Source organism: Variovorax sp. YR216 (assembly GCF_900107745.1).
Lineage (GTDB): Bacteria > Pseudomonadota > Gammaproteobacteria > Burkholderiales > Burkholderiaceae_C > Variovorax.
Window position 1 is genome coordinate 511,572 of sequence record NZ_FNRO01000002.1, and the last position, 109,989, is coordinate 621,560.

Genomic DNA, 109,989 nt, shown 5'->3' on the forward strand with positions numbered 1-109,989 from the left:
ATGCGAGCGCCGTGCCCTTGATGACTTGCACCAGGAAGCCCACGGTCGGCGCGACCGCGATGCGTACCGCCTGCGGCAGGATCACGTGGCGCATCTGCTCGCCGAAGCCGAGGGCGAGGCTGCCGGCCGCCTCCCACTGGCCCTTGGGGATGGACGCCACGCAGCCGCGCCAGATCTCGGTGAGAAAGGCGCTGGTGTAGAGCGTCAGCGCCACCGATGCCGCCGTCCACGCCGAGACGTCGACTCCGAAGAGCGCGATGCCGAAGTAGGCAAGAAAGAGCTGCATCAGGAGCGGCGTGCCCTGGAAGATCTGCACGTAGAAGCCGACGAGCCGCTGCGCCGCCCGCCCTCCGGAAAGCCGCAGGAAAAGCAGCAATGCACCGACCGCGCCGCCGCCCACGAAGGCGATCAGCGACAGCACGACCGTCCAGCGCAGCGCCATCAGCAGGTTGCGCAGGATGTCCCAGATGGAAAAGTCGCTCATGCGCGCCTCACCGTCCGAAGAACCAGCGCGGGCCGGCCCAGTTGAGCAGCCGCCGCGCGCCCATTGACAGCGCGAGGTAGATCACCGTCGCGATGATGAAAGCCTCGAACGCGCGGAAGTTGCGGCTCTGGATCAGGTTGGCGGCGTAGCTCAGTTCCTCGGTGGAGATCTGGCTGCACACCGCCGAGCCGAGCATCACGATGATGATCTGGCTCACCATCGCGGGCCACACCTTCTTCATCGCAGGCGGCAGCACCACGCGCGTGAACACCTGCACCCGGTTGAGCGCAAGGCTCACCGCCGCCTCGATCTGCCCGCGCGGCGTGGCCTCGATGCCAGCGCGGATGATCTCGGTTGCGTATGCGCCGAGGTTCATCACCATCGCGATCACCGACGCTACCTCCGGCGAGAGCTTGAAGCCCGCCGCAGGCAGCCCGAAGAAGATGAAGAAGAGCTGCACGATGAATGGCGTGTTGCGGATCAGCTCCACGTAGGCGCCGACGATCCAGCGCAGCCACGCCGGCCCGTTCGCTCGCGCCCAGGCGCAGGCGATGCCCACCACCATGCCGATTACCGTCGCGATCGCGGTCAGGCCCAGCGTCCACAGCACGCCCCTGGCCAGCAGGGGCCACTGGCCGAGAACGGCGCCGAAGTCGAATTCGATGCCCATGTGGCAGGCGGATCAGACCGGCAGGTCGCCCGCCGGGCGGCCGAGCCACTTCTTCGCCATCGTGTCGAGCGTGCCGTCCTTCTTCGCGCTGGCGATGATCTCGTTGACCTTGGTCTTCAGCGCGTCCTCGCCCTTGGCGACGCCGATGAAGCAGGGGCTGTCCTTCAGCAGCAGCTTGTATTCGGCGCCGAGCTGCGGGTTCTTCTGCATCATGTCGCCCGCAACCGCCGCGCTGGTGGCGATGGTCTGCGTCTGGCCGGCGACGAAGGCGGCGATCGTCGCGTTGTTGTCCTCGAAGCGCTTGAAGTCGACGTTGGGCGGCGCGACCTTGGCGAGCTCCTGGTCTTCCATCGCGCCGCGCGTCACCGCCACGCTCTTGCCGCCCATGTCGGCGAAGCTCTTGATGTTGAGGTTCTTCGACGCATAGACCGCCTGGAAGAAGGGCGCATAGGCGGCCGAGAAATCGATGACCTTCTCGCGCTCCGCGTTCTTGCCCAGCGTGGAGATCACGAGGTCCGCCTTGCGGGTCTGCAGATAGGGAATGCGATTGGCGCTCGTCACCGGCACCAGCTCGACCTTGGTGCCCAGCTTGCTCGCGATGAGCTGTGCCATCTCGATGTCGAGGCCCTGCGGCGTCATGTTCTTGTCGACCGAGCCGTAGGGCGGGTAGTCGGTCGGTACCGCGATCTTGATGACCTTGGCCTTCAGGATGTGGTCGAGCGCGTTCTGTGCTTGCGCTGCGCCGGTGGCGAACAGCGCGCAACCGGCGAGGATCGCCGCGAACTGGCGCTTGGAAAACTTCATGGCATGGCTCCTGGGTAGGTCGGTGGAATTCGTCCGCCGACCGCACGCAAGAGCTGTGCCCAGGCGCCCGGCTCAGTCCATCCGTGCGCCGGACGCCTTCACCGCCTTTTCCCAGCGGGGCGTTTCGGTGACGAGGAACTTCGCGAATTCCTCGCTCCCCATGAAGGCCGGGTCGGCGCCCTGGCTCACCATGCGATCACGAATCTCGGGGTTGGTGAGCACCTGTCGGAACGCGTCGCTGAGCTTGGCGACCACGTCCTTGGGCGTGCCGGCCGGCGCGAGGAAGCCATAGAACCCGACGACCTCGAAGCCCTTCACGCCGGACTCGATGACGGTCGGCACATCCGGCAGGGCCGGGTTGCGCTTTGCACTCGTGACCGCAATCGCGCGGACCTTGCCCTGCTTGTGATAGTTGGCTGCCTGCGGAATCGACTCGGCCATGAACTGCACCTGCCCGCCCATCAGGTCGGTGAAGGCCGGTGCGCTGCCCCGGTAGGGGATATGGACCATGTAGATGCCGGTCGCGCTCTTGAACATCTCGGGCACGAGATGGCTGATGCCGCCGTTGCCCGCCGAGCCGTAGTTGATCTGCCCCGGGCGCGCGCGGGCGTAATCGATGAACTGGTGCAGGTTGGTCACCGGCAGCGAAGGCGTCACCAGCAGCGCGAGCGGCTGCATCGCGGTGCGCGCGATCGGGGTGAAGTCCCTGAGGGTGTTGTAGGGCAGCTTGCTGTAGAGCGCGCCGTTGATGACCGCGACGCCGGTGTTGGCGAGCATCAGCGTGTAGCCGTCGGCCGGGCTCTTGGCGACCATTTCGGCGCCGACGGAGCCGCCCGCGCCGGGCTTGTAGTCGATGATGAGCGGCTGGCCCAGCACCGCCTGCAGCTTGTCGGCGAGCAGGCGGGCGTGCTGGTCGAGCGGCCCGCCGGCCGGGAAGCCGATGATGATCTTGATGGGCTTCTCGGGGTAGGCCGCAAAGGCCGCGGCCGATGCCGCGATGCACAGTGCGGCCGCGATGGCCTTGCGGGCGATGTTCATGCTGCTTGTCTCCTCGTTGTGCGAGGGATCATAAACAGCGTGCGATGCTGCGCTAACGGCGATAGACCAGCATCAGATTGTTCGCCGGCATCTCGATCAGCCGCGTGCGTGCGAAAGCGCGCGCAGAAGCGGCGGCGTCGAGATCCTCTAGCCGCCGCAGCCCCCAGCGCGGATCGCGCGCCTTGAGCGAGGCGTCGAACGCTTCGTTCGACGGCGCGGTCTCCACGCCCTCGCGGCGCCATGGGCCATAGAGCATCAGCGGCGCGCCCTTGGGCAGGAGCCGCTGCGCGCCCGCGACCAGTCCGAGCGTCGCTTCCCACGGGCTGATATGCGCCATGTTGACGCACAGCATCGCATCGGCGGCATCGACCGGCCAATCCGTGGATGCAGCGTCGAGTGCGAGCGGAGGCAAGACGTTGTCGAGCCCAGCGCACCAACTCGCGATCGAGCCAAGCGCACCCGGGTCCGGATCGGTCGGCTGCCAGATATGGCCGGGGAAAAGCTCCGCGAAGAAGGCGCAATGCTCGCCCGATCCGCTCGCCACTTCGAGCACCTTGCCGGTGACCGGCAATTCCTCCTGCAGCACCTCGGCAATCGGCTCGCGGTTGCGCAAAGTGGCCGGCGCATGCTTGCGCTCCGCGCTATCGTTGCCGGGCAACCAGGGAGTGGGACCTTGCATTTCGGCCTCGCGAGAAAGTTGTTGTCTCGGCAGGAGTATCCCCGCGATGGGCAGAAGCCTCGTCGCTGGCAGCCAAAGGCCAGCAGCCTGTCGTGGCAGCACTCTGCGCAGCGCAATCCAAGGAGCCCGAGCCCACTGCGGACCTCCTTCAGGTGCCTGTGCGCGGGTCCGGCCGGCAGCTTGCGAGCGCCGCAATCAGGACAGCGGATGTCTCTTGAGGGCCCGTTGCGGTCATACGCGATTTGATGCGAAGCGGATGTTCAGGGCGACGACTTGATGGCGTGACGAACCTACCCGGCAGGCGCTTCGGACCAGGTCGATCTCGACCGTTTTGGCGCAACCCGACTTGCCAGCTTGCACGGGCTCTTTTGGTGCGCCGTTTCCGCGCGGATGAGAGGACGCGGGTGCGCTCGGGTCACTCAATCACCTCATCCACGCGCTGCAGCAGCGAGGAAGGGATAGTGATGCCAAGCGCCGTTGCGGCCTTGAGATTGATCACCAAATGCAAGATGCTCGGTCGCCAGATCGGGAGGTCGCTCGGCTTGGCACCTTTGCAAATCTGATCGACATACGACGCCAATCGCCGGTAGGTCTCTCCATCATTGGCGCCATACGACATGAGCCCCCCATCCCGCACTTGCGAAGGCCACTCATAAATCGCAGGCAGCCGATTTTTCGCGGCGAGGTCGACGATCTGCTTTCTGTCCCGCACAAAGAAAGAATGCCCACCGACCAAGAGGCCGTCGGGCCGCGCCGCGCTAATCGTCTCGAACGCGCCGTCGTAGTCGCCGGCTCGAACCTTGACGACTTTCAGTTCCACGCCGAGAGTCGAGGCGGCCTTCTCGGCCTCCTGCACCTGAAGTTTCAGCCCAAAGCCGGGGTCGTCCGGAACGAGCAGAGCAAATCGCGTCGCTCGGGGCACCAATTCCCTGAGCATCTCCAGCCTCTTTCCCGCCAGTGTGCCATCCGGCGCGATCAGAACTCCCGTAACGTTTCCTCCCGGCCGACCGAGGCTTGGCACGAGACCGACCGCAATTGGATCGACGTTGCTCAGAAAGACGATCGGAATCGTGCTTGTCACATCTTTCAACGCCAAGACCGGCGATGAGCCGACGGCCACGATGACATCGGGACTGAGCTGCACCATTTCACGCGCACGTCCGGGAATCCGTTCGGGATCGTCGCCCGCGTGTCGCTCCTCGAAACTGAGGTTTTGGCCTTCGATGTAGCCCAACTCCCGCATCGGTTTCAGGAGAAAGTCGCCCCCCGAGATCGAGGGGGCACCTGCCCGGAGGATCCCGATGTGGCAGATTTTCCCCTTCGGTTGCGCTTGTGCGCCGCGAGACCCGGCGAGCAGCGTACCCGCGACGACCCGGGTGAACGTCCGGCGATCCAGCACTTGGACACCCCATTGACGAATGGATCTGCAACGATCGTACGCTCGGGCGGACCTCTCGGCCACAGTCGAGTGACTGCTTTCGGAATGTTGTCGCGTTGCTGCCCAATGTCTCCAATTGGCCGCATCCTGCCACAGCCGAGCCGGCGCTACAGGGCCCATCACGGTCTTTCGGCTTCGTCCCAAGCATGTCCGCAATGCAAGTGATGCTGACATAGCCAGTCGAGGCGCGTCGAAGCCGGCGGGCGCTATAGCGGTTCCTGATTGAGCATCCGAATGTGGGTGCTTCGCGATGCCGCCTGCCCGCCGCATACAGTTTCGAACAAGTGGCACGCGAGTGCCTTAAAGCACCTCGCCCAGCCGAGCAATGCATTCTTCGATCTTCTCGACGTTGGAGGTTGCGAAGCTCAGGCGTAACGTTGCCAGGCCGGGCGACTCGGCAAAACCCGGCACGAAGGCGACCAGTCGCGCGATCGCCTTTTGGGCGAACTCGATCGCATTGCGCTCCATGCCGCTAGCACCTGTCAGGCGCGCCCAGCACGCCTTGCATCCTCGGCAGCGCTCCCATCCGCGTGGGCGAGACGCTTACTGCCGGATCGATGCCTTCAGTTCCGAGAAGCTCACGATTCGGCCGGCGATCGCACTGGCAGCCACCGTGGAAGGGCTGGCGAGCCACAGCGCGCCCGGGCCCGAGCGACCCGGAAAGTTGCGATTGATCGCGCTGATCGTCACCTGGTCCTCGCGCTCGCTCGCGCCCGGGCCGGCATTGATGCATGCCCCGCAGCCTGGCTCGACCAGCTGGACGCCCATGCGCTCGAAGAGCGCCACCATCTGCACCCGGTCGCTTCGCGCACGCACGTCCTCGCTGCCGAACTGCAGGAAGAACCGCACGCCCGGCGCGATGCCGAGCCGGTGTTCTTCGGCCCAGGCGAGCACTGCGTGGTAGGCCCCGATGTCCTCGAGCTTGCCCCCCGTGCAGGAGCCACCGTACGCAATGTCGATCGCGACCGCCTCGGCGAGTGCCGACAGCGCCAGGCCCTGCCCGGGATCCCCGGGGCGCGCCACCATGGGTTCGAGCGTGCCGCAATCGACCTCGATCTCGTGCGCATAGTGCGCCCCCTCGTCGCTGCGCATCCAGGGTTCGAGTCGGAAGTCGATGCCCCGACGCTCGCGCAGGAAGCGAAGCGTTTCATCGTCGGGGGCCACGATGCCCGTCAGGCCGCCGATCTCGGCCACCATGTTGGTGAGCGTGGCGCGCGCGTCCGTCCCCATCGCGCGCAAGGCCTCGCCCATGTACTCGAAGACGAGTCCGACCAGGCTGCCGTTGCGGACCTCCGGCAGGCGCAGCAGATGCAGCACGACATCCTTGGCATCGACCCCGTCCGGCAGGGTCCCGCGCAACCGCACCCGGCAGACCTTCGGCGCGGCCACGCGCACATCGCCCGTGATCCATGCGTTGGCCATTTCGCTAGCACCGATGCCGAAGGCGAAGGCCCCGAGCGCGCCGCAATGCGGGGTATGTGAATCGGTGCCGATCGCGACCTGGCCCGGCAACACGTAGCGCTCGGTCATGATGGAGTGGCAGATGCCTTCCGCCCCCTTCCTGCCGGGCACGCGGTGATGCAAGCGGACCCCTTGCTGCGCGCAAAACCGTTCCTGCATCTTGCCCATCGCCATGGCCGAGTCGAGCAGCCCCAGGGCGCGCTTTGCCGGTGACATGGTCTCTTCGACATAGACCAGGTGATCCGCGAAGCACTGGATCGATGCGACGTCGTGCAAGGCGATCTCGGGCCCCATCGCGTTGTTCATGAACGCGGCGCACATCCCGGTCACGTAGTCGTGCGAGTAGCGCCAGTCCGCCCTCACGAAGCTGATGCCTGAAGCCGAAGGCGGCCTTTTGGCCGAGCGCGCGATGATCTTCTCGACATAGGTCAAAGGGCGGCTCAAGGGCGGTTGCGGCTCCATCGCGATCTCGCCGGCCAGCCGGGCCTTCGTGTAGTTGAACAGCCCTCCGCGCGCCAACACCTCGGCCGTCACGGCATCCAGCCCCGCCACCAACTCCGAAACGAGGATCGCCTCGCCCGCGCGGATGCGATCGACGAGGCCGAAGTCGCTCGACGTGAAGATGCCGAGGTTGTGGCAGTTCTGGCGATAGATGCGCTCGAACTTCTGCGCGATGACCAGGCGGATGCCGGCCATGCGCTCGGCATAGGGACTCGCCTCGCGCGACGAACCCTTGCCGTAGCGCGTGCCGGCCACCGTCACCGCGAAGCCGCCGCGCCGCACCTGGTCAATGCCGATGGGCCTGCGACCCTCGCAGGTCAGGCCGACGTAGGGATAGCGGCCGAGCGTCTCGTCGACATGGAAGCAGGCCCAGCCCGGCGTGATCTCGTCCGTGGAGACGTCGTCGCGCAGCTTGCCGGCCTGCGCCTGCGAGAGATCCTCGCCGGCGATCTGCCGCTCGATCAGCGTCGGATCCTCCGACAGGAAAAGGATGCGGCCTTCGAATCGGATGGCATGCATGTCGGCTCCTCTGGCTGCGCCGGTCATTCGACCAGCTTGACGTCGGCATCGCGAATGATGCCCTCTCGCTGCTGCCGCTCCGCCTGCATTCGCTTGGCGAAATCAGCCACCGTCCCGCCCGTGGGCGTGAGGCCCAGCTCGGCCAGCTTGCTGCCGACGCTCGGGTTGCGCAGCGCGATGCCGACCGCTTCATTGAGCCGAGCGACGATCGGCGCCGGCGTCGACTTGGGCGCCATCAGGCTGTAGCTCACCAGCATGTCCGTGCCGGGCAGGATCTGCCCCATGCGGGGAATCTGCGGCTGTGCCTCGTAGACCTTGGTGGTCGCCACGCCGACCAGCTTGATCTTTCCGGCCGCCACCATCGGCTGCGCCGTGCTGACCAGAGTGATCAGCATGTCGATCTGGCCCCCGGCGAGGTCGCCCAGGGCCGCGCCGGCTCCGCGGTAGGGCACGTGATTGAGGCGGACCTGGCCTGACTTGGCAATCAGCTCGCCCAACAGATGATGATCGGTGCCGACGCCGGGGGTGCCGAAGCTCAACGGCGCGCTGCTGGCCTTCGCTTGCTTCAAGAGGCCTGCGAAATCGTTGGCCGGTGACGCGCTGTTGACCGCGATCACGAGCGGCGCCTCCGCCAGGTGCGCGACAGGCGCGAGCGCGGCCACGGCGTCGTCCGCCTTCTTCCCGTATAGCGCCGGGTTGATGGCGTACAGGCTGTCGGTCGCCAGCAGCAGCGTGTAGCCGTCGGCGGGCGCCTTGGCGACTAGCGAGGTTCCGACCAGCCCACCCGCACCAGTGCGGTTGTCGACCACGACCGGTTGCTTGAGCGTCTCGGTCAGCGAGTTGGCCAACACGCGGCCCAGGATGTCCGCGCTGCCGCCTCCCGCGAAAGGCACGACGAGCGTGATCGGCCGGCCGGGATAGGCATCGGCGGCGACGGCGCCACTGACGATGCCGCAGGCCCAGGCCGCCAGTGCGGCGCCGCGCATCAGCCTTCCCATTTCGAATCTCGCGCTCTTGAACTTCATGCTTGTCTCCAGGTGTGGGTATGGCCCTCACTCTAGATTTCCCTTAGAGACACAAACTGCAATTTGGCGCATCGTTCGTTCCCGTTTGGAACTTGCCTGCCACGATGCGCACCGATTTCGATCCCGTCACCCTGCGCCTCTTCCTAGCCGTTTGCGAAGAGGGAAGCATCACCAAGGCGGCCGATCGGATGTCCATCGTGCCCTCGGCCGTGAGCAAGCGAATGGCCGCGCTCGAGGACGACGTCGGTATCGTGCTGCTGCAGCGTGGCGCCGGGGGCATGGGCCCCACCGAAGCCGGACAGGCATTTGCATCGCAGGCCCGAGAGGTGCTCGCCGGCATGGACCGCATGCATGCGACGATGCACGACATGGCGACGGGAGGCGCTGGGACGGTTCGCATCCTCGCGAGCCTGGCGGCGCTGTCGCACCGTCTGCCTGCCGACATCGCCGCCTTGCTTCGAAAGCACCCGGCTTTGAAGCTGAGTCTGCGCGAGGCGTCCTCCACCGAGATGGTGCGGCAGGTCAAGGAGGGGGCCGCCGACCTAGCTGTGTGCTGGGATGTCGCAGACTTGACGGGGCTGCGGGCCGTGCCCTATCGACCCGACCATGCCTGCGCCCTGGTCTCGCGCGCCCATCCGCTGTCCCGAAGGAAGTCCGTGCCCTTCGCGGAGACGCTCGGCTACGACCATGTGAGCGCGATGCCGGGCAGCATGATGGAGACGATGTTGCGCCGGCATGCGGCAGTGGCGGGCAAGACCTTGCTGCCACGCATTGAAGTCGAGAGTTTCGAGGGCGTGGCCCATGTCGTCGCGGCCGACCTCGGAATCGGCATCCTGCCGCGCGAGGTGCTGCGCCCATGGGTCGACGCACTGCCGATTCGCGTGATTCCATTGTCCGACGAATGGGCCACCCGCCGTTTCGTCGTGTGCTTTCGGACGGATCCCTACTTGTCGCGCGCCGCGCAGATCGTCGCAGAGGGGCTTCGGCTTGCCGCCACCATCGCGGCGGAATGAACGCGTCCGCTGTCTTCCCCTTCTCGAACGTTGAGCCGCGCAGCGTCAAACTTCCGCTTGTGGCTGCGGATTCAACCGGTCGCAACGTCGCACGCAGCTACACCCAACGCCGGACGGCTTCGGCTGTGTCGCTCGGCTTGGTGTTGAAGCTGATTCGGGCTTGAGGGGGGGGGCAGCTCGATGCACCACGTTGATCAGTTGCTCGAAGAGAAGGAAGTAAGCGGGGATGGTCCGGATACCGGCACCGATGACCACGCAGTCGAACAGCTTTTCAGAGAGCTTCTGAGCCACTACGTCTGCAGCCGTGTCACCGAGGTCAGTCAGGCAGAGTTCTGCTTCGTACCCTAGAGCGGCAAGTCTTGCCTGGTCCGCCTGAAGCCCGGCCCGAACCTTCTCGGCGTTCATATCGGGCATCGTGCTGAAGTCAACAAAGTCCGGCTCCAACCCAATCACCAACACTTGCGTCCTCGTCATCAGATTCTCCTTGGATGCTCTGGCCGTCGAGCCGGGAACGCGACCGCCAGCGGGCCTGTGCGGGCGATGTTCACATTGTTTATCTCATGGGTCGAGGAAACGTGAACAGAGCGCCCGCAGGGCCAGCGCCAGGGTCAATCCGCGGGTGGGTCTTGTCTGGACTCGTCCCTCGTGCGGATGACCAGCGAGCGCAGTTCGTGCAGGCTGGTCAATTGTTCTTCGCTGCGGCGCTTCATCGCTTCGAGTTCGCGGATGACGCGCAGGAAGGGGTTGGGGTCTTGGGGGTGCGCGGGCGCGCAAGTAGGGTGTGCCATTGAGAGCCTCCTGAACTGCTGTTTGCAAAAATCGCAGCGCCCGCTGCTAAACGGAGGCGGCGACTCGAACGGGTTAGCAGACCGGGCAGTCCAGGAGGAGAACCGGCGAGCCTTGCGGCTCCCCGCTCGAGCCGCCAAAAAATGGGGCACGAACAACGAAGCCGCAGAACCATTCGATTCAAATGCGGCTTCTCTCCTGACGACTACTTCGAGCTGCTAAACCCGATCACGCCTTTGTGTGACGTGACGCGGCAAAGTATAGCGACGGCCTCAACTCTTGAGCGTTGCCTTCAGCGTGATCTCCGGAACGCTCGCAAGCGCTTTCGACAGCGGGCAACCGGCCTTCGCGCCGGCTGCGAGCGCCTGGAACTTCGCTTCGTCGATGCCCGGGATCACGGCTTCCAATTCAAGCTGAATGCGATCGATCTTGAAGCCCGGGCCATCCTGGGCGAGCCGCACCGCCGCCTTCGTATCGATCGACTTCGCCGTGAAGCCCGCGCCTTCGAGCGCGAACGCAAACGCCATCGTGAGACAGCCCGCATGGGCCGCGCCGAGGATTTCCTCGGGGTTGGTGCCGCGCTTGTCGTCTTCGAAGCGGCTGGCGAATCCGTAGGGGTAGTCCTTCAGTGCGCCGGTCTCGGTGCTGATCTGCCCCTTGCCGGTCTTGCCGGCGCCTTCCCAGTGAACGCTCGCGCGCTTGTCTGCTGGCATGTGAACTCCTTCGAGGTGGGTGGGTTGAACGGAGCCTGCCGTTGTACGGCAGATCGGCCGCGCCGTCTGTCAGCCGCCGGCGGTCGATTGACAAAAGATTGCATCTTTCGGAGTCGCCCATGTGACGGATTTCGGGGCTTCCCCCATGCTGCACTGCCGCGTGGCGTCGTAGGCTTCCGGGCTGTTTGGAGACCGTATGGAACGACCGCACTACAAGTTCTGGCCGCAGCGCCTGCCTCGCTCGATCACCGTCCCCGCCACCTCGTTGTGGCACAACCTCAAGACGAATGCCGAGCGCTTTCCCGACAAGCTCGCGATGGTGTTCTTCGGCAGCGAGATCACCTACCGCGAATGCGCGGCGCAGGTCGAGCGCCTGGCCGGCACCCTGCATGCCCTGGGCGTGAAGCGCGGCGACCGCGTGGTGCTCGACATGCAGAACTGTCCGCAGCTCGTGATCGCGCATTTCGCGATCCTGCGCGCCAACGCGGTCGTGGTGCCGGTCAACCCGATGAACCGGTCCGAAGAACTCAAGCACTACATCACCGACCCCGACGCCAAGGTGGCGATCACGACCGGCGACCTCGCGGCCGAGCTGGCCAAGGCCAGCAACGCGCTGGAGCCGAAGGACCGGCTCGCGCACATCATCGTGACCCAGTTCACCGACACCTTCGACGCCGAGGTGACCGGCGACGAGGCGCCGCCGCCCCAGTGGCGCGACTGGCTGCTCACGCACCATCCGCTGCCCGAACTGCAGGACGGCAGGGCGATGAGCTGGACCGACGCGATGAACGCCGGCCATGCCGCGCCGGAGCACGTGGTCGGTGCCAACGACATGGCGCTCCTGCCCTACACCAGCGGGACCACCGGCCTGCCCAAGGGCTGCATCCACAACCATTCGAGCCTGAATCACAACGCCTTCGCGGGCCAGATCTGGGGGCTGGGTTCGTCGGAGGCAGTGGTCCTCGCGGTGGTGCCGATGTTCCACATCACCGGCGTGGTGAGTGTGATGCACACCACCATCCTCATCGCTGGCACGCTGGTCATCATGCCGCGGTGGGACCGGGACATGGCGGGGCGCCTGATCTCGCGCCGCAAGGTCACGAGCTGGACCAACATCCCGACCATGGTGATCGACCTGATGGCGAGTCCCAGCTTCGCGAACTACGACCTGAGCAGCCTGAGCTACATCGGCGGCGGCGGCGCAGCGATGCCGCAGGCGGTCGCGCAGCGGCTGCTGGAGCAGTTCGGCCTCAAGTACCAGGAAGGCTACGGCCTGACCGAGACGGCCGCGCCCTCGCATGCGAATCCGTTCGAGAACCCGAAGCAGCAGTGCCTGGGCATTCCCTACATGAGCACCGACTCGCGCGTGGTCGACCCCGACACGCTGCAGGAGATGCCCATCGGTGAATCGGGCGAGATCATCACGCACGGTCCCGAGGTGTTCCAGGGCTACTGGAAGCGTCCCGACGCCACGGCGGCCGCCTTCGTCGAGTTGGAGGGTAAGCGCTTCTTCCGCTCCGGCGACATGGGCCGCATGGACGAGGACGGCTACTTCTTCATGACTGATCGCCTCAAGCGCATGATCAACGCGAGCGGCTTCAAGGTCTGGCCGGCCGAGGTCGAGCTGCTGATGTTCAAGCACCCGGCCATTCAGGAGGCCTGCGTGATCGCGATGAAGGATGCTTATCGCGGCGAATCGGTCAAGGCGGTGGTGGTGCTGCGCCCGACGCACAAGGACACGACCGAGCAGCAGATCATCGACTGGTGCCGCGAGAACATGGCGGTCTACAAGATTCCGCGTGCGGTGCAGTTCGTCGACGCGCTGCCCAAGAGCGGCAGCGGCAAGGTGATGTGGCGGCTGCTGCAGGAGGCGGAGAGCAAGGACGCCTAGAACCAAAGTTCGACGGCACGCCCCTTGGCCAGAGATGAGTTGTTGTCGCTGGCCAGCGGCGCACTAGGCGGGTGATCTCCGCGCGGCTCAGTTCGCTTGAGCATCCGAGGCACAGCAAAACAATCCCTGCATTCGCGCGTGTCATTTGGCGATCGCGAAGCGGTCCGGCACCGACCCGATCCGGGCGCTACGCGCCGATTCAGAAACTTCTCGTCGCCGGAGAGCGGTGATGTCCCTATTGTGAGTAACGCGAAATCCTCGGCTGGCTGATCGGGCCTGTGCCGACCTCAGTGGGTTTCTTCCGACTGGGGGTGCGAAATCCGAAACTCAAGGGAGGCCACAACGATGGCGACACACGGCGGAATAAGGCATAGGACTCCATTCGAGTCATGGCAGGAGGGCATAGATCGTGCCGACTCAAGGTGGGATGCCTACGACAACATCATTCGATCCACGGTCGATCAATACAACGCGCATCTGATGCGCACCACCCAGGGGTATTTCCCTCTGGACTGGAAGTTGGTCAAGGCGATGGCTTGGACGGAGACCGGCGCTGCTCGTCCCCAATGGGCCACAAAACCTCTTCAGATTGGAAATGCGGGCGACCCCGGACTTCAAGTGATGTTGCGTCGCGAAGAAGGGAGCGATCTGATCGTGCCCCCGACGATGCATGTCTCATTCATATCGGCCGCCAGTAACCCTCGGGCCAACATTGAAGCCGGTGTTGGCTACCTGCTGACCAAACTGGCAAACACTTCTATTCGAAGCGTTCCTGAGCCCAGTTCGCAGGTCTACCAGGTTACGGTCAAAGCAGGTGACAGCCTCAGCAAGATCGCCCGCTCTGAGGGCAGCACAGAAGAGTTGATGAAACAGCTGAACCCTGGCGTGCACGGGCTAACGATCGGTCAGGTGCTCAAGTGCCGGAAGGCGTCGATGCGAAGGGTGGTCACGGGCTGGAAGTTCATCAACACATCGAACATCGCGCGCTACTACAACGGTGGCGGGGACCCCAAATACCGCGAAAAGCTGGACTTCGTCCTCCGGGCATTGGAGCGCCGGAGGAAACAATGATGAGGCTCCGCACATTCCGCTTGGCAGTTTGGGCCGCTGCCACGTTGTTCTTGAGCGCCGCATCTGCCCTGTCTGTAGAGGACACGCCGTTCACTGGCAATTTTGGCGGCTCTTCCGGCAGGGTTTGCAGCGGGGGCATCCACATCAGGGCGAAGACGCTGGAGTGGATCTCCACCTACCGCATCTGCAAGTCGAGTTCCTATGATGTGGTGGAGCGGGACGCGTCGGGACAGTACCCGCGAATCGTGTTCCGCATCAAGAATCGAAGTCGCCAATGTGGCCTGGAAATTTTCGAACTGGCGCAGGCAGACGCTCACATCGGTCAATGGGAAGCTACCGCGTATCCCTCAATGGAGGCGTACCTGAAACGTGATCAGCCTGGCTGGGTCGATTCGCAGGCACCGGAGCGACAAGCCCTTTCCTGCATGATGTTCGATATGAATCGTTGAGCTTTCGAACTCAACGTACGTGGTGAGGCTGCCGGAGTTCAGGCCATGGCATGTCTTCATCGACAATCCCGCGCGTGCGTCCTTCGCATCGGATTCACCTTGACTGGCTGTTTGGAATTAGTGTGGCTTTCGTAGCATCTCGATGAGCCGCGCGAGCGCCACCGAGGGCGTCCCTTTCCAGACCAGATGCGTCCGGTTGTGCCGCACCCGTTCCGGCAGTGGATGCTGCCGGACATCCGCCGTGGCGCGCAGCGCCTTGAGCACCGACACCGGCACGATCGCGAAGCCGGTGCCTGCGGCCACGCAGGCGATCATTGCCTGGTAGGAAGAGAACTCCAGCGATCGTGACGGCGACACGCCGCCCTTGCCGAGCCACTGTTCGAGCAGGCGGCGGTACGAGCAGCCTTGCGCGAACGCGATCAGTGTCGAGTTCGCGAGGTCGCCCGGCCGCGTGACCGAGGTCACGCTGAGGGCCGTGACGAGCACCAGCTCTTCTTCGAACACCGGCAGCGATTCCACGCCGGCCGGTGAGAAGGGTTCCGACACGAACGCAGCTTCGATCTCGAAGGCATTCACCCGCTTCAGCAGCGCACCCGTGGTGCCGCTGACCAGTTCCACCACCACCCCCGGATAGAGCTTGTGAAAGCGCGACAGCACCGGCGCGAGCCGGCTGCCCGCCGTGCTTTCGAGCGAACCCAGCCGGAAGGTGCCCAGCGGCAGATCGCTGCGCAGCTCGGACTCCGCCTCGTCTGCGAGTCGCAGCAGGCGATCGGCATAGGGCAGCAGCTTGTGGCCCGCCGGGGCCAGCGCAAGCGTGCGGCCCTGCCGATGGAAGAGCTTGTGCCCGAGCCGCTCCTCGAGCTGCTGGATGCGCGTGGTGACGTTCGACTGCACGCGGTTGAGCTTGTCCGCCGCGCGGATCACGCCGCCTTCCGCCACGACGGTGCGGAAGATCTCTAGGGAGTCCAGGTCGATGGTTCTCATAAGAAGAATGATCGTTCTGAATAATTCATTTGTGGGTGACTCGCATTCTGCGTCTAATGACATGCCATGTCGAACCCCACCCTCACCATGTCGCGGCCTTCCTATCTGTCCGTCTGCGTCGCCGGTCTGCTGGCGCTGGCGATCGCGATGGGCATCGGCCGATTCGCCTTCACCCCGATGCTGCCGTTGATGATCCGCACCGGCAGCCTCGACGTGGCAGCCGGTGGCTGGCTGGCGGCGGCCAACTACGCGGGCTATCTGCTGGGTGCGCTGACCACGGCGCGCCTGCCGCTCACGCCGCAGCGCGTGGGGCTGGTGTCGCTTGCGGTCATCGTGATTTCTACCGCGGCGATGGGTTGGTCCGGCTCGGTCGCGTTCTGGCTGGTGCTGCGCTTCGTCGCGGGCGCCGCGAGTGCGTGGGCATTGGTGAGCACCAGCGTCTGGTGCCTTGCTTGGCTGGCGCGGCTGGACCGGCCCTCGGGCGCCGGCCTCCTTTATGCGGGCGTCGGCGTGGGCATCGCGCTCGCGGGGCTCTATTGCTGGCGCGCCGGTGCGGCAGGTGCGTCGCCGGACAGCCTCTGGGCGCAGCTCGGCATCCTTGCGCTGGTGGGGCTCCTGGTCGTCGCGGCGCTGATGCCGCGCGACGGGGTGGCAGCCGCCGCCGCGCCGCGTGCGGGCGATGGTGCGACCGCACCGGGCGCCGTGTCGTGGGGGCTGGTGCTCAGCTACGGCATTCTCGGCTTCGGCTACATCCTGCCGGCGACCTTCCTGCCGGTGCTGGCGCGCGCGGTGGTCGACGATCCTTCGGTCTTCGGTGCCGCATGGCCGATCTTCGGCGCCGCGGCCGCGGGCTCGACGCTGCTCGCGGCGGCGGTGCTCGGCCACATCTCGCGGCGGCGCGTGCTTGCGGGAAGCCACGCGCTGATGGCGCTGGGGTGCCTGCTGCCGGTGGTCCACCTTTCCGCGCTCACGGTGCTTGCCGCAGCGCTGCTGGTCGGCGGCACTTTCATGGTCGCGACCATGGCCGGCATGCAGGAGGCGAGGGCGAGCACCCTCGGCGATCCGACACGCGCGCTCGGCAGAATGACCGCCGCGTTCGCCATCGGCCAGATGGCCGGCCCGATCCTGTCGTCCGCCCTGAGCGGGTCGTCACAGGGCTTTGGCGGGCTCTTCATTGCCCTGACGGTCGGCGCGGTCGCGCTGCTGGGCAGCGCGGCATGGCTGATGCGCGAACCGCGAGCGATTGCTTGAACGAAAGGAACCCCAACGTGCTTCAACAAGGCCACACCCAACCCTGGGCCGAGCGCCTGCCGATGCCTTCGGCCGAATCGATGACGGATGCGCAGCGTGCGGCCGCGCAGGCGCTGATCGACGGACCCCGCAAGGCGGTGTTCGGCCCCTTCATTCCGCTATTGCAAAGCCCGGTGCTCATGGAGCGCATCGGCAGCCTCGGCGAATACCTGCGCTTCGACAGCCCGCTGGACGCCCGCGTGCGCGAGCTCGTCACCTGCGCGGTGGCGAGGCATGTCGGCAATCAGTTCGAATGGGTCGTGCATGCCACGGCCGCGGTCAAGGCCGGGGTCAGCGCCGATGCGATCGAGGCCCTGCGCCTCGGCCGCCGGGCCGCGCCGCTGGCTGAAGACGAACAGCTCGCGCTCGATTTCGCGCAGGAGCTACTGCACAGCCACGGCGTGAGCGAGCCCACGTACGCCGCGGCGGAATCGCGCTTCGGGAAGTCGGCCGTGGTCGATCTCGGTGCCCTCGTCGGCTACTTCACCATGGTCTGCTGGGTGATGAACGTGGCCCACACGCCGGTGAAGCCGGCGGAAGGCCAGCCGGGGCTCGATGCCTTCCCGCTCTAGATTAAAGATCAGTTACAGGTCAGCTTTTCGCCCGCTTCGGCGACACAATCCGCGCTGCGCGGACAGGGTCCGTGAAACGACCCTTCGATCCGCACATGTTCGATAAAGGCTTCTTCCCGCGTCAGGCGGTCGCGTCTGGCGGCAACCGCTGGGACTGGGCGCTTCTGCCCCTGGTGCTCGCGACGCTGTTCGCGCTGGCCTATGGCGGCGCGCAGATGGCGCGCCCCTACGAGCTGGGCCAGCCGCTGCCGATCAGCCTCGAGCCGTGGATGCTGCCGTACTACCTGCTGCGCACCACGCTGCGGATGTTCCTCGCGCTGGGCGCATCGCTGGTGTTTGCCTGCGTGTTCGCGGTGCTCGCGACCCGCTACCGGATCGCGGAGAAGATCCTGGTGCCGATGCTGGACATCCTCCAGTCGATTCCCATCCTCGGCTTTCTGTCGATCACCGTCACCGGTTTCATCGCGCTGTTTCCGGGCAACCTGCTCGGCGTGGAATGCGCGGCGATCTTCGCGATCTTCACCTCGCAGGCGTGGAACATGGCGTTCAGCCTGTACCAATCGCTGCGCACGGTGCCGCCGGAACTGCGCGAGGCAGCGTCGGTGTTCCAGCTCTCGCCGTGGCATCGCTTCTGGCGGCTCGAGCTGCCCTTCGCGGCGCCGGGGCTGCTGTGGAACATGATGATGTCGATGTCCGGCGGCTGGTTCTTCGTGGTCGCTTCGGAAGCGATCTCGGTGTCGAACCAGAACATCAAGCTGCCGGGTGTCGGCTCGTACATCGCGATGGCGATCGAGGCGCGCGACCTCGGCGCGATCGGCTGGGCCATCGGCGGGATGCTGATCGGCATCACGCTGTACGACCAGCTCTTCTTCCGTCCGCTGATCGCATGGGCCGACAAGTTCCGCTTCGAGGAAGGCAGCACGGAAGAGGCGCCGCGTTCGTGGCTGCTGACGTGGCTGCGTCGCACGGACCGCATCAAGCGCATCATCATCGGCGCGATGCGGCCGTTCGAACGGGCGCTGGTGCTGTTCCGGCGCGATTTCGACGGCACCTCGATCAAGGCCCGTCCGCGTCCGCCCGATCCGGCGGTGACGCGCGTCTGGGACGCCACCATCGCGGCCGCGGTGCTGCTGGCGGTGGTGTGGCTCGTGCGCTTCATCCATACCGAAGTCGGCTGGTCCGAGGTGGTGCATGTCTTCGTCCTGGGCTTCTACACGATGGTGCGCGTGCTGGTGCTGATCGCGCTGGCGGCGCTGGTGTGGGTGCCGATCGGCGTGTGGATCGGCATGAATCCGCGCTGGGCCGGACGTCTGCAGGGGGTCGCGCAGTTCCTTGCGGCCTTTCCGGCGAACCTGATGTTCCCGGTGGCGGTGCTGTTCATCGTGCGCTGGCAGCTCAACCCCAACATCTGGCTCGCGCCGCTGATGGTGCTGGGCACGCAGTGGTATCTCCTCTTCAACGTGATCGCGGGCGCGTCGACCATCCCGACCGAGCTGCGCTACGCGGCGGAGAACCTCGGGCTCACCGGCTGGCTTAAGTGGCGGCGCTATCTGCTTCCGGCGGTGTTCCCGAGCTTCGTCACCGGCGCGATCACCGCGAGCGGCGGGTCCTGGAACGCGAGCATCGTCGCCGAGTACGTGACGTGGGGCGACACCACCCTGCAGGCGGCGGGCCTGGGCAGCTACATCGCACACATGACCGCGATCGGCGACTTTCCGCGCATCGCGCTCGGCATCGGGGTGATGTGCGTGTTCGTCATGGGCATGAACCATTTCGTCTGGCGCAAGCTCTATGAGCGAGCGGAGACCAGGGTCTGAAATCGAGAGGAAAGCGCATGGCCGAAGCCATCATCGAACTCAAGGGCGTGGGCAAGTCCTTCCGCTCGGCCGACGGCGCGCCGCGCGCGGTGCTCGAAGGCGTGGATTTCCGGCTGGCCGAAGGCGAGATCGTGGCGCTGCTCGGCCAGTCCGGCTCGGGCAAGTCGACGCTGCTGCGCATCCTGGCCGGCCTCATCGGCGTGGACGCGGGCAGCGTGAGCTATCGCGGCCAGCCGCTCTACGCGCCGGCGCGCGGCATCGCGATGGTGTTCCAGTCGTTCGCGCTGTTTCCGTGGCTCACCGTGCAGCAGAACGTCGAGCTCGGTCTGGAGGCACGCGGCATCGCGGCGGATGAGCGCGCCCGTCGCGCGAGCACGGCGATCGACCTCATCGGACTCGCCGGCTTCGAGGGCGCCTTGCCGCGCGAACTCTCGGGCGGCATGCGGCAGCGCGTGGGCATCGCGCGTGCATTGGTGATCGAGCCCGAGGTGCTGCTGATGGACGAGGCGTTCTCCGCGCTCGACGTGCTGACCGGCGAGCGCCTGCGCGACGACATCCTGCAGCTCTGGGGCAGCGGCGCGATGCCGACCAAGGCGATGCTCATCGTCTCGCACAACATCGAGGAAGCGGTGCTGATGGCCGACCGCATCCTGATCTTCGCGGCCGATCCGGGGCGGGTGCGCGTCGAGCTGCCGATCCATCTGCCGCGGCCGCGCGATGCGGACAGCCTCGAGGTGCGCGCCTTGGTCGACGAGGCGTATGCGCTGATGACGGAGCGTGCGCCTGCCGCCGGCCGTGCCGCCGAGGAGCCGGCGCGCATGCATCTGGGTGATCGGCTGCCCGAAGCGGACATCGGCCGCATGGAGGCACTGCTGGAAATGCTGGTCGACGACGACCGGGATGGACGCGCCGACCTGCCGCAGCTCGCCGAGGAAACCGAACTCGCCGACCATGACCTGCTGCCGCTCGCGCAGGCGCTTGCACTGCTGGGTTTCGCCAAGCTGGCGGATGGAGACCTGCATCTCTCCGAGCTGGGCAGGCGGTACGTCGCGGGCACGCACACGCTCCGGCAGCAGTTGCTGGGTCAGCAGCTGCTGGCGCACGTGCCGCTGGCCGCGCATATCCGCCACAGTCTGGAGCAGGCGCCTTCAGGCGAGCTGCCACAGGAGCCGTTCCTCGAATTGCTGAAGGAAAGCCTCGACGAACCCACGGCAGAGCGCGTGCTGCGTACCGCGATCGAATGGGGCCGCTACGGCGAGGTGTTCGAGTACGACCTGCGCACCGGCCTCATCCACCTGCCGGTAGGCGAGGAGGAAACCGAAGAACCGTCGGCGGGACCGGGCTGACGCTCAGGGCTTGCGAGCGTCGCGTGTTTCCAGTGCAAGGATCGCATCGGCCAGCCGCTCGATGCCTTGCTCGGAGAGATCGTCGGATTCGACGCGCTGCCGGTCGGCCCACGTCGCGAAGTGCTGCGCTTGCGAGCGCGCGTAGTGCGGGTCGTAGTGCAGGGCCATCAGTTCCGCGAAGAGCGGGGCAAGTTCGCAGCCGCGCGCCCAGGCCTGCCAGCGCTGCACGGTTTCCTTGCCCTGCAGCTCCTTGAGCAGGCCGAGCTGCGTCGCCAGGGCCTCGCCGTCGTCACCGAGGTAGGCGTAGTCGCGCAGCAGGTAGGCGAGACGCGCCTCGGGCGTCGCGGCGATCTCGATGCACGGGCTCGCACGCATGCGCGCCACCAGGGGAATCGGCACGGCGATGCGCCCGATGCGCGGGCTTTCGCCTTCCACGTAGAGCGGGCGGGCGAGATCGATGCCATCGAGCACCTGCGCGATGCAGGTTTCGAAGGCTTTTTGCGAAGGCTGGGGCGTTCCCGGGAGCGCGCCGAGCAGCGAGCCCTTGTGCCTGGCGAATCCTTCGAGATCGAGCATCTGCGCCCCGCGCGTGGCGAGTGCCTGCAGGACGCGGGTCTTCGCGCTGCCCGTTGCGCCGCACAGCACGCGCAGCGGCAGGCGAGGGGAGAGTGCCTCGATCTGCTCGATCACGTGTTGGCGAAAGCGCTTGTAGCCGCCGGAGAGCTGCTGCGCATCCCAGCCGACGAGTCGCAGCCACGTCACCATCGAGCCGCTGCGCATGCCGCCGCGCCAGCAGTACACGAGCGGCTTCCAGTTCGACGGCCGGTCGGCGAAGCGCTCGCGCAGATGCTTCGCGAGATTGGCCGCCACCATCGCGCCGCCGACCCGCCGCGCCTCGAACGCGCCCTGCTGCTTGTAGAGTGTGCCGACGATGCGGCGCTCCTCGTCGTCGAGGACCGGGCAGTTGATGGCGCCAGGAATGTGGTCCAGCGCGAACTCGGCCGGCGAGCGTGCGTCGATGAGGGTGTCGAACGCGGGCAGATCGGCCACACGGACAGGGGAGCGGTTCATGGTCTATTCAGGCGGTGGCGGACGGCGCGCAAAACTCACGGACTTGGCACAATGCCGGGCAGTTCCGGAGGCCTCGAAAAATCACCCACATGAAACTGATTGTCCTCACGGCGTTTTCGCACGGTGGCGGCTACGAGGCTGCACCGGTCTTCAATCGGAGATTCTGGCACGCGCGCCAAGCGTGCCGTCCGGCGGGGCACGAGGCCGGATCCGCAGTTCAAGAAATGGAGCTTCCATGATTCATCGTGCCGGCGCGGGCCTCGCATGCCTGTTGATCGCGCTGTCTTCTAACGCCGCAAAGGCGCAGGAGGCGCAGCAGCAGCCGCAGCAGTTGCAGCCACAAGAATCACCGGCTGCACGCTTCGACGGCAAGCCCTACTGGGAACTGGTGATCGGCCCGTTCGCGGTGCACTGGAGCAACGAGAGCGAGCACAAGCACGTCTATCTGCTGGGCATCGAGGGCAGCCTGCCCGGGGCGCCGCAGTGGTCCCACGCCGATGGAACCATCTGGGGTTTCTCGGCGTTCAACAACTCGTTCGGTCAACCCTCGGCCTATGCGTACTACGGCTACCGCTGGGACAACCTGTTCGGCTATCCGTCGCTCTACTTGAAGCTGACCGGCGGGGTCCTCTACGGCTACAAGGGCGAGTACGAGAACAAGGTGCCCTTCAATCACGATGGCTTCGGGCTGGGGATCATTCCCGGCATCGGCTATCGGATCACGCCGTTCGACGCAGTGCAGGTCAACATGCTCGGCGCCGCCGGCCTGATCTTCACGTACAACCGCCGGTTCTGATGCGTGTTGCGAAGCCGACGAAAATCTTTCCGCGCGACTCCGGGCATGCACGATTTCAAGCTATACTGCGAGGCTTCGCAAAACGCGAAACAACGCGGGAATAGCTCAGTTGGTAGAGCGCAACCTTGCCAAGGTTGAGGTCGCGAGTTCGAGTCTCGTTTCCCGCTCCATTCAAAAAAAGAGGCTTCGGCCTCTTTTTTTCGTCTCCGCTTTTCACGAAAAGCGCATCACCCCATCGTCCACCGCGCCGAATCGCAGCGTCACGAGGTCGGCGAGGTAGTTCTGGTTCAGCTTCCACGGCTTCTTCGTGCCTTGCTTGGGCAACTGGTCCATCACGCGCTGGAAGTAGCCCGACGAGAAGTCGACCCACGGGTGCAGCGTCATGGCTCCGTCGTCCGCGCGAGGCACGCATTGCCGTGCGCCAGTCTGCTTCATGTGATTGAGCAGCCGGCAGACGAAGATGGCGGCGAGGTCGGCCTTCAGTGTCCACGACGCGTTCGTGTAGCCGAAGATGCTGGCGAAGTTCGGCACGCCAGCGAACAGCACCCCCTTGTAGTTGACCAGTTCGGCCGGGGCGAGCTTGCGTCCATCCACACGCATCTCGAGGCCACCGACCAGCTTCAGCTTCAGGCCGGTGGCGGTCACGACGAGGTCCGCGGGCAGCTCCGCCCCGCTCGCAAGCCGCAGGCCGGTCTCGGTGAAGGATTCGATCGTGTCGGTGACGACGCTGGCGCGTCCTTTTCGGATGGCCTTGAAGAGGTCGCCGTCGGGCACGAAGCACAGGCGCTGCTCCCACGGGTTGTAGCTTGGCGTGAAGTGCCTGTCGATGTCGTAGTCGGGACCGAGCTGCCGTCTCACCAGCTTCAGCAGCGTCGCCTTCGCGAATGCCGGCCTGCGCCTGCACAGCTTGAAGATCCCCACGGAAAGCAGCACGTTCTTCCAGCGCGTCAAGGCATGCGAAGCCCCGTCCCCGACGTGGCGCCGCAGCCATCGGGCGATCGGGTCCACCGTCGGAAGGCTCAGCACGTAGGACGGTGAGCGCTGCAGCATCGTCACGTGCGCAGCGGTCCTGGCGAGTTCCGGCACCAGTGTGACGGCCGTCGCCCCGCTGCCGATCACGACGACGCGCTTGCCGGCATGGTCGATGTCGTCCGTCCAGTGTTGGGGATGCACCACGCGGCCGCCGAAGCGTTCGAGTCCCGGAAAGGCGGGCGTGTAGCCTTCCGCGTAGTCGTAGTAGCCGCTGCACACCAGCAGGAAGCCACATCGCAGGACGATGCGTTCGCCGGAATCGCATTCGGCCTCGACGGTCCACCGCGCATCGGCCGATGACCAGCTCGCCGAACGCACGCGGTGGCGATAGCGGATCAGGCGATCGACGCCGGTCTCGCGTGCGGTCGCTTGCAGGTATTCGAGGATGGAGCGCCCATCGGCGATGGAACGCGCATCCGTCCACGGACGGAACGAATAGCCCAGGGTATGCATGTCCGAGTCCGACCGCACGCCTGGATAGCGGAAGAGGTCCCAGGTGCCACCCAGCGCGTCGCGCGCTTCGAGGATGACCACGCTGAGTTCGGGGCAGTGCCGCTGCAGGTGGGCGGCCGCACCGATGCCGGACAACCCGGCGCCGACGATCAGCACGTCGACGAAGTCACCGGCCATGAGGCCCGTCAGGCTTTGGACTGGCCGCCCTGCCGGTTGCCACCAAGCGCATAGACGACCGGCTTTTCGTCCGGAAGCTTCGGCGTCCCTGCACCTTCACCCAGCGGCACGTGCGACGTCCCGTAGACCTCGCGCTCCAATCGCTTGGCGCGTTCCGCATACATGCGGGCGAGGGCGCCGTGGTGCTCCGCGGCGGCCTGGTGCTCGATGCGGGCCAGGTTGGCCTCTTCGAGCAGGGTCATGATGCGACGAAGATGACCGTTTCGATGGGGCTGGAAGATGTTGAACATCGGTTCCTCCGAATACGTGAGCCTGCAAGGAAGCAGTTGTAACGTGATTCGCCGATCTCGTGCATGTCAGCCGGATTCCACGATTGAGGTAGGCCGCCCGGCCAGTGACTCAGCGGTGGACAAAGAAGTAGAGTGGAAGGATTGCCTACATCTCGTCGATCGGGGTGCTGCGCGTGCCACCCTGCGCCGCCAGCGAGTAGCGCTCGCGCGTCTTCACGTAGAAGCTCGCGCCGAAACGCCCCACCGGGAAGTAGTGCTGCAGCCGCACGCGCCAGGTCTCGGTGTCGATCAGTTCGTCGCGGGCGTGCATCCAGCGCACCTGGCCGATGAAGATCTGCCGGCTGTCGGTTTCCAGCGTTTCCCACAGCGTGCATTCGAAGGCAACCGGCGCCTCCGCGATGCGCGGCGGCTTCACGGCGCGGCTCGGCAGCGCGGTGAATCGAACCACGTCGAGCTCGCTCACATGCGGCGGATGCCGATCGCCGCAGCGGTGCATCTGCTCGGCAATGTCCTCGTCCGCGAGGTGGACGACGAATTCGCCGGTACGCACGATGTTGGCCGCCGTATCCTTGAGAGCGTTGTCCTGAAGGCGGTTCACGCTGATCATCACGATGGGTGGCTCTTCGCCGAGCATGTTGAACATGCTGAACGGCGCCGCGTTGACCACGCCGTCCACGCCGATCGTCGTGACAAGCGCGATCGGGCGCGGCACGATCAGGCTTGCCATCAACTTGTAGCGCTGGTACTCGGTGAGCTGCGAGAAATCAACGTCCATGATGATTTTTGAAAAGTGAGAGAGGAGCATTCCACCATGCCCCAGTACGACGACCCAGCAGAATTCAGGCCAGCACGCGAATCCTCGATGTGGATCCCGGTGGTGGTCATCGTGGCGGTACTCGTCGCCGCGTTCGGCTGGTGGCGCTGGTCGCAGCAAAAGGAGGCACCGCCCGAGGCCCCGCCCACCGCGACCGCGCCCCAACCCCAGGCAGTGCCCGCCGACGTGCCCCCGCAGCCGCCGGTCGCGACGGGGCCGCAGAACCCGATGGACAACCTCGCGGAGCCCGAGAAGTCGCTGCCTGCGCTGAATGATGCCGACTCGCACGTGACGAGCGCACTCAACGATCTGCTCGGCCGCAAGAATGTCATGTCCTTCCTGCAGCTCGACGGCTTCGTGCGCCGCGCGGTCGCGACCGTCGACAACCTGCCGCGCGAGCATGCGACCGCGCGCGTGTGGCCGGTGCTGCCGACACCGCAGCGTTTCGCGGTCCAGGGCAACGGCGAAGTGAAGACGATCAGCCCCGACAACGGTGCGCGCTACACGCCCTTCGTGCTCTTCGTCGAATCGATCGACCCTGCGCGCGCGGTGGCGCTCTATGCGCGTCTCTATCCGCTGTTCCAGGAAGCCTTTGAGGAGCTCGGCTATCCGAACCGCTACTTCAATGATCGATTGGTGGCGGTGCTCGACCATCTGCTGAAGACGCCCGAGCCCACTGGGCCGATCCAGGTCAAGATCACCGAAGTGAAGGGCGAGATGCCGCTGGCGAACCCCTGGACGCGCTACGAATTCGTCGATCCGCAGCTCGAGGCGCTCTCGGCGGGGCAGAAGCTCCTGATCCGCATGGGGCCGGTAAACGAGCGGCGCATGAAGGCCCGGCTCTCCGAACTGCGCCGCCTTGTCGCGACCGGGACGATGGCGAAGAAGTGACCTACCCGACGGTAGGAACGCGAGTCTCCTAGGCGACGCGATCTCGGGAGAAACCTTAGTCGGCGTGGCGCAGCACGCTTCCACAATGGGCCGCTTCGATACAGCCCCGGCGCATCCTCGGCGCGCACGGGACAGCCGAGGAACCCAGTGGAACTGTTTTTTCAGCAACTTCTCAACGGCCTCACCATCGGCGGCGTCTACAGCCTCGTGGCCCTGGGGCTGACACTCGTCTACGGCATCCTGCACGTGCCGAATTTCGCGCACGGCGCGTTCTACATGTCGGGCGCGTTCGCCGGCTACTACCTGATGGCCAAGCTCGGCCTGAACTACTGGGTCGCGATGGCCGGCGCGGCGGTGGTGGTCGCGGTGATCTCGATGCTCGCCCAGCGGCTGGTGTTCCATCCGCTGCGCAACGCGCCGGAGCTGCACGACATGATCGCGGCCATCGGCATCCTGCTGTTTCTCGAAGCCGGCGCGCAGGCGCTCTTCGGCGCGGATTTCCATCGCATGCCGACGCCCTATGGGCAGGTGGTCGAGATCTTCGGCCTCACCGCGCCGCTGCAGCGCCTCTTGATCATCGCGGGCGCGTTCGGGCTGATGGTGCTGCTGCATCTGTTCCTCAACCACACCGTAATCGGCTCGACCATCATCGCGATGGCGCAGAACCGTGATGGCGCAGCGCTGGTGGGCATCGACGCATCCCGCGTCACGCTGCTGGTGTTCGCGATCTCGGGCGCGCTGGCTGCGATCGCTGCAGTGCTCTACGCACCCATCAACCTGGTCTATCCGGCGATGGGCAATCTGGTCATCACCAAGGCCTTCGTGATCATCATCCTCGGCGGCATGGGCAGCTTCCCGGGCGCGATCGTCGGCGGGCTGATCATCGGCATGGCCGAGAGCTTCGGCGGCTTCTACGTGTCCACCGACTACAAGGACATCATCGCGTTCGTGCTGCTGGTGGTGATCCTTTCCTTCCGCCCGCAGGGGCTGTTCACCATGAGGGGAGCCCGCTGATGCGCCTGCTCGAAGGAAAGGCCGGCTGGGCACTGCTCGCCGCGCTGGCGCTGGCGTTCCCGCTCGTCGCGCCGAACAACTACCTGATCTCGGTGGCGACGCTGGCCTTCATCATGGCCATCGCTGCGCTGGGGCTGAACCTCATCACCGGCTACACGGGCCAGTTCAACCTCGCGCACGGGGCCTTCATGGCGATCGGCGCGTACACGGTCGGCATCCTGACGGTCGATCACCAGGTGCCGTTCTGGATCGCCTTCGCGCTTGCGGGCGTGGTGACCGGCGTGCTGGGCTATTTCATCGGCCTGCTGTCGCTGCGGCTGCGCGGCCACTACTTCTCGATCTTCACGCTGTGCGTGAGCTACATCCTCTTCCTGCTCATCGAGAAGTGGGAAAGCCTCACGCACGGGCCGGTCGGCATCATGGGCATTCCCGCGCCGACAGGCATCGGGCCGGTGCGCTTCGACACGCCGCTCGCGCAGTACTACCTGGTGCTGGCCTTTCTCGCGCTGGGGATCTGGGTGATGGCGCGCATCGTGCGCTCGCTGCTCGGACGCAGCTTCATGGCGGTGCGCAACAGCGACGATCTCGCGGAGGCGCTGGGCATCGACCTGATGCGCACCAAGACGCTGTCCTTCGTGCTGTCGGTGATCTATGCGGGCTTCGCCGGTGCTCTCTATGCGGGGCAGGTGCGATTTCTGGGGCCGGATCTCGCGAGCGAGGCCGTGACCTTCGACCTGATCATGTTCGTGCTGGTCGGCGGCGTGGGCACGCTGCTGGGGCCGCTGGTCGGCACCTTCCTTGTCACGGCGCTGACGCAGAGCCTGCAGTTCCTGCAGGACTACCGCATGGTCGTCTTCGGCCCGCTGCTGGTGGCGCTGATCATCTTCCTGCCGGATGGCATCGTCGGCACCTGGCTCAAGCGTCGCGCGCGTCGCGCGGATGCGGTTCAGGGCGAAGGCCGGGCGCAGGTCGCCGTGACGGAGGCGAAGTCCCATGCTTGAGATTGACCAACTGACGAAGCAGTTCTTCGGGCTCACAGCGGTCGATTCGGTGACCACGCGCTTCGAGCGCGGCCAAGTGAGCGCCATCATCGGCCCGAACGGCGCAGGCAAGACCACCTTCTTCAACCTTGTCGCCGGCACGCACAAGCCGACGTCGGGCCGCATCACCTTCAAGGGCCAGGACGTCACGGGCATGCGGCCCGACCATGTGGCGCGGCTCGGCATTGCGCGCACCTTCCAGACCACGCACCTGTTCGACAACGCGAGCGTGCTCGACAACCTGATCGTCGGCCATCGCCTGCGCACCCGCTCGGGCCTGTGGGACGTGCTCGCCAACTCGAAGCGGCTGCAGGAGGAAGAGCGCCTGTGCCGCGAGAAGGCGCGCGAGGCGCTCGATTTCGTCGGTGCCTCGCACATCGCCAACCGCATCGCGGCCGACATCACGCAGGAGGAGCGCAAGCGCGTGGCCTTCGCGCTCGCGCTCGCGACCGATCCGGAACTGCTGCTGCTCGACGAACCCGCGGGCGGCGTGAATCCGGAGGAGACCGTCGGCCTTGCGGCGCTGATCCGCAAGCTGGTGGACCACGGCAAGACCGTGTGCCTGATCGAACACAAGATGGACATGATCATGCGGCTGGCCGACAAGATCGTCGTGCTCAACAACGGCGCGAAGATCGCCGAAGGAACGCCCGCCGAGATCCGCCGCGATCCGCATGTGATCGAGGCCTACCTGGGGACGGACCATGTTGCGGTTTGAGAACGTCGACCTGCATTACGGCAGCTTTCGCGCGCTGAGCGGCGTGTCGCTGCACGCAGCGCCTGGCGAGCTGGTGGTGCTGCTCGGTGCGAACGGCGCGGGCAAGACATCGATCTTCATGGCGGCGAGCGGCATCCAGAAGCCGAGCGCGGGCAGCATCCGCTTCGGCGATCGCGAGCTCATCGGCCAGCGCCCCGCGCAGATCGTCGCGTCGGGCCTCGTGCATTGCCCCGAGGGGCGCAAGCTGTTCCCGATGATGTCGGTGCGCAAGAACCTCACGCTGGGCGCTTATGTGCATCGCCGCGACAAGGCCGGCATCCAGCGCTCCATCGACGAGGTGTTCAGCCTGTTCCCGATCCTCGAGAAGAAGCAGGACCATCCGGCCGGTTCGCTCTCCGGCGGCCAGCAGCAGATGGTCGCCATCGGCCGCGCGCTGCTCGGCCGGCCCAAGCTGCTGCTGCTCGACGAACCGTCGCTCGGGCTCGCGCCGCTGATCGTCAAGCAGGTGTTCGAAGTGATCCAGCGCATCAACCAGGCCGGCACCACGGTGCTGCTGGCGGAGCAGAACGCGTACTCGGCGCTGGCGATCGCCCATCGCGCCTACGTCATCGAGCGCGGCCACATCACGCTCGAAGGCGACCGCGATTCGCTGCTCAACAACGAAGCCGTGCGCGCTGCGTACATCGGCGGATGACATGACGCGCACCCTCTATCAATCAACCACAAGGAGATACCTGATGCAGAGACATTCATCGACCCGTCGCCGCTTCGCGTTGCTGCCCACCGCGCTGGCGCTTCTGGGTGCGTTCGGAGCCGGTTCGGCTCTTGCGCAGGACACCGTGAAGATCGGCTTCACCGGCCCCCTGAGCGGCGGTGCGGCGCTCTACGGCAAGAACGTGGTCAACGGCATCGAGATGGCGATCAAGGAGATCAACGCCGCCGGCCTCGAGGTCGGCGGCAAGAAGGTCAAGCTCGAACTCGTGGCGCTGGACGACAAGTACTCGCCCGCCGATGCCGCGATCAACGCGCGCCGCCTCGCGCAGCAGCACCAGGCGCCGGTGGTGTTCGTGCCGCACTCGGGCGGCATCTATGCGATGCAGGCCTTCAACGAGCAGGAAAAGTTCATCGTGATGGCGTACTCCAGCACGCCGAAGATCACCGAGACGGGCAACAAGCTCACCATCCGCATTCCGCCGACCTTCAATTCCTACATCGAGCCCTTCACGCGCTACGAGATGAAGAAGTTCGGCAAGAAGGTCGGCATGCTGCCGGGCGACCATGAGTACGCGAAGAACTGGACGCAGCTCTTCGGCCCCGCATGGGAGAAGGCCGGCGGCACGATCGCGTCGAACAACCCGATGTCCTACAACCGTTCGGCGGACTTCTACAGCGGCGTGAGCCGCGTGCTCGCCGAGAAGCCCGACGTGCTCTTCGTCGGCGGCCCCTCGGAGCCGACGGCGCTGGTGGTCAAGCAGGCGCGCGAACTGGGCTTCAAGGGCGGCTTCCTGATCATGGATCAGGCCAAGCTCGACGAGATGGCGAAGGTCACCGATGGATTGGGGCCGCTCGAAGGCTCGATCGGCGTGCTGCCGGTGTCGTACGACGAGCGCGTCGGTCCCAAGACATTCGCGGCGGCCTATCGCAAGGCGTATGGCGCCGACAAGGACCCGACCACCGAGTCTTCGTACAACTACGCGATGACGCACGCCGTGGCCGCCGCGATGAAGCTGGCCGGCACCACGTCAGACGCGACAGCCATCCGCGCCAAGATGGGCGAGGCGATCGGCAAGCTGCCTAAGGAAACGAACGCCGGCGAGTTCAAGGGCGTCGATGCGGTCGGCGGCACGGTGGTCGATCCCTTGGTCGCAACGGTCGAGGGCGGCAAGATCAGGCCGGTGAATCTCAGCGACCTGATGAAGTAAGCGCTGCAGGCGGCGGCCGGGCTGGTCGAACAGGCCAGCCCCCGCACGAGCAGCAGCCTGCGTTCGCTCCGAGCCCTCGCGCCGCGCTGCGGTGCTCAGTTGCAGACGGTCGTGGTGCCGACCGGACGGCAGGTCCTGCCGTCGATGCTGCGGTAGCGGTCAAGCTGACCAGTGTTGCGATCCCAATGGTTGCCCTGTACGTCCTTGCAGGTGCGGTCGCCGCATTTGGTGATCCGGGGGCGCATGTCGCGTGGGCGGTTCGGCGGGCGGTTGACGCCGGGGCTGTAGTAGCCGTCGTCGATCCACATCGGGTCTTCGCCGCGATCGCTCCAGCGCGATTCGTCGGACCGGCCGGTGTTGTTGCCGGTGCGGCGGCCGTCGATGATGATCGGGCCTGCGGGTGCCTGCGGCGGCGCCGCGACGACGCTCGAATCGGGTTCCGGCGGGGTGCTCCGGACGGGGGCCGGCTGCCGATCCCCGCCCACGATCGAGATGGGGTCCGTCGTGGTCACGCTCGCTACCTTGTGCGCGCCGCGCGGGCATGTGCCGTCCGTGTAGCTCACGTTGCCCGCCCCATCGGCGCAGCGGATCACCTCGGCGCCGGCGGGGGGGCCGAAGGTCGCGAGAGCAGCCGCAAGGATCAGCGATGCACGCATGGAGAGCATTGTCCTCCTCGATCAAGAGAGCGCGCACTCGCAGTGGTTGATTGCAACTTCGACGCGCTTGACATGCCTTGACGGCACAGCGCAGGATCGGTCGCGCATCAACAGCGGAGAACGCAATGTCACCCAAACTGCAAATGCGAACGGTGCTGTCGGCGGCCTGCATGACGCTGGCGCTGGCGTGCGTCCCGGCCAAGGCGGCCGACGTGCCGATCGTCACCGGCGAGCAGTGGACCACGTCGAGCGAGGCGGTGAAGAAGGCCTACCTCGTCGGGCTCGCAAACATGGTCCAGGTGGAAATGGCCTACTTCGGAAGGAACCCGCCGGCCGACGCCCAGAGCTTCGTGCCGCGCCTCTCGAAGGGCATGCAGGGTCAGTCGCTGGACAGCGTGCGTCAGGGCGTCGATGGCTGGTATGCCGCGAATCCAAGCGGCCTGAAGCGCCCCGTGCTGGACATCATCTGGTTTGACATGGCCATGCCCGGCCTGCAGAAGAAGTGAAGGGGAAACAGATCATGAAACGAATGAACTGGCTCCTGGCGGTCGCGTCACTGGCATTGGCCGCGGGCTGCACGGACATGACGCCGCAGCAGCAGGGAACGATGAGCGGCGCCGCGATGGGCGCCGCTGCCGGCGCCGGCATCGCCGCCATTGCGGGTGGCGATGCCTGGACGGGTGCGGCAATCGGCGGCGTGGCCGGCGGTGTCGCCGGCAACATCCACGGCGGAAGGCAGCAGCAGCGCTGGTAGGCCCGCCGTCGGGTCCGCAGAGGACCTATTCGGCCGACGCGGCGCTCGCCGCCAGTTCGGCGACAGGGACGCAACTGCAGAACAGGTTGCGGTCGCCGTAGACGTTGTCGACACGGCCGATCGGCGGCCAGTACTTGGCGGTCTTCAGCGTCGCGAGCGGGAAGGCCGCCAATTCGCGCGAATAGGGCCGCGTCCATTCCGTTCCGAGCAGGCTCGCGGCGGTGTGCGGTGCGTTCTTGAGCGGGTTGTCCTCCTTCGGCCAGACGCCTTCCTCGATGCGGCGGATCTCGCCGCGGATCGCGATCATCGCGTCGATGAAGCGGTCGAGCTCGGCGAGCGGCTCGCTCTCGGTCGGCTCGACCATCAGCGTGCCCGGCACCGGGAAGCTCAGCGTCGGCGCGTGGAAGCCGTAGTCGATGAGCCGCTTGGCGACGTCCTCGGCGGTCACGCCGCTGGCATCCTTCAATGGGCGCAGGTCGAGGATGCACTCGTGCGCCACATGGCCGTTGGGGCTCGAATACAGCGTCGGGTAGTGGTCCTTGAGGCGTGCGCTGATGTAGTTGGCGCTCAGGATCGCGGTTTCGGTCGCGGCCTTGAGGCCGGTCGCGCCCATCATGCGGCAGTACATCCAGCTGATCGGCAGCACCGCCGCGTTGCCGAGCGGCGCGGCCGACACCGCGCCCACGCCGTTCGACGCGAGGCCACCGGTCGCGTGGCCCGGCAGGTAGGGCACGAGATCCTCGACCACGCAGACCGGCCCGACGCCCGGCCCGCCGCCGCCGTGCGGGATGCAGAAGGTCTTGTGCAGGTTCAGATGGCTCACGTCGCCGCCGAATTCGCCCGGTGCCGCAATGCCGACCAGCGCGTTCATGTTGGCGCCGTCGACGTACACGCGGCCACCGTGCGCGTGGACGATCTCGCACAGCTCTTTCACGCGGGTTTCGAACACGCCGTGCGTGCTGGGGTAGGTGATCATCACCGCGGCCAGCTTGTCGCTGTGCGTCTCGCAGGCGCGCTTGAGGTCGTCGATGTCCACGTTGCCTTCAGCGTCGCAGGCGGTGACCACCACCTTCATGCCGACCATGTGCGCGCTCGCCGGATTGGTGCCGTGTGCGGAGAACGGGATCAGGCACACATTGCGATGGCCTTGCCCCTTGGCTTCGTGAAACGCCTTGATCGCGAGCAGGCCCGCGTACTCGCCCTGCGAGCCGGCGTTAGGCTGCAGGCTGATGCCGGCGTAGCCCGTGGCTTCGCACAGCCACGCGCGCAACTGCTTGTCCAGCTGGTCGTAGCCGAGGCGTTGTCCGGCCGGCGCGAAGGGATGGATGTTCGCGAACTCGGGCCAGGTGATGGGGATCATCTCGCTGGTCGCGTTGAGCTTCATCGTGCAGCTTCCGAGCGGGATCATGCTGCGATCGAGCGCGAGGTCCTTGTCGCCCAGGCTGCGGATGTAGCGCAGCATCGCGGTCTCGCTCTTGTGCGTGTTGAAGACCGGGTGCGTGAGGAACGGCGAGGTGCGGCGAAGGTCCTCGGGAATGCGCGAAGTCACGCGGGCGGAAAGTTCCTCGAAGCGCGGCATCGGCGTGCCCGTCGGCACGAGGAGGGCCCACAAGGTCTCGATGTCGGCGCGGGTGGTGGTCTCGTCGAGCGAGATGCCGAGGTGGTTCTGCACGCGCTGGCCGAGGTTGATGCCGGCTGCTTCGGCGCGTTCGACGATCTTCGCGGTGTCTTCGCCAGTCTTGACCGTGAGCGTGTCGAAGGCGGTCGCATTGACCAGCTCGCGGCCCATCTGTTCGAGGCCTTGCGCAAGTACGGCTGTCAGTGCCGCCACGCGCTGCGCGATGCGCTTGAGGCCTTCGGGGCCGTGATAGACCGCGTACATGCTGGCGATCACCGCAGGCAGCACCTGCGCCGTGCAGATGTTGGAGGTCGCCTTCTCGCGGCGGATGTGCTGCTCTCGCGTCTGCAGCGCGAGCCGGTAGGCCGGCGCGCCATGCGTGTCGACGCTGACGCCGACGATGCGGCCCGGCAGCGAGCGCTTGAAGTCGTCGCGGCAGGCCAGGTAGGCCGCGTGCGGACCGCCGTTGCCCATCGGCATGCCGAAGCGCTGCGTGGTGCCGCAGACGATGTCGGCGTCCCACTCGCCGGGCGGCGTCAGCATCGTGAGCGCGAGCAGGTCAGCTGCGACGCAGAAGGCCGCATCGAACTGATGCGCGTGGCCGGCGAGCGGGCGCAGGTCATGCACATGGCCCGTCGTGGCGGGGTATTGCGCGAGCACGCCGAAGAACTCGCAGCTCGCCATGAGGTGCGGCAGGGTTTCGGAGATGGTGCTCACCCGTACCTCGATGCCGAGCGGCGCCGCGCGGGTCTTGATGACCTCGATGGTCTGCGGATGGCAGTCACCCGAGACCAGGAAGACATTGCTCTTGCTCTTCACGCTGCGGCGCGCAAGCGTCATCGCTTCGGCTGCGGCCGTCGCTTCGTCGAGCATCGACGCATTGGCGATCGCCATGCCGGTGAGGTCGCACACCATGGTCTGGAAGTTGACCAGCGCTTCCATGCGGCCCTGCGAGATCTCGGCCTGATAGGGCGTGTAGGCGGTGTACCAGGCCGGGTTCTCCAGCACGTTGCGCAGGATCACGCCGGGCGTGTGCGTGCCGTAGTAGCCCTGGCCGATGTAGCTCTTGGCGACCTTGTTCTTCGCGGCGATGGCCTTGAGTTCGGCCAGCGCTTCGGCCTCGGTGATCGCCGGCGGCAGGCGCATCGGCCTGGCGCGGCGGATGGCCGGCGGCACGATGCCGTCGATCAGCTCCGCGCGCGTGGCGGAGCCGATGGCCGGCAGCATGCGCGCCTCGTCCTGGGGTTCGATCCCGATGTGGCGTGCGATGAATTCCTCGGCGTTCTCGAGATCGCCGAGCGAGGGGGTGAGGGGCAGGACGGTCGACATATGCAGATCGAAAATGTGTGAAGCGCGGAACCTGGGGGGTGGTCAGCTCTCTGCCGAGAACTTCTCGTAAGCGGTTTCGTCCAGGAGTGCGTCGAGCTGCGCGGGATCACTCACCCGCACCTTGAAGAACCAGCCGCCTTCCATCGGCGCGCTGTTGGCCAGCGACGGATCGGCGCGCAGCGCTTCATTGACCTCGGTGATCTCGCCGGAAACCGGCATGAACACATCCGCCGCCGCCTTCACCGACTCGACCACACCGGCCACCTCGCCCTGGGCGAAGGACTTTCCCACCTCCGGCAGGTCGACGAAGACCACATCGCCGAGCGCGTCCTGCGCATGGACGGTGATGCCGACGGTGACGAGCGCCGCATCCGATTCGGTGCGGACCCACTCGTGATCCTTGGTGAACTTGGTGGTCATGAAGAAAGCTCCTTGATGAAAAAACGGTGAAAACGTGTGACGTCAGCCCCGGTAGTAACGGGCGGGAACGAAAGGCATGGTGCTGACTTCCATCGGGACCGGCTTGCCGCGCACGATCGCCTGAATGCGCGTGCCGGGCTCGGCATAGGCGAGGGCGACGTAGCCCATGGCGATCGGCCGGTCGACCGTCGGGCCGAGCAGCCCGCTGGTGACATGGCCGATGGCCGCGCCTTCGAAGGATTCGAGCGGGGTGCCGTCGCGCACCGGAATGCGCTCCAGCGCGACGAGGCCCACGCGCTTGCGCTTGAGCGTGTCGTGATCGAGATGGCCGGCGGTGCCGGTCGATGCGGTGAGCTGCGCGAGGATCTTCGCGGCGCCCGGGAAGCCGCCCTCGCGCGCACCGCCTGCGCGGCGGACTTTCTGCATCGCCCAGCCGAGCGCAGCCTCGACGGGCGTGGTGGTTTCGTCGATGTCGTTGCCGTAGAGGCACAGGCCCGCCTCGAGCCGCAGCGAATTGCGCGCGCCGAGGCCGATCGGCTTGACTTCGGGCTGTGCGAGCAGCAGCCGTGCAAGCGCTTCGGCATCGGCCGCGGCAACGGAAATCTCGAAGCCGTCCTCGCCGGTATAGCCGCTGCGGGTGACGAAGGCCGCGATGCCGCCGATGCGCACCGCACCGCCCGTCATGAAAACGAACTGCTCGATGCCGGGCGAAAGCCGCGCGAGCGTCGACGCCGCCTGCGGACCCTGCAGCGCCAGCAAGGCGTGGTCGGGCATCGGCAAGACCTGGCAGCGGTGGCCGATCTTCGCGGTGATGAGCGCGATGTCGGCGGCTTTGCACGCGCCGTTGACCACGACGAACCACGAATCGTGGCCTTCGTTGAAGAACATCAGGTCGTCGAGGATGCCGCCGTCGTCGTTCAGCAGCAGGCCGTAGCGCTGCTTGCCCGGCGCGAGGCCGGCCACGTCGACCGGCATGAGGGTTTCGAAGGCGGCCGCCGCATCGGGACCGACGAGCCGGAGCTGGCCCATGTGCGAGATGTCGAACAGGCCGGCCGCGTCGCGCGTGTGCTTGTGCTCGGCCATGAGTCCGGCGGGGTATTGCACGGGCATCGAGTAGCCCGCGAAAGGCACCATGCGCGCGCCGAGTTCCACGTGCAGGGCGTGGAGCGGCGTCTTCAGAAGGTCGTCGGTCGATGCGGAAGCCAAGGCGTTCTCCAAAGGCAAAGGGGCGGTCCGGATCCATGACCGAAGCCATGGGCCACCCCTGCTGTCCGCTTTACCTGAGAGATTCACCCCACGATCGGGGCTTGCTCCTTCGGTGGACGATTCCGCCATACCGTCATTGCGGGGCGGGTCGCCTCTCTCCAGCAAGGAAACGCCCGTCGGGGCGCTTCGTCAGTCCTTTTGCCTGAGCGTTCGGGACCTTGCAAGTGGGGCCCTGCGCCTTCGGCGGCCCCGTCGCGCGGGGCTCTCTCCTGACCCGGCGAGTGTAAGGGATCGACGGTCTCTTTATCGTCCGCGTCGCATCAGGTACTCGATCATTTCGAAGACGGCTTCGCTCAGCAGCGCGAGCGCCGCGGCCGGAATCGCGCCGGCGGCGAGCAGCTGGCGGTCGTTGAGCGCGAGGCCGGTCACGATCCGCTCGCCGAAGCCGCCCGCGCCGATGAAGGCGGCGATGGTCGCGGTGCCGATCGCGATGGTGGTCGCGGTCCGCACGCCGGCCAGGATCGTCGGCAGCGCGAGCGGCAACTGCACCAGGCGCAGGCTTTGCCCGGGGGTCATCCCTAGCGCGGTGCCGGCCATCCGGAGTCCCTGCGGGACTTCCGCCAGGCCGGTCACCGTGTTGCGCATGATCGGCAGCAGCGAATACAGAGTCAGTGCGATGAGCGCGGGCAAGGTACCGATCACGCCGACGAGCGAGATCAGGATCGCCAACAGCGCGAGCGACGGAATGGTCTGCAGCAGCCCGGTGAGCCCGAGCACCAATGCGCCGGCGCGCAGATGGGGAAACACCAGGATACCCAGCGGCACCGCGATCAGGATCGCGAGCCCCACCGAGATCGCGACCAGCAGCAGGTGCTGGCGGGCAAGTCGGCCGAGGTCCGGACCGAACAGCTTGGCAGTGAAGCCGCGCGAGGCGGCGTCGCCGGATGCCGGTGCACCGGTCGGCGGCTGCGCCTTGCCCGGCGCGAGGAAGTCGCGCGCGATGGTGTCGAAAGCCACGCCGTTCAGCTCGGCGCGAGCGTTCATCCCGATCATCGCGCGCTCGTCGATGCGGCCTTCGAGCTTCTGCAAGGCGGCCCATGCGGCCGGCCAGCGCGTGGGCAGGTCGAGGCGGTAGAGCACGACGGCGTCGTAGCGCGGAAAGTACTGGCGGTCGTCCTGCAGGACGCGCAGGCCGAGATGGTCGATCTTCGCGTCGGTGGTGTAGATGTCCGTCACGTCGATCTGCTTCGCGGCGATGGCGTCGTAGGCCAGGCCGTGGTCGAGACCGGTCGGCGTCTGCTTGAATCCGTAGCGATCGGCCAGCCCCTGCCAGCCGTCGGCGCGGCCGATGAATTCGTTCGACAGGCCCAGCTTCAGGTCGGGGTGCTGGGCGAGATCGCTCAGGTTGCGGATGGCGAGCCGGTCCGCGTCCGCCGCGCGCATCGCGAGCGCATAGCCGTCGTTGAAGCCCAGCGGAATCGCGACGCCCAGGCCCAGCGGGCGCAACGCGGCGTTCATCTGGTCGAGCGTCATCGGTCCGTTGCTCTTGAGGATCTCCAGCGCGATGGTTCCGGAGTATTCGGCGTAGAGGTCGATGCCGCCGGAGTTCAGCGCCTCATAGACGATGGCGGTGTTGCCGAGCCCTTGCCGCACCACTGGCGGGGACGGCAGATGCGGCGCGGCCGTCTGCGCCAGCACCTCGGCGAGGATGTACGACTCGGTGAACCGCTTGGAGCCGACACGCAGGGTCTCCTGCTGGGCGTGCGACGGAGCAGCGCCGCACAGCAGGCCCAGGCAGGCGAGGGCGGCGAACCAGATGCGGCGCAGCGGCGTCATCGATCCAGTGTATCGGCCGGGCCGCCATCCGGGCCAGCGGAGCGCGACAGGCACCGGGGTGTTCTCCTACAGCGGGTCGTGCGTGGGGCCGATGCCGGGCTGACAAACCTGAACGCAAACTGAAGCGGTGCTCATCAATTACGTCCGCCGCGGCGAAGGCAAGCCGTTGCTGCTCGTTCACGGGCTCGGCAGCAATTGGCGTTCATGGCGGACGGTGCTGAAGCCGCTGGCTGCCGAGCGCAGCGTGACGGCGATCGACTTACCGGGTTTCGGCAAGAGCCCGGCTCTGCCCGGCGAGGTGTCGATCCGGACGATGTCCGATGCCGTCTCGCAGTTTCTCCGGGAGCACGACCTGCTCGGCACCGATGCGGTGGGCAGCTCGCTCGGCGCCCGGCTCGTGCTCGAACTGGCGCGGCGGGGCGGCGTGGTCGGTGCCGTGGTGTCGCTGGACCCGGTGGGCTTCTGGGCCGGATGGGAGCGGCACGCCTACCGGGCTTCGGTGTGCCTCTGGTGGCGGGCGGCGCGGCTGATGCGGCATTCGATGCCGACGATCGCCACGCACGAGTGGTCGCGCGGGCTGCTCCTCGCGCGGCTTTCGGCGCGGCCGGCGCTCCTTTCCGCTTCGCAGGTGCTGGAGGAGATGCGCAGTTGCGCCGCTTCGGCATCGTTCGGCGCGATGCTCGACGGCCTCGTGCGCGCCGCGCCGATGGAGGGCATCGCCGCCGGCTATCCGGGCAAGAGGCTCGTGATCGGCTGGGGGCGTTCCGACCGGATCTGCTTTCCCAGGCAGGCCGAGCGAGCGCAGCGATTGTTTCCGGACGCGCGGCTGCACTGGTTCGAACGTTGCGGCCACTATCCGCACTGGGACGCGCCGGAGGAAACCGCGCGCCTCATACTGAAGACGACGGCCGATTGAGCGGCGAAGGAGCGGCAAGGCATGACCAGGCACAAGCATCGCAAGCCCATCGACGACCACCACCCACTGCCCGACGTGCATGGCGCGCGCGAGCTGCCTTCGGTGGTGGTCGAGGGCTACAGCCTCCAACTGCGTGACAAGGACGGCTTCGTCGGGGATCAGGCGAGTCAAACCGCATTTCGCGAGCTGCTCGAACGCTGGCGCCGCCGGCGCCGTACCAAAGGCAACGATCCCCTGGGCGGCCTGCACTCCAAGGAAATGACGAAGAAGGCGCTCGATCAGGTACTCAGCAGGAAGGCGTCGGAGGCTGCGGACGTGGTCCATGGGGTCATCGAGGAATTCGCCGAGGAACTGGCCTGGGTGATCGACCGCTTCATGCGCCATCCGTCATGGAAGGGCGTGGAGCGCATCGTGATCGGCGGCGGCTTTCCGGAAAGCGATGTCGGCGAGCGCGCGATCCTGCAGACCTCGGCCCTGCTGGAGGACATGCGAATTTCCGTGCAACTGGGCCGCATCAGCCACGAAACCGACGACGGCGGCCTGCTCGGATGGGTGCATCTCGTGCCGCCGCCGCTGCTGAAGGGGCACGATGCGATCCTCGCGCTCGACATCGGCGGCACCAACGTCCGCTGCGGCATCGTCAAGACGCGCAGGCGGCGTGCGCGCGACCTGTCGAGGGCCAAGGTGATCCACCGCGAGAAATGGCGCCATGCAGACGATGGGCCCAGTCGCAAGGTGCTGGTCGATCGTTTGGTGGAGATGCTCGAAAAGCAGATGCGCTACTGCGGCAGGAAGGGCATCCGCCTCGCACCCTTCATCGGCATCGGCTGCCCGGGGTTGATTCGCAAGGACGGATCGATTGCGCGCGGCGCGCAGAACCTGCCCGGTGACTGGGAGAGCGAGAGCTTCCACCTGCCGAGCAAGCTCTGCGAACGGATCCCGACGATCGGCGGGGAGCCGACCGTGGCCCTCATGCACAACGACGCGGTGGTGCAGGGCCTGAGCGAGCTGCCCTTCATGGGCGACGTGAAGCGCTGGGCCGTGCTGACCATCGGCACGGGCCTGGGCAACGCGAGCTACTGCAACAAGGCGCCGAAGGCTTCCTGAATCAGCCCGCCAGTTCCTTGCCGAAGAAGCGCAGCGTGCGGTCCCACGCGAGCTGCGCCCAGACGGCGTCGTACTGCGTGATCGGGATGCGGCCCGGCCCTTGCGCGGTTTCGTTGGCGAAGGCGTGATGCGCCAGGTAGCGGTGGCCTTCGTAGCGCACGCCCGCGCCGCGGAGCTTTTCTTCGAGCGCATCGACGCCGGCGATCGCGAAGGCCTGGTCCTGCGTCGCCCAGTGCGCCATCACCGGCGCCTTGATCTTCGAGGCGTCGACGTATTCGAGTGGCGGGTAGCCGTACCAGACCACGCCGGCATCGGCTTCGGGCGCCATGGTCAGGCCCAGCACCGTGAGCGCGCCGCCCATGCAGTAGCCGGTGACGCCCACCTTGCCGCCGCGCGCCTTCAGGTGTTGGACGGCGCCGCGCACGTCTTGCGATGCGGCGTCGCCGAAGTTCAGGCCCGTCATCAGGTGATGTGCTTCCTCGGCCTCGACGGTGGATTTGCCACGATAGAGATCGGGCACCAGCGCCGTGAAGCCCGCCTTGGCGAAGCGGTCCGCCACGCCGCGGATCTGGTCATTGATGCCCCACCATTCCTGGATCACCACCACCGAGCCGACCGCCTTGTCGGCCTCGGCCAGATAGCCATTGACGCTGCCGCCGTCGGGGCGCTTGAACTGCACGACATTTCCCATGGAGATCTCCTGAGGTTGGTTTGCGTTTCGGTCGACGAGGGGCGACAAGTATCGGCCGAAGTATCGGCCAGGAAGGCTCAAAGCTGGAATGCGATGGTCAGCAACAACCCTTCGGCCACGTCACGAATCAGGCCGGGCTGTCGCGCCCGGTAGGTGTCGCCGGCCGAAGCCGTGGTCTCGATCCATTGCGCGAGCCAGTCGACATGCTCGTGCCCGTAGAACACCACGGCCGCCTCGTGATTGATGAGCAGGCTGCGCATGTCGAGGTTGATCGACCCGCACAGTGCCAGGTCCTCATCCACCACGACCGCCTTGGCATGGGCCATGAAAGGCAGCATGCGGAAGACGACGCCGGCGCGCGTGAGGTCGCGCATGGCTCTTGCGCGAACGAAGTCGGCGAGCCGGTGGTTCGATTGCGCCGGGATGGCGATCGTGACCTGCACGCCGCGCCGGGCGGCCAGACGCAGCGCATCGCGCAGGCCGTCCCCGGGGACGAAGTAGGGCGTGATCGCGAGCACCCGGTGTTCGGCGCGGAAGCAGGCATCGATGAGCAGCGCCTGCGCGGTGTCTTCGGTCTGGTCCGGGCCGCTCGGCAGCAGTTGCGCGAATTCGCCTTCCACGTGAACGTCCCCGGCGGCCACCTCGCGCGGCTTGTGGTCGCGAACCGAGGACCAGTCGTGGTCGAACTGCCGCGCCGCTGCTGCCGCGACGCTGCCTTGCAGGTCGAATGAAAGATCGCGCCACGGCACCGGATGGTCGTCGTTGCCCGTGAAGTATTCGCCCGCGAGATTGCGGCCGCCGGACCACAGCCATTGGTCGTCCGCGATGGTGAACTTGCGATGGTTTCGCAGGTTGCGCGGCCCGGTCCGGCGCAGGCTGAAGATGGGGCGGAACACCGCGATCTCGGCGCCCGCGTCGCGCAGCGTGTCGAAGTGCGATCGCGGCAGCGACAACGCGCCGAAGCCGTCGAGCAGCACGCGGACCTTCACGCCCTCGCGGGCGCGCCGCGCCAGCCGGTTGATGACCTCGTGGCCGAGCGCGTCGTCGCCGATGATGAAGGTGCAGATGTCGAGGCGCACCCGCGCGCCTTCGACCACCTCGAAGAGCGCATCGCGCGCTGCCGCGCCGTCGGAATGGAAGCGCACTGCGCAGAGCCCCGGGGGTGCGAGGCCGAAGCTCTCGATCAGGTCGGCGGCCCAGTGGCCGGCCGGATTCGCGCGCGGCGGCCGCGGTGCGCCCGCCGGTCGCAGCTTGCGCTGGCCGAACAGCAGGTACATCGGGAGGATGACGTACGGCAGCAACGCCAGACCCATCACCCAGGCGATGGCGGTGGAAGGCGCGCGCTGCTCGCGCTTGGCGCGGCTGGTCAGCACGTAGACCAGCAATGCGAAGGTGACGACCAGCAGATGCTGCGACGGTGAGGGCAGCCAGTCGAGCCAGTCGTCGATGCGGTTCACGTGCGGAGAAGCGGTTGCAGGAAAACCGGCACCGGACGGCTGTTGTCCGCGAGGAACTTCATCATCGTGCCTACGACGTTGCGCACCGGCGCGCGTGCGCCGACGCGGTCGCGCCAGGCGAGCAGTCGTGGCGTGGCTTGCGTCATGCTCGCGCCCTTGCGGTCGGCGAACACATGGGCCATGTAGAAGGCGATGTCGGCGTACGAGTAGGGACCCGCGAGGTAGTCGCGGTCGGCCAGCAGGGCTTCCAGCGCTTCGTAGAAGCGGGCGCAGGCGGCACAGGCCGCAACGGCCGGTGGGCTCTGCATGTCGTGCTGGAGGCCGAAGAGCCTCACCACATGCGGGAAGAAGACCTCGTCGGACTTGAGTTCGAGCTGGCGGGCCCTGGCGCGGTCGGCGATGGCGGCGGGCCAGAGGGGCGGGGTGGGAAAGCGGTCTTCGAGGTACTCGAAGATCTGGGTCGAGTCGAACAGCTCGACGTCACCGTCGATCAGCACCGGCACCTGCCGCTTCGGGTTGACGCGCAGGACCTCGGGGTGCTTCGGCTCGTAGTTGTCGTCGCGGTCGAACGGCACCATGACGCAGTCGAACGAGATGCCCTTTTCGAGCATCGCGATCTGCGCCTTGGCACCGAACATGCTGAGCGGACCGGTGAAGAGCCTCATGCCCGAAGCCTACTTCACACCGGCGCCAAAACAAACCAATCTGTCTAAGGCGAGCCTCAGCTTCCCCAGACTTCCTGCGCGACTTCGACGACGAGGCGCAGCTTGGCGCGTTGCGCCTCGACCGCAATGTTGTTGCCGTGAACCGTGCTGGAGAAGCCGCACTGCGGCGACAGCGCGAGCTGGTCGAGCGAGACGTACTTGGCGGCCGCCTCGATGCGTGCCTTGAGCTCGTCCTTGTCTTCCATCTCGCCGAACTTGGTGGTCACCAGGCCGAGCACGACCGTCTTGCCCTTCGGCAGGAAGCGCAGCGGACGGAAGTCGCCCGAGCGCGCGTCGTCGTATTCGAGGAAGTAGGCGTCGAGGTCCATCTCCTTGAGCAGCGCCTCGGCCACCGGCTCGTAGTTGCCGGCCGCGGCGTGCGTGCTCTTGAAGTTGCCGCGGCACAGGTGCATCGCGAGCGTCATGCCGGCGGGCTTCTGCGCGACCACCTTGTTGATGAAGTTCGCGTAGCGGTGCGGCAGCTCGTTGGGGTCGTCGCCGCGCTGGCGGGCGGCTTCGCGCATCCTCTCGTCGCAGAGGTAGGCGAGGTTGGTGTCGTCCATCTGCACGTAGGTGCAGCCGGCGGCGGCGAGCGAACGCAATTCGTCGCCGTAGGCCTTCGCGACGTCGTCGTAGAAGGTGGGGTCGAGTTCGGGGTAGGCCTCGCGGCTGATGCCGGCGCGGCCGCCGCGGAAGTGCAGCATGGTGGGCGAGGGGATCGTCACCTTCGGCGTGTTGCCGGCCGACACCTGGCTCTTGAGGTATTCGAAGTCGGCCAGCTGGATGTTCTTGGCGTGGCGCACCTTGTCGATGACGCGCATCACCGGCGGGGCCAGTTCCTCGGTGCCGTCGGGCTTGCGGATGGTGACCGGGATGTCGGTCTTCACGCCACCGAGCTGCTCGAGGAAGTCGATGTGGAAGTAGGTGCGGCGGAATTCGCCGTCGGTGATGCTCTTGAGGCCGATGTCTTCCTGGAACTTGACGATCTCGGTGATCGCCTTGTCTTCGACCTTGCGAAGCTGTTCGGGCGTGATCTCGCCCTTGGCTTTCTGCTCGCGGGCTTCGAGCAGGTATTGGGGACGCAGGAAGCTGCCGACGTGGTCGTAGCGTGCGGGCAGGCGGGCGTGTTCTGACATGGTTGGCTCCGTCGAAATCTGGAAAAGAACGGTCGATCGTATCCGCACAGCGGCATGCGCTTACGGATACATCGACACTGGTGTTTACCCCTATTCGGGTGCAAAAAAAGACGATTCTCGGTGATCTGTGGATACATTCCGTATCCCGTGAATCCCCCCAGTCCTTCCGTTTTGTCCCACGCCGAAGCCGGCGGCTCGCAGGTCGTCAAGGCCCAGCTGCGGCTGCGCGAGATGGTGCTCGCCGGCGAATTGCCGGGCGGCGCGCGCATCGCCGAAGTGGCGATCTCGGAGTTGCTGGGCGTGTCCCGCACGCCGGTGCGCAGTGCGCTGATGCGCCTCGAACAGGAAGGCCTGCTCGAGGCGCTGCCGAGCGGCGGCTATGCGGTGCGGACCTTTTCCGAGCGTGACGTGGGCGACGCCATCGAGCTGCGCGGCACGCTCGAAGGCCTTTCGGCCCGGCTCGCCGCCGAGCGCGGCGCGCCGCAGATGGTGCTGCGCGAGGCGCGCGCCTGTCTCAAGCGCATCGACGAATTGATGCGCGAGCCGGCGCTCGATGACGCCGCCTTCTCGCGCTATGTCGCCTACAACGAGGAATTCCATCGCCTGCTCGCCGAGATGTCCGGTAGCCCGCTGATCGCCATGCAGACCGAGCGCGTGACCAACCTGCCTTTCGCTTCACCCTCGGGTTTCGTGGTGGTGGAGGCGAATTCGCCGGGCGCGCGCGACAGGTTGCTGGTCGCGCAGGACCAGCACTGGCAGGTGCTCGATGCCATCGAGAACCGCGAAGGCACGCGCGCCGAGGCGCTCATGCGCGAGCACAGCCGCATCGCCCAGCGCAATCTGCGTGAGGCCTTGCACGGCGCGCAGAGTGATGCCTTGCCGGCCGTGAAGCTCATCCGTCGCCGCGATTAAGAGCTGCATAAGAATGAACCAAAGCTTTGCGCGATGATCGCGCGCCGTATCCCTTGATCGCGCAGAAGTTCTTTTCCCACGGGGCGAGCTAGGTGTTTGCCGACGCCCTCGTGAGATTGCATTTCGTCACAATAGCCCCCGATTTTTCCCGTTCCAGCATTACCGCAGAAGGAGAGCTTTCATGCTTCGTCGTCAATTCGTCCAGGCCGCCAGCCTGACCGCCGTCGCGCTGGCCATGCCACTGGCCCATGCCGCGGACACTTTCAAGATCGGCCTGATCCTGCCCATGACCGGGCAGCAGGCTTCCACCGGTCGCCAGATCGAAGCTGCGGCGCGCCTCTACATGGCGCAGAACGGTGACACCGTCGCGGGCAAGAAGGTGGAACTGATCGTCAAGGACGACACCGGCCTGCCCGACGTCGCCAAGCGCATTGCGCAAGAGCTCGTGGTGAACGAGAAGGTCAACGTGCTCGCCGGCTTCGGCCTGACGCCGATCGCGCTGGCGGTCGCGCCGATCGCCACGCAGTCGAAGACGCCGGCGATCACCATGGCAGCGGCGACCTCGGCCATCACCGAAGCCTCGCCCTACATGCTGCGTTCGAGCTTCACGCTGCCGCAGGTGTCGGTCGCGATGGGCGACTGGGCGCCGAAGAACGGCATCAAGTCGGTGGTGACGCTGGTGTCCGACTACGGTCCCGGCAACGATGCCGAGAAGTTCTTCGCCGAGCGCTTCCAGCTCAACGGCGGCAAGGTGCTCGACAAGCTGCGCGTGCCGCTGCGCAACCCCGATTTCGCGCCGTTCCTGCAGAAGGTGCGTGACGCCAAGCCCGATGCCCTGTTCGTCTTCGTGCCCTCTGGCGCGGGTGCGGCGGTGATGAAGCAGTTCCTCGAGCGCGGCATGGACAAGGCGGGCATCAAGCTCATCGGCACCGGCGACCTGACGGACGACGATCAGCTCAACGACATGGGCGACGGCGCGCTCGGCGTGGTCACGACGCACCACTACTCGGCCGCGCATCCTTCCGCGATGAACAAGAAGTTCGTCGAGGCCTTCGAGAAGGCCAACAAGAACATGCGTCCGAACTTCATGGCCGTCGGCGGCTACGACGGCATGCGCATGATCTACGAGGCGCTCAAGACCACGAAGGGCCAGGGCGGCGGCGACGCGCTGCTGGCCGCGCTCAAGGGCCAGGTCTTCGAAAGCCCGCGCGGCCAGGTGCTGATCGACGCGCAGACGCGCGACATCACGCAGGACGTGTACCTGCGCAAGGTCGAGAAGAAGGACGGTCAGCTCTACAACGTCGAGTTCGACGTGATCAAGAGCGTCAAAGACCCAGGCAAGGCCAAGTAATCACGACAGGGTTCCGGACAGCAGCATGTTGACCATCCTTTTTGACGGCATTGCCTACGGCATGCTGCTGTTCGTGCTCGCGGTCGGATTGGCCGTGACGCTCGGATTGATGAACTTCATCAATCTCGCGCATGGCGCCTTCGCCATGGCGGGCGGCTACATCACGGTCTTCGCCATGCAGAAGCTGGGCGTGCCGTTCCTCGTTTGCCTGCCGCTTGCATTCATCCTGGTGGGTGCAGTGGGCGCATTGCTCGAACGAACGCTCTACCGCCCGATGTACGGCAAGACGCACCTCGACCAGGTGATGTTCTCGATCGGGCTCGCCTTCATGGCGGTGGCGGGCATCGACTTCTTCGTCGGTTCGTCGCAGCAGAACATCCATCTGCCCGACTGGCTGCGCGGCCGCACCGAGATCGGCGACGGCGCGCTGATGCTGGGCATGGGCCACTACCGGCTCTTCATCATCGCGGTGTGCGCGCTGCTGACGGTGGTGCTGCAGCTCATCCTTACGCGCACGCGCTTCGGCAGCCGGCTGCGCGCGGCGGTGGACGATCCGCGCGTGGCCGCGGGCATGGGCATCAACGTGAACGTGGTGTTCCTGATGACCTTCGCGGTCGGCTCGGGACTGGCTGGCCTGGGCGGTGCGCTGGGCGCCGAGATCCTCGGGCTCGATCCGACCTTCCCGCTCAAGTACATGATCTATTTCCTCATCGTGGTGTCGGTCGGCGGCACCACCTCGATCACCGGGCCATTGCTGGCGGCGCTGCTGCTCGGCGTCGCCGACGTGGCGGGCAAGTACTTCATCCCGAAGATGGGCGCCTTCACCGTCTACCTCCTGATGATCCTCATCCTGATGTGGCGGCCGCAGGGCCTGTTCACCCGGAAGGGAGGACGGTGATGGACTTCCAATCCCCGCTGCTGGCCAAGGCGCGCTGGCGCCCGCTGGAGTTCGTGGTCTGGGCGGTGGCCTTCGTGCTGCCGCTGGTGCTGCCCTCGCATGCACTCATGATCAACGAGATCGCGATCGTCGCGCTGTTCGCGATGTCGCTCGACCTGATCCTCGGCTACACCGGTGTCGTGTCGCTGGGCCATGCCGGCTTCTTCGGGCTGGGCGCCTACACGGCCGCCCTGTTCGCCAAGCATGTGATGCCCGATCCGACGGTCGGACTGGTGGTGGCGATCGTGGTCGCTGCGCTGCTGGGCGCGGTCGCGAGCATCACCATCCTGCGCGGCAGCGATCTCACGCGGTTGATGGTCACGCTCGGCACGGCGCTCCTCCTGCTCGAACTCGCGAACAAGCTCGACTGGCTCACCGGCGGCGCCGACGGCCTGCAGGGCGTGGTCATGGGGCCGGTGCTCGGCATGTTCGACTTCGACCTCTACGGCCGCACGGCCGCGTGGTATTCGCTGTCGGTGATGCTGGTGCTCTTCCTGCTGATGCGCCGGCTGGTGCATTCGCCGTTCGGCGCGACGCTCAAGGCGATCCGTGACAACCGCCTGCGCGCGATGGCCATCGGCATTCCGGTGATCCCGCGCCTGGCGGTGATCTACACCATCGCCGCCGCGGTGGCCGGAGGCGCAGGCGCGCTGCTCGCGCAGACCACGGGCTTTGCATCGCTCGACGTGCTCGCCTTCGACCGCTCGGCCGACGTGCTGCTGATGCTGGTCATCGGCGGGGTGGGCTGGCTCTACGGCGGCATCGCCGGCGCCATCGTCTTCAAGGTGCTGCAGGACACGCTTTCCGCGGTCACGCCGCAGTACTGGATGTTCTGGATCGGCCTGATCCTGGTGCTGCTGGTGCTCGTGGGCCGTGACCGGCTGCTCAGGCCCTGGACCTGGTTCGGCGCTCGCGGGAGTGCGGGGAGTGCCAAGCCGTGAGCACCGTGAACAACAACAACGTGAACGACATCGTCCTCTCGGCCACCGGCCTCGTGATGCGCTTTGGCGGCATCACGGCGACCAACAACGTGTCGCTGAACCTGCGGCGCGGCGCGCGCCATGCGCTGATCGGCCCGAACGGCGCCGGCAAGACCACGCTGATCAACCTGCTGACCGGCGTGCTCACGCCGACCGAAGGCCGCATCGTGCTCGAAGGCGAGGACATCACGCGCCTCGCGCCGCACAAGCGGGTGGCGCGCGGCATGGTCCGTACCTTTCAGATCAACCAGCTGTTCGATTCGATGTCGCCGCTGGAGACGCTTGCGCTCGTGGTGTCGCAGCACACCGGCGTCGGCACCGACTGGTGGCGGCCGCTGGGCAGCTCCAGGCAGGTCACCGAGCGTGCGGGTCAGTTGCTGGAACAGTTCCGGCTCGCCGATGTTGCCAACCAGCAGACGAAGCATCTGGCCTACGGCAAGCGCCGCCTGCTCGAAATCGCGATCGCGCTCGCTTGCGAGCCGCGCGTGCTGCTGCTCGACGAACCCGTGGCCGGTGTGCCGGCGGGCGAGCGCGAGGAACTGCTGGAAACGGTCGCCGCGCTGCCGGCCGATGTGTCGGTGCTGCTCATCGAGCACGACATGGACCTGGTGTTCAGCTTTGCCGATCGCATGACGGTGCTCGTCAATGGCACGCTGCTGACCGAGGGCGACCCGGACACGATCGCGAACGACCCGAAGGTAAAGGAGGTCTACCTGGGCCATGGAGAGGCACATGTCTGAGTTGCTTCGCATCGAGAACCTGAGCGCGGGCTACGGCGAAGCCGTGGTGCTGCACGACATTTCCTTTTCGCTCGGCGAAGGGCAGACGCTGGCGCTGCTGGGCCGAAACGGCACCGGCAAGACCACCCTGATCAACACGCTCGCGGGCGCGACGCGCCAGCATGGCGGCACGATCACGCTCGGCGGCAACGCCTTGCACAAGCTGCCTTCGCACCAGCGTGCCGCGGTCGGCATCGGCTGGGTGCCGCAGGAGCGCAACATCTTCAAGTCGCTGACGGTGCATGAGAACCTCACCGCGGTCGAGCGGGCGGGCAGGTGGAATGCGCAGCGCGTCTACGAGATGTTTCCGCGCTTGGCCGAGCGCAAGGGCAACCTGGGCACGCAGCTTTCGGGCGGCGAGCAGCAGATGCTGGCCGTCGGCCGTGCGCTGGTGGTGAACCCGACGCTGCTGCTGCTCGACGAGCCGCTCGAAGGGCTCGCGCCGATCATCGTGGAAGAGCTGCTGCGCGCCATCCGCCGCATCACGCGAGACGAGGGGTTGGCGGCGATCATCGTCGAGCAGCATCCGCAGGCGATCCTCGCCATCTCGGACGAGGCGGTCGTGCTCGACCACGGCACGGTGGTGCACGCCGATCACGCCGCAACGCTGCGCACGCAGCCCGAAGTGCTGGATCGGCTGCTCGGCGTTTCCCGCTGAGCGGGGCGGGCGCGGCCCGCAAGCCGCGCCTACACTGGTTCGAGCTTCGAAAGGAGACATGCAATGGCATCCATTCGACGGGAAATGCAGGTCGCCGCGAGCGCAGCCCACATCTGGGACGCGGTGCGCGATGTCGGCGAGATCCATCGCCGGCTGGTGCCCGGTTTCGTGACCGACTGCCGGCTCGAGGGCGATGCGCGGATCGTCACCTTCGGCAACGGCATCGTCGCGCGCGAGGTGATCGTCGATGTCGATGACGCGACACGCCGCGTCGCGTGGTCGGCCTCGGGCGGCCGGCTCACGCATCACAACGCGTCGCTTCAGGTGTACCCCGAAGACGCCACGCACAGCCGCCTCGTCTGGGTCGCCGACCTGCTGCCGAACGCCATGGCCGAGCCGATCGCCGCCATGATCGACGCCGGTATGCAGGCGATGAAGCACACCCTCGAAGCCACCATCCCCTAGGCTCCCCAGCGAATGCCAGGGATACCGTGGATCCGGCCTTGCCGGTCCACCGGTATCGCCCCCTGCAAGGGGGTGGAGAGCGACACGAAGTGCGCGAGCTTGGGGGTGAGCTCAATACCCTACGGTGAAGCGCTGGCGCGAGTGCTTGGGCGACTCGACTTCATCGGCCATCGCGATCGCGAAGTCTTCCATCGAGACCCAGCTCTTGCCCTTTTCGTCGGACAGGACGCCGTCGCCGCCGAGGCGGAATTTGCCGGTGCGCTCGCCCGGCATGAAAAGCGCGGAAGGCGAGAGAAAGGTCCAGTCGAGTTCCTTCTCGGCGCGCAGTGCTTCGAGGAACACGCGACCGGCAAGCGCTTCGGGCTTGTAGGCTTCAGGGAAGTCGGGCGTGTCCACCAGCGACTTGCCCGGCGCCACCTCGAGGCTGCCCGCGCCGCCCACGACCAGCACGCGCGACACGCCTGCCTTCTTCGCCGCCGCGATGAGCGTCGCTGCATCGATGCCGCCGACGAAGCGCGTGGCGCTGATGACCGCGTCATGGCCGCGCAGCAGCGGCGCCAGCGCATCGACCGAGGTGGCATCGGCCGCCTTCAGGGTGAGGCTGGGGCGCTCGGCCACGCCTTCGATCTTGCGCGCGACGCCGGTGATGGTGTGGCCGCGCTGAAGCAACTCATTGGCGATCCGCGAGCCGACGCGGCCCGAGATGCCGAGGATGGCGATCTTCATGGTGAATTCCCTTTCTGAGATTGAAGAAGAAATAGCAGGATGGGGTGGGTCAGAGGGCCTGTGCGACCAGCTGTTCGAGCTGCGCGGTCCAGGCGTCGGGCTGCCCGAGAAAGCGCCCGGCATCGATGGGCGTGACGTGTGCGGCGGGTGTTTCCAGCGCGAAGGTCGGGAAGCCTTGTCCGCCTGCTCTCGCAAGCCATTGACGGCTGTGCGAGATGTGCCGATGCGTGCTTTCGCCTGTCAGTTCGTCGAAGGCCGTCGCGAAGCTGGACGGTGCCAGGCCGATGTCGGCTGCCAGATCGTTCAGGACGGGCCGCTCGGCGATGCGCAGGCCTTCGACATAGTGGGCACGCTGCACGCGGTTGAGCATGTCGAGGCCACGGTCGGCCACCGCCTGTGCCGCAAGAACTGCAGTGAGCGGCGGGGTCGAGTCCAGCATCGCGCCGCCATCGTTGAGCAGGCCGTCGAAATAGGCCGCGCCGAATGGCTGCCCGCTGAGCTCGGCGATGCGACGGTCATGCGGAATCACGTAGTTGCGCCACGCCGGGGTGATGGGGCGCCGGTTGGGGCCGGTCATCATTCCTCCTCCATGGAGTTCGACCTTCAGGCCGCGGATGCCGCGAGCCGCATCGACCAGCGGTGCAGCGGCATAGCACCAGCCACACAGCGGATCGAAGATGTAGTGGAGCGTGGCTTGTTGGGGTGAATTCCTTGCGGTCATGGTGCGTGATCGTAGGTTTCTCGGTTCGATCGAAAAACACCTTAGTATGGTCAGGTTTGTTGCTTCATTCGATCGAATATGGACCGGGTCACCGCTGCGGAAGTCTTCGTCTGCATCGCCGAGAAAGGCAGCATGACCGCCGCCGCCGAGGCGCTGGACATGTCTCGCGCGATGGTCACGCGCTATCTGGCGCAGATGGAGGAATGGGCCGGCGCCCGCCTGCTGCACCGCACGACGCGGCGGCTGAGCCTGACCGAACCCGGCCGCGAGACGCTCGCGCGTTGCCGCCGCATGCTGGAACTGGCCGGGGAGATGGCCGTCGCTTCCACGGCGGAAGCCGACACGCCGCGCGGACTCCTGCGCGTTGCCTGCTCGCAGTCACTTGCGCAGGACGTGCTGGCCGCCACGGTTGCCGAATTCCTGCGCCGCTATCCGCTCGCGGCCATCGACCTGCAGATCGGGCCGCGGCCGGTGAACCTCGTCGAGGAGCGGATCGATCTCGCGATCCGCATCACCAACGACCTCGACCCGAACCTGATCGCGCGGCCGCTGGGCCGCTGCGACTCGGTGATCTGCGCCTCGCCGGCCTATCTCGCGGCGCATGGCCGGCCGCATCGGGTGCCGGATCTGGCGACCCACAACTGCCTGACCTACTCGTATTTCGGCAAGAGCCTCTGGGAGTTCGAAGTCGCCGGCGAACGACTCGCGGTGCCGGTGAGCGGCAACCTCAGCGCCAACGAGTCGAACGTGCTGCTGGCGGCGGCCGTCGAAGGCGCAGGTATCACCATGCAGCCCGTCTATTCGACGAGGCGGCTGCTGGCGGAAGGGCGGCTCGTGGCGCTGCTGCCGGAAGCCGTGCCGCAGCCGCTCGGCGTGCATGGCCTGTACGGATCGCGGCGCCAGATGCCCGCCGCGCTGCGCCTGCTGCTCGACCTGCTGGCCGAGCGCTTCGCCGACCCGGACTACTGGCCGGTCATGCGTCCGGGCCCACGGCCCGATACAGCGCGCGCACGAAATCGGACTGCGTGATCATCCCGACCAGCCGCTTGTCGGCGTCGATGATCGGGATGTGGTGGTGGCCGCCTTCGGAGAAGAGCGGCACCAGCTCGGCGAGCGGCCGGTCCTCGCTCGCCACGCGCACCTGCCGGGTCATGATCTGGCCGACCACCTCGGGCTTGCTGGACATCACGGTGCGGGTGGCGCGGATGAAGTCGCGCAGCCGCCCGCCGATGCCTTCGTGGTGCTGCAGGTCGATGTGCCGGAAGAAATCCGCCTGCGTGATGATCCCGACCACGCGCCGGCTGCGGTCGATCACCGGCAGCGCCTTGATGCGCCGTTCGTGCATCAGCGACCAGGCCTCCTGCAGGGGCGTGCCGAACTCCACGCAGGCCAGGTCGCGCGACATGAGGTCGGCGCAATGCACCGTGCCGAGCCGACGATGCCACGACTCGACCTCGGTCTGGCGAATCAGCGACTCGAGATCGTCGCGGCTGATGTCGAGCACCTGGTTGTAGCGCGCGAGCACCGCATCGATGTCGGCCGAGCTGAGCCGGCTGTCGGCCGGGGAGGGCTTCGGCGCGATCTGGACGTGCGGGTAGCGCCGTCCGGTCAGGCTGTTGTAGGCGACGCCGGCCAGCACCAGCAGCACCGAATTCACCAGGGTCGGGAAGAAGGCGAACGAGAACTGCGTGGTGTGCGTCAGCACGATGAGCAGGGCAGCCGCGCCGCCCGGCGGATGCAGGCAGCGCAGCGAGAACATCACGCCGATCGCCAGCGCGGTCGCGAAGGCATCGAGCCAGACGCCGTCGGGCAGCCAGTTCACGCATGCGATGCCGACCAGCGCGGCGATGGTGTTTCCACCGATCACCGGCCAGGGCTGCGCGAGCGGGCTCGCCGGCAATGCGAAGACCAGCACCGCGCTGGCCCCCATCGGCGCGATGAGCCAAGGAGCGTTCGAAGGGGTGCCGGTGATCCAGTGGCAGATCAGGGCAGTGAAGAGAAGACCGACGCCCGCGCCCAGGGTTGCCCGCAGGCGCTCTTGCGCATTGGCGGACGTGGGGCCCGGGATCCAGGCACGCGCAAAGGTGGAAAGGCTTTCGAAGCGCATGGTGTGAGGGTCAACTTGCCTCTCGGGCAACGAGCCGGCCGATCTCCGGCCAGCGTTGGTGCAGCCAGACCCAGGCGACGAGTCCGATGCCCAGCATCAGGATCGAAGTGCCGGCCAGCGCCAGCGTGGAGTGCATCACCAGCGGCGCGACCATGCCCGCGACGATGCCGTTGGCGGTCGACCCGATCACCGCCTGCAATGAGGAGGCCATGCCGCGGCGCTCGGGATGAAGGTCGAGCACCAGCAGCGTGACCACCGGCACCATCAGCGCCCAGCCGAAAGCGAACACCGCCAGCGGCCACAGGGCCCAGCCCGCGTGTGGCGTGAAGAGGGCATTGGCGATCACGTTGACGATCGAGGTGGCCAGCATGATCACGAACCCATCCCTGATCTGCCGCTTTGGCGCGACCTTGCCCGCCATGCGGCCGCTGGCCCAGGCACCGAGCATGATGCCGCCGATGGTCAACAGGAAGAACCAGAAGAACTGCGTCGGGGCGAGTCCGAGGTGTTCGCCGAGAAAGGCGGGCGCGGCCAGCACGTAGAGAAACATGCCGTTGAACGGCACGCCGCTCGCAAGCGCCAGCAAGAGGAAGCGCGGGTCGGAGCAGAGCTCCCAGTAACCCCGAAGCAGGTGCCGGATCTCGAAGGGCTGGCGGTGGCTCTGGTGCAGCGTTTCGGGCAGCAGCTTGTAGTTGGCGGTCCACAGGATCACCCCCACTGCGACTAGGAACCAGAAGATGCTGTGCCAACCCAGATGCACGAACAGGAATCCGCCCACGATCGGGGCGATGGCGGGCGCGATGCCGAAGTAGATCGTGACCTGGCTCATCACCCGCTGGGCCTCGGCCGGCGGGAACATGTCGCGGATCACCGCCCGCGACACCACGATCCCCGCGCCGGTCGACAGGCCTTGCAGCGCGCGGAAGAACACCAGCCATCCGATCGTCTGCGACAGCGCGCAACCCAGCGATGCGACGGTGAACACCACCAGGCCCCAGAGCACCACCGGACGGCGCCCGAAGCTGTCCGACAGCGCGCCGTGGAACAGGTTCATGAACGCGAAGCCGAAGAGGTAGGCCGAGAGCGTCTGCTGCATCTCCACGGGCGTCGCGCCGATCGAGTGCGCAATGCCCGAGAAGGCAGGGATGTAGGTGTCGATCGAGAACGGCCCGAGCATCCCGAGCACCGCCAGCAGCACCGCCAGCGCCCAGCGGGGCGCGCGCCAGAGTTTGTGCGCGTCGGGGTTCATGCGTCTCCGTTCTTCTCTTTGTTCCGAAGCAAAAAGAAGGCGCCCTTGGGCGCCTTCAGATACCCGATCGGCTGGGCGATCAGAGCGTGTCTATAAAGCTGCGAAGCTTGTCCGACCGGCTCGGGTGCTTCAGCTTGCGCAGCGCCTTCGCCTCGATCTGGCGGATGCGCTCGCGGGTCACGTCGAACTGCTTGCCGACTTCTTCCAGCGTGTGGTCGGTGGACATTTCGATGCCGAAGCGCATGCGCAGCACCTTGGCTTCGCGCGGCGTGAGGCTGTCGAGGATGTCCTTGACCACGTCGCGAAGGCCCGCCTGCATCGCGGCCTCGATCGGCGCGGTGTTGCTGCTGTCCTCGATGAAGTCGCCCAGATGCGAATCGTCGTCGTCGCCGATGGGGGTTTCCATCGAGATCGGCTCCTTCGCGATCTTCATGATCTTGCGGATCTTGTCCTCGGGGATCTCCATCTTCGCGGCCAGGATGCCGGCATCGGGCTCGAAGCCGAACTCCTGCAGATGCTGGCGGCTGATGCGGTTCATCTTGTTGATGGTCTCGATCATGTGCACCGGGATGCGGATGGTGCGCGCCTGGTCGGCGATCGAGCGGGTGATCGCCTGGCGGATCCACCACGTCGCGTAGGTCGAGAACTTGTAGCCGCGACGGTATTCGAACTTGTCGACCGCCTTCATCAGGCCGATGTTGCCTTCCTGGATCAGGTCGAGGAACTGCAGGCCGCGGTTGGTGTACTTCTTGGCGATGGAGATCACGAGACGCAGGTTGGCCTCGATCATTTCCTTCTTGGCGTCACGCGAAGACGATTCGCCTTCGTTCATGCGCTTGTTGATGTCCTTCAGCTCGGCGAGCGGCACCACCACGCGGGCCTGGATGTCGGCCAGGCGCTGCTGCAGTTCCTGCACCGGCGGAATGTTGCGCTGGAGCACCGCGCTCCACGGCTTGCCGGCGGCCGCCTGCTTCTCGACCCAGCTCAGGTTGAGCAGGTTCGACGGGACGCGGTTGCCGTTCTTGTCGAAGCCGCTGAAGTCGCGGATGAAGTCTTCCTGCGGGAAGCCGCACTTGTCCACGATGATGCGGCGCAGCTCGCGCTCCTTCTTGCGCACGTCGTCCACCTGCGTGCGCACGAGGTCGCACAGCTTCTCGATGGTGCGGGCCGTGAAGCGGATGGTCATCAGCTCCTCGGACAGCGAGTGCTGGGCCTTGTGATAGGCCGGCGTGCCGTAGCCTTCCTTGTCGTAGATCTTGTGGATCTTCTCGAACAGGCCGGCGATGCGGTCGAAGCGGGTGAGGGCTTCGTTCTTGAGCTCTTCGAGCTTCTTGGTGAGCGCCTTGGAGCCGCCCTTGCCGTCGTCGTCGTCTTCCTCGTCGAACTCGTCGAAATCTTCTTCGGCCACGTAGTCGTCGGCCTCGTTCGGGTTCGAGAAGCCGTCGACGATGGTCGAGATGACGACCTTGCCTTCACGGATGTCTTCGGCCAGGCGCAGGATCTCGGCGATCGTGGCGGGCGACGCCGAGATGGCTTCCATCATGGCCATCAGGCCGCCTTCGATGCGCTTGGCGATCTCGATTTCGCCTTCGCGGGTCAGCAGCTCGACCGTGCCCATTTCGCGCATGTACATGCGCACCGGGTCGGTGGTGCGGCCGAATTCGCTGTCCACCGTCGACAGGGCGGCTTCGGCTTCTTCTTCCGCTTCCTCGACCGTGGTGGCCGTGGGCGCGGTGTTGTTCAGCAGCAGGGTTTCGGCGTCCGGCGTCTGCTCGTACACGGCCACGCCCATGTCGTTGAGCATGGTGACCACGACTTCCATGGTCTCGGCATCGACCAGCTTGTCGGGCAGGTGATCCGAGATTTCGCCGTGCGTGAGGTAGCCGCGGGTCTTGCCCAGCGTGATCAGGGTCTTGAGGCGCGAACGGCGCTTGGCCAGGTCTTCCTCGGACAGGACGGTCTCGTCGAGGCCGAATTCCTTCATCAAGGCGCGTTCCTTCGCCTTGCTGATCTTCATGCGAAGGGGCTTGACCTTTTCTTCCGTCGCCGCAACCGCTGGCTCTTCGCCGGCCAGATCGTCCTCGATGTCGGACAGGTCGATGTCGCTGGACGGCTCGGCGCTGGCTGCCGCCTTCGGCTTGCGGCCGCGCTTGGCGCCGGTCGTGGCGCCGGCAGCCTTGGGAGGACGGCCAACCTTCTTGGCGGCAGGCTTCGTCGTGGTTTCGTCGTCGGTGGTGGTCGATTTGGTGGGCACGGTTTTCACTTTCGTAGCTGCAGACGCCTTGGACGCGGCAGCGCCGGTCTTGGTTGCCGGCAGCGCAGCTTTCTTCAACGGCTTTTCTGCTGCTTCAGGCTTCTTGGCGGCGGACACGGCAGGCTTCTTCGAACTGGGCATAAAACCTCGTAGAACAAGATGGACCAAGCGGAATCACGAGCGCCACAAACCCGGCGCAGGCAGGAGCACAAACACTGAGGCCAGGAGGACGAAAGTCCCCGGAAGCCTTCAACAGGCAAGATGTCGGGCGATCATTTGGTGTGCAGTCCTTGCGGTGTATTGACCCGTTTCCCGTCGGGAAGTGCATTGCGCATGGGGCCGGCCCGGAGGTGCTGCTGTCGCTCTTGCCTTTGCCAGACGCGACTTGGCGCCCGGCGAAGCCTTAGATTATAGCGTGTTACAGCTTTTTCAAGCGGCGAGTCACGTACCCGGTTTCAGGCGCTTGCGCAACTCGAGCCGCCGGATTTCCAGCGCCTTGTAGCGTTCCAGGGCCAGCGGGTCACTGCCGACGGCGTCGATGGCCTCGCTCTGCTGGAGCTTGAGGAGGTCGTCCAGCATGTAGTCGAGCACGTTGCGCAGCTCGCCCGCCGCGTCGGTGGCCCCTTCGCCCTCGGCGCTCACCAGCGGACCGCCCTCGGGGCCCGTCATGACACGCAGGGCCAGCGCCTCGAACGGTTGTTCCCGGAGCCCTTCGCGCAGCGCCGCCCAGGGCTGGACGCCGTGCTCGTGAAGCTGGCTGTCGAGCCAGGCGAAGAGCTGCCCGTGATCGCCAGGCAGGTCGCAGAGCATGGCGTGCAGCTCGTGCGACAGGCCCTCCCATTCGGCCATGTTCGACAGGATCAGCCGCACTGCCACGTCGGAACGGCTGGTGGGCAGCTTGCGGCCGCCCGGCGGCGGGCGCGGCGGCGACTGCGGGCGGGAGAACTTGGAGCGCCGTCGGTCAGGGAAGCTCCTGGGCGCTTCTTCGATCCATTCGCCGCCGCGGTTGGCCCAGGCGTTCCAGTCGCCGTCGCTGGCGGCGGACGGCGCGGGCGGTGGTGCCTTGGCGGCCGTCGGGGCCCAGAGATCGCCGAGCTCCTGGCCGCTCAATTGCACCAGCGCCGCGATTTCGCCGAGCAGCTGGCGCTTGAGCGCGCCTTCGGGCAGCGCGGTCCACAGCGGGCGGGCGTTGCTGGCCATGTGGGCGCGGCCCTCGGCTGTCCCCAGGTCGCAGCCCTCGCGCGCGGCTTCGATCATGAACCGGCTGAGCGGCGTGGCCTCGTTGACGAAGCGGGCGAAGGCATCCGCGCCGAATTCCCGGATGAAGCTGTCGGGGTCGTGCTCCGCCGGAAGGAAGAGGAACTTGATGCTGCGCACGTCCGTCGCGTAGGCCAGGGCGCCGTCGAGCGCCTTGCGCGCCGCGCGCCGGCCGGCCGCGTCGCCGTCGAAGCTGAAGACCACGGCGTCGGTGAACCGGAACAGCTTCTGCACATGCTCCGGCGTGCAGGCGGTGCCGAGCGTCGCAACCGCGTTCGGAAAACCGAGCTGCGCGAGGGCCACCACGTCCATGTAGCCCTCGGTGACCAGCGCATAGCCGCGCTCGCGAAAGGCAGCGCGGGCCTCGAAGAGCCCGTAGAGCTCGCGCCCCTTGCTGAACACCGGCGTTTCGGGTGAATTCAGGTATTTGGGCTTCTCGTCGCCGAGCACCCGGCCGCCGAAGCCAATGCACTCGCCCTTGACGTTGCGGATCGGGAACATGACCCGGTCGCGGAACCGGTCGTAGCGCTTGCCTTCGCCGCTGTCGTCCGCCTCGGCGGCGATCACGAGCCCGCTTTCGGTCAGCAGCGGGTCGTCGTAGTCCGGGAACACGCTCGCCAGCGTGCGCCAGCCGGCAGGCGCGTAGCCGATGCCGAAGTGGCGCGCGATCTCGCCCGAGACGCCGCGGCCCTTGAGGTAGTCGATCGCGCCCTTCGACTGCCGCAGGTGCTTGCGGTAGGCGTCGCCCGCCTTGACGAGCACTTCGGTCAGCGTGGCCTGCTTCTGGCGCTGGCCGGCGGCGCGCGCCCGTTCCTCCGGGGAGGCGTCGTCCTCCGGCACCTGCATCCCGTACTGCCCGGCGAGGTCGTGCACGGCCTCCACGAAGCCCATGCCCGCATGTTCCATCAGGAAGCCGATCGCGTTGCCGTGCGCGCCGCAGCCGAAGCAGTGATAGAACTGCTTGGTCGGGCTGACCGAGAACGAGGGTGACTTCTCCCCATGGAATGGGCAGAGGCCCATGAAATTGGCACCCGCCTTCTTGAGCTGGACGTAGCGACCGACGATCTCCACGACGTCGGCGCGTGCGATCAGTTCCTGGATGAAAGAGGCGGGGATGGTCATGTAGGCGGAGAGCGGCAAATGATACGCAAGCCATCAAACGGTCGCCGGCCGGCGGCATACTCGTCTTCCCGAAACCGACCGATGATCCGCCGATCCATCCACCACGCTGCGCCGCTCCTGAGGCACCCGCTGAGATTCATGTGGGAGGCGCTCAAGAGCTTCAAGGCCAATCAGGGATTGCTGCTTGCCGGCGCGGTGGCCTATTACGCCCTGCTGTCGATCGTGCCGCTGCTGATTGTCAGCGTCATGGCGCTGTCGCACCTGATCGACCAGTCTGCGCTGCTCGATGCGGTCGGGCGCTACCTCGAATGGCTCGTGCCGGGGCAGTCGCGTGCACTCGTCGCCGAATTGTCCAACTTCCTCACCCATGCCGACGTGCTCGGGCCGGTGCTGCTGCTGACGATGATTTTCTTCAGCTCGCTGGCGTTCACCGTGCTGGAGAGCGCCATGGCGGTGATCTTCCACCACCGCAAGGCCGATCATTCGCGGCATTTCCTGATGTCGGCGGTGATGCCGTACATCTACATCTTCTGCCTGTGCGTGGGGCTGATGCTGGTCACGCTGGTGTCCGGCGCGCTGCAGATCATCGGGCAAGAGCGCGTCGAGCTGCTCGGGCACAGCTGGTCGCTCTCGGGTGTCTCCGGGGTGCTTTTGTATCTGCTCGGCCTGACCGGCGAGATCTTCATGCTGACCTCGCTCTACCTGGTCATGCCGGTCGGGCGCCTGCGGCTGCGGCATGCGCTGCTCGGCGGGGTGACGGCGGCCCTGCTCTGGGAAGTCACCCGCCGGGTGCTGGTGCTGTATTTCGCGACGCTGTCGCAGGTGAGCGTGGTCTACGGTTCGCTGACGACGGCGATCGTGGTGCTCCTGAGCCTGGAAATCGCCGCGACGCTGGTGCTTTTCGGCGCGCAGGTCATCGCGCAATACGAGCGCCTGGAGCGCACGGGCAGCCTGAAGCCGCCCGACGATTCCGAGGGCGCCCTGGGGAGCGTCAACGAGGCGCCAGCCGGATCGCGCCGTCGAGTCGGATCACCTCGCCGTTGAGCATGTCGTTCTCGATGATGTGGCGCGCGAGCTTCGCGTAGTCCTCGGGCGTGCCCAGGCGCGAGGGGAAGGGCACGCTGGCGGCCAGCGCGTCCTGTACTTCCTGCGGCATGCCGAACAGCATCGGCGTGCCGAAGATGCCCGGGGCGATCGTCATGTTGCGGATGCCGCTGCGCGCCAGATCGCGGGCGATCGGCAACGTCATGCCGACGACGCCGCCCTTCGATGCGCTATAGGCGGCCTGGCCGATCTGGCCGTCGTAGGCCGCGACCGAGGCGGTGGAGATCAGCACGCCGCGCTCGCCGGTCGACTCCGGCTCGTTCTTGCTCATCGCATCGGCGGCAAGCCGGATCATGTTGAAGCTGCCCACGAGGTTGACCATGACCGTCTTGCTGAACACCGCCAGTCCATGCGGCCCGTTCTTGCCGACCGTCTTCTCGGCCGGCGCGATGCCGGCGCAGTTGACCAGGCCCATGAGCTTGCCCAGCTTGAGGGCGGCAGCCACGGCGGCCTGGCCGTCCGCTTCCTGGCTCACGTCGCATTTGACGAAGACGCCGCCGATCTCCTTGGCGACCGCTTCGCCCTTCTCGGCCTGCATGTCGGCGATGACCACCTTGCCTCCATTGGCCGCCAGCATGCGCGCCGTGCCCTCGCCGAGTCCCGAGGCGCCGCCGGTGACGATGAAAACCTTGCCTGCGATCTGCATGAACTTTCTCCTGTGTCTCGGTTGTGCAGCCGGGATTATGTTGCGCGCCCGCGGCTTCGCGGCCGGCGCAGCCAGGCCCCTTCGCGGAACGCCGCGGAACCGGCTTGGCCGGGCCGCCGGCGTTGCCCCCGGTAGGGGGTGCCCGAGCTACACGCAGTGAGCGAGGCTGGGGGCGAGCAAAAAAAAAGGCCTCGTCCGAAGACGAGGCCCTGGAATTGGATCCCGAAGGACCCAAGGAGACAATCATCGCCCGCTGACGCGGGCTCGTTATTGCGATACCTGCCGATTAGCGCTTGCGCGAAGCCGTTTGAGCGGTGCTCTTGGCGGCGTTCACGGCGGTGGTCGACACGGCCTGGAAGTTGGCTTCGGCGACGTCGGAGGCTTGCTTGACAGCCTTTTGCACCGATTCGAAAGCGTTGTTCGCGGCGGCCACGGCGCTCTTCATCACGGCGACGGCGGTTTCCGAGCCGGCGGGAGCGTTCTTGGCAGCGCTGTCGACGAGGCCGACGAAGGCTTGCTGGGCTTCAGCGGCCTTGACTTCGAAGGCCTTGGTGAACTCGGCGCCGGTGCCTTGGGCGATGTCGTACAGGTGACGGCTGTAGGCAGCGGTCTTCTCGGCGATCGGCTGGAACAGGCTGGCTTGCAGGGTGAGCAGCTCTTGCGCGTCCTTGACGTTCAGCAGGGCTTGGCTGGCGTCGGCGGCTTCGGTGAGGGCGGCCTTGGAAGCGGTCACGTTCAGTTCGACCAGCTTTTCAACGCCTTCGAATGCCTTGTTGGTCAGGCCGAAGATGGTTTCGAGGTTGGCTTTTTGAGCGGCGATCAGTTGGTCAGCGGTGAGGGCCATTTGGGAGCTCCAGTTTGAGTTGACGGATGGGTTTCGCATTGAAGCTGCCCCTCTCGTATGTTGCGGTGCAGCATGGCCTCAAGTATTAGCGAGGCCATCGTTCCGGACAAGGGGTTTTTGTTGCTATGCAGCAATTTAGAAGGCAACTTCTAAATCGCGAGAATGTTGCGATGCGTGCCTTTTATTCGGGCCAGTTCGTTTTGCCGCTGCCGCCGGGCCACCGCTTCCCGATGGGTCGGTACGCCTTGCTGCGCGAGGGCCTCGAGCGCCAGTTGTCGCAGGTCGAAATGTTCGAGGCGCCGCGTGCCACCGACGGCGAACTCGCTCTCGCCCATACGCCGCAATGGATCGCGTCGATCAGCGACGGCAGCGTGAGTGCGGCGGCGATGCGCGAGATCGGTTTTCCATGGAGCGAGGCGATGGTCGAGCGGTCGCGCCGTTCTACGGGTGCGACCATCGCGGCCTGCCGCGCGGCCTTTGCCGACGGCGTTTCGGCCAATATGGCCGGCGGCACGCACCACGCCAGCGCCGACAAGGGCGGGGGCTTCTGCGTCTTCAACGATGCGGCCGTCGCAGCGAGGCTCATGCAGGCGGAACATGGCCGCCGCGCGCGCACGCGGCTTCAGGTGGCTATCGTCGATCTGGATGTGCACCAGGGCAATGGCACCGCGAGCATCTTCCACGGCGATCCGAGCGTCTTCACGCTGTCGATCCACGGGCAGAAGAACTTCCCCTTCCGCAAGGAGGCCAGTGACCTCGATGTCGAACTGCCTGACGGCTGCGGCGACGCGGAGTACCTGGCCGCCCTGGAGCACGCGCTCGACGACATGGAGCGCCGCTTCGCACCCGGGCTGGTGATCTATCTGGCCGGCGCGGATCCGTTCGAGCGCGACCGGCTCGGGCGCCTGAAGCTGAGCTTCGACGGCCTGGAGGCGCGCGATCGCCGGGTGTTCGACTTCGCGTGGCAGCGCCGCATCCCTTTGGCTTTCGCGATGGCTGGCGGCTATGCGGCGGACATCGCCGAGACGGTGCAGGTGCAGCTCGGCACCTTCCGGGTGGCTTTCGAATACTGGCGCCGCTGGCAAAATGCCGCGCCATGAGTGACCGGCCGTCTCCCCAACCCCGCAGCAGCTACCGCGTCTTTCGCAAGATCCCGACGCGGTGGATGGACAACGACATGTACGGGCATGTCAACAACGTCGTCTACTACAGCTGGTTCGACACCGCGGTCAACACCCATCTGATCGAGCGCGGCGCGCTGGACATCCACCAGGGCAAGACGATCGGCTTAGTGGTCGAGACGCGCTGCAACTACTTCGCACCGCTGGCCTATCCGCAGACGGTTGAAGCCGGGATCCGGGTAGTGCGGGTGGGGACGTCGAGCGTTCAATATGAAATTGGCCTCTTCGCAGAGGGCGCCGAAACGGCGGCGGCGCAGGGGCATTTCGTGCACGTCTACGTGGACCGCGAAACGCAGCGGCCGGTGAAGCTGCCGCCGGCGCTGCAGGCAGTCGTGGACGAATTGCGCACCTGACCCCAGAGCCAGGAACCCCGCGGAACCGGCTCCGCCGGGCCGCTGGGGTTGCCCCCGGAGAGGGGGTGCAGAGCCACACGAAGTGGGCGAGGCTGGCGGTGATCTCTACTTCATCGCGCGCAGTTCGGCCTTGCCGCGTTCCTCATCGGCCTTGGCCTGCTTCTCGCAAGCGCTCTTGGAGTCACCCTTCAGGTCGTCGCACTTTTCCTTGGCGACCTCGTAGGCGGCCTTGACCTTTTCTTCCTGCACGTCGCGTGCATGGCGCTCGCTCGGCTTGTATTGCTGCTCGAGCTCGGCCTTGGCCACGGCTTCCTTGCCCTTGGCTTCCTTGTGGCAGACATCCTTGGCGTTGTCCTTCAAGGTGTCGCATTGCTTCTTGTCGACCTTGTAGTCGGCCTCGATCTTTTCCTTGGCGACCTTGTATTCGTCCTGGGTCATCGCACTGGCCTGGCCTGCGACGAGGCAGGTGGAAGCGATGGCGATCATGAGCAGATGCTTTTTCATGGCAGTGTCCTCTGAAGTTGCAAAATCGGTTGGCGGCGGAGGCCGCGTTCGGCGCCTGCGGCGTCAGACGCGCTCCATCCAGATGGCGGCAGGCGTGCGGCCGTCGCGCTTCTCCCAGTCGGCGACCTGCCGTTCGGCCTCGTCCCGGCTGATCCCGTGGCGTTCCTGGATGCGGCCCAGCAACTGGTCGCGCTTGCCGGCGATGACATCGAAATCGTCGTCGGTCAACTTGCCCCATTGCTCCTTGATCTTGCCTTTGAGCTGCTTCCAGTTGCCTTCGACGGTGTCCTTGTTCATGGCGGATCTCCTTCGGTCAGATGAGGTTTCATCGCCGTGGCCCGTATGGCACTCCCGGCGTGAAATCACTGTCGCGTCGCGGCATGGACGCGGCGGTAGGACTCACGGGGAAGGGGTCGTAGGCACATACCGACGGCGGCCGTGATAATCGAACGCACGCCGATTACCCCGGGGACAAGCGCGCCGCATCATGATCATCCAAAGCCTGCTCGATACCGATCTCTACAAGTTCACCATGATGCAGGTCGTGCTGCATCACTTCCCGGGTGCGCGCGTCGAATACCGCTTCAAGTGCCGAAACCCGGGCGTTGACCTCGCGCGCTTCGCCGGGCAGATCCGCGAGGAGATCCGCCATCTGTGCTCGCTGCAGTTCAAGGATGCGGAGCTCGGCTACCTGCGCTCGATGCGCTTCATCAAGAGCGATTTCGTGGACTTCCTCGGGCTGTTCCGTCTGAACGAGAAGTACATCAACATCATCCCGCTGCCGTCTGGCGAACTCGACATCCGCATCCGCGGGCCCTGGCTGCACACGATCCTGTTCGAGATCCCGGTGCTGGCCATCGTCAACGAGGTCTATTTCCGCAATACGCAGCCGAAGCCCGACCTCGCCGAAGGGCGCCGCCGACTGGAAGCCAAGATCGGGCAGTTGCAGGACGACCATCTGGCCGATCTCAAGATCGCCGACTACGGCACGCGCCGCCGTTTCTCCAACGAATGGCACGAGGAAGTGCTGCGCACGCTCTCCGAACGGCTCGGCGCGGTGACCTCGCCGCAGCCGCTCGGCCTTGCCAAGCTGCCGCAGTTCGCGGGCACCAGCAATGTGCTGTATGCCATGAAGCTCGGGCTGATCCCGCTCGGCACGATGGCGCATGAGTACCTGCAGGCCTGCCAGGCGCTCGGGCCGCGTCTGCGCGACAGCCAGGTGTTCGGCTTCGAAATGTGGGCGAAGGAATATCGCGGCGACCTCGGGATCGCGCTGTCCGACGTCTACGGCATGAGCGCCTTCCTGCGCGATTTCGACCTGTACTTCTGCAAGCTCTTCGACGGCGCGCGCCACGACAGCGGCGATCCGTTCGAGTGGGGCGAACGGATGCTGGCGCACTATGCCGCGAACCGCGTCGACCCACGGACCAAGACGCTGATCTTCAGCGACAGCCTGACGGTGCCGCGCACCATCGAGCTTTATCGGCAGTTCAGGGGGCGCTGCCAGCTTGCCTTCGGCATCGGCACCAACCTGACCAACGACCTCGGCTACGAGCCGCTGCAGATCGTGATCAAGATGATCGCCTGCAACGACCAGCCCGTGGCCAAGCTGTCCGACACGCCGTCCAAGAACATGTGCGAGGACGAGCGGTATCTCGCCTATCTGCGCCAGGTCTTCGAGATCGAGCAGCCTGCCGCATGAGTGCGTCGGGATCGAGGAAAAGCGTCCTCCGCTCACTCGCTTCCGTTCTCTTGACGTTGCCGGCCGGCGCGTGGGCGGCCGATGTCGACGGTGCGCGTCTTGCGGTCTGGTGGAGCGTGCCGTTTGCCGGGATCCTCCTGTCGATCGCGCTGATGCCGTTGATGGCGCCGGCGTTCTGGCACCACCACTACGGCAAGGTCGCCGCGGCCTGGGCGCTGGCCTTCCTGCTTCCGTTTGCCGCGGTCCACGGTGTGCCACTCGCGGGCGCCCAACTGGTACACGCGCTCGTCGGCGAGTACATCCCCTTCGTCATCCTGCTGGCCGCGTTGTTCACCGTCTCGGGCGGCATCCATATCCGCGGCAACCTGCGCGGCTCGCCGCGGCTCAATACGGCCATCCTTGCGATCGGCGCCGTGCTTGCCAGCCTGATGGGAACCACGGGCGCGTCCATGCTGCTGATCCGCCCATTGATCCGTGCCAATGACAACCGGCGGCACAAGGTGCACGTGATCGTGTTCTTCATCTTCATCGTGTCGAACGTGGGCGGGGCGCTCACGCCCCTGGGTGATCCGCCGCTCTTCCTGGGATTTCTGAAAGGCGTCGACTTCACCTGGACGCTCCGGAACATCCTGCCGGAAACCCTGTTCATGACGGGCACCCTGCTGGTGCTCTTCCACCTGCTCGATGCCTGGTACTTTCGCCACGAGACGCTGCTGCCTTTCGATCCGACTCCCGTCACGCGCGGCATCGCCTTCGAAGGCGCGGTCAACTTCTGGCTGCTGGGCGGTGTCGTGTTTTTCGTGCTCCTGAGCGGCGTGTGGAAGTCGCCCGTGCGCTTGGACGTGTTCGGCACGGAGGTGGGGCTGCCGGGCCTTGTGCGCGACGCGGCGCTGGTCGCGATCATCCTGCTGTCGCTGCGCATCACGGCAGCCGAGGTGCATGAAGCCAATCAGTTCGGCTGGGGGCCGATGATCGAGGTCGCCAAGCTCTTCGCGGGCATCTTCGTGACCATCGTGCCTGTGATCGCGATGCTCAAGGCCGGCATCGACGGTCCCTTCGGCCGCATCGTCTCCGCGGTGACGCAACCGGACGGGCAACCCGATCCGGCGATGTACTTCTGGGCCACCGGCATCCTCAGCTCCTTCCTGGACAATGCACCGACTTACCTGGTGTTCTTCAATACGGCCGGCGGCGATCCGCAGGCCCTGATGACCACCTACGCGACGACATTGGCGGCGATCTCCGCCGGTGCCGTATTCATGGGCGCCAACACCTACATCGGCAACGCGCCCAATCTGATGGTCAAGGCCATCGCGGAAAGCCGCGGCGTGCGGATGCCGAGTTTCTTCGGCTTCATGCTGTGGTCGGGCGGCATCCTGGTGCCGCTCTTTGTTGTTGCCACCTTCATCTTCTTCCGTTGATCATGAACAAGCCCAAAGTCCTCGTTGCCCGTTCGATCTTTCCTGAAACCATCGCCCGCCTTTCCGAGCACTTCGAGGTCGAGGCGAACCAGAGCGATGAAAGCTGGACCAAGGCGCAGCTCATCGCCAGGCTGAAGGGCAAGCAGGGCGTTTTCACCACCGGCAGCGAGCGCATCGACGCCGAGGTGCTCGACGCCTGCCCCGACCTGAAGATCTGCGCCAACATGGCGGTGGGCTACAACAATTTCGACATCGACGCGATGACCGCGCACGGCGTGCTCGGCACCAATGCGCCGGACGTGCTCACCGAGACCACCGCCGACTTCGGCTTCGCGCTGTTGATGGCCACCGCGCGCCGCATCGCCGAGAGCGAACACTTCCTGCGCGCCGGCAAGTGGGAGAAGTGGAGCTACGACATGTTCGCCGGCTCCGACATCCACGGCTCGACGCTCGGCATCATCGGCATGGGCCGGATCGGGCAGGGCATCGCCAAGCGCGGCGCGCACGGCTTCGGCATGAAGGTGATCTACCACAACCGCTCGCGGCTCGACGCCAGCCTCGAAGCCGAGTGCAAGGCCGCGTACGTCGGCAAGGAAGAGCTGCTGAAGACCGCGGATCACGTGGTACTGGTGGTGCCTTACACCCCGGCGTCGCATCACACGATCGGCGCCGCCGAGATCGCCCTCATGAAGCCGACCGCGACCCTGATCAACATCGCGCGCGGCGGTATCGTCGACGACGCGGCGCTGGCCGTGGCGCTGCGCGAGAAGCGCATCGCCGCCGCCGGTCTCGACGTGTTCGAGGGCGAGCCGAAGGTGAACCCCGAGCTGCTCAAGGTGCCGAACGTGGTGCTGACACCGCACATCGCCAGCGCCACCGTTCCGACGCGGCGGGCAATGGCCGATCTGGCGGTCGACAACCTCATCGGCTATCTGGTGCACAACAAACCGGTCACGCCGCTCAACCCCTCCGTTCTCGCAACCCGATAAGAAAACCACCAGACCCGTGATCGAAACCTGGATCCTGCTGGCCCTCGCGGCCCTGAATTTCATCCTCATCGCGTGGCTGCTGGCGCGCAAGCCGTCGCCGCCGGACCACTCGGCGCTGGTCGCCACCCTGGCCGCCAGCAACGAGCGCATCGAGCGCGAACTGCGGCACGAGATCAGCGAGTCTTCGCGCGGCGCCCGGCAGGAAACCGCCCAGGCCTTCGCCAACTTTCAGCAGGCGCTGGTGCATCAGGGCGCGGAATCCACGCGCACGCAGAACGCGCAGATCGATGCCTTCGCGCAGCAGCTGGCGCTGCTGCAGAAGACGCTCGCCGACACGCTCAACACGCAGCTGCAGGGCCTGAGCGAATCGAACGCGCGACGCCTTGCCGAAGTGCGCGCGACGATGGAGACCCAACTCGCCCAGCTCCAGCAGACCAACACCGCCAAGCTCGACGAGATGCGCAAGACGGTCGACGAGAAGCTGCAGAGCACACTCGAAGCCCGTCTCGGCGAGAGCTTCAAGCAGGTGGCCGACCGGCTCGAGCAGGTGCACAAGGGGCTCGGCGAAATGCAGACGCTCGCAGTCGGCGTCGGCAGCCTGCAGCGCGTGCTGACCAACGTCAAGACACGCGGCGTGTTCGGCGAAGTCCAGCTCGAGGCCCTGCTCGAGCAGGTGCTGACGCCGGACCAGTACGCCAAGCAGGTCGAGACCAAGCCACGCAGCGGCCAGCGGGTGGATTTCGCGATCCGCTTTCCGGGCCGGGGCGGCGATGGTGCGCCGGTGTGGCTGCCGATCGACGCCAAGTTTCCACGCGACGACTACGAACGCCTGCTCGACGCGCACGAGCGCGCCGATCCCGCGGCGGCCGAAGCGGCGGCCAAGGCGCTTGAAGCGCGGATCCGCTCGGAAGCGAAGTCGATTTCCGAAAATTACCTCGCCGCACCGCACACCACCGATTTCGCGGTTCTTTTCCTGCCGGTCGAAAGCCTCTATGCCGAAGTGCTGCGCCGCCCGGGGCTGATGGACGCGATCCAGCGGCAGCACCGGGTGACGCTCGCGGGGCCGACCACGCTGCTGGCCATGCTCAACAGCCTGCACATGGGCTTTCGCACGCTGGCGCTGGAGCACCAGGCATCCGAGGTCTGGAAGGTGCTCGGCGCGGTCAAGACCGAGTTCGAGCGCTACGGGGACTGGGTCGCACGCATCAAGGAACAGGTCTCCAAGGCCTCCGACACCATCGACAAGGCCGATACGCGCGCCAAGCAGATGCGCCTGGCGCTGCGCAAGGTCGAGGCCCTGCCGGAATCGCAGACCCAGGGGCTGCTGCCACTCATCGACGGCGAGGACGACAGCGCCTCGTGAACGCCGGCCTGCTTCGCCTGATCCTCGCGCAGGTCTGCCTGCATGCGGCGATGACGGGCACCCGGCTCGCGGCGCCGCTGCTCGCGCTGCGGGACGGTCACAGCGCTGCGTCGGTCGGCGTGCTGCTTTCGCTGTTCGCGCTGACGCAGGTCTTTCTCGCGCTACCGGCGGGCCGCTTCGCCGACCGGCATGGACTGCGGCGTCCGCTTTCGATCGCCGTGGTTTCGGCCATGAGCGGTGCGGCGCTGGCCGGGGCATTTCCTGTGTTTCCGGTCCTGTGCCTCGCGGCCTTGCTCACCGGCGGCGCGACCGGCATCGCGGTCATTGCGCTGCAGCGCCATGTCGGCCGTGCGGCCGAAGGCCCGGTCCAGCTCAAGCAGGTGTTCAGCTGGCTGGCCATCGCGCCGGCTGCGGCCAACTTCGTCGGACCGTTCGTTACCGGGCTCCTGATTGACCATGCGGGGCCGACGCCCGGTGACCTGATCGGCTATCGCGTCGCCTTCGCGCTGCTGACGCTGCTGCCGATCGCCTGCTGGCTCCTCGCGCGCAGCACGCAGGAGCTGCCCACCGCGCGCGCGCCGGAAGGTGCCGCCAAGGCGCGCGCGTGGGACCTTCTGGCCGAGCCGATGTTCAGGCGCCTTCTTTTCGTCAACTGGCTCCAGTCGGCTTCATGGGACGTGCACACCTTCGTGCTGCCGATCCTGGGCCACGAGCGCGGGCTCAGCGCGTCCATGATCGGCACCATCCTTGGTGCTTTCGCGGTCGCGGCCGCCGCGATTCGCGTCGTGCTGCCGCTGGTGGCGTCACGCTTCAGCGAGCGCGCCGTCATCACCGCCTCGAACGTGATCACGGCGCTCGTCTTCGCCGCCTATCCGCTGATGACCTCGGCGTTCGGCATGGGCTTGTGCTCCGTGATTCTGGGCGTCGCGCTGGGGGCGGTTCAGCCGATGGTGATGAGCATGCTCCACCAGATCACACCGCATGCGCGGCACGGCGAAGCACTGGGTCTGCGGGTGATGACCCTCAATGCCTCGAGCGTCGCGATGCCGATGCTGTTCGGCGCGGCCGGCGCGATCATCGGTGTGGCCGGCGTGTTCTGGATCGTCGGCGGCGTGGTCGCCCTGGGCACGCGCTCCGTGTGGGGCCTGCAGGCCCCCCCGCCCGAAAACCCCGCGACGCATTGACTCGCACGGAAAAAAGCCAGAAACACCGCGGAACCGGCTCCGCCGGGCCGCTGGTGTTGCCCCCGGTGGGGGGTGGAGAGCGACACGAAGTGCGCGAGCCTGGGGGCGAGCTACAGCTTATAGAAGCGCTTGATGTAGCTCCAGGCGTCTTCGGGCGCATCGACGTACTCGATCAGCTTCACGTCCCCGGGCGAAATCACGCCTTCCTCGGCGAGGAACTCGAAATTGATGAGCTGCTTCCAGTAGTCCGACCCGAAGAGCACGATCGGAACCGGCTTCGCCTTGCGTGTCTGAACCAGCGTGATGACCTCGAACAGCTCATCCAGCGTTCCGAAGCCGCCGGGAAACGCGACCAGCGCCTTCGCACGCATCATGAAATGCATCTTGCGGATCGCGAAGTAGTGGAACTTGAAGCTCAGCGCCGGGGTGACGTAGGGGTTGGCTTCCTCTTCCATCGGCAGGGCGATCGCGAGCCCGACCGAGATGCCGCCGCCTTCGTAGGCGCCGCGGTTGGCCGCCTGCATGATGCCCGGGCCGCCGCCGGTGCAGACGAAGAGCTTGTCTTCGGGGTCGCAGTCGTTGCTGTACTGGGCGACCAGCTTGCCGAAGGCGCGCGCCTTCTCGTAGTAATGCGAACTCCGTGCGAGCCGGCGCCAGCGTTCGGCGGCCACGGAATCGCCGGCGGCATCGGCCTGGGCGATCAGCGCGCCGGATTCCTCCTCGCTGCGGAAGCGCGCGCTGCCGAACACCACGACCGTGTTCTCGATGCCGTGGGCGCGCATCTCGATGTCGGGCTTCATCAGCTCGAGCTGCATGCGCAGGCCGCGTGTCTCGCGGCGAAGGAGGAATTCAGGATCGGCGAAGGCCAGCCGCGAGGGATCGGTGTTGAGCGGGAGTCCCTTGTCCGCGTGGGCCTGGAGTGTGGCCCATGCGTCGGCGAGTCGTTTGTCGTGAAGGTCGTGTGTACTGTTGGACATGGTCTTGCGCAAGAAGCGGGTGAGCATTTTGCGCCTTGCAGGTTCCGGGCCCGGTGTTGGTGCACGAACGCAAAAAAGGCTCCCGAAGGAGCCTTTTAGAGTGAACGCTCGAATCGCTCAGACGCGCTTGCGGTATTCGCCGGTGCGGGTGTCGATTTCGATGCGGTCGCCTTGCGCGACGAACAGCGGAACGCCGATTTCAAAGCCGGTGGCGATCTTCGCGGGCTTCATGACCTTGCCCGAGGTGTCACCCTTGACGGCCGGCTCGGTCCAGGTGATCTCGCGCTCGACGCTGGTCGGCAGTTCGACCGAGATCGCCTTGCCGTCGTAGAAGACCACTTCGACCGGCATGCCGTCTTCGAGGTAGTTGAGCGCGTCGCCCATGTTCTCGGCTTCGACTTCGTACTGGTTGTATTCGGTGTCCATGCAGACGTACATCGGGTCGGCGAAGTAGGAGTAGGTGCAGTCCTTCTTCTCGAGGATGATCTGCTCCATCTTGTCGTCGGCCTTGAAGACCACTTCGGTGTTGAAGTTGGCGATCAGGCTCTTGAGCTTCATGCGCACGGTGGCGGAATTGCGGCCGCCGCGGCTGTATTCGGTCTTGAGGACGACCATGGGGTCCTTGCCGTGCATGATCACGTTGCCGGCGCGAATTTCTTGAGCGATTTTCATAATCAGGATCTCTGGATGTAGGCCGCTCGTTGCATCTGCACCGCGGCGGGTTCGGCGGAAAAGGGGATGCCGGGGCGACAGGAGCTGCCCAAGCCGGAATTCCGCAAAGCCCGCAATTTTAGCTTTTTTGGGTCACGAAACGAATCAGGCGGGTCAAAAGATCCTCTTGTGCCAATAGAGATTCGCGCGCGGCGTGCGCCGCCGAAGCCCACTCCGTGAGCGTCGATCGGTCGAGCACGGGCAGGGGGCTCGGAGAAATGCCGTTCCAGCGGTGATGGAAATCGCGCAGCGAGCGCGGCGCTTTCATCCAGTCGAGAAAGGCGTCGAGCTTGGTGTGGTGCGCGTCGTCGTCCTGAGGATAGATCTGCCACACCATCGGCGCGCCCGCCCAGAGCGCGCGGACCAGCGAATCCTCGCCGCGCACGAAGTTGAGGTCGCTGGCCCAGAGGAGATGGTCGAAATCGGTCTGCGATACGTAGGGCAGCCAGGAAATCGACAGGGCGCCGCGCTGGGCCGGCCCCGGCGGGAGCGCGGCGGTGGCGCGGCCGGCCGTCACCAGCAGGCGGGTCGGCTCGCCTGCGCTTTCCAACTGCCCGAGGAGGTTGTCGAGCGCACGAGGTTCATAGCAGAAGAGCGACACCAGCCGCTCGCCCTGCCAGGGAATCGCGTGCGCGGCGAGCCAGGCTGCGCGGTCGAAGCTTTCGCGGCGCGCCATCAGGTCGGGTTCGCGCAGCAGGCCGCCGGTCGCGGTGGTGAAGCCGGGATAGAAGAAGTGCTTGGTCAGGCCCGCACCGGGGTCCCGGAAGACAGGCGAGGGCAGTCGATGCAGCCGCTCGACGTACGGTTCTGCGGAGAGATATTCGAGGTTGATCCAGCGGCGCCGCGCTCCTCCTTCAGGCTGCTGCTGACGGGCGAAGAGCGAGACGACCTCCGGCGCGGGATCGCAGCCGAAGGCCTCGATCAGCACGTCCGGGGCCGGCGCGCCAGCGGCTTGCCGCGCAGCGTCACGCTCCGTCCAGTGAACCACCGTGACACCCGGACACCCGGCGGGCGCCATCCAGACCAGCGCCGAGGGCTCGTCGATCCAGAGGCGCACCTTTTCGCCCCGGCCCGCGAGTCCGGTCGCGAGCCGCCAGCAGACGCCGACGTCGCCATGGTTGTCGATCATCTTGCAGAAAATGTCCCAGCGCATCGCGGGATACTCTACAGCCCCCACTCGATTCACCGGAGACAGCATCCATGGCCCAGCACACGGCCGAAATCACCTGGCAACGCGGCGGCCAGGACTTCGTCGGCAATCGCTACAGCCGCCGCCATGCGATCCGCTTCGACGGCGGCGCCGAATGGACAGGCTCGTCGTCGCCGCATGTGGTGCCGGTCCCGCTGTCCGACCCCGCTGCCGTCGACCCCGAGGAAGCCTTCGTCGCCTCGCTGTCGAGCTGCCACATGCTGTGGTTCCTGTCGATCGCGGCTGCGCGGGGCTTCTGCGTGGAGAGCTATGTCGACCGGGCCGTCGGCCGGATGGGCGCCAACGCCGCAGGCAAGATCGCGATGACCGTGGTCACGCTGCGGCCGGAGGTACGGTTCTCCGGCGAGCGCCTCCCTTCCACTGCGCAGATCGAGGAAATGCATCACGCGGCGCACGACGAATGCTTCATCGCCAATTCCGTGAAGACCGAGGTCCGGTGCGAACCGGTGCCCGCGGATGCGGCTCCCCAGTAAACCGATGTCAGAGACACATTCCGAACAATTGCTCAATGAGGTCGCGGCACTGCCGCAACTGCCTGGCGTCTACCGTTATTTCGATTCGGCGGGGGCGGTGCTCTACGTGGGCAAGGCGCGCAACCTGAAGAAACGCGTCGCCAACTACTTCCAGAAGAACCACGCCGGCACCCGCATCGGCCACATGATCTCGAAGATCGCGCGCATGGAGACCACGGTGGTGCGCTCCGAAGCCGAGGCGCTGCTGCTAGAGAACAACCTGATCAAGACGCTCAAGCCGCGCTACAACATCCTGTTTCGCGACGACAAGAGCTATCCCTACCTGAAGATCGCCTCGCACGAGTTTCCGAGGCTGGCGTATTACCGCGGCTCGGTCGACCGCAAGCACCGCTACTTCGGGCCGTACCCGAGCGCCTGGGCGGTCAAGGAATCGATCCAGCTCCTGCAGAAGGTGTTCAGGCTGCGGACCTGCGAGGACACGGTCTACAGCAACCGCACACGGCCCTGTTTGCTCTACCAGATCAAGCGCTGCAGCGGGCCGTGCGTCGGCTACATCGCGCCGCCGGACTATGCGCAGGACGTGGCCAATGCCGAGGCCTTCCTCCTGGGCGATACGCAGGCGGTGCTCACCCAGCTCGAGGCGCGAATGATGGCGCATGCCGAGAAGCTCGAGTTCGAGCAGGCGGCCGAACTGCGCAACCAGATGTCGGCGCTGTCGCGCGTGCTGCACCAGCAGTCGGTCGAGATCGCGTCGGACAAGGACGTGGACATCCTGGCGGTCAAGGTCCAGGGCGGGAAGGCCTGCGTCAATCTTGCGATGGTTCGAGGCGGGCGGCATCTGGGCGACCGGGCGTACTTCCCGGTGCATGTCGAGGACGCTGCCCTGATACAGCACAGCGAGGGCGCAGGGGATGACGACGAGGCGCCCCCGCCCGCACCCGTCGAGGTGCAGGTGCTGGAGGCCTTCATCGCACAGCACTACATCGACGTGCCCGTACCGGCCACGCTGGTGCTCAGCGAGCTGGTGAGCCGCGAGCTGATCGAGGCCATCTCGCAGCAGGCCGGCACGCGCATCACAGCGGTGTTCCAGCCGCGCGAGCAGCGGCGGCATTGGCTGGAGATGGCGGGCAAGAATGCCAGCCTGCAGCTCGCGCGGCTGCTTGCCGAGGAAGGTTCACAACAGGCGCGCACCCGCGCGCTGGTCGATGCGCTCGAGCTCGCGCCGGATGACCTCGAGAATTTCCGTGTCGAGTGCTTCGACATCTCGCACACCGCCGGCGAGGCGACGCAGGCGTCCTGCGTGGTCTTCGAGCGTCACGCGATGCAGAACCGCGAATACCGCCGCTACAACATCGAAGGCATCACGCCCGGGGACGACTATGCCGCGATGCGGCAGGTGCTGCACCGCCGCTACGGCAAGCTCGCCGAGGCGATGGCCGCCGAGACCGACGCGCCGCCGGCCGGCGATGCGGCGGGTGCGGGCTCGGATGCGCCTGCCGGCACCCGGTCCGCGCGGATGCCGGACCTCGTGCTGGTCGACGGCGGCAAGGGGCAGGTGTCGATGGCACGCGAGGTGTTCAGCGAGCTCGGCCTGCCGCTGTCGCTGATCGTCGGCGTGGAGAAAGGCGAGGGCCGCAAGGTGGGCCTCGAGGAGCTCGTGTTTGCCGATGGCCGCGAGAAGGTCTATCTCGGTCGCGATTCGGCGGCGCTCATGCTGGTCGCGCAGATCCGCGACGAGGCGCACCGCTTTGCGATCACCGGCATGCGCGCCAAGCGCGCGAAGGTGCGTGTCGGCGGCAGCCAGCTGGAAGACATTCCGGGGATCGGACCCAAGCGTCGTGCGCGCCTCCTTCAACGCTTCGGCGGAATTCGCGGGGTCGCCGCAGCAAGTGTCGAAGACATCGCCTCGGTCGAAGGCATCGCGTTCGATCTCGCCGAGGAAATCTACAAGGCACTTCACTAGCCCGTCCCGAGGCGCGCACACTTCTTTGCGGGAGCTGCCGCGGAACCGGCTTTGCCGGGCCGCAGGCGGCGCCCCCTGCAAGGGGGTTGGCGGCTACGCGAAGCGAGCAAGCCTGGGGGTGTGCCTATGTCCTGCATATACTCGCCGTAATGTTCTGGACCCTGCCAACGATCATGACCTGGGCGCGCATCGTCGCGATTCCGCTGATCGTGGGTGTGTTCTACCTGCCGCTGTCGGAGCCGATGCGCAACCTCATCGCCACGGTGATGTTCATCGTGTTCGCGGCGACCGACTGGCTCGACGGCTTTCTCGCGCGCAAGCTCAACCAGACTTCCGCCTTCGGTGCCTTCCTCGATCCGGTCGCCGACAAGTTTCTCGTCTGCGCATCGCTGCTCGTGCTCGTGCATCTCAATCGCACCGATGTCTTCGTGGCGCTGATCATCATCGGCCGGGAGATCGCCATTTCGGCGCTGCGCGAATGGATGGCGCAGATCGGCGCCGGCAAGAGCGTCGCGGTTCACATGGTCGGCAAGATCAAGACCACGGTGCAGATGATTGCGATCCCGTTCCTGCTCTTCAACGGCATGCTTTTCGGCACGATCGACACGGGCGCGTGGGGGCAGTGGCTGATCTGGATCTCCGCGGTACTCACCGTCTGGTCGATGGTCTACTACCTGCAAAAAGCCATTCCCGAGATCCGGGCGCGCGCCAAATGATCGACACGGCCCGGCCGGCGGGCTGGTTGCGGGCCATGCCGGGGGTCTTCGTTCTGATCTGGAGCACCGGCTTCATCGTGGCGCGCTACGGCATGCCTTACGCGCCGCCGCTCAAGTTCCTGGTTGTGCGCTATGCGCTGTCGGTGATCTGCTTTGTCGCCTGGGTTGTGTTCGCGCGTGTCGCCTGGCCGCGCAACCGCGTGCAGTGGGGGCATCTCGCGGTCACCGGCGTGCTGATGCAGGCCGGATATCTGGGGGGTGTCTGGGCCGCCGTCAGGGCCGGCATGGGTTCGGGGCTCGTCGCGCTGCTCGTGGGTATCCAGCCGGTGCTCACCGCCGTCTGGCTGTCTTTGCGCGGCGGCGTGGTCACCGGTCGGCAATGGCTCGGCCTGCTGCTCGGCTTTGCGGGCCTGGTGCTCGTGGTGTGGCGCAAGTTGGAGCAGGGCGGCGAAGTGAGCCTGCTCACGATGTCACTGGCGATCACCGCGCTGCTCTCGATCACGGCGGGCACGCTCTACCAGAAGCGATTCGTGGCACCTTGCGACGTGCGGAGCGCCAACGCGATCCAGCTCGGCGCGGCGTTCATCGTCACCTTGCCCTTCGCGGCGATGGAGCACGAAAGCATCCAATGGAACCTCTCGTCGGGCGGCGCGATGGCGTGGTCGGTGCTCGCCTTGTCGCTTGGCGGCAGCTCGCTGCTCTACATGCTGATCCAGCGCGGCACCGCGACGGCGGTGACGAGCCTGCTCTATCTGGTGCCGCCGTGCACGGCCGTGATGGCGTGGATCCTGTTCGCCGAACCGATCACGGCGATGACGTTGGCCGGTATCGCGATGACGGCCGTGGGCGTGAGCCTCGCGGTCCGCGGCCAGCGCTGAGGGCCTTCAGGACGGGCGAGCGCCTGCGGCTTTCCACGGCTCGTTGCGAAAGCGCTCGACGAGGAAATCGATCAACAGCCGGACACGCTTCGGCGTCTTCGGGCGCCATGGCGCAATCCATTGGATGTCGGCGTCAGGCATCGCGAATTGAGGAAGCACGCGAACGAGCTGCCCCGAAGCCAGGTTGGGCGCGATATCCCAGAGACTTCGCAGCATCACGCCACGTCCGGCCAGACACCAATCGCGCACCAGTTCACCCGAATTGCTCGAAAGCGGGCCGCGCACGCGGACCCGGGCGCTGCTCCCCTCCTTGAGGTGGCGCAGCGTCCAGAGCGCGAATTCGCGTTCGTCGCCGCTGCTGTTTTCACGCGCCACCAGGCAATCGTGCGAAGCGAGCGACGCCACGTCGGACGGATGGCCTCGTCGCGCCAGGTAGGCCGGCGCAGCCGCGAGCACGCGCTGGTTGCGAGCGATGCGCCTGGTCACCCAATCGCCAGCATGGCGGGGCTGCGGCGCCCACAGCCACACTGCGCCGTCGTAGCCCTCGGCGCCGAGGTCGGGGAGCTTCTCCGCGAGCGTGAGCTGGATGTGCAGCCCTGGATGGCGCTCGTTGAACAAAGCCAGGGCCGGCCCGAGCCAGAGCCGGCCGAATCCGAAAGTCGCGACCAGCCGGATCGTGCCGCTCAGTTGGGTCTGGCGCTCGCCGAGCTCGTTCTCGAGTGCCGCAAAGCCATCGAGAAGGGCGCGGGCATGCAGGCACACCGCTTCCCCCTCCGCCGTGGCGCTCAGCCTGCGGGTCGTCCGGTCGAACAGCCGCTGTCCCAACCGGGCTTCGAGCGCGCCGAGCCGCTTGGTCACGACCGAGGGAACCACGTCGAGCGCGAGCGCTGCGGCGGCCAGGCTGCCGCGATCGCGGATGGCCACGACGAGTTCCAGATCGCTGCGTTCCATTACTGCCATTATGGAAAGTATCAATTGGCTGATTGTTGCTTGATGGGTTGATCAGGCGCAACGCAAAATGCGCGCATGCTCGATTCGTTTTCCTCCTTCGATCTCTCGCGCGACGGCGTGAGGCTGCACGGAAAAGCAGGGGGGCGCGGCGCGCCGCTGTTGCTGCTGCACGGGCATCCGCAGACGCATGCCATCTGGCATCGCGTTGCGCCGCTGCTGGCGGAACGGTTCAATGTGGTCATGATGGATCTGCGCGGCTACGGGGATTCAGGCCGGCCCGAAGCGGACGAAGGGCATGTTCGCTACAGCAAGCGGGAGATGGCGCTCGATGCGCTCTCGGTCATGCGCGCGCATGGCTTCGAGCGCTTCGGGGTGCTCGCGCACGACCGCGGCGCGCGCGTGGCGCATCGGCTGGCGGTGGATCATCCGCAGGCGGTGGAGCGCATGATGCTGCTCGACATCGCGCCGACGCTCGCGATGTACGAGAACACCACGGAAGCTTTTGCGCGCGCCTACTGGCATTGGTTCTTCCTGATCCAGCCGCCGCCGCTGCCGGAGGCGCTCATCGCTTCCGATCCGGCGCGCTATGTGCGCAGCGTGATGGGCAGCCGCCACGCGGGGCTCGGCCCGTTCGCGCCCGAGGCGCTTGCAGAGTACGAGCGATGCGCGGCCATCGACGGTACGGCACGCGCGATCTGCGAGGACTATCGCGCGTCGGCGACCATCGACCTCGAACATGATCGCGCCGACATCTTGGCCGGCCGCACGCTGGACATGCCGCTGCGCGTGCTGTGGGGCGCGCATGGCGTGGTGGGCCGGTGCTTCGACGTGCTCGCGCTCTGGCGCGAACGGGCGCAGGACGTCACCGGCGGCACACTGCCTTGCGGCCACTACATTCCCGAAGAAGCCCCCGCCGAACTGGTCGCCGAGGCGCTTTCGTTTTTCAACGCAACCCCGAAGGATTGAGACATGAGCACCCAACGAATCGCAGTCATCGCCGGCGACGGCATCGGCAAGGAAACCGTGCCCGAGGGTCTGCGCGTGCTCGACGCGGCAGCCCGCAAGTTCGGAATCGACCTGAAGTTCGATCACTTCGACTTCTCGAGCTGGGACTATTACGAGAAGCACGGGAAGATGCTGCCCGACAACTGGAAGGAGCAGATCGGTGGGCACGATGCCATCTTCTTCGGCGCCGTCGGCTGGCCCGAGAAGATCGCGGACCACGTGTCGCTCTGGGGCTCGCTGCTGCTGTTCCGGCGCGAGTTCGACCAGTACATCAACCTGCGGCCGGCGCGGCTGATGCCCGGCATCGTGGCGCCGGTGGTGCGCCGCGACGGCACGCCGAGGCAGCCGGGCGAGATCGACATGTACATCGTTCGTGAGAACACCGAGGGCGAGTACTCGAGCATCGGCGGCCGCATGTACGAAGGCACGGCGCGCGAGATCGTGGTGCAGGAAACGGTGATGTCGCGTTTGGGCGTGGACCGGGTGCTGAAGTTCGCGTTCGAACTCGCACAGGCGCGGCCGAAGAAGCACCTCACCAGCGCGACCAAGTCCAACGGCATCTCGATCACCATGCCTTACTGGGACGAGCGGGTCGCGGCGATGTCGAAGAACTATCCCGGCGTGAAGCTCGACAAGTTCCACATCGACATCCTCACCGCGCACTTCGTGCAGCGGCCGGACTTCTTCGATGTGGTGGTGGCGAGCAATCTCTTCGGCGACATCCTTTCGGATCTCGGTCCGGCCTGCACCGGCACGATCGGCATTGCCCCGAGCGCGAACCTGAATCCCGAGCGCACGACGCCTTCGCTGTTCGAGCCCGTGCACGGTTCGGCGCCGGACATCGCGGGCCAGGGCATCGCCAACCCGATCGGCCAGATCTGGTGCGGCGCGATGATGCTGGAGTTCCTCGGCCACAAGGCTGCGCACGATGCGATCCTGGCCGCGATCGAGAAGGTGCTCGACCCCCGAAGCGGCGCGCCGCGCACGCCCGACATCGGCGGAACCGGACGCACGATCGACCTCGGAAAGGCCATTGCGGAGGCCCTCTGAGAGGGCATCGCAAAAGGCCACTAGAATCGCGCTCCTCGTTGTGGTCTATGGGGTGAGTGTCTTATTGACACCCCGTAGACCAGTGGTTGTAATCCCTGTCGGCAGTGCGCTGCCGGCGCGTCAGAACTGTCACCCAATTCCAATTTGCACCTCGCGGCATTCGTCGCGAGGACGGGATCGCTTCTGACCCTGATCAACATTTTTTCTACAAGGGGCCCTTGTGAACAAGACCGAACTGATTGAGCACATCGCAAAAAACGCCGACATTTCCAAAGCAGCCGCTACGCGCGCACTCGAGTCCACCATCGGCGCCATTCGGACCACGCTCAAGAAAGGCGGCTCGGTGTCGCTCGTCGGTTTCGGTACTTTCGCTGTGGGCAAGCGTGCTGCGCGCACCGGTCGCAATCCGCGCACCGGCGACGCGATTAAAATCAAGGCCGCCAAGATTCCGAAGTTCCGTCCCGGCAAAGCGCTCAAGGACGCCTTGAACTGAGATCAATGTTTCCGGTGGGGTGCTTAGCTCAGCTGGTAGAGCGGCGCCCTTACAAGGCGTAGGTCGGGGGTTCGAACCCCTCAGCACCCACCACCCGATACAAAAGGCGAACAGAGCGTTCGCCTTTTTTGTTGCCGTTTCGCAATCCGTCAAAGAGAGTGCTCCAGCATGTTTGATTCCTTCCGCAAGTACAACAAGATCATCATGGGATTCTTGTTCTTGCTGATCATTCCGTCGTTCGTGCTGTTCGGCGTCAATCGCTACGAGGGAAGCGGCAAGGCCGAGAAGGTCGCTCGCGTGGATGGCGCCGACATCACGCGCCCGGAATGGGATCAGCAGCATCGCAACGAGGTCGACCGCATTCGCCAGCAGGCGCCGAACATCGAGCCGGCCCTGCTCGACTCGGATGCCGCGCGCTATGCCACGCTGGAGCGCATGGTGCGGGATCGCGTGCTGGCCGCCGCCGCAGCGAAGTCGAACATGGCGGTTTCCGAGGAACGGCTTGCCCGTCTCTTTGCCGAGAACAGCGGCCTCGCAGCCTTCCGCACGCCGGACGGCAAATTCGATCGCGAAGGCTTCCTGCGGGCTACCGGCCGCACGCCGGAACAGTACGAAGCCGCGATCCGTGCCGAACTCGCGACGCAGCAGGTGTCGCTCGGCATTTCCGGGACCGCATTCGCGAGCGCCGCACAGGCCGCGGCGACGCTCAATGCGTTCTATGACCGTCGCGAGATCCAGGTGGCGCTGTTCAAGCCGGCCGATTTCGCTTCCAAGGTCAGTGTCAGCGACGCCGACATGCAGGCTTTCTACAAGGATCATTCCGCGCAGTTCCAGGCGCAGGAAGAAGCCAATGTGGAATACCTCGTGCTCGATCTCGAAGCGGCCAAGAAGAACATCGCGATCAGCGAAGCGGATCTCCGCAGCTACTACGACCAGAACAGCGCCCGATTCGGCAGCAAGGAAGAGAGGCGCGCGAGCCACATCCTGATTGCCGCGCCGGCGAGTGCGCCCGCCGCGGAGCGCGAGAAGGCGCGTGCAAAGGCGGAGGAACTGCTTGCTGAAGTCCGCAAGGCGCCCGCCACTTTCGCGGAAGTGGCACGCAAGAATTCGCAGGATCCCGTTTCCGCGGAAAAGGGCGGCGATCTCGACTTCGTGACGCGAGGCGCCACAGTCAAGCCTTTTGAGGATGCACTGTTCGCGCTCAAGAAAGGCGATATCAGCAATGTTGTCGAAACCGAATTCGGCTTCCACATCATCCACCTGAACGATATCAAGCCGGCGGTGGTGCCACCGTTCGAAAAGGTCCGCGCCACCATCGAGAACGAAGTCCGCAGCCAGCAGGCCACTCAGGAGTTCGCCAAGGCGGCCGAAACATTCACCGACATCGTCTACCAGCAGCCCGACAGCCTGAAGCCTGCTGCGGAAAAGCTGAATCTCACCATCCAGACCGCGAACAACGTCCGACGGGTGCCCCTGCCGGGCGGCTCGGGCCCGCTGGCAAACCGGAATTTCCTGAACGCGCTTTTCGCGCCCGATTCGCTCGAGCGCAAGCACAACACCGAAGCGATCGAGATCGGCGCGAACCAGCTCGCGGCCGGGCGCGTGACTCAGTACTCGCCGGCGCGTGCGCTGCCGTTCGATGAGGTCAAGGACAAGGTCCGCGCCCAGCTCGTTGCGGAGCGTTCGGCGGCCCTCGCGAAGGCGGAGGGTACGGCCAAGCTGACGGCCTGGCAGGCCAATCCGGCCGGCGCCGCGTTCGGTTCGCCTGTCACGGTCTCGAGGCTGGAAACGCAATCCCAGCCGCCGCAAGTCATCGAGGCCGCGCTGCGTGCCGACAGTGCCAAGCTGCCGGCGCTGGTGGGTGCCGATCTGGGGGCGCAAGGCTTCGCTGTCGTGCGTGTCGTGAAGGCCGTGCCGCGCACGCCGCCCACGCCGGAAGTGGCCAAGCAGGAAAGCGAGCAGTACGGACAAGCTGTCGGCGCAGCCGAGACGGCTGCCTACTACGACATGCTGAAGAACCGCTTCAAGGCCGAAATCTTGGTGCCGAAGCCATCGGATTCCGCCATCAGCGCCGAAAGGTAGTTTTTCACGCTACAATAGCTGGCTCTGCGGTGGCTGTAGCTCAGTTGGTAGAGTCCCAGATTGTGATTCTGGTCGTCGTGGGTTCGAGTCCCATCAGCCACCCCAAACTGCATTGATCAAAAGCGCCGACCCTCGGGTCGGCGCTTTTTTTTGTGCGCCTCGTTTGCTGCAATTCGAATTTCAATTAGAATTTTTGCTTTCCAATTCGGAGGATTCGCACCGATGGCCTCAACCCTTGCCGACATCAATTCCCAGATCAAGAAGCACGACGAGCAGATTGCGCAATTGCGCAAGCAAGCCGAAGAGCTCAGAAATCAAGAACGGGCTGGCGTGATCGAGGAAGTGCGCAAGAAGATCGCCGAATACGGTTTGACGGCCTCCGATCTGAAACTCGCAGTGCGCGGCGGCAGAAGGAGCGTGGTCGCGGCACCGGCAAAGGCGGCTGCAAAGTACCGCAGCCCGACCGGAGAAACCTGGTCTGGCGGCCGCGGTCGCAAGCCGCGCTGGGTGACGGAGGCGTTGGCTGCGGGCAAATCGCTGTCCGATTTCGAAATCAAGTAAGCCTTGCGCTTGAGCTAAAAAGCCCGCGATTCGCGGGCTTTTTTATTGGTTTGCCGTGTGACGCGTCAGTTGACGAGGACCAGCTTGCCCTTCACGCCGCGCGAGCCCATGTGTGCGTAGGCGGCCTTGAGGTCCGCCATGGGCATGGTGCTGTCGATCACCGGCTTGATCTTGCCCTGGCCGTACCATTTGGCCAATTCGGCCATCATCTGTGCATTGGCCTTGGGTTCGCGCTTGGCGAAATCTCCCCAGAACACGCCGACCAGCGACGCGCCCTTGAGAAGGGCCAAATTCAGCGGCAGCGAGGGAATGGGGCCAGCGGCGAAACCGACGACCAGATAGCGGCCACGCCACGCGATCGACCGGAATGCGGGCTCGGCGAATTCGCCGCCCACCGGGTCGTATATGACATCCGGTCCTTTGCCATCGCTCGCAGCCTTGACCGCGTCGCGGAATGCATTGGGAAGACCGTGCGTCGTGTAGTTGATCGTCGCATCCGCACCAATGGACCGGCAAAGTTCGCATTTCTCGTCTGTGGAGGCCGCGGCAATCACCTTGGCGCCCGCCGCTTTTGCAATCTGAATTGCGGCCGTGCCGACGCCGCCAGCCGCGCCGAGAACCAGGACGGTTTCACCCGCCTTCAATTGGGCGCGATCCATCAGTGCGTGCCACGACGTCGCGTAAATCATGATGAATGCGGCCGCGTCGACATAGCCAAATCCATCGGGCAAGGGCATGCACAAGGCGGCCGGTGCGAGCGTGTGCGTTCCGAACCCGCCGGTGCCGGAAAGACATGCGACGTTCTGGCCCACGCGCAGGTCCTTGACACCTTCTCCGACCGCAGCGATCACGCCGGCATATTCGGACCCCGGCACGAAAGGCAGCGGGGGCTTGATCTGGTATTTGTTCTGAACGATCAGAAGGTCGGGAAAGTTCAGGCTGGCGGCCTTGATTTCGATCAGGACCTGACCCGGGCCGGGCTGGGGCGTCGGCAGTTCTTTCCATGTCAGCGCGTCGACGCCGACGGGGTTTTCGCAGAGCCATGCATGCATGCTCGTGTCTCCTGTAGATAGGACAGTGATGATTGAGAGTGCGGGGCATGATAGGCCTCGGCCGATGACGGCGTTGTCCCAGTCGTGACGCACCTGCCGCCTACAATCTTGCGGACTCCCAGACGCCATGAAGATACTTATTTCAAACGACGACGGTTATCAGGCCCCAGGCATCGTGGCGCTGCACGATGCGTTGAAGGATGTGGCCGACGTCGAGGTGGTCGCGCCCGAGCACAACAACAGCGCGAAGTCCAACGCGCTGACGCTGGCGGCGCCGCTGTATGTGCATGCTGCGCACAACGGCTTCAGGTACGTGACCGGAACGCCCGCCGACTGCGTGCACATCGCTTTGAAGGGCTTGCTCGACTACAAGCCCGACCTTGTGGTCTCGGGCATCAACAACGGCGCCAACATGGGCGACGACACGATCTACTCGGGAACAGTCGGCGCAGCGATGGAGGCCTATCTGTTCGGTATCCCGGCCATTGCCTTTTCCCAGATCGAAAAGGGTTGGGCGCATATCGATGCAGCCGCGAGCGCTGCGAGAAGACTTGTCCAGCAGATCGAGCGCGAGAAGATGATCGGAGGCCCTGCCTTCCTGCTCAACGTCAACATCCCCAATCGGCCGTTCGAAGAACTGAAGCCGGTGAAGGTGTGCCGTCTCGGCCGTCGTCATGCGGCCGAAAAGGTGATCACTCAGGACAGCCCGCGTGGCGAGACCATGTACTGGATTGCCGGCGCCGGCGGTGCCAAGGACAGCGGCGAGGGCACCGATTTCCATGCGACCGCAGCGGGCCATGTTGCACTGACCCCACTGCAGATCGACCTGACCGACCACGCCCATCTCGGCCACTGGCGAGACACGGTGGCTCGGCTCGGCGAGTCTCTCTGATATGGCAGGCCAACGTCCCGGATTTCCGGCGCGGCTGACGACCGGGGCGCCTGCGACAGTTCGCGGACGGACTCCCGCCCCGCCTCCGAGACCCACGGTGCATGCGACACCGTCGATGGCATCGGAAGCCGTGCGCACCCGCATGGTGCAGCGTCTTGCTCGGCAAGGCATCGCCGATGCGCGTGTGCTGCGTGCAATGGGTACTGTCGAGAGACATATGTTTGTCGATAGTGCGCTGGTCAATCAGGCGTACGAAGACACCAGCCTGCCGATCGGACTGGGCCAGACCATCTCCAAGCCCAATGTCGTGGCGCGCATGATCGAGTTGCTGCTCGGTGCGCCCTCGCTGGCGAACAAACCGGCTGATCGACTGGGCCGCGTCCTCGAGATCGGCACGGGTTGCGGCTACCAGGCCGCGGTACTGAGTCATGTGGCAACCGAGGTCTATAGCATCGAGCGTCTGCGCGGTCTTCACGAACGCGCGCGCGCGAACCTGCGGCCGTTTCGTCTCGCGACCGTTCACCTCTTGCTGGGGGATGGCATGGTGGGTTATGCCAAGGGTGCACCGTATGCCGGCATCATCGCTGCGGCTGGCGGGGAAGCGGTGCCAGAGGCATGGATTGCGCAGCTTGCCGTGGGTGGCCGCATCGTCGCGCCGACCCAGTCATCGACAGGTGGACAAGCCCTCGTCGTCATCGACAAAACCGCACGTGGGACAGAGCGCCGCGTTCTTGAGGCGGTTCACTTTGTCCCCCTAAAATCGGGAATTGCTTGAAGGAAGAACACATGCAGGGTATTGGCAATCGGGGCTGGCTTGCCGGCATGACGCTGGCAGTTGCGCTCGTGATTGTGGGATGTTCGACGCCGAGCGGACCAGTGCCTGTCGAGGATCGCGGTGCGATGACGCGCGCGCCGGCTACAGGTGCGACGAGCGCGCAGCCTGGGATCGGGGTTCCGCCGATCACCACCGATCCGTCGGGCAAGCCGCTGCCTGGCATCGAGAACTACGGCAAGCCCGGCTACTACGCGGTGCGCCCCGGCGACACGATTCGCCGTATCGGCGCGGAGACGGGTCAGAGCTGGCAGAACATCGCGAAGTGGAACAACCTCGACAATCCTGACCTCATCGAAGTGGGGCAGGTTTTGCGCGTGATCCCGCCTGTAGGTGCGGCCGCGGCGACGACATCGGCGCCGCCAGTCGCGTCGACCACAGATGCATCGGGCAATCGAGCAGCGACGCAACCGATCGTCGCGCCCGCCACGGCTGCAGCGGCCGCGTCGTCGGCCAATGCAACAACCAACGGCGCCGCCAAGCCACCCATGCCGGTGACCGCATCGCCCACGCCACCCGCAGCGGCGGCATCGGGTGACGAAGACGTGGGTTGGATCTGGCCCGCGCAAGGCACCTTGATCGCAGGCTTCGACGAGGCCAAGAACAAGGGTCTCGACATCAGCGGCAAGGCCGGTGATTCGGTTCTCGCGGCTGCTGACGGCCGCGTGGTCTATGCGGGTGCGGGTTTGAGGGGCTACGGCAATCTCATCATCCTGAAGCACAACAACACCTATCTGACCGCTTACGCGCACAACCGAACGCTGCTCGTCAAGGAAGACCAGTCCGTGCAAAAGGGACAGAAGATTGCCGAGATGGGCAACAGCGACGCTGATCGCGTCAAGCTGCACTTCGAAATCCGCCGACAGGGCAAGCCGGTCGATCCGGCGCGGTACCTGCCGCCACGCTGACGTGCCATGGCCAGCGCCCGCCCTTATCGCACTCCGGTCGTGCGGCGAGCGGCGGGCAACGGCGGGACATCGGTGCATGCTGGCGAATCCGGAAACACGAACGCCCACGATCCGATCGATGGCATCCCGGGCGAAGGTCGCGACGAGAAGCTGCGCAGCGGCGCCGCTGTCGACCTGTCGGGCGAGAGCGGCGATTCGTTGACGCTCTATCTGCGCGAGATTCGCCGGACCGAGCTGTTCACCCCCGAGGAAGAGTATCGAACGGCGTGCGCCGCGCGGGAGGGGGATTTCGCCGCCCGCCAATCGATGATCGAGCACAACCTTCGTCTCGTGGTGAACATTGCCAAAGGCTATCTCGGTCGCGGCGTGCCGATGGCGGATCTGATCGAGGAAGGCAATCTCGGGCTGATGCATGCGATCAACAAGTTCGAGCCCGAGCGGGGGTTCCGCTTTTCGACCTATGCGACCTGGTGGATCCGGCAATCGATCGAGCGCGCCGCGATGATGCAGGCGCGTGCGATTCGCCTGCCGGTTCATGTGGTGCGCGAGCTGCAACAGGTGATGCGCGCACGCCGAACGCTGGAGGGCGACCCCGAGTTCCTTGCCCTTCGGCCTGATGGCATTCGCGTCGAGGATGTCGCCGCGCTGCTTGGCCGCGGGATCCAGGAGGTGGCCGATCTCCTCGCGCTCGCCGAAGCACCCCGGTCGCTGGATGCAGGCAGTGATCGTGGTGAAGACAGCTTCACCCTTGCCGACACTGTGGCGTCGGACGATGAGGGGGGTGATCCCACCGGCGTCACTCAAACGCATGAAGTCGAGCGGCTTCTCGATCAATGGATCCGCGTCCTCACCGAGCGCGAGCGTGAAGTTCTCGAAGGCCGCTACGGCTTGCATGACCGCGATCCCGAAACGCTCGAGGTGTTGAGTGTTCGTCTCGGTCTGACGCGGGAGCGTGTAAGGCAGATTCAGAACGAAGCGCTCGCCAAGATGCGGCGTCAACTGGCACGTGCTGGCGTACAGCGCGACGCGCTTCTTTGAGCTCGGGGGGCAAAGCCGCTGCCTGAGACAATCGGGGCATGACGGATTCGAAAGTGAAGAACGAGGAGCAGCAGCGCTCCAACGATGAATGGCTGCAGGTTGAATCGCTCGACCTCGATGCGCAAGGCGTGGCGCACAAGGCCAACGGCATGGTTGTGTTCATCGAAGGTGCATTGCCCTTCGAGCAGGTGCAGCTCAATGTGCATCGCAAGAAAAACAATTGGGAGCAGGGCACGGTCACGAAGATCGGCCGTGAGTCCTCCCAGCGCGTGCGGCCCGGCTGCCCGCACTTCGGACTGCATGCCGGCGCCTGCGGTGGCTGCAAGATGCAGCACCTCGATGCCGCCGCGCAAGTCGCCGTGAAGCAGCGTGCGCTGGAAGACAACCTCTGGCACTTGGGCAAGGTCCGGCCTGAAAACATCCTGCGCCCGCTCGAGGGGCCCGCGTGGCACTACCGCTATCGCGCGCGCCTTTCGGTGCGGCACGTGATCAAGAAGGGCACGGTGCTCATCGGGTTCCATGAGCGCAAGAGCCGCTATCTGGCGGACATGAAGGTGTGCCCCGTGTTGCCGCGGCAGGTCAGCGACATGCTGATGCCGCTGCGCGACCTGATCGGCTCACTGGATGCGCGTGATACGTGTCCGCAGATCGAGCTTGCCTGCGGAGATGCGTCGGAAGGTCTTGGGCTGGGCGTGATTGCGCTGGTGCTGAGGCACCTGGATCCCCTGTCCGGCGCGGACGTCGATCGCCTGAAGGCATTCGCAGCGCAGCACCAGGGCGTGCAATGGTGGCTGCAGGCCAAGGGGCCGGACACCGTCAAGCTGCTCGAGGAAGGTGGCCCGGCACTGGCCTACGAGTTGCCCGAGTTCGGCGTCAGGATGCCGTTCAAGCCGACGGATTTCACCCAGGTCAATCCGCACATCAATCGGGTTCTCGTCAGCCGTGCGCTCCGGTTGCTCGACGTTCAACCGCACGAGCGGGTCATCGACTGGTTCTGCGGCCTGGGTAATTTCACGCTGCCGCTGGCAAGTCGCGCGCGCGAGGTGCTGGGCATTGAAGGCAGCGACACGCTGGTGGCTCGCGCAACAGAGAATTTCGAACGGAACCGTCCCGCCACGGCGGCCCGGCGCGCACTGGCTGCGACCAGCTTCGTCGCGCGCAATCTCTTCGAGATGACGCCCGAAATGCTCGTCGCTGATGGCGCCGCCGAAAAGTGGCTGGTCGATCCGCCCCGCGAAGGCGCGTTTGCACTGGCGAAGGCGGTGGCGGACCTGCATCAGCAGCCGGAATTGAGGGCAGGCTGGGTGCCGCCGAAGCGGATCGTCTATGTGAGCTGCAATCCCTCGACACTGGCCCGCGACGCCGGCCTGCTCGTCCATCAGGCGGGCTATCGATGCGCGTTCGCGGGTGTCGTCAACATGTTCCCCCACACCGCACACGTCGAGTCGATCGCGGTCTTCGATCTGGCATGAAAAAAGGGTCCGTCAGGACCCTTTTTTTCGCAAGGCGAGTCGCTGCTTTGACGTCAGTCGCGCTCGCCGCCCAGGATACCCAGCAGGGCCAGGAGGCTCTGGAAGACGTTGAACAGGTCAAGATAGAGCGCCAGGGTAGCGCTGATGTAATTGGTTTCGCCGCCGTCGATGATCTGCTTGAGGTCGGACAGCATGTACGCGGAGAAGATGCCGATCGCAGCGACCGAAATGGCGAGCATGCCGGCGGTCGAGCCGATGAAGACATTGATGATCGCGCCGATCATCAGCACCATCGCGCCGACGAACAGCCACTTGGACATGCCCGACAGGTCGCGCTTGACAACCGTTGCGAGCGAGGCCATCACGAAGAACACGCCGGCCGTGCCGCCGAACGCGGTCATGACGAGCTCGGGGCCGTTCTTGAACCCCAGCACCATCGCGATCAGGCGCGAGAGCATCAGGCCCATGAAGAAGGTGAAGCCCAGGAGGACGGGTACGCCGGCGCCGGAATTCTTGGTCTTCTCGATCGCGAAGATGAATCCATACGCGCCAACGAGGAACACGATCAAGCCAAGGCCGCCGGTGAGCGAGCGGGTGATGCCGGTGGCCACCCCGAGCCATGCGCCGAGGACCGTCGGCAGCAGACTCAAAGCGAGCAGCCAGTAGGTGTTGCGCAGGACGCGATGACGCTCTGCCTGAGGCAGTGTCTGGCCGTAGCCGACGGAGGTGGCGAGTGTGTTGACAGGGTCGTTCATTGCTGAAACTCCACGAATATGCAGCACTGTTGCAGTTGGGGCGCATTCTAGGACGCGACAAGAGGCGGGAAAAACAAATACCTGAATTGAAACGGACTTAGCGCGTCCGGGGTTCGACCCTGTGCGAGCGCTATGCTTGCAGGTTGCGCAACTTTTTCGGACGACCCATGAAAACCAAATCTTTCCTCGAACTGGCCGACGTCAAGGCGATCGCCGCAGCGGCCGAAGCCGAAGCGGTCAAGAACAACTGGGCCGTGACCATCGCGATCGCCGACGACGGCGGCAATTTGCTGTGGCTGCAGCGGCTCGACGGCGCCGCTGCGCTTTCCTCGCACATCGCGCCGGCCAAGGCCCATACCGCTGCGATGGGACGCCGTGAGAGCAAGACCTACGAGGACATGATCAACGGCGGTCGGACGTCCTTCCTCACCGCGCCCGGCGTCCAGGGCCTGCTCGAAGGCGGCGTGCCGATCGTGAAGGATGGACACGTCATCGGTGCCGTTGGCGTGAGCGGTGTCAAATCCAATGAGGACGCGCAGATCGCGCGAGCCGGGATCGCGGCACTCGGTCTTTGATCGTTCGATCACCTCAAGCAAGAACGCCGACCCTGGGTCGGCGTTTTTCATTGCTGCGTCATGGTGGAAAAAAGTGCTTGGCTAGTCGGCGAACCGTTGGCTAGCAAAAAACGACCCTCGGAGATGGTCTCCTCGAGTCGCCCCACGATGAAACTTGCGCGAGGGGCGAGCTGACGCTATTTGGTCAGGATCAGCTTGCCGAACTTGGTGGCTTGCAGTCGATAGAGCGAGCCGTTGTGCATGATGCCGACGGTCTTGTTGCCCTTGAGAAGCTCAGTGCTTTCGACGAGGGGCGCAGGGCGCGCTGCCGACTCACCGGAAGCGCGACCGCCGCCGGACTGGTCCAGCGAAGGATGGTTCAGGACGGAAAAGGCATTCGGCGTGGCTTGCATCTTGAAAATCCCGTTTATCGAAGCGATTTGCAAATGATAATGATTCGCAATAAAAAGTCAATCGCGGCGATAGATTTTTTCGCTGAGCGCGTTCTCTCGGCGTCTCTTCACTTCGACTCCGGCTCGGTCACGAAGCCGATCTTGCGCACGCCGGCTTCCCGAGCCGCCGACATGGCCTGGGCGACACGTTCGTAGCGCACCGCCTTGTCGCCGCGAATGTGCAGTTCGGGCTGAGGATCCTTCGCGCCTTCTGCGGCCATGCGCGACTTCATTTCGGCATCGTCGATCTTCTGCTCATTCCAGTAATAGCTGCCATCGGCAGCCACCGTGAACAGAATGTTCTGCGGCTTGGTCTGCTCCGGTTCGCTGCTCGCGCGCGGCAGATCGATGTTCACCGCGTGCTTCATGACCGGCACGGTAATGATGAAGATGATCAGCAGGACCAGCATGACGTCGACCAGCGGCGTCATGTTGATCTCGTTCATCACTTCATCCGGTTCGTCCTGTGTTCCGAAGGCCATGATGATCAGCCTTTCTTGAGCGCGACGACCGTGGCTTCGCCACCGCTTTGAACGCGCGCACCGGTCACGAAGTAGGCATGCAGGTCGTGGGCGAAGCTGTTGAGCTTGGTCAGCACGAACTTGTTGCCGCGGACGAGGGCGTTGTATCCGAGCACGGCGGGAATCGCGACCGCCAAGCCCAGCGCCGTCATGATCAGCGCCTCCCCGATGGGACCGGCGACCTTGTCGATCGTGGCCTGGCCGGCGGAGCCAATGCTCATGAGCGCGTGATAGATGCCCCACACCGTGCCGAACAGGCCGATGAACGGCGCTGTCGAACCCACCGATGCCAGCACGGCCAGACCGGTCTGCAGGCGAGCGGTGAATTCGTCGATCCCGTTGCGAAGTGCGCGCGTGATCCAGTCGCTCACGTCGAGCGCGTCATGCAGATGCGCCTTGGTGTTGCGATGGTGCGCCGCGGCTTCGCGGCCTTCGAGCGCCAGCGCGCGGAAAGGATTGCCGTCGTCCTTGCCCAGTTTGTTCAGTGCGGTCGCGAAGTCTTCGCTGTGCCAGAAATCCTGCGAGTGCTTGGCAAGTCGCTTGTACCGGATGACGTCCAGCGCCTTGATCAGGATGACGATCCAGGATGCGAGCGACATGCCGATCAACAGCACAGCCACGGCCTTGGTAACGAAGTCACCCTGATGCCAAACGTTCATCAGGCCAAATTGGGAATCCATACGAAGCTACTCCAGAAAAATCAGTTGAGAACCCAGTTGATCGGGACGTTAAATTCCATTTGTTCGACGACGCCATTGCGTTTGCCCGGCACGTAGCGCCAGCTCATGACGGCTTGGCGCGCCGCCTCGTCCAGCCGCTCATAGCCACTTGACCGGAAAATACTGGCCTGCTTGGGCAGGCCGTCCACTCCGATCAGGACGCGCACGGTCGTCTTGCCCTGTTCGCCGAGGCGCTTGCTCATGGCCGGATACACCGGTTTCGGGTTCTGCAGGTAATCGGCATTGCTCGACGGCAATTGAACCGAAGGCGGTGCCGGCGGCGCGGGTGGAGGGGCTGGTGGCTCCGGCGGCGCGGGTGCCGCGATGGGGGCCTGTGGCGGAGGTGGTTCGAGGCTGCCAGTCGGCGCGTTGGGCGCTGGCTTCGGCTCACGAATCGCCTGGGGCCGAGGCGGCGGAGGCGTCTTGGTGACCTGCCGCTTGGGCTCTGGCGGGGGAGGCGGCGGCGGTGGCGGTTCCTTGGGCTTGGGAGGCTCGACGAATTCGCTGAGGATCTCGACGGGAATCACGACTTCAGCCGCGCGGCGCAGGAGCCCGCTCTGCAATGCCCAGAGGGCGGCGACGTGGAACAGCACCACGCTGCCCGCAATGACGACGTTTCGCGAGAGCCCGAGGGCGGAAGGGGGGGCTGAAAAGCGGTCAGACACGATGAGCCATTGGAGTGCGAGCACCGTTGGAGGTGCCCGTCGCAGCAAAACCGCTACGAGTTATTTGCGAAAGATCCACCAGACCGAGCTGGCGACAAGGATCAGACTGCCGCCGAGGGCCGCGAAGAGTTCCATGCTTTGCTTTCCTTGATGGAATTGGCAAGCTGGATCGCTGTCGGGCCGGTGTCGCGATGGAGGGCTGCGATCGGATGCGAGGCGCTGCATTGAGCGACCACTTCACGTGCGCAACCTTCGCATTGGCCGCATTGGGTGGCAACTCCGAGTTCAAACTGAACTTCGTCGAACGTCATGCCGGCTCGCACGTGGCGTGCGATTTCACGGTCGGAGACTCGGCGGCATACGCAAACGATCATGGCCTGTAAGCGAGTGGCTGGCTGTGCTGAAGAGGACTCGATTATAAATACGAATTCTTCGCATTTGCAATAACTATCAGTCTCGCAGGGCAGTCGTCTCGGTGGGGCTCAGTGCCTGTCGCGAAAGGGGATCGAGGGAAGGAATTCCGGCTCGCCGCGCTTGAACCGGCCCGCGCCCGGCCGCCAAGGACCGGGACGCGTGAGGTGACGAAGAGACTTACTCGATCTCACCCATCTGCGATTGCAGATAGTTCTGCAGCCCGACCTTGCCGAGCAGGTCGATCTGCGTTTCGAGGAAGTCGATGTGTTCCTCGGTGTCGTCCAGTATTTCCTGGAGGATGTCGCGCGACACGTAGTCACGTACTGCCTCGCAGTGCGCGATGCCGGCCTTGATCGTGGCTTGCGCGCCCATTTCCGACTTGAGATCGCATTCGAGAATCTCGGGTACGTCTTCGCCGACGTTCAGCTTGGCGAGATCCTGAAGATTCGGAAGCCCGTCGAGCATGAAGATGCGGTCCATCAGCTTGTCCGCATGCTTCATTTCGCCGATGGATTCTTCGTATTCCTTCTTGGCCAGCTTGTCGAAGCCCCAGTGCTTCAGCATCCGGTAGTGGAGGAAGTACTGGTTGATCGCGGTGAGCTCATTCTTGAGTTGAGCCTGTAGATGATCGATGACTTGTGGGTCGCCCTTCATGGTCTTTTCCTTGTTCTTGAAACGGTGAATTGTGAACGCGTTCAGACGGGCCGCAAGCAATCCCATGCGGGGGCACTCTGCATGCGTTTGAGGCTGATAGGCGTTCGCATTCGGGTTCTCCGGCCGCTCCCCGGACATAGGGGCACCCAATAGATTTGATAGAAAGTGGCTATCGGTGAGTGCGTATTAGTAGTTATACTGATGGCTCGCCTTTTTCATTAGCCAACTAGGAACTCATCAATGTCCCTGATCAATACTGAAGTCGTCCCGTTCAAGGCCACCGCCTATCACAATGGCAAGTTCGTGCCCGTCTCCGAAGAGAGCTTCAAGGGCAAGTGGTCTGTTGTCGTGTTCTATCCGGCTGACTTCACCTTCGTGTGCCCGACCGAACTCGGCGACCTCGCCGACAACTATGCCGAGTTCCAGAAGCTGGGCGTCGAAATCTACGGCGTGTCGACCGACACCCACTTCACGCACAAGGCGTGGCACGACACCTCGGAAACCATCGGCAAGGTCAAGTACCCGCTGATCGGCGACCCGAGCCAGCAGCTGGCACGTGCCTTCCAGGTCCTGATCGAAGAAGGCGAAGACGCCGGCCTCGCATACCGCGGCACCTTCGTGATCGATCCCAGCGGCAAGATCAAGACGATCGAAGTGCATGACAACGGCATCGGCCGCGACGCTGCCGAACTCCTCCGCCGCGTGAAGGCCGCGCAGTACGTTGCGGCTCACCCGGGCGAAGTCTGCCCCGCCAAGTGGACCGAAGGCGCCGAGACGCTCAAGCCTTCGTTCGACCTGGTCGGCAAGATCTAAGCCGCCTTTCCGCGCCGTGGCCCGGGCGCGCAAGCTCCCGGGCCTTTTTGTTCCCATTTGCATTTAAGAAGTGAGTCCACATGCTCGACGCAGGCACCAAATCGCAACTCAAAAGCTATCTCGATCGCATCACTCAACCGGTCGAAATCGTCGCCTCGCTCGACGACAGCAAGGCGTCCAGCGATGTTCAGTCTCTGTTGAAGGACGTGGCGGAATCGTCTTCTCTCATCAAGGTCGTTGAAAGCCGCGACGACAACCATCGCAAGCCGTCCTTCTCGATCAATCGCCCCAGCCAGAACAACGGCCCCCGCTTTGCCGGGCTGCCGATGGGGCATGAATTCACCTCGCTGATCCTGGCGCTGCTCCAGGTCGGCGGCTATCCGCCGAAAGTCGAGCAAGCCGTGCTCGAACAGATCCGCGCGCTCGACGGCGACTTCGAATTCGAAATCTATATCTCCCTGACCTGCCACAACTGCCCGGACGTCGTGCAGGCGCTCAACCTGATGGCAGTTCAGAACCCGCGCATCAAGACGACGATGATCGACGGCTCGCTGTTCCAGGACGAGGTCAAGGAACGCCAGATCATGGCGGTGCCGACGGTGTTTCTCAACGGCACCGAATTCGGCCAAGGTCGCATGACACTGGAGGAAATCCTCGCGAAGCTCGACTCGAGCGGCGTGGAACGCGAGGCGAAGAAGATCGCCGCGAAGGACCCCTTCGATGTCCTCATCGTCGGTGGCGGTCCGGCCGGCGCGGCCGCCGCGGTGTACGCGGCGCGCAAGGGTATCCGCACGGGTGTGGCCTCCGAGCGCTTCGGCGGCCAGGTACTCGACACCATGGGCATCGAGAACTTCATTTCGATCAAGGAAACCGAAGGCCCCAAGTTCGCGCTCGCGCTGGAAGAGCACGTGCGTGACTACGACGTGGACATCATGAACCTGCAACGTGCTTCGGCCCTGGTGCGCTCCGGCGACCTGATCGAGGTCAAGCTCGAGAGCGGCGCATCGCTGAAGAGCCGTTCGGTCGTGATCTCGACCGGCGCGCGCTGGCGCAACATCAACGTGCCGGGCGAGCACGAATACAAGAACAAGGGGGTGGCCTACTGCCCGCACTGTGACGGTCCGCTGTTCAAGGGCAAGCGCGTTGCGGTGATCGGCGGCGGAAACTCGGGCGTCGAAGCGGCGATCGACCTCGCGGGCATCGTGGGTCACGTCACGCTGATCGAGTTCGACACGCAACTGCGTGCCGACGCGGTGCTGCAGCGCAAGCTGCACAGCCTCGCGAACGTCACGGTCATCACCAACGCGCAGACGACGGAAATCAATGGCGACCAGCAGAAGGTCAATGGACTGACCTACAAGGACCGCGCGACCGGCGAAAGCCGTCGGGTGGATCTGGAAGGCGTGTTCATCCAGATCGGGCTTGTTCCGAACACCGACTGGCTCAAGGGATCGGTCGAACTGTCGAAGCACGGCGAAATCATCGTCGACGCGCGCGGCCAGACCTCGGTGCCCGGCGTGTTTGCCGCGGGCGATGCGACGACCGTGCCTTTCAAGCAGATCATCATCGCGGCCGGCGAAGGTGCAAAGGCGGCCCTGAGCGCCTTCGATCACCTGATCCGCACGTCCGCCCCTGCCGAAGAAACCGTACCAGCCTGACTTTCAGGGCCGGCGCAGCCAGGCCCTTTCGGGGAACACCGCGGAACCGGCTCCGCCGGGCCGCTGGTGTTGCCCCCGGCAGGGGGTGCCCGAACCACACGAAGTGGGCGAGGCTGGGGGCGAGCTAGTACGACAGGCGCTCCGGCCGCAATTCCTGCAGGATCGTCGTTGCGATCTCTTCGATCGACTTGGTGGTCGTCGACAGCCAGCGGATGCCCGCGCGTCGCATCATGGCCTCGGCCTCGCTGACTTCATGCCGGCAGTTCTCGATGCTGGCGTAGCGGGAATTCGGCCGCCGCTCGTTGCGGATTTCGGCCAGCCGCTCCGGCTGGATCGTCAGGCCGAAGATCTTCTTGCGGTGCGGCAGCAAGGCAGGGGGCAGTTGCCTGCGATCGAAGTCTTCCGGGATCAGCGGGTAATTGGCAGCCTTGAGCCCGTGCTGCATGGCCAGGTAGAGCGACGTCGGCGTCTTCCCGCTACGGCTGACGCCGACCAGGATGACGTCGGCGCTCTCGAGGTCGCGGTTGCTCTGCCCGTCATCGTGGGCCAGGCTGAAATCGATCGCCTGGATGCGTTCGTTGTATTCCTTGCTCTTGCTCACGTCGCTGAAGCGGCCGATCCGGTGGTTGGATTTCATCGCCAGCTCGATCTCCAGCGGCCGGACGAAAGTCCCGAACATGTCGAGCAGCATCCCCTTGCATTCGGTTTCGATCACCTCGAGCACTTCCATGTTGGCCAGCGTCGTGAAAACGATCGGGCGAACACCTTCCAGCTCCGCGGTGTGGTTGATCCGCCGGACCGCCTGGTGCGCCTTGTCCACCGTGTCGGTGAACGGCAGCCTCACGTGACGCGGCTTCATCTCGAACTGGGCGAGGACGGCGTTGCCAAATGTCTCGGCGGTGATGCCAGTCCCGTCGGACACGAAAAAAACGGTGCGCGTATGCATGATCTGAAGGCCTTGTCCGGAACCGCGCGCCGGATCGCGGCGCGCCTACAATTCGGCCCATTATCGGGAATGCCACCGATCGTTCCCCGACCCAATCCCTCCCATGCATCCGTCCCAGCGCCCAGAGCAACAAAAATGATCGCGTTGCGCCGCCTGCATGCAGCATCAGTTTCAACTTCTGGAGCTTTCCCATGTCTGCACTCTTCGAAGCGACCGCCCTGGTCGTACCGTTCGAAAACCTGAGGATGACCGACGTCGAGTCGGTCGGTGGCAAGAACGCCAGCCTCGGCGAGATGATTTCCCAGTTGCCGCAGGGCGTGCGGGTCCCGACGGGATTCGCCACCACCGCCCATGCGTTCCGTCAGTTCCTCGCGCATGACGGCCTGGCCGACAAGATCAACGCGCGGCTGGCGAAGCTCGACACCGAGGACGTCCGCGCGCTGGCCGCCGCCGGTGCCGAGATCCGCGCGATGGTCGAAGCGCAACCTTTCCCGGCCGATCTGCAGGAGGCGATCGAATCCGCATTCGCGACCCTCTCCGCCGGCAATCCGCAGGCCAGCTTTGCGGTCCGCTCGTCGGCCACCGCGGAAGACCTGCCGGATGCCTCCTTTGCCGGCCAGCAGGAAACCTTCCTGAACGTGGTCGGCATCGAAGACGTCCTTCACAAGATGAAGGAGGTCTTTGCCTCCCTCTACAACGATCGCGCGATCAGCTACCGGGTACACAAGGGATTTGCGCACGATGTCGTGGCGCTGTCGGCCGGCGTCCAGCGCATGGTCCGCAGCGATCTCGGGGCTGCCGGGGTCATGTTCACCATCGATACCGAATCGGGTTTCCAGGACGTCGTGTTCATCACCTCGAGCTACGGCCTCGGCGAAACAGTGGTGCAGGGCGCCGTCAATCCCGACGAGTTCTACGTGCACAAGCCGACCCTGCGCGCCGGCAAGCGCGCGGTGATCCGCCGCAACCTTGGCTCGAAGCTGATCCAGATGGAATTCGCCACGGCCGCGGAGAAGGCCGCCAGCGGCAAGCTCGTCAAGACCACCGATGTGCCGACGGAGCAGCGCAACCGCTACTCGCTGACCGACGCCGACGTCGAGCAGCTTGCCAGGTACGCGCTGGTGATCGAGGAACACTACGGCCGTCCGATGGACATCGAGTGGGGCAAGGATGGCACCGACGGCCAGCTCTACATCCTCCAGGCCCGTCCGGAAACCGTGAAGAGCCAGCAGGCCGGCAAGGCGGAGCAGCGTTACAAGTTGCTCGGCAAAGGCGCTGTGCTCGCCGAGGGGCGCGCGATCGGACAGAAGATCGGAACCGGCCCGGTGCGTCTCGTCCACAGCATCAACGAGATGGACAAGGTGCAGCCCGGCGACGTGCTCGTGACGGACATGACCGACCCGAACTGGGAGCCAGTGATGAAGCGTGCTTCGGCCATCGTCACCAATCGCGGCGGGCGCACCTGCCACGCGGCGATCATTGCGCGCGAACTGGGTATCCCCGCCGTGGTGGGATGCGGCGACGCGACCGACCTGCTGAAGGACGGCACGCTCGTGACCGTCAGCTGTGCCGAGGGCGACACCGGCTTCATCTACGACGGGCTGCTCGAAACCGAGGTGACCGAAGTGCAGCGCGGCGAAATGCCCCAGATCGACGTGAAGATCATGATGAACGTCGGCAATCCGCAGCTGGCTTTCGACTTTGCCCAGCTGCCGAATCAGGGCGTCGGGCTGGCACGCCTCGAGTTCATCATCAACAACAACATCGGGGTGCACCCCAAGGCGATCCTCGACTACCCGAATGTCGATGCCGATCTCAAGAAGGCAGTCGAATCGGTGGCCCGAGGCCATGCTTCGCCGCGTGCGTTCTACGTCGACAAGGTGGCAGAAGGCATCGCGACGATCGCCGCAGCGTTCTGGCCCAAGCCGGTGATCGTGCGCCTTTCCGACTTCAAGTCCAACGAGTACCGCAAGCTGATCGGTGGCAGCCGCTACGAGCCAGAGGAAGAAAACCCGATGCTCGGCTTCCGCGGTGCGGCGCGCTACCTCAGCGCCGATTTCGGCGAGGCATTCGCCATGGAGTGCGAAGCGCTCAAGCGCGTGCGCGGTGAAATGGGCCTGACGAACGTCCAGATCATGGTGCCGTTCGTGCGCACGCTCGGTCAGGCGGAGCGCGTGACGGGCCTGCTGGGAGAGCATGGCCTGAAGCGTGGCGAGAACGACCTCAAGCTGATCATGATGTGCGAGGTGCCGAGCAATGCGGTGCTGCCGGACGAGTTCCTGAAGCACTTCGACGGCTTCTCGATCGGCTCTAACGACCTGACCCAGCTCACGCTCGGACTGGACCGCGACTCGGGGTTGGAACTGCTCGCGGCGGACTTCGACGAGCGCGACCCGGCCGTCAAGGCATTGCTTAGCCGCGTCATCAGCGCCTGCAAGGCGCAGGGCAAGTACGTCGGCATCTGCGGACAGGGTCCCAGCGACCACCCCGACTTCGCGGTCTGGCTGGCGGAGCAGGGGATCGAGTCGATCTCGCTCAACCCCGACAGCGTGATCGACACCTGGACCCAGCTCGCTGCGCGCTGATCCGGCCTGCGACGGTGTGCGGCGGTGACTGTCATCGCCGCGCAACGACTTCTGTCACACGAAACGCTGTAATCCCCGCGTCAGTTTGATGTATTTGCAACCAGATGCATCTTTGGTGTCAAACTGCTGACCTCAAAGGGGCGCAAACGTACCGGGCCATGCAGGAAGTCTGCCTGGCTCAGGTGCTGCCCGTCCGGCGTCGAGGAAAGCATGATTCTTGTCAAGACAGAAACCGGGCACCGTGTGCTCAAGGACCGGTCGGTGCGGCTCACGCCGCGCCAGCGGTCTGCTTTCATTCTTTTTGACGGCCGCCGCTCGGTGAACGAGGTGATCGAGTCGGGCATGGGCATCGTGCCGGAGGACATCGACCAACTCGTTGCGCTCGGATTGCTGGAGCAGGCCGTTTCAGGGGCGCCGGCAGCCAGTCCGGCGCAGGTCGACCCACCCGTTTCTCATCCGGCGGCGCCGCGCGCAGCAGAGGCGCCATCCGGACGTTCCTCGCAGCAGCGCTATAAGGACGCCTATCCCATCGCGACGCAGCTCACGGCAAGCCTCGGCCTGCGCGGCTTCAGGCTCAATCTGGCCGTCGAGGGTACGTCGACCTTCGAACAGCTCCATGAGCTCTTCCCCAAGATCCAGTCCGCCGTAGGGCCTGACAAAGCCGCCGCGCTCGAGCGCGCCCTGACGGGCGACTGAGCCTGCTATAATTTCCGGCTTTGCCTTGCCACACTGCGCCTGACGCTGCGGGTGGCTTTATCCCTTCTACGGAAGATCCACAAGGAGTGCCATGCGTCACTACGAAATCATTTTGCTGATCCATCCGGATCAGAGCGAGCAAGTTCCGGCCATGCTGGAGCGCTACAAGGGCATGATCACCGCCGGCGGCGGCAAGATCCATCGCGTCGAAGACTGGGGCCGTCGTCAACTGGCCTACCAGATCAACAAGCTCAACAAGGCGCACTACCTGTGCGTGAACATCGAAGCTGAGCAAACCGTGATGGCCGAACTCGAGCACGCGTTCAAGTTCAACGACGCCGTTCTGCGTCACCTGACCGTGGTCAAGAAGAAGGCCGAGACCGGTCCTTCGTCGATGATGAAGACGGTCGAGCGTGAAGAGGCTCGCAAGGCCCAGCAGGCCGAATACGCCGCCAACAACAACTGATGGTGTGAGTACCGTCGCAGTCAATCAGCTCGTACTGACTGCCTGCGTCGCCGAAATCGGAGCCCTGCGTTTCACGCCCGCCGGCCTGCCTGCAGTCGACGCCAGACTCGAACATGAGTCGACGATCGTCGAGGCGGGCCAGTCAAGAACGGTGAAGGCGGCTGTCAAAGCCGTGGCGTTCGGTGCAGTCGCAGAGCGGCTGGCACGGCAGGCACTGGGAAGTCTCTGGCGATTCCAGGGCTTCCTTGCCACTCCGGGGAACGGCAAGCATCCGGTTCTGCACATCCAGGATTTTCAGCAAGATTAATTTTCGACAAGAGGTCCCAAATGGCCACGTTCAAGAAATTCAACAAGGACAAGCGTCCGAAGCGCAACACCCAGTCGCTGCTGTTCAAGCGCAAGCGCTTCTGCCGCTTCACGGTCGCCGGTGTTGAGGAGATCGACTACAAGGACGTCGATACCCTGCGCGATTTCATCAGCGAAAACGGCAAGATCATCCCCGCGCGCCTCACCGGCACGCGCGCCATCTACCAACGTCAGCTGAACACCGCGATCAAGCGCGCGCGCTTCCTCGCACTGGTGCCGTACAGCGACCAACACCGCGTCTAAGGAGCCGGACATCATGCAAGTCATTCTTCTGGACAAGGTCGTCAACCTCGGCGTGCTGGGCGAGATCGTCAAGGTCAAGGACGGTTACGCACGCAACTACCTGATCCCCTCGGGCCGCGCTCGCCGCGCGACGGACGCCGCCAAGGCCGAATTCGAAGCCAAGCGCGCTGAACTCGAGAAGGCAGCCGCCGCCAAACTGGCCGAAGCTCAAGCTCAGGGCGAGAAGCTCGCCGGTACGGCTGTCAAGCTGACGCAAAAGGCCGGCGTCGATGGCCGCCTGTTCGGCTCGGTCACGAACCACGACGTTGCCGACGAGCTGAACAAGCTCGGCTACAAGGTCGCGAAGTCGCAAGTTCGCATGCCCAACGGCCCGATCAAGGTCGTCGGCGACAGCACCGTGAGCGTTGCGCTGCACACCGACGTGGTCGTCGAAATCAACGTGACGGTCTACGGCGAAAGCGCGTAAGCCTTCTCAAGGAGAAAACAAGGTCGCTGATGCGACCTTGTCCTGTTGAGCCGCCTTCGGGCGGCTTTTGCTTTCTAGAGTGGCCGCGTTGTCCCGCGTCGTTCACCGGAAGATCACCGAATATTCACAGCCTTGTCCACGTGACGCCGTGCGTCGCGCGGCTTAGCATGCAGGGTTGCAAGGAGCCTCATGTCCGCCGTTTTTTCCTACGCCGATAACGACCCCTCGAACGATCGCCAGATCGCGCAATTGCGCATTCCGCCGCATTCGATCGAAGCCGAATCGAGCGTCCTTGGCGGGCTGCTTCTGGACAATGGGGCGTGGGACCGCATGGGCGATGTCGTCGTGGACAGCGACTTCTATCGTCATGAGCACAAGCTGATCTACGCCGCCATCGGCACCCTGATCAACGCCAGCAAGCCGGCCGACGTGATCACGGTCTACGAGCAATTGCAGAACCTCGGCAAGGCCGAGGAAATCGGCGGACTTGGCTATCTCAACTCGCTCGCCCAGTACGTACCGAGCGCGAGCAACATTCGGCGATACGCAGAGATCGTCCGCGAGCGATCGATCCTGCGCAAGCTCGTCGCCGCCAGCGATGAAATCGCGACGAATGCCTTCAACACGCAAGGCAAGGCGGTCGACAAGATCCTCGACGAGGCCGAGCAGAAGATCTTCAACATCGGCGAAGAGGGCACGCGGATGAAGCAGGGCTTCCAGGGCATGGATGCGCTGGTGGTCGAACTGCTTGACCGCGTGACCGAGATGGCCGAGAACCCGAACGACATCACCGGCGTTCGCACGGGCTTCTACGAGTTCGACAAGATGACCTCGGGGCTGCAGCCGGGCGACATGATCGTGCTCGCGGCCCGGCCGTCGATGGGGAAGACTTCGCTGGCCATCAATATCGCGGAGCACGTCGCGCTCAACGAAGGGTTGCCCGTCGCGGTGTTCTCCATGGAAATGGGTGCGTCGCAGCTGGCGGTTCGTATCGTCGGCTCGATCGGCCGCATCGACCAGGGCCACCTGCGAACCGGCAAGCTCACCGACGACGAGTGGCCGCGGCTCACGGAGGCCATCGAAAAGCTGCGCAATGTGTCGCTGCACATCGATGAGACGCCGGGCCTGACCACCAGCGAGCTGCGCGCCAATGCGCGGCGGCTTGCGCGGCAGTACGGCAAGCTCGGGCTGATCGTGGTCGACTACCTCCAACTCATGAGCGTGTCGACCAGCATGAACGACGAGAACCGAGCCACTGCGGTGGGCGAAATCTCGCGCGGCCTGAAGATGCTGGCCAAGGAACTCAAGTGCCCCGTGATCGCGCTGTCGCAGTTGAGCCGTGGCGTTGAAAGCCGTACCGACAAGCGTCCGATGATGAGCGATCTGCGCGAATCGGGCGCGATCGAACAGGATGCCGACCTCATCATGTTCATCTACCGTGACGACTACTACAACAAGGACAGCAAGGAGCCGGGCGTCGCGGAAGTGATCATCAGCAAGCACCGGAATGGGCCGACCGGCACCGTCAAGCTGGCGTTCCTGAAGCCGCTGACCAAGTTCGAGAATCTCGCCATGGGCGGCGACGATTTCTAGTTCTGATTCGCTGAATCAGCCTTTCGCGAGTTCGACTGCAGGCTCCTCAGCATATCCGCGAGCGTCTTGCCGGCCTCATCGCGGAAGCGCTCGGGCAGCACTTCGATCTGATCGATGCGATCGAGCCTGAAAGCGCGAAAGTCTTCCCTGAGTTCGCACCAGGCGGAAAAGGTCCAGACCTTTCCCCAATAGAAGCACCCGAGGGGCCTCACCGTGCGCTGCGTTGGCGCGCTGACGACGTCGTGATAGTCCATCCGGACCTTGTGCCGAGATTGCACGGCTTCTCGCAGTACCTGCAGCCGAGTGCGCGTGCCATCGTCGAGCACGTAGGCCGGTGCATAGAGCGCAAGACTCTCGGCGGACACGCGCGCCGCTGGTGGCAGTACGGAAAGGATCTTTCCAAGCGCGGATTCGATATCCCGCGCCATCGCGGTGTCGACCCAGCTCTGCGCGAGCCGGGCCGATGCAACCAACGCCGCGGCCTCGTCCTGAGTGAACATGAGCGGTGGAAGGTCAAAACCTGAACCGATGCGGTAGCCGACCCCGGCTTCTCCATCGACCGGTACGCCCTGGCGCTGAAGATCGGCGATGTCGCGATAGACGGTGCGCTCCGAGATCTCCAGGCGTTGCGCGAGGAAGGCTGCGGTCGTGAGCCGCCGCCCGCGAATGATCTGGACGATCTGGAACAGACGGTCGGCGCGGCGCATGCGGGCGTTCAGCTCCCGAACAGTTTCTTGTCGATTGGGCCGCTCCCACCTGGATCGCACGAAACCCAACACAGCCGAAGCCGGGAACCCCGCGGAACCGGCTTTGCCGGGCCGCCGGGGTTGCCCCCTGCAAGGGGGTCTCCGAGCCACACGGAGTGGGCGAGGCTGGGGGTGGGTTTCATGTCAGTCCAGTTCAACTCCAATGTGGATGGCGACCTGTTCAGGTCCGCTGTACGCCTCGAAGTCGCTTCGATACCGACGTCGTATTTCAGGATGGTCGTCGAAATATTGCCAGATCGCCTCCCACACTGCGAGGACCATCTGGGGCATGGCGCCCTGTCCGGTGAACACTAGGTAGTCACCGCCTTCGATGCGCACCGCTTCCGGACCACCGGCAACCGCGACGCCTGTGGTGATGTCGAAGGCGCCACTGGCGTCGGTCTCATAGGCCGAATAGACGCCATAGAGGCGCATGTCGGCGATCCGATGAGGCGTCTTCTCGTAGATGCGCTCGTCGAAAAAGCGGTTCCACAAAGTGCCGATCCGCGCGGCCCCAGGATCGTTTTCGTCACGGTTGGTGGTCCGCGCGGTCAGCCCCGCGACGTTGAACGCACCGAGTCGTTGAAGTTGAGGTTGCATGGCTTGCTCCGTATCAAAACCCATCGCTCCGAATGCGGAGCGAATTGATGGCGGCTCGTCCTGCGTGCTGCCAGATGAGGTGCCTCAGGCCAGCGCGTGCAGCCCGACCTCGTTGCCTTCCGTGTCTCGCAGATGGGCGATGAAACCCATGCCGGCCGGCAACTCGGACTTCGGCATCACGACTTGGCCGCCAGCGGCGACAGCGCGGGTCAGCGCAGCATCAATGCTCGGCATGCAGTCGAGATAAATGCGAATGCCGCTGCCCGCCGCGGCCGCATGGTTCGGGCCGGCGGTGAGGCAGCCGCCGCTGGCGGGCTCGTCGTACGGAAAGACGGCCATCAGATCGCCGCCGAAGGTCTCGCGCCTCAATGTGCGGCCGAGCAGTCTTTCATAGAACACCTGTGCACGATCCATATCCGCGACAGGGATTTCGAACCAGTTGATGGCGGTCGTCATGAAAGGGCTTCCTTGAACAGTGAATGAAGCCCGAATGGTGCGCGACAGCTCCTGACAGCGTTCTGTCAGGAGCGTGGCGGGCAGTGGATTTCGCGCCCGTCGAGGGGCGCCGGCGCGGCGGGTTAGAGCACGTCGCTGGCGAAATCCGCCAGGCGCGAACGCTCGCCGCGCGCCAGCGTGATGTGGCCGCTGTGCGGCCAGCCCTTGAACTTGTCGACTGCGAAGGTCAGGCCGGAGGAGCCCTCGGTGAGGTAAGGGGTGTCGATTTGCGCCAGGTTGCCCATGCAGATGATCTTCGTGCCCGGGCCTGCCCGCGTGACCAGCGTCTTCATCTGCTTCGGCGTGAGATTCTGGGCCTCGTCGATGATCACGTACTTGTTCAGGAAGGTCCGCCCACGCATGAAGTTCATGCTCTTGATCTTGATCTTGCTGCGGATGAGTTCGTTGGTCGCGGCGCGGCCCCATTCACCGGCGCCGCCACCGTCGCCCTTTGCCAGGAACTCGAGGTTGTCGTCGAGCGCGCCCATCCATGGGCCCATCTTTTCTTCCTCGGTGCCAGGAAGGAAGCCGATGTCTTCGCCGACGCTGACAGTGGCGCGGGTCATGATGATCTCGGTATAGCGACGGTCATCGAGGACCTGCGTCAGGCCGGAGGCCAGCGCCATCAGCGTCTTTCCGGTGCCGGCGGTGCCGGTAAGCGTCACGAAGTCGACCTCGGGATCCATCAGGAGGTTCATCGCGAAGTTCTGTTCGCGGTTGCGCGTGTTCACGCCCCAGACGGCGTTCTTGATGGAGCCGTAGTCCTTGAGCGTCTTGAGTACCGCCGTTTTGTCGCGGATTTCGGTCACCCTTGCATACATGCTCGGCTCGCCGGGCGCTTCGAAATAGGCGAACTGGTTGATGTAGAGGTTGGGCACGATCGGCCCGCTGACGCGGTAGAACGTGCTGCTGCCGCTTTGCCAGCTCTCGACGGTCTTGCTTTGGCGGGTCCAGAAGTCCGCCGGCAGCGCGAGCGAGCCCGAGTAGAGGAGATCGCCGTCTTCCAGCGTCTTGTCGTTCTGGTAGTCGTCGGCGTGCAGGCCGAGTGCGCGTGCCTTGACGCGCATGTTGATGTCCTTGGACACCAGCACGACTTCCCGCTTCGGCCGCCCCGAAGCGTCTTTCGAGTTCAGGTCGCGCAGCGCCTGGACAACGCCCAGGATCTGGTTGTCGGCCTTGCCTTGCGGCAGGCTGGTGGGCAACGTGTATTCGAGCGGCTCCGTCTGGAAGAAGAGCTTGCCGCCGGATTCGCGATGGCCGGTGGTATCCAGCTTCAGGCCCTTGGCCATGTCCGCGCCCTGTGCGGCGGCCAGGGCGTCCAGCGTCCGGCTGGCCTGGCGGCCGTTTCGCGCGACTTCCGTGGTGCCCTTCTTGTGCCCGTCGAGCTCTTCGAGAACGATCATCGGCAGGAAGATGTCGTGCTCCTCGAAGCGGAAGAGGGACATCGGATCGTGCAGCAGCACGTTGGTGTCGAGCACGAAAAGCTTGGCCGGCCCGTTCGACTTGCTGCGCTTGGCGCGTTGCTGAGCCTGACGCACGGCTGCGGCAGATGTCTCCGCGACTTCCGAAGAGGTCGGAGACGGCGCTTTCGCGAGCGGAGTCGGAGCCTTCGCCTTGGGCGGGGAAAGGGTTTCGACACTTCCGCCCGCTTCGCCATCGTGGCGATCGAACAGTTCGAGCGGCCGAGGCCCGGCCGTGCCGCCTTCTTCCGATTTCCGATCAGTGGAACGGCGACCGCTTCGGCCCTGCGAAGACCGGGCGGGCGCATCGTGCGCGCTCGGCGAAAGCATGGCGGCACGTTTCGTGGGGGCGGGGGGCAGGGGCATGGGGCGGTTCGCTCGCAAGAATGAAGGGGCCAGAAAACGAAAAAGCCGCCTGAAGAACCTGGCGGCTTTGTTCGGTGGATGCGGTCGCGGAACTCAACGGCATGGAGCCATTATGCACATCGCGAATGTCACTACCTCTGTTCGTTGCGCGTCGCCAACGGGGGGCGCGCAAAACCTCACACTTGGTCGATCAGGCGGCTTTTTTGAGCGCCTTGACAGCTTTGAGTACCTCGTCGACATGGCCGGGCACCTTGAGCCCGCGCCACTCGGCCTTGAGAACGCCGTCCGCACCGATCAGGAAGGTGCTGCGCTCGATGCCCTTGACCTTCTTGCCGTACATGATCTTGTTCTTGACGACGCCGAACATGTGGCACATTTTTTCTTCGGTGTCCGCGATCAGCTCGAAGGGGAGTTCGAGCTTGGCCTTGAATTCGTCATGCGACTTCATGTTGTCGCGCGACACGCCGAACACTGTGGCGCCAGCCTTTTCGAAATCCTTGTAACGATCGCGGAACTGCATGGCTTCGGTCGTGCAGCCTGGCGTGTTGTCCTTGGGATAGAAGTACATCACCAGAACTTGGCCGAGATGCGAGGTGTTCGAGACCTTCAGGCCGCCGGTAGCATTGGCGTCGAATTCGGGAATGGGTTTGTTGACAACGATCGCCATGAAACTTGTTTTCTCCGGTTTGATTCCATGCCCGAACGAGTCGAGTCCATGGAGGGGATTGGTCGTTGCTAGATGAGGGCGGGCCGCCGGCTTGCAACCCGCAATTTTACCTCGAAATGCCTCTTACTGCCTGCCCGGGGCCTCCTCAATAAGGAGGGCGGCAATCACGTGCCGGCCTTCACTCGCGAGGATGTTGTAGGTGCGGCAGGCCGCCGCCGTGTCCATCGTCTCGACGCCGGTCCGCTGAGCCATGAGCGGCTGGAGCCAGACCGGCTTCGGAAACCGGATGCGTGCTCCGCTGCCGAAAATGATCAATTCGGCCCCCAGCGACGCCAGTTGGGCGAAGTGACCCGGCCCCAATTCATCGAAATGCGTGCAATTCCACGTGAAGCGCTCGCCGCGCGAGCCGACGACGAC

Annotated in this window: 114 protein-coding genes, 3 tRNA genes and 2 riboswitches (2 of these 119 running past the window's edge); of the genes, 62 read left to right on the forward strand and 55 right to left on the reverse strand. The window is 65.3% G+C overall.

Translation table 11 applies throughout. The annotated features are described in order from the left end of the window. From BLW05_RS07270 to BLW05_RS07305, 9 genes are all read right to left on the reverse strand, one after another. A protein-coding gene (locus BLW05_RS07270; RefSeq protein WP_093161416.1) for an amino acid ABC transporter permease crosses the window boundary here: on the reverse strand, positions 1–484 show its 5' portion. It extends 170 nt beyond the left edge of the window; the window shows 484 of its 654 coding nt (coding positions 1–484); it begins with the start codon at positions 482–484; its stop codon lies beyond the left edge, outside the window. 7 nt (positions 485–491) lie between these two features. Then, positions 492–1,154 (reverse strand): amino acid ABC transporter permease, encoded by a 663-nt coding sequence (locus tag BLW05_RS07275; protein WP_093161417.1) that lies wholly within the window; start codon positions 1,152–1,154, stop codon positions 492–494. Positions 1,155–1,166: 12 nt separating this feature from the next. Then, positions 1,167–1,958 carry a transporter substrate-binding domain-containing protein gene (locus BLW05_RS07280; protein WP_093161419.1) on the reverse strand — a complete coding sequence of 264 codons (792 nt, stop codon included), beginning with the start codon at positions 1,956–1,958 and terminating at the stop codon, positions 1,167–1,169. A 72-nt stretch (positions 1,959–2,030) separates the two neighbouring features. Beyond that, positions 2,031–2,996: a Bug family tripartite tricarboxylate transporter substrate binding protein gene (locus BLW05_RS07285; RefSeq protein ID WP_093161420.1), complete on the reverse strand. Its 966-nt coding sequence runs from the start codon at positions 2,994–2,996 to the stop codon at positions 2,031–2,033. Positions 2,997–3,048: 52 nt separating this feature from the next. Then, complete coding sequence (locus BLW05_RS07290; RefSeq protein WP_093161422.1) at positions 3,049–3,675, reverse strand: DUF938 domain-containing protein; 627 nt, start codon at positions 3,673–3,675, stop codon at positions 3,049–3,051. Positions 3,676–4,090: 415 nt separating this feature from the next. Then, positions 4,091–5,074, reverse strand: coding sequence for an ABC transporter substrate-binding protein (locus BLW05_RS07295; RefSeq protein WP_177142584.1), 984 nt, complete (start codon positions 5,072–5,074; stop codon positions 4,091–4,093). A gap of 339 nt (positions 5,075–5,413) precedes the next feature. Further along, complete coding sequence (locus tag BLW05_RS35875; protein ID WP_177142585.1) at positions 5,414–5,581, reverse strand: hypothetical protein; 168 nt, start codon at positions 5,579–5,581, stop codon at positions 5,414–5,416. Between the two features lie 75 nt (positions 5,582–5,656). After that, positions 5,657–7,594 carry an aconitase family protein gene (locus tag BLW05_RS07300; RefSeq protein ID WP_093161425.1) on the reverse strand — a complete coding sequence of 646 codons (1,938 nt, stop codon included), beginning with the start codon at positions 7,592–7,594 and terminating at the stop codon, positions 5,657–5,659. Between the two features lie 23 nt (positions 7,595–7,617). Continuing rightward, complete coding sequence (locus BLW05_RS07305; RefSeq protein WP_093161426.1) at positions 7,618–8,619, reverse strand: Bug family tripartite tricarboxylate transporter substrate binding protein; 1,002 nt, start codon at positions 8,617–8,619, stop codon at positions 7,618–7,620. A gap of 104 nt (positions 8,620–8,723) precedes the next feature. Between BLW05_RS07305 and BLW05_RS07310 the strand changes: the two genes are divergently transcribed. After that, a complete protein-coding gene (locus BLW05_RS07310; protein ID WP_093161428.1) occupies positions 8,724–9,632 on the forward strand; it encodes a LysR family transcriptional regulator in 909 nt (302 codons plus the stop codon). 45 nt (positions 9,633–9,677) lie between these two features. Here BLW05_RS07310 and BLW05_RS07315 read toward each other — a convergent pair whose 3' ends face one another. From BLW05_RS07315 to BLW05_RS07325, 3 genes are all read right to left on the reverse strand, one after another. Beyond that, positions 9,678–10,106, reverse strand: a complete 429-nt coding sequence (locus BLW05_RS07315; RefSeq protein ID WP_218135152.1) for a hypothetical protein — start codon at positions 10,104–10,106, stop codon at positions 9,678–9,680. A 134-nt stretch (positions 10,107–10,240) separates the two neighbouring features. Then, a complete protein-coding gene (locus BLW05_RS07320; RefSeq protein ID WP_093161429.1) occupies positions 10,241–10,420 on the reverse strand; it encodes a hypothetical protein in 180 nt (59 codons plus the stop codon). Between the two features lie 270 nt (positions 10,421–10,690). Next, positions 10,691–11,131, reverse strand: a complete 441-nt coding sequence (locus BLW05_RS07325) for an OsmC family protein (protein ID WP_093161431.1) — start codon at positions 11,129–11,131, stop codon at positions 10,691–10,693. Between the two features lie 196 nt (positions 11,132–11,327). Here BLW05_RS07325 and BLW05_RS07330 point away from each other — a divergent pair, with 196 nt between their 5' ends. From BLW05_RS07330 to BLW05_RS07340, 3 genes are all read left to right on the forward strand, one after another. Beyond that, on the forward strand, positions 11,328–13,022 hold the full coding sequence (locus tag BLW05_RS07330; protein ID WP_093161432.1) for a long-chain fatty acid--CoA ligase: 1,695 nt from the start codon (positions 11,328–11,330) through the stop codon (positions 13,020–13,022). Between the two features lie 480 nt (positions 13,023–13,502). Continuing rightward, the gene (locus tag BLW05_RS07335) at positions 13,503–14,093 is read left to right on the forward strand and encodes a LysM peptidoglycan-binding domain-containing protein (RefSeq protein ID WP_256330093.1); all 591 of its coding nucleotides are present in this window, start codon (positions 13,503–13,505) and stop codon (positions 14,091–14,093) included. Continuing rightward, entirely contained in the window at positions 14,093–14,542 is a 450-nt protein-coding gene (locus BLW05_RS07340) for a hypothetical protein (protein WP_143044789.1), read from the forward strand. The genes BLW05_RS07335 and BLW05_RS07340 overlap by 1 nt, the downstream gene beginning before the upstream one ends. Positions 14,543–14,659: 117 nt before the next feature. On the opposite strand, the gene BLW05_RS07345 is transcribed toward BLW05_RS07340, so the two are convergent. Then, the gene (locus tag BLW05_RS07345; RefSeq protein ID WP_093161437.1) at positions 14,660–15,526 is read right to left on the reverse strand and encodes a LysR family transcriptional regulator; all 867 of its coding nucleotides are present in this window, start codon (positions 15,524–15,526) and stop codon (positions 14,660–14,662) included. Between the two features lie 66 nt (positions 15,527–15,592). Here BLW05_RS07345 and BLW05_RS07350 point away from each other — a divergent pair, with 66 nt between their 5' ends. The 4 genes from BLW05_RS07350 to BLW05_RS07365 all read left to right on the forward strand — a co-directional run bounded on the left by BLW05_RS07350 (position 15,593) and on the right by BLW05_RS07365 (position 20,551). Beyond that, positions 15,593–16,777: a YbfB/YjiJ family MFS transporter gene (locus BLW05_RS07350; RefSeq protein WP_093161438.1), complete on the forward strand. Its 1,185-nt coding sequence runs from the start codon at positions 15,593–15,595 to the stop codon at positions 16,775–16,777. 17 nt (positions 16,778–16,794) lie between these two features. Then, positions 16,795–17,388 (forward strand): carboxymuconolactone decarboxylase family protein, encoded by a 594-nt coding sequence (locus BLW05_RS07355; RefSeq protein ID WP_256330094.1) that lies wholly within the window; start codon positions 16,795–16,797, stop codon positions 17,386–17,388. Positions 17,389–17,483: 95 nt separating this feature from the next. Further along, positions 17,484–19,205: an ABC transporter permease gene (locus BLW05_RS07360; protein ID WP_093161441.1), complete on the forward strand. Its 1,722-nt coding sequence runs from the start codon at positions 17,484–17,486 to the stop codon at positions 19,203–19,205. A gap of 17 nt (positions 19,206–19,222) precedes the next feature. Then, positions 19,223–20,551 (forward strand): ABC transporter ATP-binding protein, encoded by a 1,329-nt coding sequence (locus tag BLW05_RS07365; protein WP_093161442.1) that lies wholly within the window; start codon positions 19,223–19,225, stop codon positions 20,549–20,551. Positions 20,552–20,554: 3 nt separating this feature from the next. On the opposite strand, the gene mnmH is transcribed toward BLW05_RS07365, so the two are convergent. Beyond that, entirely contained in the window at positions 20,555–21,622 is a 1,068-nt protein-coding gene (gene mnmH / locus BLW05_RS07370) for a tRNA 2-selenouridine(34) synthase MnmH (protein ID WP_093161444.1), read from the reverse strand. 235 nt (positions 21,623–21,857) lie between these two features. On the opposite strand from mnmH, the gene BLW05_RS07375 reads away from it, so the two are divergent. Both BLW05_RS07375 and BLW05_RS07380 read left to right on the forward strand, forming a co-directional pair. Further along, entirely contained in the window at positions 21,858–22,418 is a 561-nt protein-coding gene (locus BLW05_RS07375) for a hypothetical protein (RefSeq protein WP_093161445.1), read from the forward strand. A gap of 94 nt (positions 22,419–22,512) precedes the next feature. Beyond that, a tRNA-Gly gene (locus BLW05_RS07380) sits at positions 22,513–22,588 on the forward strand. 43 nt (positions 22,589–22,631) lie between these two features. On the opposite strand, the gene BLW05_RS07385 is transcribed toward BLW05_RS07380, so the two are convergent. The 3 genes from BLW05_RS07385 to BLW05_RS07395 form a co-directional block, all read right to left on the reverse strand. Beyond that, a complete protein-coding gene (locus tag BLW05_RS07385; protein WP_093161447.1) occupies positions 22,632–24,080 on the reverse strand; it encodes a flavin-containing monooxygenase in 1,449 nt (482 codons plus the stop codon). Between the two features lie 8 nt (positions 24,081–24,088). Further along, a complete protein-coding gene (locus tag BLW05_RS07390) occupies positions 24,089–24,370 on the reverse strand; it encodes a hypothetical protein (RefSeq protein WP_093161448.1) in 282 nt (93 codons plus the stop codon). Positions 24,371–24,515: 145 nt separating this feature from the next. Then, complete coding sequence (locus tag BLW05_RS07395; RefSeq protein ID WP_093161450.1) at positions 24,516–25,145, reverse strand: flavin reductase family protein; 630 nt, start codon at positions 25,143–25,145, stop codon at positions 24,516–24,518. Between the two features lie 36 nt (positions 25,146–25,181). Between BLW05_RS07395 and BLW05_RS07400 the strand changes: the two genes are divergently transcribed. From BLW05_RS07400 to BLW05_RS07425, 6 genes are all read left to right on the forward strand, one after another. Beyond that, complete coding sequence (locus BLW05_RS07400; RefSeq protein WP_093161451.1) at positions 25,182–26,075, forward strand: DUF3014 domain-containing protein; 894 nt, start codon at positions 25,182–25,184, stop codon at positions 26,073–26,075. Positions 26,076–26,222: 147 nt separating this feature from the next. Continuing rightward, positions 26,223–27,089 (forward strand): branched-chain amino acid ABC transporter permease, encoded by an 867-nt coding sequence (locus tag BLW05_RS07405; RefSeq protein WP_093161452.1) that lies wholly within the window; start codon positions 26,223–26,225, stop codon positions 27,087–27,089. After that, the gene (locus BLW05_RS07410) at positions 27,089–28,090 is read left to right on the forward strand and encodes a branched-chain amino acid ABC transporter permease (protein ID WP_093161453.1); all 1,002 of its coding nucleotides are present in this window, start codon (positions 27,089–27,091) and stop codon (positions 28,088–28,090) included. The genes BLW05_RS07405 and BLW05_RS07410 overlap by 1 nt, the downstream gene beginning before the upstream one ends. Further along, a complete protein-coding gene (locus BLW05_RS07415) occupies positions 28,083–28,847 on the forward strand; it encodes an ABC transporter ATP-binding protein (protein ID WP_093161455.1) in 765 nt (254 codons plus the stop codon). The genes BLW05_RS07410 and BLW05_RS07415 overlap by 8 nt, the downstream gene beginning before the upstream one ends. After that, positions 28,834–29,541 (forward strand): ABC transporter ATP-binding protein, encoded by a 708-nt coding sequence (locus tag BLW05_RS07420; RefSeq protein ID WP_093161456.1) that lies wholly within the window; start codon positions 28,834–28,836, stop codon positions 29,539–29,541. The genes BLW05_RS07415 and BLW05_RS07420 overlap by 14 nt, the downstream gene beginning before the upstream one ends. Before the next feature lie 43 nt (positions 29,542–29,584). After that, a complete protein-coding gene (locus BLW05_RS07425) occupies positions 29,585–30,769 on the forward strand; it encodes an ABC transporter substrate-binding protein (protein WP_093161458.1) in 1,185 nt (394 codons plus the stop codon). A gap of 95 nt (positions 30,770–30,864) precedes the next feature. Here the strand turns inward: BLW05_RS07425 and BLW05_RS07430 are convergent, their stop codons facing one another. Continuing rightward, positions 30,865–31,425: a DUF4124 domain-containing protein gene (locus BLW05_RS07430; protein ID WP_143044790.1), complete on the reverse strand. Its 561-nt coding sequence runs from the start codon at positions 31,423–31,425 to the stop codon at positions 30,865–30,867. A gap of 125 nt (positions 31,426–31,550) precedes the next feature. Between BLW05_RS07430 and BLW05_RS07435 the strand changes: the two genes are divergently transcribed. Further along, a complete protein-coding gene (locus BLW05_RS07435; RefSeq protein WP_256330095.1) occupies positions 31,551–31,931 on the forward strand; it encodes a hypothetical protein in 381 nt (126 codons plus the stop codon). A gap of 14 nt (positions 31,932–31,945) precedes the next feature. Further along, on the forward strand, positions 31,946–32,179 hold the full coding sequence (locus BLW05_RS07440) for a glycine zipper domain-containing protein (RefSeq protein WP_093162117.1): 234 nt from the start codon (positions 31,946–31,948) through the stop codon (positions 32,177–32,179). A gap of 25 nt (positions 32,180–32,204) precedes the next feature. Here the strand turns inward: BLW05_RS07440 and gcvP are convergent, their stop codons facing one another. From gcvP to BLW05_RS07460, 4 genes are all read right to left on the reverse strand, one after another. Next, the gene (gene gcvP / locus BLW05_RS07445) at positions 32,205–35,126 is read right to left on the reverse strand and encodes an aminomethyl-transferring glycine dehydrogenase (protein WP_093161461.1); all 2,922 of its coding nucleotides are present in this window, start codon (positions 35,124–35,126) and stop codon (positions 32,205–32,207) included. A gap of 42 nt (positions 35,127–35,168) precedes the next feature. After that, the gene (gene gcvH / locus BLW05_RS07450; protein ID WP_093161462.1) at positions 35,169–35,546 is read right to left on the reverse strand and encodes a glycine cleavage system protein GcvH; all 378 of its coding nucleotides are present in this window, start codon (positions 35,544–35,546) and stop codon (positions 35,169–35,171) included. 42 nt (positions 35,547–35,588) lie between these two features. Next, a complete protein-coding gene (gene gcvT / locus BLW05_RS07455; RefSeq protein WP_093162118.1) occupies positions 35,589–36,752 on the reverse strand; it encodes a glycine cleavage system aminomethyltransferase GcvT in 1,164 nt (387 codons plus the stop codon). Between the two features lie 51 nt (positions 36,753–36,803). Further along, positions 36,804–36,924: riboswitch (glycine riboswitch) on the reverse strand. A gap of 16 nt (positions 36,925–36,940) precedes the next feature. After that, positions 36,941–37,026: riboswitch (glycine riboswitch) on the reverse strand. Between the two features lie 29 nt (positions 37,027–37,055). Continuing rightward, positions 37,056–38,588, reverse strand: a complete 1,533-nt coding sequence (locus tag BLW05_RS07460) for an ABC transporter permease/substrate-binding protein (RefSeq protein ID WP_093161464.1) — start codon at positions 38,586–38,588, stop codon at positions 37,056–37,058. A gap of 127 nt (positions 38,589–38,715) precedes the next feature. Here BLW05_RS07460 and BLW05_RS07465 point away from each other — a divergent pair, with 127 nt between their 5' ends. Together BLW05_RS07465 and BLW05_RS07470 are read left to right on the forward strand one after the other, a co-directional pair. Beyond that, a complete protein-coding gene (locus tag BLW05_RS07465; protein ID WP_093161465.1) occupies positions 38,716–39,504 on the forward strand; it encodes an alpha/beta fold hydrolase in 789 nt (262 codons plus the stop codon). A gap of 21 nt (positions 39,505–39,525) precedes the next feature. Beyond that, a complete protein-coding gene (locus BLW05_RS07470) occupies positions 39,526–40,611 on the forward strand; it encodes an ROK family protein (protein WP_093161467.1) in 1,086 nt (361 codons plus the stop codon). A gap of 1 nt (position 40,612) precedes the next feature. Here the strand turns inward: BLW05_RS07470 and BLW05_RS07475 are convergent, their stop codons facing one another. From BLW05_RS07475 to BLW05_RS07490, 4 genes are all read right to left on the reverse strand, one after another. Continuing rightward, positions 40,613–41,302 carry a dienelactone hydrolase family protein gene (locus tag BLW05_RS07475; RefSeq protein WP_093161468.1) on the reverse strand — a complete coding sequence of 230 codons (690 nt, stop codon included), beginning with the start codon at positions 41,300–41,302 and terminating at the stop codon, positions 40,613–40,615. A 77-nt stretch (positions 41,303–41,379) separates the two neighbouring features. After that, a complete protein-coding gene (locus BLW05_RS07480) occupies positions 41,380–42,759 on the reverse strand; it encodes a phospholipase D-like domain-containing protein (RefSeq protein ID WP_256330096.1) in 1,380 nt (459 codons plus the stop codon). Next, positions 42,756–43,424, reverse strand: a complete 669-nt coding sequence (locus BLW05_RS07485; RefSeq protein ID WP_093161470.1) for a glutathione S-transferase family protein — start codon at positions 43,422–43,424, stop codon at positions 42,756–42,758. Before BLW05_RS07485 ends, BLW05_RS07480 begins: the two co-directional genes overlap by 4 nt. 56 nt (positions 43,425–43,480) lie before the next feature. Further along, entirely contained in the window at positions 43,481–44,599 is a 1,119-nt protein-coding gene (locus BLW05_RS07490) for a 5-methyltetrahydropteroyltriglutamate--homocysteine S-methyltransferase (protein WP_093161472.1), read from the reverse strand. Positions 44,600–44,746: 147 nt separating this feature from the next. Here BLW05_RS07490 and BLW05_RS07495 point away from each other — a divergent pair, with 147 nt between their 5' ends. The 7 genes from BLW05_RS07495 (at position 44,747) to BLW05_RS07525 (ending at position 50,681) form a co-directional block, all read left to right on the forward strand. Next, positions 44,747–45,511 (forward strand): GntR family transcriptional regulator, encoded by a 765-nt coding sequence (locus tag BLW05_RS07495; protein ID WP_256330097.1) that lies wholly within the window; start codon positions 44,747–44,749, stop codon positions 45,509–45,511. Between the two features lie 181 nt (positions 45,512–45,692). Further along, positions 45,693–46,862, forward strand: a complete 1,170-nt coding sequence (locus tag BLW05_RS07500; RefSeq protein ID WP_093161475.1) for an ABC transporter substrate-binding protein — start codon at positions 45,693–45,695, stop codon at positions 46,860–46,862. A gap of 25 nt (positions 46,863–46,887) precedes the next feature. Continuing rightward, on the forward strand, positions 46,888–47,760 hold the full coding sequence (locus BLW05_RS07505; RefSeq protein WP_093161476.1) for a branched-chain amino acid ABC transporter permease: 873 nt from the start codon (positions 46,888–46,890) through the stop codon (positions 47,758–47,760). Then, the gene (locus BLW05_RS07510) at positions 47,760–48,740 is read left to right on the forward strand and encodes a branched-chain amino acid ABC transporter permease (protein WP_093161478.1); all 981 of its coding nucleotides are present in this window, start codon (positions 47,760–47,762) and stop codon (positions 48,738–48,740) included. Before BLW05_RS07505 ends, BLW05_RS07510 begins: the two co-directional genes overlap by 1 nt. A gap of 20 nt (positions 48,741–48,760) precedes the next feature. After that, positions 48,761–49,519: an ABC transporter ATP-binding protein gene (locus BLW05_RS07515; RefSeq protein ID WP_093162121.1), complete on the forward strand. Its 759-nt coding sequence runs from the start codon at positions 48,761–48,763 to the stop codon at positions 49,517–49,519. Beyond that, positions 49,512–50,216 (forward strand): ABC transporter ATP-binding protein, encoded by a 705-nt coding sequence (locus BLW05_RS07520; RefSeq protein ID WP_093161479.1) that lies wholly within the window; start codon positions 49,512–49,514, stop codon positions 50,214–50,216. The genes BLW05_RS07515 and BLW05_RS07520 overlap by 8 nt, the downstream gene beginning before the upstream one ends. A 63-nt stretch (positions 50,217–50,279) precedes the next feature. Continuing rightward, a complete protein-coding gene (locus tag BLW05_RS07525) occupies positions 50,280–50,681 on the forward strand; it encodes an SRPBCC family protein (RefSeq protein ID WP_093161480.1) in 402 nt (133 codons plus the stop codon). Between the two features lie 111 nt (positions 50,682–50,792). On the opposite strand, the gene BLW05_RS07530 is transcribed toward BLW05_RS07525, so the two are convergent. Together BLW05_RS07530 and BLW05_RS07535 are read right to left on the reverse strand one after the other, a co-directional pair. Further along, positions 50,793–51,407, reverse strand: coding sequence for an NAD(P)-dependent oxidoreductase (locus tag BLW05_RS07530; protein ID WP_093161481.1), 615 nt, complete (start codon positions 51,405–51,407; stop codon positions 50,793–50,795). 49 nt (positions 51,408–51,456) lie between these two features. After that, a complete protein-coding gene (locus BLW05_RS07535) occupies positions 51,457–52,128 on the reverse strand; it encodes a DsbA family protein (RefSeq protein ID WP_093161482.1) in 672 nt (223 codons plus the stop codon). A gap of 78 nt (positions 52,129–52,206) precedes the next feature. On the opposite strand from BLW05_RS07535, the gene BLW05_RS07540 reads away from it, so the two are divergent. Then, positions 52,207–53,157, forward strand: a complete 951-nt coding sequence (locus BLW05_RS07540; RefSeq protein ID WP_093161484.1) for a LysR family transcriptional regulator — start codon at positions 52,207–52,209, stop codon at positions 53,155–53,157. Here BLW05_RS07540 and BLW05_RS07545 read toward each other — a convergent pair. The 4 genes from BLW05_RS07545 to dnaG all read right to left on the reverse strand — a co-directional run bounded on the left by BLW05_RS07545 (position 53,102) and on the right by dnaG (position 60,117). Next, positions 53,102–54,235, reverse strand: a complete 1,134-nt coding sequence (locus BLW05_RS07545) for an HPP family protein (protein WP_093161485.1) — start codon at positions 54,233–54,235, stop codon at positions 53,102–53,104. The two genes, BLW05_RS07540 and BLW05_RS07545, sit on opposite strands and share 56 nt — an antisense overlap. Positions 54,236–54,245: 10 nt before the next feature. After that, positions 54,246–55,484, reverse strand: a complete 1,239-nt coding sequence (locus BLW05_RS07550) for a multidrug effflux MFS transporter (RefSeq protein ID WP_093161487.1) — start codon at positions 55,482–55,484, stop codon at positions 54,246–54,248. A 79-nt stretch (positions 55,485–55,563) separates the two neighbouring features. Next, entirely contained in the window at positions 55,564–57,879 is a 2,316-nt protein-coding gene (gene rpoD / locus BLW05_RS07555; protein WP_093161488.1) for an RNA polymerase sigma factor RpoD, read from the reverse strand. A 300-nt stretch (positions 57,880–58,179) separates the two neighbouring features. Continuing rightward, a complete protein-coding gene (gene dnaG, locus BLW05_RS07560; RefSeq protein WP_093162123.1) occupies positions 58,180–60,117 on the reverse strand; it encodes a DNA primase in 1,938 nt (645 codons plus the stop codon). A gap of 81 nt (positions 60,118–60,198) precedes the next feature. Here dnaG and BLW05_RS07565 point away from each other — a divergent pair, with 81 nt between their 5' ends. Beyond that, on the forward strand, positions 60,199–61,161 hold the full coding sequence (locus BLW05_RS07565) for a YihY/virulence factor BrkB family protein (protein ID WP_093161490.1): 963 nt from the start codon (positions 60,199–60,201) through the stop codon (positions 61,159–61,161). Here the strand turns inward: BLW05_RS07565 and BLW05_RS07570 are convergent. Next, the gene (locus BLW05_RS07570; RefSeq protein WP_093161491.1) at positions 61,109–61,867 is read right to left on the reverse strand and encodes a 3-hydroxyacyl-CoA dehydrogenase; all 759 of its coding nucleotides are present in this window, start codon (positions 61,865–61,867) and stop codon (positions 61,109–61,111) included. The genes BLW05_RS07565 and BLW05_RS07570 overlap by 53 nt on opposite strands. Positions 61,868–62,153: 286 nt before the next feature. Continuing rightward, on the reverse strand, positions 62,154–62,711 hold the full coding sequence (locus BLW05_RS07575) for a phasin family protein (RefSeq protein ID WP_093161493.1): 558 nt from the start codon (positions 62,709–62,711) through the stop codon (positions 62,154–62,156). A 170-nt stretch (positions 62,712–62,881) separates the two neighbouring features. On the opposite strand from BLW05_RS07575, the gene BLW05_RS07580 reads away from it, so the two are divergent. Both BLW05_RS07580 and BLW05_RS07585 read left to right on the forward strand, forming a co-directional pair. After that, a complete protein-coding gene (locus tag BLW05_RS07580; RefSeq protein ID WP_093161494.1) occupies positions 62,882–63,811 on the forward strand; it encodes a histone deacetylase family protein in 930 nt (309 codons plus the stop codon). Beyond that, positions 63,808–64,245: an acyl-CoA thioesterase gene (locus tag BLW05_RS07585; protein WP_093161496.1), complete on the forward strand. Its 438-nt coding sequence runs from the start codon at positions 63,808–63,810 to the stop codon at positions 64,243–64,245. Before BLW05_RS07580 ends, BLW05_RS07585 begins: the two co-directional genes overlap by 4 nt. A 105-nt stretch (positions 64,246–64,350) precedes the next feature. Here the strand turns inward: BLW05_RS07585 and BLW05_RS07590 are convergent, their stop codons facing one another. Together BLW05_RS07590 and BLW05_RS07595 are read right to left on the reverse strand one after the other, a co-directional pair. Beyond that, positions 64,351–64,749 (reverse strand): hypothetical protein, encoded by a 399-nt coding sequence (locus BLW05_RS07590; RefSeq protein WP_093161497.1) that lies wholly within the window; start codon positions 64,747–64,749, stop codon positions 64,351–64,353. A gap of 63 nt (positions 64,750–64,812) precedes the next feature. Then, positions 64,813–65,046 (reverse strand): CsbD family protein, encoded by a 234-nt coding sequence (locus tag BLW05_RS07595; protein WP_093161499.1) that lies wholly within the window; start codon positions 65,044–65,046, stop codon positions 64,813–64,815. 190 nt (positions 65,047–65,236) lie between these two features. Between BLW05_RS07595 and pncB the strand changes: the two genes are divergently transcribed. From pncB to BLW05_RS07620, 5 genes are read left to right on the forward strand one after another with little or no spacing between them, the layout of a single operon-like run. Then, positions 65,237–66,451, forward strand: a complete 1,215-nt coding sequence (pncB, locus tag BLW05_RS07600) for a nicotinate phosphoribosyltransferase (protein ID WP_093161500.1) — start codon at positions 65,237–65,239, stop codon at positions 66,449–66,451. Further along, positions 66,448–67,872 (forward strand): sodium:proton antiporter, encoded by a 1,425-nt coding sequence (locus BLW05_RS07605; RefSeq protein ID WP_093161502.1) that lies wholly within the window; start codon positions 66,448–66,450, stop codon positions 67,870–67,872. The genes pncB and BLW05_RS07605 overlap by 4 nt, the downstream gene beginning before the upstream one ends. Positions 67,873–67,874: 2 nt before the next feature. Continuing rightward, positions 67,875–68,861 carry a 2-hydroxyacid dehydrogenase gene (locus BLW05_RS07610; protein ID WP_093161503.1) on the forward strand — a complete coding sequence of 329 codons (987 nt, stop codon included), beginning with the start codon at positions 67,875–67,877 and terminating at the stop codon, positions 68,859–68,861. Positions 68,862–68,880: 19 nt separating this feature from the next. Further along, positions 68,881–70,224, forward strand: a complete 1,344-nt coding sequence (locus BLW05_RS07615) for a DNA recombination protein RmuC (RefSeq protein ID WP_093162124.1) — start codon at positions 68,881–68,883, stop codon at positions 70,222–70,224. Further along, positions 70,221–71,408: an MFS transporter gene (locus BLW05_RS07620; protein WP_093161505.1), complete on the forward strand. Its 1,188-nt coding sequence runs from the start codon at positions 70,221–70,223 to the stop codon at positions 71,406–71,408. The genes BLW05_RS07615 and BLW05_RS07620 overlap by 4 nt, the downstream gene beginning before the upstream one ends. 110 nt (positions 71,409–71,518) lie before the next feature. Here the strand turns inward: BLW05_RS07620 and BLW05_RS07625 are convergent, their stop codons facing one another. The 3 genes from BLW05_RS07625 to earP form a co-directional block, all read right to left on the reverse strand. Further along, a complete protein-coding gene (locus tag BLW05_RS07625) occupies positions 71,519–72,385 on the reverse strand; it encodes an LOG family protein (RefSeq protein ID WP_093162126.1) in 867 nt (288 codons plus the stop codon). Positions 72,386–72,502: 117 nt separating this feature from the next. Further along, positions 72,503–73,057: an elongation factor P gene (efp, locus tag BLW05_RS07630; protein WP_093161506.1), complete on the reverse strand. Its 555-nt coding sequence runs from the start codon at positions 73,055–73,057 to the stop codon at positions 72,503–72,505. A gap of 118 nt (positions 73,058–73,175) precedes the next feature. After that, a complete protein-coding gene (gene earP / locus BLW05_RS07635; RefSeq protein WP_256330099.1) occupies positions 73,176–74,294 on the reverse strand; it encodes an elongation factor P maturation arginine rhamnosyltransferase EarP in 1,119 nt (372 codons plus the stop codon). A 2-nt stretch (positions 74,295–74,296) separates the two neighbouring features. Between earP and BLW05_RS07640 the strand changes: the two genes are divergently transcribed. The 4 genes from BLW05_RS07640 to BLW05_RS07655 all read left to right on the forward strand — a co-directional run bounded on the left by BLW05_RS07640 (position 74,297) and on the right by BLW05_RS07655 (position 78,336). Further along, positions 74,297–74,779 carry an OsmC family protein gene (locus BLW05_RS07640; RefSeq protein ID WP_093161509.1) on the forward strand — a complete coding sequence of 161 codons (483 nt, stop codon included), beginning with the start codon at positions 74,297–74,299 and terminating at the stop codon, positions 74,777–74,779. A gap of 4 nt (positions 74,780–74,783) precedes the next feature. After that, positions 74,784–76,742, forward strand: coding sequence for an excinuclease ABC subunit UvrC (gene uvrC, locus BLW05_RS07645; protein WP_093161511.1), 1,959 nt, complete (start codon positions 74,784–74,786; stop codon positions 76,740–76,742). 149 nt (positions 76,743–76,891) lie between these two features. Beyond that, on the forward strand, positions 76,892–77,458 hold the full coding sequence (pgsA, locus tag BLW05_RS07650) for a CDP-diacylglycerol--glycerol-3-phosphate 3-phosphatidyltransferase (protein ID WP_093161512.1): 567 nt from the start codon (positions 76,892–76,894) through the stop codon (positions 77,456–77,458). Then, the gene (locus BLW05_RS07655; protein ID WP_093161514.1) at positions 77,455–78,336 is read left to right on the forward strand and encodes a DMT family transporter; all 882 of its coding nucleotides are present in this window, start codon (positions 77,455–77,457) and stop codon (positions 78,334–78,336) included. The genes pgsA and BLW05_RS07655 overlap by 4 nt, the downstream gene beginning before the upstream one ends. Positions 78,337–78,342: 6 nt before the next feature. On the opposite strand, the gene BLW05_RS07660 is transcribed toward BLW05_RS07655, so the two are convergent. Beyond that, positions 78,343–79,287, reverse strand: coding sequence for a LysR family transcriptional regulator (locus BLW05_RS07660; RefSeq protein ID WP_093161515.1), 945 nt, complete (start codon positions 79,285–79,287; stop codon positions 78,343–78,345). 75 nt (positions 79,288–79,362) lie between these two features. Here BLW05_RS07660 and BLW05_RS07665 point away from each other — a divergent pair, with 75 nt between their 5' ends. The 7 genes from BLW05_RS07665 (at position 79,363) to BLW05_RS07695 (ending at position 84,478) form a co-directional block, all read left to right on the forward strand. After that, entirely contained in the window at positions 79,363–80,253 is an 891-nt protein-coding gene (locus tag BLW05_RS07665; protein ID WP_093161517.1) for an alpha/beta fold hydrolase, read from the forward strand. Between the two features lie 3 nt (positions 80,254–80,256). Beyond that, positions 80,257–81,342 (forward strand): tartrate dehydrogenase, encoded by a 1,086-nt coding sequence (locus BLW05_RS07670; RefSeq protein WP_093161518.1) that lies wholly within the window; start codon positions 80,257–80,259, stop codon positions 81,340–81,342. A gap of 220 nt (positions 81,343–81,562) precedes the next feature. Continuing rightward, complete coding sequence (locus BLW05_RS07675) at positions 81,563–81,835, forward strand: HU family DNA-binding protein (RefSeq protein WP_007830705.1); 273 nt, start codon at positions 81,563–81,565, stop codon at positions 81,833–81,835. A gap of 17 nt (positions 81,836–81,852) precedes the next feature. Next, positions 81,853–81,928 (forward strand) — tRNA-Val (locus BLW05_RS07680). Positions 81,929–82,003: 75 nt separating this feature from the next. After that, a complete protein-coding gene (locus tag BLW05_RS07685; protein WP_093161520.1) occupies positions 82,004–83,917 on the forward strand; it encodes a SurA N-terminal domain-containing protein in 1,914 nt (637 codons plus the stop codon). A gap of 29 nt (positions 83,918–83,946) precedes the next feature. Continuing rightward, positions 83,947–84,022, forward strand: a tRNA-His gene (locus BLW05_RS07690). Between the two features lie 117 nt (positions 84,023–84,139). Then, positions 84,140–84,478 carry an H-NS histone family protein gene (locus tag BLW05_RS07695; RefSeq protein ID WP_093161521.1) on the forward strand — a complete coding sequence of 113 codons (339 nt, stop codon included), beginning with the start codon at positions 84,140–84,142 and terminating at the stop codon, positions 84,476–84,478. 65 nt (positions 84,479–84,543) lie between these two features. Here the strand turns inward: BLW05_RS07695 and BLW05_RS07700 are convergent, their stop codons facing one another. Further along, positions 84,544–85,530, reverse strand: coding sequence for an NADPH:quinone oxidoreductase family protein (locus BLW05_RS07700; protein ID WP_093161523.1), 987 nt, complete (start codon positions 85,528–85,530; stop codon positions 84,544–84,546). A gap of 127 nt (positions 85,531–85,657) precedes the next feature. Here BLW05_RS07700 and surE point away from each other — a divergent pair, with 127 nt between their 5' ends. Genes surE through rlmD form a run of 5 tightly spaced genes read left to right on the forward strand, consistent with a single transcriptional unit; the run spans position 85,658 to position 90,672 of the window. After that, complete coding sequence (gene surE / locus BLW05_RS07705; protein ID WP_093161524.1) at positions 85,658–86,422, forward strand: 5'/3'-nucleotidase SurE; 765 nt, start codon at positions 85,658–85,660, stop codon at positions 86,420–86,422. 1 nt (position 86,423) lies between these two features. Beyond that, complete coding sequence (locus BLW05_RS07710) at positions 86,424–87,197, forward strand: protein-L-isoaspartate(D-aspartate) O-methyltransferase (RefSeq protein WP_093161526.1); 774 nt, start codon at positions 86,424–86,426, stop codon at positions 87,195–87,197. An 11-nt stretch (positions 87,198–87,208) separates the two neighbouring features. Further along, positions 87,209–88,162 (forward strand): peptidoglycan DD-metalloendopeptidase family protein, encoded by a 954-nt coding sequence (locus BLW05_RS07715; RefSeq protein WP_093161528.1) that lies wholly within the window; start codon positions 87,209–87,211, stop codon positions 88,160–88,162. A 6-nt stretch (positions 88,163–88,168) separates the two neighbouring features. After that, the gene (locus BLW05_RS07720) at positions 88,169–89,200 is read left to right on the forward strand and encodes a sigma-70 family RNA polymerase sigma factor (protein ID WP_093161533.1); all 1,032 of its coding nucleotides are present in this window, start codon (positions 88,169–88,171) and stop codon (positions 89,198–89,200) included. A gap of 38 nt (positions 89,201–89,238) precedes the next feature. After that, on the forward strand, positions 89,239–90,672 hold the full coding sequence (gene rlmD, locus BLW05_RS07725) for a 23S rRNA (uracil(1939)-C(5))-methyltransferase RlmD (RefSeq protein ID WP_093161534.1): 1,434 nt from the start codon (positions 89,239–89,241) through the stop codon (positions 90,670–90,672). A gap of 53 nt (positions 90,673–90,725) precedes the next feature. Here the strand turns inward: rlmD and BLW05_RS07730 are convergent, their stop codons facing one another. Further along, positions 90,726–91,427 carry a Bax inhibitor-1/YccA family protein gene (locus BLW05_RS07730; RefSeq protein WP_093161535.1) on the reverse strand — a complete coding sequence of 234 codons (702 nt, stop codon included), beginning with the start codon at positions 91,425–91,427 and terminating at the stop codon, positions 90,726–90,728. A 167-nt stretch (positions 91,428–91,594) separates the two neighbouring features. On the opposite strand from BLW05_RS07730, the gene BLW05_RS07735 reads away from it, so the two are divergent. After that, positions 91,595–92,002, forward strand: coding sequence for a GlcG/HbpS family heme-binding protein (locus tag BLW05_RS07735; RefSeq protein ID WP_093161537.1), 408 nt, complete (start codon positions 91,595–91,597; stop codon positions 92,000–92,002). A 176-nt stretch (positions 92,003–92,178) separates the two neighbouring features. Here BLW05_RS07735 and hemP read toward each other — a convergent pair whose 3' ends face one another. The 6 genes from hemP to bfr all read right to left on the reverse strand — a co-directional run bounded on the left by hemP (position 92,179) and on the right by bfr (position 95,406). After that, the gene (gene hemP / locus BLW05_RS07740; RefSeq protein WP_093161538.1) at positions 92,179–92,394 is read right to left on the reverse strand and encodes a hemin uptake protein HemP; all 216 of its coding nucleotides are present in this window, start codon (positions 92,392–92,394) and stop codon (positions 92,179–92,181) included. A 107-nt stretch (positions 92,395–92,501) separates the two neighbouring features. Beyond that, positions 92,502–92,915, reverse strand: a complete 414-nt coding sequence (locus tag BLW05_RS07745; RefSeq protein ID WP_093161540.1) for an ExbD/TolR family protein — start codon at positions 92,913–92,915, stop codon at positions 92,502–92,504. Positions 92,916–92,920: 5 nt separating this feature from the next. Further along, entirely contained in the window at positions 92,921–93,634 is a 714-nt protein-coding gene (locus tag BLW05_RS07750) for a MotA/TolQ/ExbB proton channel family protein (RefSeq protein ID WP_093161542.1), read from the reverse strand. Positions 93,635–93,654: 20 nt separating this feature from the next. After that, a complete protein-coding gene (locus BLW05_RS07755; protein WP_256330101.1) occupies positions 93,655–94,362 on the reverse strand; it encodes an energy transducer TonB in 708 nt (235 codons plus the stop codon). 77 nt (positions 94,363–94,439) lie between these two features. After that, complete coding sequence (locus BLW05_RS07760; RefSeq protein ID WP_093161543.1) at positions 94,440–94,712, reverse strand: (2Fe-2S)-binding protein; 273 nt, start codon at positions 94,710–94,712, stop codon at positions 94,440–94,442. A gap of 217 nt (positions 94,713–94,929) precedes the next feature. Then, on the reverse strand, positions 94,930–95,406 hold the full coding sequence (bfr, locus tag BLW05_RS07765) for a bacterioferritin (RefSeq protein WP_093162129.1): 477 nt from the start codon (positions 95,404–95,406) through the stop codon (positions 94,930–94,932). 240 nt (positions 95,407–95,646) lie between these two features. On the opposite strand from bfr, the gene ahpC reads away from it, so the two are divergent. Both ahpC and ahpF read left to right on the forward strand, forming a co-directional pair. Next, complete coding sequence (ahpC, locus tag BLW05_RS07770; protein ID WP_093161545.1) at positions 95,647–96,219, forward strand: alkyl hydroperoxide reductase subunit C; 573 nt, start codon at positions 95,647–95,649, stop codon at positions 96,217–96,219. 80 nt (positions 96,220–96,299) lie between these two features. Continuing rightward, the gene (gene ahpF / locus BLW05_RS07775) at positions 96,300–97,877 is read left to right on the forward strand and encodes an alkyl hydroperoxide reductase subunit F (RefSeq protein WP_093161546.1); all 1,578 of its coding nucleotides are present in this window, start codon (positions 96,300–96,302) and stop codon (positions 97,875–97,877) included. Between the two features lie 124 nt (positions 97,878–98,001). Here ahpF and BLW05_RS07780 read toward each other — a convergent pair whose 3' ends face one another. After that, positions 98,002–98,823, reverse strand: a complete 822-nt coding sequence (locus BLW05_RS07780) for a posphoenolpyruvate synthetase regulatory kinase/phosphorylase PpsR (protein WP_093161548.1) — start codon at positions 98,821–98,823, stop codon at positions 98,002–98,004. Between the two features lie 191 nt (positions 98,824–99,014). Here BLW05_RS07780 and ppsA point away from each other — a divergent pair, with 191 nt between their 5' ends. The 7 genes from ppsA (at position 99,015) to dnaB (ending at position 105,238) form a co-directional block, all read left to right on the forward strand. Continuing rightward, entirely contained in the window at positions 99,015–101,408 is a 2,394-nt protein-coding gene (gene ppsA / locus BLW05_RS07785; RefSeq protein WP_093161550.1) for a phosphoenolpyruvate synthase, read from the forward strand. Positions 101,409–101,618: 210 nt separating this feature from the next. Next, positions 101,619–102,104, forward strand: a complete 486-nt coding sequence (locus BLW05_RS07790) for a hypothetical protein (RefSeq protein ID WP_093161551.1) — start codon at positions 101,619–101,621, stop codon at positions 102,102–102,104. Between the two features lie 91 nt (positions 102,105–102,195). Further along, positions 102,196–102,570 (forward strand): 30S ribosomal protein S6, encoded by a 375-nt coding sequence (gene rpsF / locus BLW05_RS07795; protein ID WP_093161553.1) that lies wholly within the window; start codon positions 102,196–102,198, stop codon positions 102,568–102,570. 4 nt (positions 102,571–102,574) lie between these two features. Next, the gene (priB, locus tag BLW05_RS07800; protein ID WP_093161555.1) at positions 102,575–102,877 is read left to right on the forward strand and encodes a primosomal replication protein N; all 303 of its coding nucleotides are present in this window, start codon (positions 102,575–102,577) and stop codon (positions 102,875–102,877) included. Positions 102,878–102,897: 20 nt separating this feature from the next. Continuing rightward, entirely contained in the window at positions 102,898–103,179 is a 282-nt protein-coding gene (rpsR, locus tag BLW05_RS07805) for a 30S ribosomal protein S18 (RefSeq protein WP_019655919.1), read from the forward strand. A gap of 13 nt (positions 103,180–103,192) precedes the next feature. Then, positions 103,193–103,645: a 50S ribosomal protein L9 gene (gene rplI, locus BLW05_RS07810; RefSeq protein ID WP_093161556.1), complete on the forward strand. Its 453-nt coding sequence runs from the start codon at positions 103,193–103,195 to the stop codon at positions 103,643–103,645. A gap of 189 nt (positions 103,646–103,834) precedes the next feature. Then, complete coding sequence (dnaB, locus tag BLW05_RS07815; RefSeq protein WP_093161557.1) at positions 103,835–105,238, forward strand: replicative DNA helicase; 1,404 nt, start codon at positions 103,835–103,837, stop codon at positions 105,236–105,238. Here dnaB and BLW05_RS07820 read toward each other — a convergent pair. From BLW05_RS07820 to BLW05_RS07845, 6 genes are all read right to left on the reverse strand, one after another. Then, complete coding sequence (locus BLW05_RS07820) at positions 105,235–105,945, reverse strand: helix-turn-helix transcriptional regulator (protein WP_093161558.1); 711 nt, start codon at positions 105,943–105,945, stop codon at positions 105,235–105,237. The genes dnaB and BLW05_RS07820 overlap by 4 nt on opposite strands. Positions 105,946–106,128: 183 nt before the next feature. Next, positions 106,129–106,584: a GyrI-like domain-containing protein gene (locus BLW05_RS07825; RefSeq protein WP_093161559.1), complete on the reverse strand. Its 456-nt coding sequence runs from the start codon at positions 106,582–106,584 to the stop codon at positions 106,129–106,131. An 84-nt stretch (positions 106,585–106,668) separates the two neighbouring features. Continuing rightward, the gene (locus BLW05_RS07830) at positions 106,669–107,040 is read right to left on the reverse strand and encodes a VOC family protein (protein ID WP_093161560.1); all 372 of its coding nucleotides are present in this window, start codon (positions 107,038–107,040) and stop codon (positions 106,669–106,671) included. Positions 107,041–107,162: 122 nt separating this feature from the next. Continuing rightward, positions 107,163–108,905 carry a PhoH family protein gene (locus tag BLW05_RS07835; protein ID WP_093161562.1) on the reverse strand — a complete coding sequence of 581 codons (1,743 nt, stop codon included), beginning with the start codon at positions 108,903–108,905 and terminating at the stop codon, positions 107,163–107,165. Positions 108,906–109,095: 190 nt separating this feature from the next. Continuing rightward, positions 109,096–109,572, reverse strand: coding sequence for a peroxiredoxin (locus BLW05_RS07840; protein WP_088957623.1), 477 nt, complete (start codon positions 109,570–109,572; stop codon positions 109,096–109,098). A 123-nt stretch (positions 109,573–109,695) separates the two neighbouring features. Beyond that, a protein-coding gene (locus tag BLW05_RS07845) for an Mth938-like domain-containing protein (RefSeq protein WP_093161564.1) crosses the window boundary here: on the reverse strand, positions 109,696–109,989 show its 3' portion. The gene runs 93 nt beyond the window's last position; only the last 294 of its 387 coding nucleotides appear in the window; its start codon lies beyond the right edge, outside the window; the stop codon is at positions 109,696–109,698.

Excerpts from the sequence above, each read along its gene's own strand:
- mnmH (WP_093161444.1), bottom strand. The coding sequence starts at position 21,622 with ATGAACCGCTCCCCTGTCCGTGTGGCCGATCTGCCCGCGTTCGACACC.
- BLW05_RS07735 (WP_093161537.1), top strand. The coding sequence starts at position 91,595 with ATGAAAACCAAATCTTTCCTCGAACTGGCCGACGTCAAGGCGATCGCC.
- BLW05_RS07605 (WP_093161502.1), top strand. The coding sequence starts at position 66,448 with ATGAGTGCGTCGGGATCGAGGAAAAGCGTCCTCCGCTCACTCGCTTCC.
- BLW05_RS07330 (WP_093161432.1), top strand. The coding sequence starts at position 11,328 with ATGGAACGACCGCACTACAAGTTCTGGCCGCAGCGCCTGCCTCGCTCG.
- BLW05_RS07660 (WP_093161515.1), bottom strand. The coding sequence starts at position 79,287 with ATGGAACGCAGCGATCTGGAACTCGTCGTGGCCATCCGCGATCGCGGC.
- ahpF (WP_093161546.1), top strand. The coding sequence starts at position 96,300 with ATGCTCGACGCAGGCACCAAATCGCAACTCAAAAGCTATCTCGATCGC.
- BLW05_RS07490 (WP_093161472.1), bottom strand. The coding sequence starts at position 44,599 with ATGTCAGAACACGCCCGCCTGCCCGCACGCTACGACCACGTCGGCAGC.
- BLW05_RS07475 (WP_093161468.1), bottom strand. The coding sequence starts at position 41,302 with ATGGGAAATGTCGTGCAGTTCAAGCGCCCCGACGGCGGCAGCGTCAAT.
- BLW05_RS07825 (WP_093161559.1), bottom strand. The coding sequence starts at position 106,584 with ATGCAACCTCAACTTCAACGACTCGGTGCGTTCAACGTCGCGGGGCTG.
- BLW05_RS07325 (WP_093161431.1), bottom strand. The coding sequence starts at position 11,131 with ATGCCAGCAGACAAGCGCGCGAGCGTTCACTGGGAAGGCGCCGGCAAG.
- BLW05_RS07485 (WP_093161470.1), bottom strand. The coding sequence starts at position 43,424 with ATGAGGCTCTTCACCGGTCCGCTCAGCATGTTCGGTGCCAAGGCGCAG.
- BLW05_RS07610 (WP_093161503.1), top strand. The coding sequence starts at position 67,875 with ATGAACAAGCCCAAAGTCCTCGTTGCCCGTTCGATCTTTCCTGAAACC.
- rpsF (WP_093161553.1), top strand. The coding sequence starts at position 102,196 with ATGCGTCACTACGAAATCATTTTGCTGATCCATCCGGATCAGAGCGAG.
- bfr (WP_093162129.1), bottom strand. The coding sequence starts at position 95,406 with ATGAAGGGCGACCCACAAGTCATCGATCATCTACAGGCTCAACTCAAG.
- pncB (WP_093161500.1), top strand. The coding sequence starts at position 65,237 with ATGATCATCCAAAGCCTGCTCGATACCGATCTCTACAAGTTCACCATG.
- rpsR (WP_019655919.1), top strand. The coding sequence starts at position 102,898 with ATGGCCACGTTCAAGAAATTCAACAAGGACAAGCGTCCGAAGCGCAAC.
- rlmD (WP_093161534.1), top strand. The coding sequence starts at position 89,239 with ATGACGGATTCGAAAGTGAAGAACGAGGAGCAGCAGCGCTCCAACGAT.
- pgsA (WP_093161512.1), top strand. The coding sequence starts at position 76,892 with ATGTTCTGGACCCTGCCAACGATCATGACCTGGGCGCGCATCGTCGCG.
- rplI (WP_093161556.1), top strand. The coding sequence starts at position 103,193 with ATGCAAGTCATTCTTCTGGACAAGGTCGTCAACCTCGGCGTGCTGGGC.
- BLW05_RS07700 (WP_093161523.1), bottom strand. The coding sequence starts at position 85,530 with ATGCATGCATGGCTCTGCGAAAACCCCGTCGGCGTCGACGCGCTGACA.
- BLW05_RS07520 (WP_093161479.1), top strand. The coding sequence starts at position 49,512 with ATGTCTGAGTTGCTTCGCATCGAGAACCTGAGCGCGGGCTACGGCGAA.
- BLW05_RS07300 (WP_093161425.1), bottom strand. The coding sequence starts at position 7,594 with ATGCATGCCATCCGATTCGAAGGCCGCATCCTTTTCCTGTCGGAGGAT.
- ahpC (WP_093161545.1), top strand. The coding sequence starts at position 95,647 with ATGTCCCTGATCAATACTGAAGTCGTCCCGTTCAAGGCCACCGCCTAT.
- surE (WP_093161524.1), top strand. The coding sequence starts at position 85,658 with ATGAAGATACTTATTTCAAACGACGACGGTTATCAGGCCCCAGGCATC.
- BLW05_RS07310 (WP_093161428.1), top strand. The coding sequence starts at position 8,724 with ATGCGCACCGATTTCGATCCCGTCACCCTGCGCCTCTTCCTAGCCGTT.
- BLW05_RS07540 (WP_093161484.1), top strand. The coding sequence starts at position 52,207 with ATGGACCGGGTCACCGCTGCGGAAGTCTTCGTCTGCATCGCCGAGAAA.
- dnaB (WP_093161557.1), top strand. The coding sequence starts at position 103,835 with ATGTCCGCCGTTTTTTCCTACGCCGATAACGACCCCTCGAACGATCGC.
- BLW05_RS07425 (WP_093161458.1), top strand. The coding sequence starts at position 29,585 with ATGCAGAGACATTCATCGACCCGTCGCCGCTTCGCGTTGCTGCCCACC.
- BLW05_RS07350 (WP_093161438.1), top strand. The coding sequence starts at position 15,593 with ATGTCGAACCCCACCCTCACCATGTCGCGGCCTTCCTATCTGTCCGTC.
- BLW05_RS07715 (WP_093161528.1), top strand. The coding sequence starts at position 87,209 with ATGCAGGGTATTGGCAATCGGGGCTGGCTTGCCGGCATGACGCTGGCA.
- BLW05_RS07335 (WP_256330093.1), top strand. The coding sequence starts at position 13,503 with ATGCGCACCACCCAGGGGTATTTCCCTCTGGACTGGAAGTTGGTCAAG.
- BLW05_RS07360 (WP_093161441.1), top strand. The coding sequence starts at position 17,484 with ATGTTCGATAAAGGCTTCTTCCCGCGTCAGGCGGTCGCGTCTGGCGGC.
- BLW05_RS07570 (WP_093161491.1), bottom strand. The coding sequence starts at position 61,867 with ATGCAGATCGCAGGCAAGGTTTTCATCGTCACCGGCGGCGCCTCGGGA.
- BLW05_RS07285 (WP_093161420.1), bottom strand. The coding sequence starts at position 2,996 with ATGAACATCGCCCGCAAGGCCATCGCGGCCGCACTGTGCATCGCGGCA.
- dnaG (WP_093162123.1), bottom strand. The coding sequence starts at position 60,117 with ATGACCATCCCCGCCTCTTTCATCCAGGAACTGATCGCACGCGCCGAC.
- efp (WP_093161506.1), bottom strand. The coding sequence starts at position 73,057 with ATGAAAATCGCTCAAGAAATTCGCGCCGGCAACGTGATCATGCACGGC.
- BLW05_RS07565 (WP_093161490.1), top strand. The coding sequence starts at position 60,199 with ATGATCCGCCGATCCATCCACCACGCTGCGCCGCTCCTGAGGCACCCG.
- BLW05_RS07545 (WP_093161485.1), bottom strand. The coding sequence starts at position 54,235 with ATGCGCTTCGAAAGCCTTTCCACCTTTGCGCGTGCCTGGATCCCGGGC.
- rpoD (WP_093161488.1), bottom strand. The coding sequence starts at position 57,879 with ATGCCCAGTTCGAAGAAGCCTGCCGTGTCCGCCGCCAAGAAGCCTGAA.
- BLW05_RS07340 (WP_143044789.1), top strand. The coding sequence starts at position 14,093 with ATGAGGCTCCGCACATTCCGCTTGGCAGTTTGGGCCGCTGCCACGTTG.
- BLW05_RS07745 (WP_093161540.1), bottom strand. The coding sequence starts at position 92,915 with ATGGCCTTCGGAACACAGGACGAACCGGATGAAGTGATGAACGAGATC.
- BLW05_RS07590 (WP_093161497.1), bottom strand. The coding sequence starts at position 64,749 with ATGAAAAAGCATCTGCTCATGATCGCCATCGCTTCCACCTGCCTCGTC.
- earP (WP_256330099.1), bottom strand. The coding sequence starts at position 74,294 with ATGCTGTCTCCGGTGAATCGAGTGGGGGCTGTAGAGTATCCCGCGATG.
- BLW05_RS07780 (WP_093161548.1), bottom strand. The coding sequence starts at position 98,823 with ATGCATACGCGCACCGTTTTTTTCGTGTCCGACGGGACTGGCATCACC.
- BLW05_RS07410 (WP_093161453.1), top strand. The coding sequence starts at position 27,089 with ATGCGCCTGCTCGAAGGAAAGGCCGGCTGGGCACTGCTCGCCGCGCTG.
- BLW05_RS07525 (WP_093161480.1), top strand. The coding sequence starts at position 50,280 with ATGGCATCCATTCGACGGGAAATGCAGGTCGCCGCGAGCGCAGCCCAC.
- BLW05_RS07840 (WP_088957623.1), bottom strand. The coding sequence starts at position 109,572 with ATGGCGATCGTTGTCAACAAACCCATTCCCGAATTCGACGCCAATGCT.
- BLW05_RS07550 (WP_093161487.1), bottom strand. The coding sequence starts at position 55,484 with ATGAACCCCGACGCGCACAAACTCTGGCGCGCGCCCCGCTGGGCGCTG.
- BLW05_RS07830 (WP_093161560.1), bottom strand. The coding sequence starts at position 107,040 with ATGACGACCGCCATCAACTGGTTCGAAATCCCTGTCGCGGATATGGAT.
- BLW05_RS07430 (WP_143044790.1), bottom strand. The coding sequence starts at position 31,425 with ATGCGTGCATCGCTGATCCTTGCGGCTGCTCTCGCGACCTTCGGCCCC.
- BLW05_RS07750 (WP_093161542.1), bottom strand. The coding sequence starts at position 93,634 with ATGGATTCCCAATTTGGCCTGATGAACGTTTGGCATCAGGGTGACTTC.
- BLW05_RS07420 (WP_093161456.1), top strand. The coding sequence starts at position 28,834 with ATGTTGCGGTTTGAGAACGTCGACCTGCATTACGGCAGCTTTCGCGCG.
- BLW05_RS07280 (WP_093161419.1), bottom strand. The coding sequence starts at position 1,958 with ATGAAGTTTTCCAAGCGCCAGTTCGCGGCGATCCTCGCCGGTTGCGCG.
- gcvP (WP_093161461.1), bottom strand. The coding sequence starts at position 35,126 with ATGTCGACCGTCCTGCCCCTCACCCCCTCGCTCGGCGATCTCGAGAAC.
- BLW05_RS07415 (WP_093161455.1), top strand. The coding sequence starts at position 28,083 with ATGCTTGAGATTGACCAACTGACGAAGCAGTTCTTCGGGCTCACAGCG.
- BLW05_RS07695 (WP_093161521.1), top strand. The coding sequence starts at position 84,140 with ATGGCCTCAACCCTTGCCGACATCAATTCCCAGATCAAGAAGCACGAC.
- BLW05_RS35875 (WP_177142585.1), bottom strand. The coding sequence starts at position 5,581 with ATGGAGCGCAATGCGATCGAGTTCGCCCAAAAGGCGATCGCGCGACTG.
- BLW05_RS07760 (WP_093161543.1), bottom strand. The coding sequence starts at position 94,712 with ATGATCGTTTGCGTATGCCGCCGAGTCTCCGACCGTGAAATCGCACGC.
- BLW05_RS07345 (WP_093161437.1), bottom strand. The coding sequence starts at position 15,526 with ATGAGAACCATCGACCTGGACTCCCTAGAGATCTTCCGCACCGTCGTG.
- BLW05_RS07575 (WP_093161493.1), bottom strand. The coding sequence starts at position 62,711 with ATGGCCCTCACCGCTGACCAACTGATCGCCGCTCAAAAAGCCAACCTC.
- BLW05_RS07500 (WP_093161475.1), top strand. The coding sequence starts at position 45,693 with ATGCTTCGTCGTCAATTCGTCCAGGCCGCCAGCCTGACCGCCGTCGCG.
- BLW05_RS07435 (WP_256330095.1), top strand. The coding sequence starts at position 31,551 with ATGTCACCCAAACTGCAAATGCGAACGGTGCTGTCGGCGGCCTGCATG.
- BLW05_RS07820 (WP_093161558.1), bottom strand. The coding sequence starts at position 105,945 with ATGCGCCGCGCCGACCGTCTGTTCCAGATCGTCCAGATCATTCGCGGG.
- ppsA (WP_093161550.1), top strand. The coding sequence starts at position 99,015 with ATGTCTGCACTCTTCGAAGCGACCGCCCTGGTCGTACCGTTCGAAAAC.
- BLW05_RS07710 (WP_093161526.1), top strand. The coding sequence starts at position 86,424 with ATGGCAGGCCAACGTCCCGGATTTCCGGCGCGGCTGACGACCGGGGCG.
- uvrC (WP_093161511.1), top strand. The coding sequence starts at position 74,784 with ATGTCAGAGACACATTCCGAACAATTGCTCAATGAGGTCGCGGCACTG.
- BLW05_RS07385 (WP_093161447.1), bottom strand. The coding sequence starts at position 24,080 with ATGGCCGGTGACTTCGTCGACGTGCTGATCGTCGGCGCCGGGTTGTCC.
- BLW05_RS07685 (WP_093161520.1), top strand. The coding sequence starts at position 82,004 with ATGTTTGATTCCTTCCGCAAGTACAACAAGATCATCATGGGATTCTTG.
- hemP (WP_093161538.1), bottom strand. The coding sequence starts at position 92,394 with ATGCAAGCCACGCCGAATGCCTTTTCCGTCCTGAACCATCCTTCGCTG.
- BLW05_RS07505 (WP_093161476.1), top strand. The coding sequence starts at position 46,888 with ATGTTGACCATCCTTTTTGACGGCATTGCCTACGGCATGCTGCTGTTC.
- BLW05_RS07530 (WP_093161481.1), bottom strand. The coding sequence starts at position 51,407 with ATGAAGATCGCCATCCTCGGCATCTCGGGCCGCGTCGGCTCGCGGATC.
- BLW05_RS07730 (WP_093161535.1), bottom strand. The coding sequence starts at position 91,427 with ATGAACGACCCTGTCAACACACTCGCCACCTCCGTCGGCTACGGCCAG.
- BLW05_RS07365 (WP_093161442.1), top strand. The coding sequence starts at position 19,223 with ATGGCCGAAGCCATCATCGAACTCAAGGGCGTGGGCAAGTCCTTCCGC.
- gcvH (WP_093161462.1), bottom strand. The coding sequence starts at position 35,546 with ATGACCACCAAGTTCACCAAGGATCACGAGTGGGTCCGCACCGAATCG.
- BLW05_RS07655 (WP_093161514.1), top strand. The coding sequence starts at position 77,455 with ATGATCGACACGGCCCGGCCGGCGGGCTGGTTGCGGGCCATGCCGGGG.
- BLW05_RS07275 (WP_093161417.1), bottom strand. The coding sequence starts at position 1,154 with ATGGGCATCGAATTCGACTTCGGCGCCGTTCTCGGCCAGTGGCCCCTG.
- BLW05_RS07470 (WP_093161467.1), top strand. The coding sequence starts at position 39,526 with ATGACCAGGCACAAGCATCGCAAGCCCATCGACGACCACCACCCACTG.
- BLW05_RS07585 (WP_093161496.1), top strand. The coding sequence starts at position 63,808 with ATGAGTGACCGGCCGTCTCCCCAACCCCGCAGCAGCTACCGCGTCTTT.
- BLW05_RS07315 (WP_218135152.1), bottom strand. The coding sequence starts at position 10,106 with ATGACGAGGACGCAAGTGTTGGTGATTGGGTTGGAGCCGGACTTTGTT.
- BLW05_RS07720 (WP_093161533.1), top strand. The coding sequence starts at position 88,169 with ATGGCCAGCGCCCGCCCTTATCGCACTCCGGTCGTGCGGCGAGCGGCG.
- BLW05_RS07290 (WP_093161422.1), bottom strand. The coding sequence starts at position 3,675 with ATGCAAGGTCCCACTCCCTGGTTGCCCGGCAACGATAGCGCGGAGCGC.
- BLW05_RS07510 (WP_093161478.1), top strand. The coding sequence starts at position 47,760 with ATGGACTTCCAATCCCCGCTGCTGGCCAAGGCGCGCTGGCGCCCGCTG.
- BLW05_RS07790 (WP_093161551.1), top strand. The coding sequence starts at position 101,619 with ATGATTCTTGTCAAGACAGAAACCGGGCACCGTGTGCTCAAGGACCGG.
- BLW05_RS07580 (WP_093161494.1), top strand. The coding sequence starts at position 62,882 with ATGCGTGCCTTTTATTCGGGCCAGTTCGTTTTGCCGCTGCCGCCGGGC.
- BLW05_RS07395 (WP_093161450.1), bottom strand. The coding sequence starts at position 25,145 with ATGGACGTTGATTTCTCGCAGCTCACCGAGTACCAGCGCTACAAGTTG.
- BLW05_RS07665 (WP_093161517.1), top strand. The coding sequence starts at position 79,363 with ATGCTCGATTCGTTTTCCTCCTTCGATCTCTCGCGCGACGGCGTGAGG.
- BLW05_RS07640 (WP_093161509.1), top strand. The coding sequence starts at position 74,297 with ATGGCCCAGCACACGGCCGAAATCACCTGGCAACGCGGCGGCCAGGAC.
- BLW05_RS07390 (WP_093161448.1), bottom strand. The coding sequence starts at position 24,370 with ATGTTCAACATCTTCCAGCCCCATCGAAACGGTCATCTTCGTCGCATC.
- BLW05_RS07670 (WP_093161518.1), top strand. The coding sequence starts at position 80,257 with ATGAGCACCCAACGAATCGCAGTCATCGCCGGCGACGGCATCGGCAAG.
- BLW05_RS07535 (WP_093161482.1), bottom strand. The coding sequence starts at position 52,128 with ATGACCGCAAGGAATTCACCCCAACAAGCCACGCTCCACTACATCTTC.
- BLW05_RS07320 (WP_093161429.1), bottom strand. The coding sequence starts at position 10,420 with ATGGCACACCCTACTTGCGCGCCCGCGCACCCCCAAGACCCCAACCCC.
- BLW05_RS07460 (WP_093161464.1), bottom strand. The coding sequence starts at position 38,588 with ATGACGCCGCTGCGCCGCATCTGGTTCGCCGCCCTCGCCTGCCTGGGC.
- BLW05_RS07375 (WP_093161445.1), top strand. The coding sequence starts at position 21,858 with ATGATTCATCGTGCCGGCGCGGGCCTCGCATGCCTGTTGATCGCGCTG.
- BLW05_RS07400 (WP_093161451.1), top strand. The coding sequence starts at position 25,182 with ATGCCCCAGTACGACGACCCAGCAGAATTCAGGCCAGCACGCGAATCC.
- BLW05_RS07595 (WP_093161499.1), bottom strand. The coding sequence starts at position 65,046 with ATGAACAAGGACACCGTCGAAGGCAACTGGAAGCAGCTCAAAGGCAAG.
- BLW05_RS07625 (WP_093162126.1), bottom strand. The coding sequence starts at position 72,385 with ATGTCCAACAGTACACACGACCTTCACGACAAACGACTCGCCGACGCA.
- BLW05_RS07835 (WP_093161562.1), bottom strand. The coding sequence starts at position 108,905 with ATGCCCCTGCCCCCCGCCCCCACGAAACGTGCCGCCATGCTTTCGCCG.
- BLW05_RS07305 (WP_093161426.1), bottom strand. The coding sequence starts at position 8,619 with ATGAAGTTCAAGAGCGCGAGATTCGAAATGGGAAGGCTGATGCGCGGC.
- BLW05_RS07440 (WP_093162117.1), top strand. The coding sequence starts at position 31,946 with ATGAAACGAATGAACTGGCTCCTGGCGGTCGCGTCACTGGCATTGGCC.